This window comes from Streptococcus sp. V913, from assembly GCF_054353455.1.
The window spans coordinates 57,672-173,014 of sequence record NZ_JBTHHX010000003.1 but is presented as its reverse complement, the minus strand read 5'-3'; the positions used below and the strand labels follow the sequence as shown (position 1 = coordinate 173,014).

Annotated in this window: 104 protein-coding genes and 1 pseudogene (1 of these 105 only partly in view); 85 read left to right on the top strand and 20 right to left on the bottom strand. The window is 41.7% G+C overall.

Features of this window, described 5'->3' with window-relative positions; genetic code table 11:
• The 13 genes from yfmF to ACXYSL_RS06875 form a co-directional block, all read left to right on the top strand.
• Nucleotides 1–32 carry the end of an EF-P 5-aminopentanol modification-associated protein YfmF gene (yfmF, locus tag ACXYSL_RS06935; protein WP_458624338.1) on the top strand. It extends 1,219 nt beyond the left edge of the window, so the window shows 32 of its 1,251 coding nt (coding positions 1,220–1,251); its start codon lies beyond the left edge, outside the window; its stop codon occupies nucleotides 30–32.
• Nucleotides 29–1,312: an EF-P 5-aminopentanol modification-associated protein YfmH gene (gene yfmH / locus ACXYSL_RS06930; RefSeq protein WP_458624337.1), complete on the top strand. Its 1,284-nt coding sequence runs from the start codon at nucleotides 29–31 to the stop codon at nucleotides 1,310–1,312. The genes yfmF and yfmH overlap by 4 nt, the downstream gene beginning before the upstream one ends.
• Before the next feature lie 35 nt (nucleotides 1,313–1,347).
• Nucleotides 1,348–2,169 carry a cytoskeleton protein RodZ gene (rodZ, locus tag ACXYSL_RS06925; RefSeq protein WP_458624336.1) on the top strand — a complete coding sequence of 274 codons (822 nt, stop codon included), beginning with the start codon at nucleotides 1,348–1,350 and terminating at the stop codon, nucleotides 2,167–2,169.
• 10 nt (nucleotides 2,170–2,179) lie between these two features.
• Nucleotides 2,180–2,725: a CDP-diacylglycerol--glycerol-3-phosphate 3-phosphatidyltransferase gene (gene pgsA / locus ACXYSL_RS06920; protein ID WP_458624335.1), complete on the top strand. Its 546-nt coding sequence runs from the start codon at nucleotides 2,180–2,182 to the stop codon at nucleotides 2,723–2,725.
• Nucleotides 2,722–3,549, top strand: coding sequence for an energy-coupling factor ABC transporter ATP-binding protein (locus ACXYSL_RS06915; protein ID WP_458624334.1), 828 nt, complete (start codon nucleotides 2,722–2,724; stop codon nucleotides 3,547–3,549). Before pgsA ends, ACXYSL_RS06915 begins: the two co-directional genes overlap by 4 nt.
• A complete protein-coding gene (locus ACXYSL_RS06910) occupies nucleotides 3,534–4,373 on the top strand; it encodes an energy-coupling factor transporter ATPase (protein ID WP_458624333.1) in 840 nt (279 codons plus the stop codon). The genes ACXYSL_RS06915 and ACXYSL_RS06910 overlap by 16 nt, the downstream gene beginning before the upstream one ends.
• Nucleotides 4,366–5,160, top strand: a complete 795-nt coding sequence (locus ACXYSL_RS06905; protein ID WP_268722552.1) for an energy-coupling factor transporter transmembrane component T family protein — start codon at nucleotides 4,366–4,368, stop codon at nucleotides 5,158–5,160. Before ACXYSL_RS06910 ends, ACXYSL_RS06905 begins: the two co-directional genes overlap by 8 nt.
• A gap of 59 nt (nucleotides 5,161–5,219) precedes the next feature.
• Complete coding sequence (gene mreC, locus ACXYSL_RS06900) at nucleotides 5,220–6,035, top strand: rod shape-determining protein MreC (RefSeq protein ID WP_458624332.1); 816 nt, start codon at nucleotides 5,220–5,222, stop codon at nucleotides 6,033–6,035.
• Between the two features lie 2 nt (nucleotides 6,036–6,037).
• Nucleotides 6,038–6,532 carry a rod shape-determining protein MreD gene (mreD, locus tag ACXYSL_RS06895; protein ID WP_084938511.1) on the top strand — a complete coding sequence of 165 codons (495 nt, stop codon included), beginning with the start codon at nucleotides 6,038–6,040 and terminating at the stop codon, nucleotides 6,530–6,532.
• A 93-nt stretch (nucleotides 6,533–6,625) separates the two neighbouring features.
• The gene (gene pcsB, locus ACXYSL_RS06890; RefSeq protein WP_458624331.1) at nucleotides 6,626–7,843 is read left to right on the top strand and encodes a peptidoglycan hydrolase PcsB; all 1,218 of its coding nucleotides are present in this window, start codon (nucleotides 6,626–6,628) and stop codon (nucleotides 7,841–7,843) included.
• A 218-nt stretch (nucleotides 7,844–8,061) separates the two neighbouring features.
• Complete coding sequence (rpsB, locus tag ACXYSL_RS06885) at nucleotides 8,062–8,841, top strand: 30S ribosomal protein S2 (protein WP_000268477.1); 780 nt, start codon at nucleotides 8,062–8,064, stop codon at nucleotides 8,839–8,841.
• A 78-nt stretch (nucleotides 8,842–8,919) separates the two neighbouring features.
• Nucleotides 8,920–9,960, top strand: a complete 1,041-nt coding sequence (gene tsf, locus ACXYSL_RS06880) for a translation elongation factor Ts (protein WP_061599230.1) — start codon at nucleotides 8,920–8,922, stop codon at nucleotides 9,958–9,960.
• A gap of 116 nt (nucleotides 9,961–10,076) precedes the next feature.
• Nucleotides 10,077–11,428, top strand: a protein-coding gene (locus ACXYSL_RS06875; protein ID WP_458624330.1) for an IS3 family transposase whose coding sequence is annotated in 2 segments (ribosomal slippage) — nucleotides 10,077–10,518 and nucleotides 10,518–11,428 — 1,353 coding nt in all. Because the reading frame shifts where the segments join, the coding sequence is not laid out codon by codon here.
• Between the two features lie 251 nt (nucleotides 11,429–11,679).
• On the opposite strand, the gene cysK is transcribed toward ACXYSL_RS06875, so the two are convergent.
• From cysK to ACXYSL_RS06860, 3 genes are all read right to left on the bottom strand, one after another.
• A complete protein-coding gene (cysK, locus tag ACXYSL_RS06870; RefSeq protein ID WP_001029453.1) occupies nucleotides 11,680–12,606 on the bottom strand; it encodes a cysteine synthase A in 927 nt (308 codons plus the stop codon).
• Nucleotides 12,607–12,702: 96 nt separating this feature from the next.
• Complete coding sequence (locus ACXYSL_RS06865) at nucleotides 12,703–13,146, bottom strand: PH domain-containing protein (protein WP_045617939.1); 444 nt, start codon at nucleotides 13,144–13,146, stop codon at nucleotides 12,703–12,705.
• A 14-nt stretch (nucleotides 13,147–13,160) separates the two neighbouring features.
• Complete coding sequence (locus ACXYSL_RS06860; RefSeq protein ID WP_458624329.1) at nucleotides 13,161–13,796, bottom strand: YigZ family protein; 636 nt, start codon at nucleotides 13,794–13,796, stop codon at nucleotides 13,161–13,163.
• Between the two features lie 56 nt (nucleotides 13,797–13,852).
• On the opposite strand from ACXYSL_RS06860, the gene ACXYSL_RS06855 reads away from it, so the two are divergent.
• The 30 genes from ACXYSL_RS06855 to ACXYSL_RS06710 all read left to right on the top strand — a co-directional run bounded on the left by ACXYSL_RS06855 (nucleotide 13,853) and on the right by ACXYSL_RS06710 (nucleotide 45,510).
• Nucleotides 13,853–15,151: a DEAD/DEAH box helicase gene (locus ACXYSL_RS06855; protein ID WP_458624328.1), complete on the top strand. Its 1,299-nt coding sequence runs from the start codon at nucleotides 13,853–13,855 to the stop codon at nucleotides 15,149–15,151.
• Nucleotides 15,148–15,810, top strand: a complete 663-nt coding sequence (locus ACXYSL_RS06850; protein ID WP_458624327.1) for a ComF family protein — start codon at nucleotides 15,148–15,150, stop codon at nucleotides 15,808–15,810. The genes ACXYSL_RS06855 and ACXYSL_RS06850 overlap by 4 nt, the downstream gene beginning before the upstream one ends.
• A gap of 79 nt (nucleotides 15,811–15,889) precedes the next feature.
• On the top strand, nucleotides 15,890–16,438 hold the full coding sequence (gene hpf / locus ACXYSL_RS06845) for a ribosome hibernation-promoting factor, HPF/YfiA family (protein ID WP_000599111.1): 549 nt from the start codon (nucleotides 15,890–15,892) through the stop codon (nucleotides 16,436–16,438).
• Between the two features lie 244 nt (nucleotides 16,439–16,682).
• The gene (fadE, locus tag ACXYSL_RS06840; RefSeq protein WP_000201479.1) at nucleotides 16,683–17,891 is read left to right on the top strand and encodes an acyl-CoA dehydrogenase FadE; all 1,209 of its coding nucleotides are present in this window, start codon (nucleotides 16,683–16,685) and stop codon (nucleotides 17,889–17,891) included.
• 80 nt (nucleotides 17,892–17,971) lie between these two features.
• Nucleotides 17,972–18,820 carry a 3-hydroxybutyryl-CoA dehydrogenase gene (locus ACXYSL_RS06835; protein ID WP_070837215.1) on the top strand — a complete coding sequence of 283 codons (849 nt, stop codon included), beginning with the start codon at nucleotides 17,972–17,974 and terminating at the stop codon, nucleotides 18,818–18,820.
• A gap of 18 nt (nucleotides 18,821–18,838) precedes the next feature.
• Nucleotides 18,839–20,017 (top strand): acetyl-CoA C-acetyltransferase, encoded by a 1,179-nt coding sequence (locus ACXYSL_RS06830; RefSeq protein ID WP_268698715.1) that lies wholly within the window; start codon nucleotides 18,839–18,841, stop codon nucleotides 20,015–20,017.
• Nucleotides 20,018–20,337: 320 nt separating this feature from the next.
• The gene (locus ACXYSL_RS06825) at nucleotides 20,338–21,117 is read left to right on the top strand and encodes an enoyl-CoA hydratase-related protein (RefSeq protein ID WP_458624326.1); all 780 of its coding nucleotides are present in this window, start codon (nucleotides 20,338–20,340) and stop codon (nucleotides 21,115–21,117) included.
• A 16-nt stretch (nucleotides 21,118–21,133) separates the two neighbouring features.
• Nucleotides 21,134–21,859, top strand: a complete 726-nt coding sequence (locus ACXYSL_RS06820; RefSeq protein ID WP_096421429.1) for a CoA transferase subunit A — start codon at nucleotides 21,134–21,136, stop codon at nucleotides 21,857–21,859.
• Nucleotide 21,860: 1 nt separating this feature from the next.
• Complete coding sequence (locus ACXYSL_RS06815) at nucleotides 21,861–22,511, top strand: 3-oxoacid CoA-transferase subunit B (RefSeq protein WP_045592636.1); 651 nt, start codon at nucleotides 21,861–21,863, stop codon at nucleotides 22,509–22,511.
• A gap of 194 nt (nucleotides 22,512–22,705) precedes the next feature.
• Nucleotides 22,706–23,614, top strand: coding sequence for a LysR family transcriptional regulator (locus ACXYSL_RS06810; protein WP_458624325.1), 909 nt, complete (start codon nucleotides 22,706–22,708; stop codon nucleotides 23,612–23,614).
• Nucleotides 23,615–23,629: 15 nt separating this feature from the next.
• Nucleotides 23,630–24,742 (top strand): acyl-CoA dehydrogenase family protein, encoded by a 1,113-nt coding sequence (locus ACXYSL_RS06805; protein WP_458624324.1) that lies wholly within the window; start codon nucleotides 23,630–23,632, stop codon nucleotides 24,740–24,742.
• A gap of 3 nt (nucleotides 24,743–24,745) precedes the next feature.
• Nucleotides 24,746–25,663, top strand: coding sequence for an MBL fold metallo-hydrolase (locus tag ACXYSL_RS06800; protein WP_084939483.1), 918 nt, complete (start codon nucleotides 24,746–24,748; stop codon nucleotides 25,661–25,663).
• A 46-nt stretch (nucleotides 25,664–25,709) separates the two neighbouring features.
• Complete coding sequence (locus ACXYSL_RS06795) at nucleotides 25,710–26,708, top strand: nitronate monooxygenase (protein WP_458624351.1); 999 nt, start codon at nucleotides 25,710–25,712, stop codon at nucleotides 26,706–26,708.
• 174 nt (nucleotides 26,709–26,882) lie between these two features.
• Nucleotides 26,883–28,856: a GGDEF domain-containing protein gene (locus ACXYSL_RS06790; RefSeq protein WP_458624323.1), complete on the top strand. Its 1,974-nt coding sequence runs from the start codon at nucleotides 26,883–26,885 to the stop codon at nucleotides 28,854–28,856.
• Nucleotides 28,853–29,305 (top strand): 50S ribosomal protein L9, encoded by a 453-nt coding sequence (gene rplI, locus ACXYSL_RS06785; protein ID WP_000864201.1) that lies wholly within the window; start codon nucleotides 28,853–28,855, stop codon nucleotides 29,303–29,305. The genes ACXYSL_RS06790 and rplI overlap by 4 nt, the downstream gene beginning before the upstream one ends.
• A 43-nt stretch (nucleotides 29,306–29,348) precedes the next feature.
• Nucleotides 29,349–30,701: a replicative DNA helicase gene (gene dnaB, locus ACXYSL_RS06780; protein ID WP_049537968.1), complete on the top strand. Its 1,353-nt coding sequence runs from the start codon at nucleotides 29,349–29,351 to the stop codon at nucleotides 30,699–30,701.
• A gap of 1 nt (nucleotide 30,702) precedes the next feature.
• Complete coding sequence (locus ACXYSL_RS06775) at nucleotides 30,703–30,978, top strand: Veg family protein (protein ID WP_001278157.1); 276 nt, start codon at nucleotides 30,703–30,705, stop codon at nucleotides 30,976–30,978.
• Nucleotides 30,979–31,068: 90 nt separating this feature from the next.
• Nucleotides 31,069–32,178: an SH3 domain-containing protein gene (locus tag ACXYSL_RS06770; RefSeq protein WP_458624322.1), complete on the top strand. Its 1,110-nt coding sequence runs from the start codon at nucleotides 31,069–31,071 to the stop codon at nucleotides 32,176–32,178.
• An 84-nt stretch (nucleotides 32,179–32,262) separates the two neighbouring features.
• Nucleotides 32,263–34,896, top strand: a complete 2,634-nt coding sequence (polA, locus tag ACXYSL_RS06765) for a DNA polymerase I (RefSeq protein WP_458624321.1) — start codon at nucleotides 32,263–32,265, stop codon at nucleotides 34,894–34,896.
• Between the two features lie 278 nt (nucleotides 34,897–35,174).
• A complete protein-coding gene (locus ACXYSL_RS06760; RefSeq protein WP_002880743.1) occupies nucleotides 35,175–35,465 on the top strand; it encodes a thiamine-binding protein in 291 nt (96 codons plus the stop codon).
• Nucleotides 35,428–36,186, top strand: a complete 759-nt coding sequence (locus ACXYSL_RS06755; protein WP_458624320.1) for an ABC transporter permease — start codon at nucleotides 35,428–35,430, stop codon at nucleotides 36,184–36,186. The genes ACXYSL_RS06760 and ACXYSL_RS06755 overlap by 38 nt, the downstream gene beginning before the upstream one ends.
• 37 nt (nucleotides 36,187–36,223) lie before the next feature.
• Complete coding sequence (locus ACXYSL_RS06750) at nucleotides 36,224–37,231, top strand: ABC transporter substrate-binding protein (RefSeq protein WP_125412810.1); 1,008 nt, start codon at nucleotides 36,224–36,226, stop codon at nucleotides 37,229–37,231.
• Nucleotides 37,231–37,959, top strand: a complete 729-nt coding sequence (locus tag ACXYSL_RS06745) for an ABC transporter ATP-binding protein (protein WP_458624319.1) — start codon at nucleotides 37,231–37,233, stop codon at nucleotides 37,957–37,959. The genes ACXYSL_RS06750 and ACXYSL_RS06745 overlap by 1 nt, the downstream gene beginning before the upstream one ends.
• Nucleotides 37,960–38,077: 118 nt before the next feature.
• Nucleotides 38,078–38,536, top strand: coding sequence for a CtsR family transcriptional regulator (locus ACXYSL_RS06740; RefSeq protein ID WP_001211258.1), 459 nt, complete (start codon nucleotides 38,078–38,080; stop codon nucleotides 38,534–38,536).
• Between the two features lies 1 nt (nucleotide 38,537).
• A complete protein-coding gene (locus ACXYSL_RS06735) occupies nucleotides 38,538–40,970 on the top strand; it encodes an ATP-dependent Clp protease ATP-binding subunit (RefSeq protein WP_458624318.1) in 2,433 nt (810 codons plus the stop codon).
• Nucleotides 40,971–41,116: 146 nt separating this feature from the next.
• Nucleotides 41,117–42,175 carry an AAA family ATPase gene (locus tag ACXYSL_RS06730; RefSeq protein ID WP_223326801.1) on the top strand — a complete coding sequence of 353 codons (1,059 nt, stop codon included), beginning with the start codon at nucleotides 41,117–41,119 and terminating at the stop codon, nucleotides 42,173–42,175.
• A gap of 9 nt (nucleotides 42,176–42,184) precedes the next feature.
• Nucleotides 42,185–42,964, top strand: a complete 780-nt coding sequence (gene pnuC / locus ACXYSL_RS06725) for a nicotinamide riboside transporter PnuC (protein ID WP_458624317.1) — start codon at nucleotides 42,185–42,187, stop codon at nucleotides 42,962–42,964.
• Between the two features lies 1 nt (nucleotide 42,965).
• Nucleotides 42,966–43,739 (top strand): NUDIX domain-containing protein, encoded by a 774-nt coding sequence (locus ACXYSL_RS06720; protein WP_458624316.1) that lies wholly within the window; start codon nucleotides 42,966–42,968, stop codon nucleotides 43,737–43,739.
• A 274-nt stretch (nucleotides 43,740–44,013) separates the two neighbouring features.
• On the top strand, nucleotides 44,014–44,697 hold the full coding sequence (locus ACXYSL_RS06715; protein WP_458624315.1) for a hypothetical protein: 684 nt from the start codon (nucleotides 44,014–44,016) through the stop codon (nucleotides 44,695–44,697).
• A gap of 126 nt (nucleotides 44,698–44,823) precedes the next feature.
• Nucleotides 44,824–45,510, top strand: coding sequence for a DUF1275 family protein (locus tag ACXYSL_RS06710; RefSeq protein WP_458624314.1), 687 nt, complete (start codon nucleotides 44,824–44,826; stop codon nucleotides 45,508–45,510).
• Nucleotides 45,511–45,565: 55 nt separating this feature from the next.
• On the opposite strand, the gene dusB is transcribed toward ACXYSL_RS06710, so the two are convergent.
• Together dusB and hslO are read right to left on the bottom strand one after the other, a co-directional pair.
• Complete coding sequence (dusB, locus tag ACXYSL_RS06705; protein WP_000183314.1) at nucleotides 45,566–46,546, bottom strand: tRNA dihydrouridine synthase DusB; 981 nt, start codon at nucleotides 46,544–46,546, stop codon at nucleotides 45,566–45,568.
• Entirely contained in the window at nucleotides 46,533–47,405 is an 873-nt protein-coding gene (hslO, locus tag ACXYSL_RS06700; protein WP_458624313.1) for an Hsp33 family molecular chaperone HslO, read from the bottom strand. Before hslO ends, dusB begins: the two co-directional genes overlap by 14 nt.
• Before the next feature lie 286 nt (nucleotides 47,406–47,691).
• Here hslO and ACXYSL_RS06695 point away from each other — a divergent pair, with 286 nt between their 5' ends.
• The 11 genes and pseudogenes from ACXYSL_RS06695 to ACXYSL_RS06645 all read left to right on the top strand — a co-directional run bounded on the left by ACXYSL_RS06695 (nucleotide 47,692) and on the right by ACXYSL_RS06645 (nucleotide 60,180).
• Entirely contained in the window at nucleotides 47,692–47,823 is a 132-nt protein-coding gene (locus tag ACXYSL_RS06695) for a teichoic acid D-Ala incorporation-associated protein DltX (RefSeq protein WP_007518064.1), read from the top strand.
• 20 nt (nucleotides 47,824–47,843) lie between these two features.
• Nucleotides 47,844–49,394 (top strand): D-alanine--poly(phosphoribitol) ligase subunit DltA, encoded by a 1,551-nt coding sequence (gene dltA, locus ACXYSL_RS06690; RefSeq protein ID WP_458624312.1) that lies wholly within the window; start codon nucleotides 47,844–47,846, stop codon nucleotides 49,392–49,394.
• Entirely contained in the window at nucleotides 49,391–50,635 is a 1,245-nt protein-coding gene (gene dltB / locus ACXYSL_RS06685; protein ID WP_458624311.1) for a D-alanyl-lipoteichoic acid biosynthesis protein DltB, read from the top strand. The genes dltA and dltB overlap by 4 nt, the downstream gene beginning before the upstream one ends.
• Nucleotides 50,636–50,648: 13 nt before the next feature.
• Nucleotides 50,649–50,888 carry a D-alanine--poly(phosphoribitol) ligase subunit DltC gene (dltC, locus tag ACXYSL_RS06680; RefSeq protein ID WP_000351968.1) on the top strand — a complete coding sequence of 80 codons (240 nt, stop codon included), beginning with the start codon at nucleotides 50,649–50,651 and terminating at the stop codon, nucleotides 50,886–50,888.
• Nucleotides 50,881–52,149, top strand: a complete 1,269-nt coding sequence (dltD, locus tag ACXYSL_RS06675) for a D-alanyl-lipoteichoic acid biosynthesis protein DltD (RefSeq protein ID WP_458624310.1) — start codon at nucleotides 50,881–50,883, stop codon at nucleotides 52,147–52,149. The genes dltC and dltD overlap by 8 nt, the downstream gene beginning before the upstream one ends.
• A gap of 141 nt (nucleotides 52,150–52,290) precedes the next feature.
• Nucleotides 52,291–54,354, top strand: a pseudogene (gene nt5e / locus ACXYSL_RS06670) (cell surface ecto-5'-nucleotidase Nt5e).
• Between the two features lie 148 nt (nucleotides 54,355–54,502).
• On the top strand, nucleotides 54,503–54,943 hold the full coding sequence (adcR, locus tag ACXYSL_RS06665) for a zinc-dependent transcriptional regulator AdcR (RefSeq protein WP_084939464.1): 441 nt from the start codon (nucleotides 54,503–54,505) through the stop codon (nucleotides 54,941–54,943).
• Nucleotides 54,943–55,647 (top strand): metal ABC transporter ATP-binding protein, encoded by a 705-nt coding sequence (locus ACXYSL_RS06660; protein WP_061588546.1) that lies wholly within the window; start codon nucleotides 54,943–54,945, stop codon nucleotides 55,645–55,647. Before adcR ends, ACXYSL_RS06660 begins: the two co-directional genes overlap by 1 nt.
• Nucleotides 55,640–56,446: a metal ABC transporter permease gene (locus tag ACXYSL_RS06655; protein ID WP_061588547.1), complete on the top strand. Its 807-nt coding sequence runs from the start codon at nucleotides 55,640–55,642 to the stop codon at nucleotides 56,444–56,446. Before ACXYSL_RS06660 ends, ACXYSL_RS06655 begins: the two co-directional genes overlap by 8 nt.
• Nucleotides 56,447–56,455: 9 nt before the next feature.
• Entirely contained in the window at nucleotides 56,456–57,961 is a 1,506-nt protein-coding gene (adcA, locus tag ACXYSL_RS06650; RefSeq protein WP_458624309.1) for a zinc ABC transporter substrate-binding lipoprotein AdcA, read from the top strand.
• Nucleotides 57,962–58,500: 539 nt separating this feature from the next.
• The gene (locus ACXYSL_RS06645; protein WP_458624350.1) at nucleotides 58,501–60,180 is read left to right on the top strand and encodes an alpha-L-fucosidase; all 1,680 of its coding nucleotides are present in this window, start codon (nucleotides 58,501–58,503) and stop codon (nucleotides 60,178–60,180) included.
• Between the two features lie 36 nt (nucleotides 60,181–60,216).
• Here the strand turns inward: ACXYSL_RS06645 and ACXYSL_RS06640 are convergent, their stop codons facing one another.
• Nucleotides 60,217–62,304, bottom strand: a complete 2,088-nt coding sequence (locus ACXYSL_RS06640) for a GH92 family glycosyl hydrolase (RefSeq protein WP_458624308.1) — start codon at nucleotides 62,302–62,304, stop codon at nucleotides 60,217–60,219.
• A 170-nt stretch (nucleotides 62,305–62,474) separates the two neighbouring features.
• Between ACXYSL_RS06640 and ACXYSL_RS06635 the strand changes: the two genes are divergently transcribed.
• The 5 genes from ACXYSL_RS06635 (at nucleotide 62,475) to ACXYSL_RS06615 (ending at nucleotide 75,588) form a co-directional block, all read left to right on the top strand.
• Nucleotides 62,475–63,755, top strand: a complete 1,281-nt coding sequence (locus tag ACXYSL_RS06635; protein ID WP_458624307.1) for a glycoside hydrolase family 125 protein — start codon at nucleotides 62,475–62,477, stop codon at nucleotides 63,753–63,755.
• Nucleotides 63,756–63,845: 90 nt separating this feature from the next.
• On the top strand, nucleotides 63,846–66,491 hold the full coding sequence (locus ACXYSL_RS06630) for an alpha-mannosidase (protein ID WP_458624306.1): 2,646 nt from the start codon (nucleotides 63,846–63,848) through the stop codon (nucleotides 66,489–66,491).
• A 96-nt stretch (nucleotides 66,492–66,587) separates the two neighbouring features.
• The gene (locus ACXYSL_RS06625; RefSeq protein WP_458624305.1) at nucleotides 66,588–67,457 is read left to right on the top strand and encodes an ROK family protein; all 870 of its coding nucleotides are present in this window, start codon (nucleotides 66,588–66,590) and stop codon (nucleotides 67,455–67,457) included.
• Nucleotides 67,451–69,331 (top strand): beta-N-acetylhexosaminidase, encoded by a 1,881-nt coding sequence (locus ACXYSL_RS06620; protein ID WP_458624304.1) that lies wholly within the window; start codon nucleotides 67,451–67,453, stop codon nucleotides 69,329–69,331. Before ACXYSL_RS06625 ends, ACXYSL_RS06620 begins: the two co-directional genes overlap by 7 nt.
• Nucleotides 69,332–69,639: 308 nt before the next feature.
• Nucleotides 69,640–75,588 (top strand): mucin-binding protein, encoded by a 5,949-nt coding sequence (locus ACXYSL_RS06615; protein ID WP_458624303.1) that lies wholly within the window; start codon nucleotides 69,640–69,642, stop codon nucleotides 75,586–75,588.
• A 224-nt stretch (nucleotides 75,589–75,812) separates the two neighbouring features.
• Here the strand turns inward: ACXYSL_RS06615 and ACXYSL_RS06610 are convergent, their stop codons facing one another.
• Nucleotides 75,813–76,166, bottom strand: coding sequence for a hypothetical protein (locus tag ACXYSL_RS06610; protein ID WP_458624302.1), 354 nt, complete (start codon nucleotides 76,164–76,166; stop codon nucleotides 75,813–75,815).
• 661 nt (nucleotides 76,167–76,827) lie between these two features.
• Between ACXYSL_RS06610 and ACXYSL_RS06605 the strand changes: the two genes are divergently transcribed.
• The 7 genes from ACXYSL_RS06605 to ACXYSL_RS06575 all read left to right on the top strand — a co-directional run bounded on the left by ACXYSL_RS06605 (nucleotide 76,828) and on the right by ACXYSL_RS06575 (nucleotide 85,383).
• Complete coding sequence (locus tag ACXYSL_RS06605) at nucleotides 76,828–77,943, top strand: DUF4767 domain-containing protein (RefSeq protein ID WP_458624301.1); 1,116 nt, start codon at nucleotides 76,828–76,830, stop codon at nucleotides 77,941–77,943.
• A 210-nt stretch (nucleotides 77,944–78,153) separates the two neighbouring features.
• Nucleotides 78,154–79,083, top strand: a complete 930-nt coding sequence (locus tag ACXYSL_RS06600) for an ABC transporter permease (RefSeq protein ID WP_458624300.1) — start codon at nucleotides 78,154–78,156, stop codon at nucleotides 79,081–79,083.
• A gap of 13 nt (nucleotides 79,084–79,096) precedes the next feature.
• Nucleotides 79,097–80,020, top strand: a complete 924-nt coding sequence (locus tag ACXYSL_RS06595; RefSeq protein WP_000818344.1) for a carbohydrate ABC transporter permease — start codon at nucleotides 79,097–79,099, stop codon at nucleotides 80,018–80,020.
• Nucleotides 80,021–80,127: 107 nt separating this feature from the next.
• Nucleotides 80,128–81,612, top strand: a complete 1,485-nt coding sequence (locus ACXYSL_RS06590) for an ABC transporter substrate-binding protein (RefSeq protein WP_458624299.1) — start codon at nucleotides 80,128–80,130, stop codon at nucleotides 81,610–81,612.
• A 438-nt stretch (nucleotides 81,613–82,050) separates the two neighbouring features.
• Nucleotides 82,051–83,244, top strand: a complete 1,194-nt coding sequence (locus ACXYSL_RS06585) for an L-lactate MFS transporter (RefSeq protein ID WP_458624298.1) — start codon at nucleotides 82,051–82,053, stop codon at nucleotides 83,242–83,244.
• Between the two features lie 172 nt (nucleotides 83,245–83,416).
• Nucleotides 83,417–84,403, top strand: coding sequence for an oxygen-dependent tRNA uridine(34) hydroxylase TrhO (trhO, locus tag ACXYSL_RS06580; RefSeq protein ID WP_001030012.1), 987 nt, complete (start codon nucleotides 83,417–83,419; stop codon nucleotides 84,401–84,403).
• Nucleotides 84,404–84,525: 122 nt separating this feature from the next.
• Nucleotides 84,526–85,383 carry a DUF4299 family protein gene (locus ACXYSL_RS06575; RefSeq protein WP_458624297.1) on the top strand — a complete coding sequence of 286 codons (858 nt, stop codon included), beginning with the start codon at nucleotides 84,526–84,528 and terminating at the stop codon, nucleotides 85,381–85,383.
• Nucleotides 85,384–85,448: 65 nt separating this feature from the next.
• Here the strand turns inward: ACXYSL_RS06575 and ACXYSL_RS06570 are convergent, their stop codons facing one another.
• The 5 genes from ACXYSL_RS06570 to ACXYSL_RS06550 form a co-directional block, all read right to left on the bottom strand.
• Nucleotides 85,449–86,411: a DUF6574 domain-containing protein gene (locus tag ACXYSL_RS06570; RefSeq protein WP_458624296.1), complete on the bottom strand. Its 963-nt coding sequence runs from the start codon at nucleotides 86,409–86,411 to the stop codon at nucleotides 85,449–85,451.
• A gap of 62 nt (nucleotides 86,412–86,473) precedes the next feature.
• Entirely contained in the window at nucleotides 86,474–87,406 is a 933-nt protein-coding gene (locus ACXYSL_RS06565) for a DUF4097 family beta strand repeat-containing protein (RefSeq protein WP_458624295.1), read from the bottom strand.
• Complete coding sequence (locus tag ACXYSL_RS06560; RefSeq protein ID WP_458624294.1) at nucleotides 87,399–87,992, bottom strand: DUF1700 domain-containing protein; 594 nt, start codon at nucleotides 87,990–87,992, stop codon at nucleotides 87,399–87,401. Before ACXYSL_RS06560 ends, ACXYSL_RS06565 begins: the two co-directional genes overlap by 8 nt.
• Nucleotides 87,979–88,305, bottom strand: a complete 327-nt coding sequence (locus ACXYSL_RS06555) for a PadR family transcriptional regulator (RefSeq protein ID WP_000273861.1) — start codon at nucleotides 88,303–88,305, stop codon at nucleotides 87,979–87,981. The genes ACXYSL_RS06560 and ACXYSL_RS06555 overlap by 14 nt, the downstream gene beginning before the upstream one ends.
• A 135-nt stretch (nucleotides 88,306–88,440) precedes the next feature.
• Nucleotides 88,441–89,607 carry a CynX/NimT family MFS transporter gene (locus tag ACXYSL_RS06550; protein WP_458624293.1) on the bottom strand — a complete coding sequence of 389 codons (1,167 nt, stop codon included), beginning with the start codon at nucleotides 89,605–89,607 and terminating at the stop codon, nucleotides 88,441–88,443.
• Between the two features lie 221 nt (nucleotides 89,608–89,828).
• On the opposite strand from ACXYSL_RS06550, the gene ACXYSL_RS06545 reads away from it, so the two are divergent.
• Both ACXYSL_RS06545 and ACXYSL_RS06540 read left to right on the top strand, forming a co-directional pair.
• Nucleotides 89,829–90,659: a glycosyltransferase gene (locus ACXYSL_RS06545; RefSeq protein WP_458624292.1), complete on the top strand. Its 831-nt coding sequence runs from the start codon at nucleotides 89,829–89,831 to the stop codon at nucleotides 90,657–90,659.
• Nucleotides 90,660–90,734: 75 nt separating this feature from the next.
• Nucleotides 90,735–92,585, top strand: coding sequence for a polysaccharide biosynthesis protein (locus ACXYSL_RS06540; RefSeq protein ID WP_001035719.1), 1,851 nt, complete (start codon nucleotides 90,735–90,737; stop codon nucleotides 92,583–92,585).
• Nucleotides 92,586–92,680: 95 nt separating this feature from the next.
• Here the strand turns inward: ACXYSL_RS06540 and ACXYSL_RS06535 are convergent, their stop codons facing one another.
• Genes ACXYSL_RS06535 through sdaAB form a run of 3 tightly spaced genes read right to left on the bottom strand, consistent with a single transcriptional unit; the run spans nucleotide 92,681 to nucleotide 94,884 of the window.
• A complete protein-coding gene (locus ACXYSL_RS06535; protein ID WP_458624291.1) occupies nucleotides 92,681–93,310 on the bottom strand; it encodes an HAD hydrolase-like protein in 630 nt (209 codons plus the stop codon).
• Between the two features lie 21 nt (nucleotides 93,311–93,331).
• On the bottom strand, nucleotides 93,332–94,204 hold the full coding sequence (gene sdaAA / locus ACXYSL_RS06530; RefSeq protein WP_000500031.1) for an L-serine ammonia-lyase, iron-sulfur-dependent, subunit alpha: 873 nt from the start codon (nucleotides 94,202–94,204) through the stop codon (nucleotides 93,332–93,334).
• An 8-nt stretch (nucleotides 94,205–94,212) separates the two neighbouring features.
• Nucleotides 94,213–94,884, bottom strand: coding sequence for an L-serine ammonia-lyase, iron-sulfur-dependent subunit beta (gene sdaAB, locus ACXYSL_RS06525; RefSeq protein ID WP_458624290.1), 672 nt, complete (start codon nucleotides 94,882–94,884; stop codon nucleotides 94,213–94,215).
• 241 nt (nucleotides 94,885–95,125) lie between these two features.
• Between sdaAB and apf the strand changes: the two genes are divergently transcribed.
• Nucleotides 95,126–95,731: an aggregation-promoting factor gene (apf, locus tag ACXYSL_RS06520; protein ID WP_000060311.1), complete on the top strand. Its 606-nt coding sequence runs from the start codon at nucleotides 95,126–95,128 to the stop codon at nucleotides 95,729–95,731.
• Nucleotides 95,732–95,782: 51 nt separating this feature from the next.
• Here apf and ACXYSL_RS06515 read toward each other — a convergent pair whose 3' ends face one another.
• On the bottom strand, nucleotides 95,783–96,646 hold the full coding sequence (locus tag ACXYSL_RS06515; RefSeq protein ID WP_198464286.1) for a helix-turn-helix domain-containing protein: 864 nt from the start codon (nucleotides 96,644–96,646) through the stop codon (nucleotides 95,783–95,785).
• A 385-nt stretch (nucleotides 96,647–97,031) separates the two neighbouring features.
• Between ACXYSL_RS06515 and ACXYSL_RS06510 the strand changes: the two genes are divergently transcribed.
• The 9 genes from ACXYSL_RS06510 to mnmG all read left to right on the top strand — a co-directional run bounded on the left by ACXYSL_RS06510 (nucleotide 97,032) and on the right by mnmG (nucleotide 107,788).
• Nucleotides 97,032–97,316, top strand: a complete 285-nt coding sequence (locus tag ACXYSL_RS06510) for a lactococcin 972 family bacteriocin (protein WP_084939443.1) — start codon at nucleotides 97,032–97,034, stop codon at nucleotides 97,314–97,316.
• A 54-nt stretch (nucleotides 97,317–97,370) separates the two neighbouring features.
• Nucleotides 97,371–99,479, top strand: coding sequence for a bacteriocin-associated integral membrane family protein (locus ACXYSL_RS06505; protein WP_458624289.1), 2,109 nt, complete (start codon nucleotides 97,371–97,373; stop codon nucleotides 99,477–99,479).
• Nucleotides 99,476–100,105, top strand: coding sequence for an ABC transporter ATP-binding protein (locus ACXYSL_RS06500; protein ID WP_070683642.1), 630 nt, complete (start codon nucleotides 99,476–99,478; stop codon nucleotides 100,103–100,105). Before ACXYSL_RS06505 ends, ACXYSL_RS06500 begins: the two co-directional genes overlap by 4 nt.
• Before the next feature lie 229 nt (nucleotides 100,106–100,334).
• Nucleotides 100,335–101,141 carry an ABC transporter substrate-binding protein gene (locus tag ACXYSL_RS06495; RefSeq protein WP_001045253.1) on the top strand — a complete coding sequence of 269 codons (807 nt, stop codon included), beginning with the start codon at nucleotides 100,335–100,337 and terminating at the stop codon, nucleotides 101,139–101,141.
• A gap of 15 nt (nucleotides 101,142–101,156) precedes the next feature.
• On the top strand, nucleotides 101,157–102,353 hold the full coding sequence (locus ACXYSL_RS06490) for an argininosuccinate synthase (RefSeq protein ID WP_458624288.1): 1,197 nt from the start codon (nucleotides 101,157–101,159) through the stop codon (nucleotides 102,351–102,353).
• Nucleotides 102,354–102,380: 27 nt separating this feature from the next.
• Nucleotides 102,381–103,772, top strand: a complete 1,392-nt coding sequence (gene argH, locus ACXYSL_RS06485) for an argininosuccinate lyase (RefSeq protein WP_458624287.1) — start codon at nucleotides 102,381–102,383, stop codon at nucleotides 103,770–103,772.
• A 376-nt stretch (nucleotides 103,773–104,148) separates the two neighbouring features.
• A complete protein-coding gene (mnmA, locus tag ACXYSL_RS06480; protein WP_458624286.1) occupies nucleotides 104,149–105,270 on the top strand; it encodes a tRNA 2-thiouridine(34) synthase MnmA in 1,122 nt (373 codons plus the stop codon).
• Between the two features lie 140 nt (nucleotides 105,271–105,410).
• A complete protein-coding gene (locus ACXYSL_RS06475) occupies nucleotides 105,411–105,866 on the top strand; it encodes an NUDIX hydrolase (RefSeq protein WP_458624285.1) in 456 nt (151 codons plus the stop codon).
• Between the two features lie 8 nt (nucleotides 105,867–105,874).
• Nucleotides 105,875–107,788, top strand: coding sequence for a tRNA uridine-5-carboxymethylaminomethyl(34) synthesis enzyme MnmG (mnmG, locus tag ACXYSL_RS06470; RefSeq protein ID WP_458624284.1), 1,914 nt, complete (start codon nucleotides 105,875–105,877; stop codon nucleotides 107,786–107,788).
• A gap of 36 nt (nucleotides 107,789–107,824) precedes the next feature.
• Here the strand turns inward: mnmG and rnjA are convergent, their stop codons facing one another.
• Complete coding sequence (gene rnjA / locus ACXYSL_RS06465; protein ID WP_458624283.1) at nucleotides 107,825–109,504, bottom strand: ribonuclease J1; 1,680 nt, start codon at nucleotides 109,502–109,504, stop codon at nucleotides 107,825–107,827.
• Nucleotide 109,505: 1 nt separating this feature from the next.
• Nucleotides 109,506–109,739, bottom strand: coding sequence for a DNA-dependent RNA polymerase subunit epsilon (locus tag ACXYSL_RS06460; RefSeq protein ID WP_057488857.1), 234 nt, complete (start codon nucleotides 109,737–109,739; stop codon nucleotides 109,506–109,508).
• A 289-nt stretch (nucleotides 109,740–110,028) separates the two neighbouring features.
• Between ACXYSL_RS06460 and ACXYSL_RS06455 the strand changes: the two genes are divergently transcribed.
• Nucleotides 110,029–110,244 (top strand): hypothetical protein, encoded by a 216-nt coding sequence (locus ACXYSL_RS06455; RefSeq protein WP_458624282.1) that lies wholly within the window; start codon nucleotides 110,029–110,031, stop codon nucleotides 110,242–110,244.
• A gap of 275 nt (nucleotides 110,245–110,519) precedes the next feature.
• On the opposite strand, the gene ACXYSL_RS06450 is transcribed toward ACXYSL_RS06455, so the two are convergent.
• Together ACXYSL_RS06450 and cibA are read right to left on the bottom strand one after the other, a co-directional pair.
• Nucleotides 110,520–110,663, bottom strand: a complete 144-nt coding sequence (locus tag ACXYSL_RS06450; protein ID WP_049538066.1) for a hypothetical protein — start codon at nucleotides 110,661–110,663, stop codon at nucleotides 110,520–110,522.
• A 1-nt stretch (nucleotide 110,664) separates the two neighbouring features.
• Complete coding sequence (gene cibA / locus ACXYSL_RS06445; protein WP_000180842.1) at nucleotides 110,665–110,847, bottom strand: fratricide two-peptide bacteriocin subunit CibA; 183 nt, start codon at nucleotides 110,845–110,847, stop codon at nucleotides 110,665–110,667.
• Between the two features lie 188 nt (nucleotides 110,848–111,035).
• Here cibA and tsaB point away from each other — a divergent pair, with 188 nt between their 5' ends.
• The 6 genes from tsaB (at nucleotide 111,036) to ACXYSL_RS06415 (ending at nucleotide 115,341) form a co-directional block, all read left to right on the top strand.
• Nucleotides 111,036–111,719: a tRNA (adenosine(37)-N6)-threonylcarbamoyltransferase complex dimerization subunit type 1 TsaB gene (tsaB, locus tag ACXYSL_RS06440; protein ID WP_458624281.1), complete on the top strand. Its 684-nt coding sequence runs from the start codon at nucleotides 111,036–111,038 to the stop codon at nucleotides 111,717–111,719.
• Entirely contained in the window at nucleotides 111,716–112,153 is a 438-nt protein-coding gene (gene rimI / locus ACXYSL_RS06435; protein WP_458624280.1) for a ribosomal protein S18-alanine N-acetyltransferase, read from the top strand. The genes tsaB and rimI overlap by 4 nt, the downstream gene beginning before the upstream one ends.
• Entirely contained in the window at nucleotides 112,143–113,153 is a 1,011-nt protein-coding gene (tsaD, locus tag ACXYSL_RS06430) for a tRNA (adenosine(37)-N6)-threonylcarbamoyltransferase complex transferase subunit TsaD (protein WP_458624279.1), read from the top strand. The genes rimI and tsaD overlap by 11 nt, the downstream gene beginning before the upstream one ends.
• Before the next feature lie 102 nt (nucleotides 113,154–113,255).
• A complete protein-coding gene (locus ACXYSL_RS06425; protein WP_458624278.1) occupies nucleotides 113,256–114,119 on the top strand; it encodes an XRE/MutR family transcriptional regulator in 864 nt (287 codons plus the stop codon).
• A 283-nt stretch (nucleotides 114,120–114,402) separates the two neighbouring features.
• Nucleotides 114,403–114,606, top strand: coding sequence for a peptide pheromone VP1 (locus ACXYSL_RS06420; RefSeq protein ID WP_049538072.1), 204 nt, complete (start codon nucleotides 114,403–114,405; stop codon nucleotides 114,604–114,606).
• A 66-nt stretch (nucleotides 114,607–114,672) separates the two neighbouring features.
• Nucleotides 114,673–115,341 (top strand): lysostaphin resistance A-like protein, encoded by a 669-nt coding sequence (locus ACXYSL_RS06415; RefSeq protein ID WP_458624277.1) that lies wholly within the window; start codon nucleotides 114,673–114,675, stop codon nucleotides 115,339–115,341.
• Nucleotides 115,342–115,343: the final 2 nt, after the last annotated feature.

Below are 115,343 nucleotides of genomic sequence, written 5' to 3'. Positions count from 1 at the left end.
AAGCGATTTACTTTATGGAAGGAATAGAATGACGAGGGTTACTTTTGAAGAAAAATACTATCCTGCTGTAAAGGAAACAGTCTACAAAACACAATTGTCAAATGGATTGACAGTTTCTTTACTCCCTAAACAAGATTTCAATGAGGTTTATGGGATTGTAACGGTTCAATTTGGTTCCGTAGATGCAACTTATACAAGTTTAGACAAAGGTTTACGTCATCATCCAGCAGGAATTGCCCATTTTCTTGAACATAAATTGTTTGAAAGAGAAAATTCTGAGGATATGATGGCAGCTTTTACTCGATTAGGTGCAGACAGTAATGCCTTTACAAGCTTTACTAAGACCAGCTATCTTTTTTCAACAATTGACCATCTATTAGAGAATTTAGATTTGCTAAATGAGTTAGTCGGAGATGTTCATTTTACAGAAGAGTCTGTTTTGAGAGAACAGGATATTATCCAGCAAGAACGAGAAATGTATCAAGACGGTCCAGACTCACGCTTGTTTTTTGCAACATTAGCCAACCTTTATCCTGATACTCCTCTAGCAACAGATATTGTTGGAAGTGAAAAATCAATTTCTAAGATTCAAGTTTCAAATTTAAAAGAGAATTTTACAGACTTTTACAAACCTGTCAACATGTCACTGTTTTTAGTTGGGAATATTGATGTAAAAGTTGTTGAGGAGTACTTTTCGAAAAGGGAAAATAAGATTTTAGAACAGTATACAGTTTCAAAAGAGCAACTACCTTTGCAACCTGTAAAGCAAACAGATAGCCTTCGGATGGAAGTTTCTTTACCAAAACTTGCTGTTGCTATTAGAGGTAATGGTAAAATAACAGAAGTGGAGTCTTATCGTTACAATATTTTATTGAAATTGCTATTTACGATGATGTTTGGTTGGACCTCGGATCGTTTTCAAAAGTTATACGAGACAGGGAAGTTAGATGCGTCATTGTCACTAGAGGTTGAGGTAAATAGTCGCTTTCATTTTGTGATATTGACGATGGATACCAAAGAACCTGTTTCTTTGTCGCACCAATTTCGGAAAGCGATTCGTCAGTTTAGTAGTGATGCAGATATTACAGAGGAGCATCTCGATCTTGTTAAGAGTGAGATGTTTGGAGAATTTTTCAGTAGTATGAATTCTTTGGAATTTATTGCAACTCAATACGATCCTATGGATCGAGGAGAAACAATTTTTGATTTTCCGAAAATTTTACAGGAAATTACTTTGGAAGATGTTCTTGAAGCTGGGCATCGTTTGATTGATGATGGCGATCTAGTTGATTTTACAATTTTTCCGGCTTAAAAGATGACTAACACTAGAAAGAAGGAATGGTACGTATGAGAAAAAAAACAATTGGTGAGGTTCTGCGTTTAGCTAGAATTAACCAAGGATTGAGTTTAGAAGAATTGCAGGAAAAAACTGAAATTCAGTTGAATTTTCTAGAAGCAATGGAGGCGGATGATTTCGATCAACTTCCTAGCACTTTTTACGCTCGTTCTTTTTTAAGAAAATATGCTTGGGCAGTAGAGTTAGATGAAAGAATTGTCTTGGATGCCTATGATTCAGGTAGTATGATCACCTATGAAGAGGTCGATGTTGATGAAGAAGCTCTGTCTGGTCGTAGACGGTCAAATAAGAAAAAAACGTCTTATCTCCCTTTGTTTTATTTTGTGCTATTTGCTTTATCAATTTTAATTTTTGTGACTTACTATGTTTGGAACTACATCCAAACTCAGCCAAGTCCTTCGTCAGCTAGTTATAGTGTTGTCAACTCAACTAGTTCAACAACCTCATCAAGTTCATCTTCTAGTAGTCAGGCATCAAGTTCATCTTCAACTGCGGAATCAACTATTACCGTTTCAGGTGAAGGGAACCGCATTGAAGCTCGCTATAAAACGAGCAAGGAAACAGCTACGGTTCAGCTGACTGTTTCGGATGCAACTAGCTGGGTAAGTGTTTCAGGAAGTGAACTTGAAGGTGGTGTGACCTTGTCATCAGACAATAAAAACGTAAAAACAACAGTTTCGACGAAAGAACCTGTGACGATTACTTTGGGTGTAGTGAAGGGAGTTTCTTTAACTGTGGACAATCAAACAATCGATACCTCGAAACTGACAACTCAGACTGGAACTGTAACACTTACATTTACTACAGATTAAGGAAAAATCAATGAAAAAAGAACAAATTCCTAATGTATTAACTATTGGTAGAATTCTCTTTATACCTCTCTTTATTCTTATTTTGACTTTGGGCCATTCACAAGGCAGTCATTTGCTAGCAGCGATCATCTTTGCAGTTGCTAGTGTAACGGATTATCTTGATGGCTACCTTGCTCGAAAATGGAATGTGGTCAGCAACTTTGGAAAGTTTGCGGATCCAATGGCGGATAAGTTGTTGATTATGTCAGCTTTTATCATGTTGATTGAGTTGGGTATGGCTCCGGCTTGGGTTGTTGCTATTATCATCTGTCGTGAACTCGCTGTGACAGGCCTACGTCTGTTGCTCGTTGAGACGGGAGGAACGGTTCTGGCGGCAGCAATGCCTGGGAAAATCAAGACCTTTAGTCAAATGTTTGCCATTATCTTTTTGCTCTTACATTGGAATTTAATTGGGCAACTGTTGCTTTATATCGCTTTGTTTTTCACTATCTACTCTGGTTATGATTATTTCAAGGGTAGCGCTCATCTATTCAAAGGGACATTTGGTTCGAAATGAAATTGATTATTGAAGTAAAAGATCTGTCTTTTCGATACAAAGAAGATCAAGAGTATTATGATGTTAACAGCGTTACGTTTCACGTGAAACGTGGGGAGTGGCTTTCAATCGTAGGTCATAATGGGAGTGGGAAGTCAACAACTATTCGTTTGATTGATGGCTTGCTTGAAGCGGAATCTGGAGAAATCTGGATAGATGGCCAATTGCTGTCCCCTGAGAATGTTTGGGACTTGCGTCGTCAAATTGGTATGGTTTTTCAAAATCCAGACAATCAATTTGTAGGTGCAACTGTTGAAGATGATGTTGCCTTTGGCCTAGAAAATCAGGGACTTCCTCGTGAAGAAATGAAGAAAAGAGTGGCTGAATCTTTGGAGTTAGTAGGTATGCTAGACTTTAAGAAGAGAGAACCAGCCCGCTTATCTGGTGGACAAAAACAACGGGTGGCCATTGCAGGAGTTGTTGCCTTGAGACCTGCTATTTTGATTCTGGACGAGGCTACAAGTATGTTGGATCCCGAGGGGCGCAGAGAACTGATTCAGACAGTTCAAGAGATTCGAAAAGACTATCAGATGACAGTTGTTTCTATTACGCATGACTTGGAAGAAGTTGCGATGAGTGACCGTGTATTGGTCATGAAAAAAGGCCAAGTGGAGTCAACCAGTAGCCCCAGAGAACTTTTTTCTCGGGATGACCTTGACCAGATAGGCTTAGATGATCCCTTTACGAATCAATTGAAAGAATCTTTGAGAGAGACTGGCTATCAGTTGCCGGATGGCTATTTGACAGAAGGAGAGCTAGAGGACAAGTTATGGGAATTACTCTAGAAAATGTGAGCTTTACCTATCAAGAGGGGACACCCCTATCTTCATCAGCCTTGACTGATGTTTCCTTGGCGATTGAGGACGGCTCCTATACAGCTTTGATAGGACATACAGGTAGTGGAAAATCGACCATCTTACAGCTTTTAAATGGCCTATTGCTTCCAAGTAAGGGTTCTGTTCGAGTTTTCGATACCGTCATTACCCCTACATCAACAAATAAAGAAATTCGACAGATTCGAAAGCAAGTCGGTTTAGTTTTTCAATTTGCTGAAAATCAGATTTTCGAAGAGACTGTTTTGAAAGATGTTGCGTTTGGACCACAAAATTTTGGAGTTTCTGAGGAAGATGCCAAGAAAATTGCGCGTGAAAAGTTAGCCTTGGTAGGCATCGATGAGTCACTCTTTGAGCGCAGTCCTTTTGAACTTTCGGGTGGTCAGATGAGACGTGTGGCCATTGCAGGGATACTAGCCATGGAGCCTACTGTCTTGGTTTTGGATGAGCCAACAGCTGGACTAGATCCTTTGGGCAGAAAAGAATTGATGACCCTGTTTAAAGAACTCCACCTTTCTGGAATGACAATCGTCCTGGTAACGCATTTGATGGATGATGTAGCTACGTATGCTGATCAGGTCTATGTTATGGAAAAGGGGCGTTTAGTCAAAAGTGGCAAACCGAGTGATGTTTTCCAAGATGTAGCCTCTATGGAAAAGGTGCAGTTAGGTGTGCCTAAAATAACAGCCTTTTGTAAACGTTTGGCAGATAGAGGTGTAGCTTTTAAAAAACTGCCAATCAAGATAGAGGAGTTTAAGGAGTCGCTAAATGGATAGTATGATTTTAGGGCGTTATATACCGGGGGATTCCATTATTCATCGCTTGGATCCACGTAGTAAATTGCTTGCCATGATCCTGTTGATTTTGATTGTATTTTGGGCTAATAATCCCCTCACCAATCTCATTTTGTTTATAGCGACAGGTATATTTATCGCTTTGTCAGGCGTTTCCCTCTCATTTTTCGTTCAGGGATTAAAATCCATGTTCTTCTTGATTGCTTTTACGACTCTTTTTCAGCTCTTTTTCATTTCAAGTGGAAATGTCCTATTTGAGTTTTCTTTCATAAGAATAACGGATTATGCTTTGCAACAAGCAGGAATCATTTTCTGTCGTTTTGTGTTGATTATTTTCTTTTCAACCTTGCTAACCTTAACGACCATGCCTTTGAGTCTGGCAGCTGCAGTTGAAGCTCTTTTAGCACCGCTGAAACGCGTGAAAGTTCCCGTTCATGAAATTGGTCTCATGTTATCAATGAGTTTGCGTTTTGTTCCAACCTTGATGGATGACACAACGAGAATTATGAATGCTCAAAAAGCTCGTGGAGTTGACTTTGGCGAAGGTAGCATCGTTCAAAAAGTAAAGGCTATGATTCCAATTTTAATTCCTCTTTTTGCGACTAGCTTAAAGCGTGCAGATTCATTGGCAATAGCCATGGAAGCGCGTGGTTATCAGGGAGGAAAGGGTAGAAGTCAGTATAGACAGTTGAGATGGAGTCAAAAGGATACACTGGCAATTCTTGTGATTTTGGTGCTGGGATGTCTCTTATTTTTCTTAAAATCTTAGTGGATTTGTAAGATTGATAAAAAATCACAGTAGTAGATCTTTAGTAAAAAGGTAGGAATATGAACCGTTTTAAAAAATCAAAATATCTAATCATTGTTTTTGTCACAGTTCTAGCAGTTTCTGTACTATTAGTGACAACCTATTCAAGTGCTATTGTGACAAAATTAGGAGATGGCATTTCCTTAGTAGATAGAATTGTTCAAAAACCCTTTCAGTGGTTTGATACTTTCAAATCAGATTTGGGACATTTGACGCAGACTTACAATGAAAATGAGAGTCTAAAGAAACAGCTCTATCAACTAGAGGTGGAGTCTAATCAATCAGAAAGTTTAAAAAATGAAAATGAACAATTACGTCAGTTGCTGGATATGAAGTCAAAATTGCAGGCTACAAAAACCATTGCAGCAGATGTGATTATGCGAGCTCCAGTATCTTGGAAACAAGAGTTAACAATTGATGCGGGAAGTTCAAAAGGAGCTTCTGAAAATATGTTGGCCATTGCAAACGGGGGCTTGATTGGTAGTGTTTCAAAGGTGGAGGATCATTCAACAACGGTCAATCTATTGACAAACACCGAAAATTCAGACAAAATTTCTGTTAAAATCCTGCATGGTTCTACTGAAATTTACGGGATTATCGTTGGTTATGATAAGGAATCTGAACTGCTTAAAATTAGTCAATTAAACAGCAACAGAGACATTAGCGCGGGAGACAAGGTGACTACAGGGGGGCTCGGAAACTTTAATGTTAAGGATATCCCTGTTGGAGAGGTTGTTGCTACAACACACAGCAGTGATTATCTAACACGAGAGGTGACAGTAAAGTTAAGTGCTGATACTAAAGATCTTCATGTGGTAGAGTTAGTGGGGAATTAGCAATGAGACTGTTAAAACAAGTTGGTATTTTCTTTTTACTTCCTTTTCTTGTGCTGATTGATGCACATATTGGTCAATTAGTAGAATCCTTTTATCCACATTTTCACTTAGCCAGTCATTTCCTGTTTTTATTTCTCTTGTTTGAGACAATCGAAGTGTCAGAGTATCTCTATCTAGCCTATTGTTGTATAGTGGGTTTGGTGTACGATATTTATTTTTTCCACTTGATAGGAATTGCGACACTTTTATTTATCTTGATAGGTGCCTCACTTCACAAGTTTAATAGTGTGACTTTGTTGAACCGTTGGACGAGAATGTTAACAATAGTTGTGATGAGCTTCCTATTTGATATGGGTAGTTATCTCCTGGCCCTTGCTATGGGACTGACAGTAGAATCAATGCCAGTTTTCATTGTCTACAGTCTTGTCCCATCAATGATTTTAAACTTTTTGTGGATGGCGATTTTCCAATATATTTTTGAAAAATATTATCTATGAGAAAGAAATATAAATGTAACAAAGGCGTAATATTTATTATGTCTTTTTTTGGTATACTAGTATTGTCTTAAATAGAAGGAGTATCCACACAATATGAAGAAAAAAATCTTAGCGTCACTTTTGTTAAGTACAGTATTGGTTTCACAAGCAGCGGTATTAACAACTGTTCATGCTGAAACAACTGATGAAAAAATTGCTGCTCAAGATAGTAAGATTAGTGACTTGACAGCTCAACAAAAAGAAGCTCAACAACAGGTAGATGAAATCCAAACGCAAGTTACAGCTATTCAAACACAACAAGCAAGCTTGCAAGCTGAAAATGAAACACTACAAACTGAGTCTAAAAAGCTTGAAGGAGAAATTACAGAGCTTTCTAAGAACATTGTTGCTCGTAATGAATCTTTGGAAAAACAAGCACGTAGTGCACAAACAAACGGTGCTGCAACTAGCTATATCAATACAATTGTAAATTCAAAATCAATTACAGAAGCTATTTCCCGTGTTGCGGCTATGAGCGAGATTGTATCGGCTAACAACAAAATGTTAGAGCAACAAAAAGCTGATAAAAAATCAATCTCAGAAAAACAAGTTGCAAATAATGAAGCAATCAATACTGTAATTGCGAACCAACAAACGCTTGCTGACGATGCACAAACATTGACAACAAAACAGGCGGAGTTAAAAGTTGCTGAGTTGAATCTTGCTGCAGAGAAAGCTACTGCAGAAGGCGAGAAAGCTACTTTGTTGGAACAAAAAGCAGCAGCAGAGGCAGAAGCAAAAGCAGCAGCTGAAGCAGAGGCAGCTTATAAAGCACGTCAAACAAGTCAACAAGAATCAGTTGTTGCTTCTGGAAACACAAGTTTCTCAGCTCAAGTGCAAGCAACATCAACGTCAGCATCAGCATCTGACGACGAGGACTCAAGCTACACTCCAGCACCTACTCCGACTCCTACTAGACAACGTCCAACATACAGCTCAAATGCATCAAGTTACCCAACTGGTGAATGTACTTGGGGAGCTAAAACATTGGCACCTTGGGCTGGAGACTATTGGGGTAACGGAGCTCAGTGGGCAACAAGTGCTGCAGCAGCAGGATTCCGTACAGGATCAACTCCACAAGTTGGTGCGATTGCATGTTGGAATGATGGTGGTTATGGGCACGTAGCGGTTGTTACAGCAGTTTCATCATCAACTCGTATTCAAGTGTCAGAATCAAACTACGGTGGAGATCGTACAATCGGAAACAAACGTGGATGGTTCAACCCAACTACAACTTCTGAAGGTTACGTAACATACATCTATCCAAACTAATGAACCAAATAAAGAGACTCGATTTTGAGTCTCTTTTCTTAATTTTAAGTTAGACCAAAAACTAGCAAAAATACTTGAAAATATTGATAAAATGTGGTAGAATGAAACTTGTCGTGTAAACGATAATACTCATTCTTGATGAATTGTGAAACTGTTGCCCTTGGGTCGTTTTGCAAGTTGAAATCGAGGAGAGGAAAAAACAAAAAGGAGAAATACTCATGGCAGTAATTTCAATGAAACAACTTCTTGAGGCTGGTGTACACTTTGGTCACCAAACTCGTCGCTGGAACCCTAAGATGGCTAAGTACATCTTCACTGAGCGTAACGGAATCCACGTAATCGACTTGCAACAAACTGTAAAATACGCTGACCAAGCTTACGACTTTATGCGTGATGCAGCAGCTAACGATGCAGTTGTATTGTTCGTTGGTACTAAGAAACAAGCTGCTGACGCTGTTAAAGAAGAAGCAGAACGTTCAGGTCAATACTACATCAACCACCGTTGGTTGGGTGGAACTCTTACCAACTGGGGAACTATCCAAAAACGTATTGCTCGTTTGAAAGAAATTAAACGTATGGAAGAGGAAGGAATCTTTGACGTTCTTCCTAAGAAAGAAGTTGCACTTCTTAACAAACAACGTGCACGTCTTGAAAAATTCTTGGGTGGTATCGAAGACATGCCTCGTATCCCAGATGTAATGTACGTAGTTGACCCACATAAAGAACAAATCGCTGTTAAAGAAGCTAAAAAATTGGGAATCCCAGTTGTAGCGATGGTTGACACAAACACTGATCCAGACGATATCGATGTAATCATCCCAGCTAACGATGACGCTATCCGCGCGGTTAAATTGATCACAGCTAAATTGGCTGACGCTATCATCGAAGGTCGTCAAGGTGAAGACGCGACAGCAGTTGAAGCTGAATTTGCAGCTTCAGAAGCTCAAGCAGACTCAATCGAAGAAATCGTTGAAGTTGTAGAAGGCGACAACGCTTAATTCAAATAAGTAATCATTACCTAGGAGGGCGGGGCTTAGCCCGGCTCTCCTATTTTTAAAAAATATAGGAGAATCAAAATGGCAGAAATTACAGCTAAACTTGTTAAAGAGTTGCGTGAAAAATCTGGTGCTGGTGTTATGGACGCTAAGAAAGCATTGGTTGAAGTTGAAGGTGATATCGAAAAAGCAATCGAATTGCTTCGCGAAAAAGGTATGGCTAAGGCAGCTAAGAAAGCTGACCGTGTTGCAGCTGAAGGTTTGACTGGTGTATTTGTTAACGGTAACGTTGCAGCAGTAGTTGAAGTAAATGCTGAAACTGACTTCGTTGCAAAAAATGCTCAATTTGTTGACTTGGTAAATGCTACAGCTAAAGTAATTGCTGAAGGAAAACCAGCTAACAACGAAGAAGCTCTTGCCTTGACAATGCCTTCAGGTGAAACTCTTGAAGCAGCATATGTATCTGCAACAGCTACAATCGGTGAAAAAATCTCATTCCGTCGTTTTGCTTTGCTTGAAAAAACAGATGCACAACACTTTGGAGCATACCAACACAATGGTGGACGTATCGGTGTTATTTCTGTCATCGAAGGTGGAGATGAAGCACTTGCTAAACAAATCTCAATGCATATCGCTGCGATGAAACCAACAGTTCTTTCTTACAAAGAATTGGATGAGCAGTTCGTTAAAGATGAGTTGGCACAATTGAACCACGTGATTGACCAAGATAATGATAGCCGTGCAATGGTTGGTAAACCAGCTCTTCCACACTTGAAATATGGATCAAAAGCTCAATTGACTGATGAAGTGATTGCTCAAGCTGAAGAAGATATCAAAGCTGAATTGGTTGCAGAAGGCAAACCAGAAAAAATCTGGGACAAAATCATCCCAGGTAAAATGGATCGCTTCATGCTTGACAACACTAAAGTTGACCAAGCATACACACTTCTTGCACAAGTATACATCATGGATGACAGCAAGACGGTTGAAGCCTACCTTGATTCAGTTAACGCTTTAGTAGTTGAGTTCGCTCGCTTTGAAGTTGGTGAAGGTATCGAAAAAGCTGCAAATGATTTTGAAGCTGAAGTTGCAGCTACAATGGCAGCAGCTTTGAATAACTAAAGAATCTGAAACAAAATAGTTCTCAGCCACAAAAAAGCTAGAGGTTTCCAATTGAGAAACTGAACTGCACCCCAAAAGTTAGACAGAAAAAATCTAACTTTTGGGGTGTTTTTACTATGAAATTAACTTATGATGATAAAGTTCAGATCTATGAACTTAGAAAACAAGGATATAGCTTAGAGAAGCTTTCAAATAAATTTGGGATAAACAATTCTAATCTTAGGTACATGATTAAATTGATTGATTGTTACGGAATAGAATTCGTCAAAAAAGGAAAAAATCGATACTATTCCCCAGAATTAAAACAAGAAATGATTGATAAAGTTTTACATGAAAACTGGTCTCAAGATAGAGTTTCTCTCAAATATGCTCTCCCAAATCGTGGTATGCTTCCAAATTGGCTGGCGCAATACAAGAAAAACAGGTATACTATTATTGAGAAAACAAGAGGGAGATCAGCTAAAATGGGACGTAAACGAAAGAAAACTTGGGAAGAAATGACAGAATTAGAACGACTCCAGGAGGAGAATGAACGTTTACGTACCGAGGTGGCCTACCTAAAAAAGTTAAAAGAGTTAGAGGAAAGGGACGAAGCCCTAGAGCGAGAAAGGCAGAGACAGTTAGAGAAATGGTTTCAGGAGGATTTCGACTAGATTTACTTCTTGAAGTGGCTCGTTTAGCTCGCTCAACTTACTACTATCAGTTGAAGGAACTAGATGGGCTTGATAAAGATAAAGAGCTTAAAACCGAAATTCAGACTATTTATAATGACCATAAAGGAAATTATGGCTATTGCCGAGTTACTCTCGAACTCAGAAATCGTGGTTTTGTAGTGAATCATAAGAAAGTTCAACGTCTGATGACGGTCCTTGGTCTAACGGCTCGAATTCGTCGTAAACGGAAGTATTCTTCCTACCGAGGAGAGATTGGCAAGAAAGCAGATAATCTCATTCAACGCAAATTTGAAGCAACCAAACCAATGGAAAAGTGCTATACAGATGTAACGGAGTTTGCCATTCCAAATAGCACACAGAAACTCTATTTATCCCCTGTTTTAGATGGCTTTAACAGTGAAATTATTGCTTATCATCTTTCTACTTCGCCCAACTTAGAACAAGTGAAGAGTATGTTAGAACAGGCATTCACAGAGAAATACTATGAAAATACCATTTTACACAGCGACCAGGGCTGGCAATACCAACATGATTCTTATCATCGGTTCCTAGAGAGTAAGGGAATTCAAGCCTCCATGTCACGCAAGGGCAACAGCCCAGACAACGGCATGATGGAGTCGTTCTTTGGTATTTTGAAGTCGGAGATGTTTTACAGTTATGAGGAGTCGTTTCAGTCGCTTAAGCAATTGGAACAAGCCATTGTAGACTATATTGATTATTACAACAACAAACGAATTAAGGTAAAACTAAAAGGACTCAGTCCTGTGCAATACAGAACTAAATCCTTTCAATAATTATTTGTCTAACTTTTTGGGGTCAGTACAAACTCTAGCTTTTTAATTTTGCCCCCTTTTCTTATTGTATTTTAAGAGGTTATTGGCCATGAGTATGAATCCCATGTTAATTCTCACTTGACGCTTACCTCTCAGATCACATCTCTTGTAACTCCAACAAGCCTTTATCTGCCCCAAAACTTTATTTTAAGAATAGGCTCTATATGAGTATATAAAAAGCCCTTTAATAAGGGCTAAGTGCATTTAGGAGACTACACTTCAAATTCATAGAGTGCTGTAGACAAATAACGTTCGCCGTTATCTGGTGCTAAAGCAAGGACTTTCTTACCTGTACCTAATTTCTTGGCAACCTCAATTGCCCCGTAAATCGCTGCAGCTGAAGAAATCCCAACAAGGAAGCCTTCTTTTCCACCAATTTCACGGCCAAGCGCTAGAGCATCATCTGACGTTACGCGGACGATACCATCATAGGCTTTTGTATCAAGTGTTTCAGGAATAAATCCAGCTGAGATGCCTTGAATTTTGTGAGGTCCTGGTTTTTCACCAGACAAGATAGCTGACTCGTCTGCCTCAACTGCATAAACTTGAATGTTTGGATTTGCTGCTTTAAGAGCGTGAGAAACACCTGAGATTGTTCCACCAGTACCAACACCACCCACAAAAGCATCTAGTCCATCAGAACCGAAAGCAGCCAGTATTTCAGCTCCTGTTGTTCTTTCGTGTACTTCTGGATTAGCTGGATTATTAAATTGGAGTGGAAGGAAGCCGTCACGTTCAGCGGCGATTTCCTGAGCTTTGGCAATAGCCCCTTTCATTCCTTCGCTACCAGGAGTAAGGACGAGTTCAGCACCATAGGCTTGGATAATCTTGCGTCGTTCCACACTCATCGTTTCAGGCATGACGATAACAACTTTATATCCTTTAGCGGCACCAACCCATGAAAGACCGATACCAGTGTTTCCACTCGTTGCTTCAACAATGGTAGCACCCGGTTTTAGAATACCATCTTGTTCCGCTTTTTCAATCATGCTAAGGGCAATGCGGTCTTTTACTGACGATCCAGGGTTAAAAGCTTCTAGTTTAACATAGACGTCTGCAGCACCCTCTGGAACAATGTTGTTAAGTCTAACAATCGGTGTTTGTCCAATAAGTTCAGTGATATTGTTATAAATAGCCATATATATACCTCTTTGTATAAGATGATACTAGTATAACGCGCTTAAGGCTATTTGTAAAATATAGAAATCCTATCAAAGTGATAGGATTTTTTTATATCAAAGGTCTAAGCCATTAATTTTTAATCGATTGTGATAAGCCAATTCTAATAAATAGGTGTAAAGCGGAAGGATGTCCGTTTTTTTAGGGAATTCAAATTTATGGAAACTCAGGTGCTCATTGTGTGCTTTTAGAAAGATATTTTCTAAATAAGTAATCGTAATCTCACTATCATCTATACCTGCTCCAGCAGTTTCCATTTCAATGTTTACAATGTTCATCAAAAAGAGTGACTTAACAGACGTCTTGCGACCAGTAGCACCTTGCTTATCTGTAAAAATAATACGGATATTTGTAAAGATGATTGAATCTCGAATAAGTTTATACCCGCTTTGAATTTCTTCATTCTCTAGTAGATATTGTCCATATTCTTTAATAAGAGTCTCTTTGTTTTCCTCGCTAAAATTTCCAGCAAGTCCTTGAATAAATTTCCCAAAAGCCATAACTTCTCCTTAATTTACACTAAGTTTACAGGGACTTCAACTTCTCGTAAACCTTGATCTGTTAAAGTAACTTTTCCATTAAAAAATTCCACAAGAGCAGCCTTGATATTTTCTTTCTCTTCCTTATCAACATAAATCATTGTATCAACTTGATCTGTAAAGTTTGTATCCAGCTCCATGAGATGATGTTCTTTAAGAAAGTTACTGTACTCTTGATACTGAGCGTAAGATATTTGAATGGATATGCCAGCTTGCTCCTTGATTTCTATAATGCCAATTTCTTTGATAGCCAAGGCTACGCTTCCTGCATAAGCACGGATCAAGCCACCAGCGCCTAACTTAATTCCACCAAAGTAACGAGTAACTACTACGCAGACATTGGTAAGATTATGATTTTCTAAGACGCCAAGCATAGGGACTCCAGCAGTACCACTAGGTTCGCCATCATCACTCGTACGCTTGATCTCACTGCGTTCCCCTACAATAAAAGCAGAGCAGTTATGGGTGGCTTTGTAGTGTTCTTTTTTGATAGCAGTGATAAAGTCACGAGCTTCTTCTTCACTATAGACACGCTTGGCATGACAGATAAAGCGTGATTTTTTGATTTCTTCTTGGACCTGCCCATCCTCTTTAATTGTTCTAAATTCCATGATTTAATTGTACTAAAAAATTACCTAAAGCGCTATATTTTTACGAATATTAAAGTATGAAAGTAAATCCAAATTATCTCGGTCGCTTGTTTACTGAGAAAGAATTAACGGAAGAAGAACGACAGGAAGCAGTGAGACTGCCAGCAATGAGAAAAGAGAAGGGGAAACTGTTTTGTCAACGTTGTAATAGTTTGATTCTAGAAGAATGGTATTTGCCTATCGGCGCTTACTATTGTAGGGAGTGTTTACTGATGAAGAGAGTCAGGAGTGATCAAGCTTTATACTATTTTCCTCAAGAGGATTTTCCTAAGCAAGACGTCCTCAAATGGCGTGGTCAGCTAACACCTTTTCAAGAAAAAGTGTCAGAGGGACTGCTTCAGGCGGTAGACAAGCAAGAGCCAACCTTGGTTCACGCTGTGACAGGAGCTGGAAAGACAGAGATGATTTATCAAGTTGTGGCTAAAGTGATTGATGATGGTGGTGCAGTTTGTTTGGCCAGTCCTCGAATTGATGTATGTTTAGAACTGTATAAGCGACTGCAGAATGACTTTGCTTGCGATATAGCGCTACTCCATGGCGAATCAGAGCCGTATTTTCGAACACCATTAGTTGTTGCGACGACCCATCAGTTATTGAAGTTTTATCAAGCTTTTGATTTGCTGATAGTGGATGAAGTAGATGCTTTTCCTTATGTTGACAATCCAATGCTTTACCATGCTGTCAAGAATAGTGTAAAGGAGAATGGATTGAGAATCTTTTTAACAGCGACTTCTACCGATGAGTTAGATAGGAAGGTTCGTTTAGGAGAACTAAAAAGATTGAGTTTGCCAAGACGATTTCATGGAAATCCGTTGATTATTCCTAAAACTATTTGGTTGTCGGATTTTAATCGCTATTTAGATAAGAAGTGTTTGTCACCAAAGTTAAAGTCTTATATTGAGAAGCAGAGAAAGACAGGTTATCCGTTACTCATTTTTGCTTCAGAAATTAAGAAAGGGGAACAGTTAAAAGAAATCTTACAGGAGCAATTTCCAAATGAGAAAATTGGTTTTGTATCTTCTGTAACAGAGGATCGATTAGAGCAGGTGCAAGCTTTTCGAGATGGAAAGCTAACAATACTGATCAGTACGACAATCTTGGAACGTGGAGTTACCTTCCCTTGTGTGGATGTTTTCGTAGTAGAAGCTAATCATCGTCTCTTTACCAAGTCTAGCTTGATTCAGATTGGTGGTCGAGTTGGGCGTAGTATGGACAGACCAACTGGTGAGTTGATCTTCTTTCATGATGGATTAAATACTTCCATCAAAAAGGCAATCAAGGAAATCAAGCAGATGAACAAGGAGGCAGGTTTATGAGTTGCTTATTGTGTGGCCAAACTACAAAGAGTGATTTGACTTTTAGCAGTCTCTTGCTCTTGAAGAATCAAGAAACACCTCTTTGTTTAACTTGTTCTTTAAGTTTTGAAAGTATTGAACAGGTGCATTGTCCGAGTTGCATGAAAAAAGGAGTGTCAACGTATTGTCAAGATTGTAAATTTTGGTGTAAAGAAGGAATCCAAGTTGATCATAAGGCGATTTTCACCTATAACCAAGCGATGAAAGACTTCTTTAGTCGATATAAGTTTGATGGGGATTTTTTGCTTAGAAAAGTTTTTGCTTCCGTTCTTGCTGAGGAATTGAAAAAGTATAGAGACTATGAATTTGTGGTGATTCCCTTAAGTCCTGAAAGATTGCTTGAGAGGGGGTTTAACCAAGTCGAGGGTTTGGTTGAAGCGGCAGGCTTTTCTTTTAAAGATATACTAGGAAAAAGAGAAGAGAGTGCTAGTTCTTCTAAAAGCCGTTTGGAAAGGTTAGCTACTGAAATTCCATTTTTTATTAAAGATGGAATCTCACTTCCTAAGAAGATTTTGCTGATTGATGACATCTATACAACAGGGGCTACTGTCAATCGTGTGAAACGACTTTTGGAAGAATCAGGTGCTTTGGAAGTTAAAACTTTTTCCCTTGTAAGATGAGGAAAAAATTTGCAAAATGAAAATGAAAGCGCTATAATATAGTTAGAAAAACAAAAATGTTTAGAAAGAAGGTACTTATATGATTAAATATAGTATCCGTGGTGAAAACCTAGAAGTAACAGAAGCGATTCGTGATTATGTAGTTTCTAAACTCGAAAAGATCGAAAAGTATTTCCAACCAGAGCAAGAGTTGGATGCACGTGTGAATTTGAAAGTTTACCGTGAAAAAACAGCAAAAGTTGAAGTAACGATTCCACTTGGATCTATTACTCTTCGTGCAGAAGATATTTCTCAAGATATGTATGGATCTATCGACCTTGTAACTGATAAAATTGAACGTCAGATTCGTAAAAATAAAACAAAAATCGAACGTAAGAATAAAAATAAAGTTGCGACAAGCCAACTCTTTACAGATGCCCTAGTTGAAGATGCAAATGTTGTGCAACCAAAAGTGGTTCGTTCAAAACAAATTGATTTGAAACCAATGGATTTAGAAGAAGCACTTCTTCAAATGGATTTGTTGGGACATGATTTCTTTATCTATGTAGACGTAGAAGATCAAACAACAAATGTTTTGTATCGTCGTGAAGATGGTGAAGTTGGTTTGCTCGAAGTAAAAGAATCATAAAATTGAAATAACTAACAAAAGTGGTTTACTGATTTGTAAACCACTTTTTCTTGTGCCTAAGTAAGTAGAAAAACGAGGAAATCCTTGATAAACAGTCAGAATCAGCCCCTATAATCTGAACTTATAGGGGTGTTTATATTTATTAAGTAGACAAAATAATACCCTAAGGGATAGAATGGTGTTGTCAACAAATAGCGAATACAAAAATGTAAGCGCTCTTATAACAAATAAAGGAGTCATAACTATGGCAACAAAAGAAGAAATTTTACGCGAACTATATCCTGAAGACCTTTTTCACTATGCGGATGGTCTAACTTTGGGAGAAGCAGAGGTTTTACAAGAAACTCGCCGTTTGATTGAGAAACATCTCCGTCCGGTTATTAATGAATACTGGGAAAAACCTGATTTTCCTTTTGAAGAATTCTATGCTGTAGCTAAGGGCGCTCAAATTATGAACAATCCAAAATTGTTTGAGGGACGTGAGGGTAGCTGGAAACCTTCTGAACTTTATATTGCTTTCTTGTATCTTGAACTTGCTCGCTTCGATGCTTCTATTGCAACATTCTACACCGTTCATGGCGGACTTTGCTACAACACAATTCTCTTGGGTGGTGATGAGCGTCAACAAAAAGAATTTCTTCCAAAACTAGCTGCATTTGATTGGCAAGGTTGCTTCGCTTTAACTGAACCTCTTTCAGGTTCTGATATTGCTGGAGGACTTGCGACTACTGCAGAACGTGTTGGAGACAAGTGGATTCTAAATGGTGAAAAACGCTGGATTGGTGGTTCAGATACTGCGGATGTTGTTCCTGTATTTGCTCGTGATGTTGCGGATGGCAAGGTGAAATGCTTTATCGTTCGTAAGGGAGCTCCTGGATATCATGCAGAACCAATCCCACACAAGATTGCTCTTCGTTGTATCCGCAATGGCCATATTACCATGAAGAATGTAGAGGTTCCAGATTCAGACCGTTTGGTAAATATCAATGGTTTTGGTGATGTAGCCCGTATCTTGACCTTTACTCGTGCGGACGTTGCTCACATTGCTATGGGAGTGACTTGTGGATCGTATGTTGCAGCTCTTAAATATGCTAAAGATCGTGAACAGTTCAAACGTCCAATTGCTAAATTCCAAATTGTTCAAGAAAAATTGGCTCGTATGCAAGCGAATGCTGTAGCAGTTATTGCGTATTCAACTCGTATTGCTGAGATGCAAGAGAAAGGTAATGAATTGATGCTTAACTCTGCTCTTGCTAAAATGCACAATTCCTTGGTGATGCGCGAAACAGTTGCCCTTGCTCGTGAAACTTGCGGAGGTAATGGTATTACACTTGAGACAGACGTTGCTCGTTTCTTTGCAGATGCTGAATCAATCTATACCTATGAAGGTTCACACGAAGTGAATGCCTTGATTGTTGGTCGTGAGATTACTGGATTAGGTGCCTTTGTTTAATGTCAGAAAGGCGATTGAAGGATTTCTGTTCAATCGTCCTTGCTTCATGCACTGGATTTTTGTAAAATAAGAAGGAGAAAATAATGATATCTAAGGTGATGATTATTGGTTCTGGTCAAATGGGAAGCGGAATTGCTCAAGTATTTGCTCAGGCTGGTTTTACAGTTTACTTAAACGATATTAAAGAAGAATTTGTTCAAAGAGGTTTGAACAATATCACAAAACAATTGGAACGTTCAGTTGAAAAAGGACGGATGTCTGCGGATGAGAAGAATCAGGTATTGGCCAATTTGCTTCCATCTGTTTCATATGAAGATGCGAAACAAGTCCAATTGGTGATTGAAGCTGCAACTGAGAATCGTGAGATTAAGTTGAATATTTTCAAACAATTGGATGAATTGACTGATCCTAAAACTATCTTAGCATCAAACACATCCTCTTTGTCAATCACGGATATAGCTGCTGCTACTAAACATCAGGAGCGCGTGATTGGAATGCACTTCTTTAATCCTGCCCCAATCATGAAACTTGTAGAGGTTATTAAGGCCTTGCAGACTTCAGAAGAAGTGGTTCAGGCGGTTCGTGAACTGACAGTGAAAATTGGTAAAACACCAGTTGATGTTAAAGATTCTTATGGTTTTGTTGTGAACAGAATTTTGATTCCTATGATCAATGAAGCCATTTACATTCTAGGTGAAGGAGTGGCTAGTGCCGAGGAAATCGATGAAGCGATGAAACTTGGTGCAAATCATCCTATTGGACCTTTGGCTCTTGCTGACTTGATTGGATTGGATGTTTGTTTGGCTATTATGAGCGTCCTAAACCAAGGGTTTGGCGATCAAAAATACCGTCCTGCCCCTCTTCTTAAGAAAATGGTCGAAGCAGGAAAATTGGGACGGAAGACAAAAGAAGGCTTTTTTACTTACTAGACACTGATGGAGGTAGTCATGAAAGACGTAGTTATTGTTTCGGCAGTGCGAACACCTTTAGGTTCCTTTGGTGGGAGCTTGAAGAATGTTTCTGCTGTTGATTTGGGATCTTTGGTAATTAAGAGTGCTTTGGCAAAAGCGAATATTAAACCAGAGCAGGTAGATGAAGTGATTATGGGGAATGTCCTAGGAGCAGGTTTAGGCCAAAACGTGGCTCGCCAAATGAGTATTCATGCTGGGCTTCCTGAATATATACCAGCCTTTACCATTAATAAGGTTTGTGGTTCCGGTTTGAAGGCAGTGCAGTTAGCTGCTCAAGCGATTAAGTGTGGAGATGCAGATATTGTCGTGGCTGGTGGTGCAGAAAACATGAGCCAGGCTCCATATGTTTTGCCAAGCTTCCGTTGGGGTGGCCGTATGGGAGATTCGAAAGTGGTAGATACCATGATTAAGGATGGTTTGTCTGATGCCTTTAATGACTACCATATGGGGATTACAGCTGAGAATGTGGCAGAAGAATATGGTATTAGCCGGGATGATCAAGATGCGCTTGCTTTGGAATCACAGAAACGAGCAGTGGCGGCTATAGAATCTGGACGCTTTAAGGAAGAGATTGTTCCGGTGGTTATTCCTCAACGTAAAGGCGATCCTATCGTCTTTGATACAGATGAATTTCCTAGAAAAGATGCTAGCTTGGAGAGTCTGTCTAAGCTACGTCCTGTTTTCAAAAAAGACGGTTCTGTTACAGCGGGGAATGCCTCAGGTATCAATGACGGAGCGGCGGCTGTCTTGGTCATGAGTGCTGAAAAAGCTGAAGAATTGGGACTTCCAGTCATTGCTCGCATTCGTTCGTATGCAAGTGCAGGTTTGGATCCTAAGATTATGGGATGTGGACCGATTTATGCGACTCGCAAGGCTCTTGAAAAAGGTAATTTGACAGTTGATGATCTTGACTTGATTGAGTCAAATGAAGCCTTTGCTGCTCAGGCTTGTGCGGTTGGGAAAACACTTGGCTTTAACACAGATATTGTCAATGTCAACGGTGGCGCGATAGCTCTTGGTCACCCAATTGGGGCTTCAGGTTGCCGTATCCTAGTAACTCTGGTACATGAGATGATGAAACGTGATGCTAAAACTGGTTTAGCAACTCTCTGTATCGGAGGAGGGATGGGAACAGCCCTCATCGTTGAACGTTAGTTATTAGAAAACTGAACGTCATTTCCTCTTTTTCAATATTACGATTACAAAATGAGATTTTGATCCGATCTCATCGTTACATACCTTATCAAGTGTCTTTCTCTGAAAGGGCTTGATAAGGTATTTTTGTTTTTCCTAAGACTTTAAGGATCGATTGGACGACCATATACTATAAGCTTAACTTATAGAACTATAAATAATAATTAAGTAGACGGATGGAGAAAAAAGAGTTATGATGAAAATGTAAGCTCTTACATTTTGTGTTGGTATTTGTTGACGCTGTACTCTGTACTCAAAATAAATCAAGTAGGAGCAGAACAATGAGTAAAACTGTTTTATTAGAGGTTAAGAATGGTCTTGGCTATCTAACAATTAACCGTCCATCGGCTTTGAACGCCTTAAGTTCAGAAGTCTTAAAGGATTTGAATCTCGTTTTAGACCAAATTGAAGCAAGCGATGATATTCGTGTTGTCATTGTGACTGGTCAAGGGGAGAAAGCATTTGTCGCAGGCGCGGACATTAAAGAAATGGACCAAATGTCTCCAATTCAGGCTCATGAATACATGACCTATGCGAACGACACCTTTACCCGTTTATCTGAATTGACCCAGCCAACTATTTCAGTATTGAATGGTTATGCTTTGGGAGGCGGTTTGGAATTAGCTCTTTCAACTGATATCCGAATCGGCTATGACAAGACAATGGTTGGCTTCCCTGAAGTTGGCTTGGGAATCATTCCTGGTTTTGCAGGTACCCAAAGAATGTCTCGTTTGATTGGTACTAGTAAAACAAAGGAATTAATCTTTACTGCTAGAATGGTTAAAGGACAAGAAGCATATGATCTTGGAATTCTTAACAAGTTGGTAGCAGCAGAAGAACTATTGCCTGCAGCAGAAGAGCTGGCAGCAGCGATTATGAAAAATGCCCCGCTAGCAGTTGAAAAAGCTAAACATATTATCCAAGTTGGCTCAGAACTCCCTCTGAAAAATGCTATTCGTTTGGAAACAGAAGCGGAAGCTCTACTCTTCTCAACAGAAGATAAGGTAGAAGGAATGCGTGCTTTTGTTGAAAAACGTAAAGCCGTATTCAATCGTAAATAAAAGTTGAGGTGTTAGTATGAAAGCTGTTTTATCATTACAAGAAGCTATTTCTAAAGTTAAATCAGGTGATGTCGTTGGGATTTCAGGGTTCCTTGCCGTTGGTGAACCATTGGAATTGATCGAAGAATTGGTTAGACAAAATCAACAAGATTTGACTTTGGTTTCCGTTGTTACTTCACATCCAGGTAAAGAAGTGGGTGTTGGACGTCTCTGTGAAAACCACCAAGTTAAGAAATATGTTGCTGCTCACATCGGAACATCTCCTGCTGCTCAAAAAGCGTACTTTAGTGGAGAAATGGAAGTAGAATTTACTCCAATGGGTACCGTTGTTGAACGTCTTCACGCTGCTGGAGCAGGTCTTGGAGGAGTTTTGACACCGACTGGAGTTGGTACAATTCTAGAAAACGAACATGAAAAAGTAGTTCGTAATGGTCGCGAGTACCTTATTTATGACCCTCTAAAACTTGACGTAGCATTGATTAAAGCTACAAAAGCTGACAAGTATGGAAACTTGTACATTGATGGTACAACTAAGAACATTTCATTGCAACTTGCTCTTGCGGCAGATACAGTTATCGTTGAAACAAATGAAATTGTTGAAGTTGGTGAAATTAAACCGGATGATATTTACATCCCTGGTATCCTTGTTGACTATGTAGTCCAAGGCTTAACTCCAGAAGAACACCATAAGATGATGGGAGACCTCTGGACAGAGACTAACAAATTAGCGGGGGTAAAATAATATGAAACCAAAAGAAATTATTGCAAGACGTGTTGCTCTTGAATTTAAAGATGGTGATGTTGTAAACCTTGGGTTTGGGATTCCAAATGCTTCTGCAGACTTCATCCCAGAAGGTGTTAACGTAATTCTTCAAGCTGAAAACGGTGCCCTTCGCTTTGGCGAAACACCAACTAAAGATAACTACAATCCAAACCTAGCAAACTCAGGTGGTGCACCAATCACTCTTCTTCCAGGAGCTGCTTTGTTTGATTTGCAAACATCATTTGCAATTATTCGTGGTGGTCACGTTGATGCGACTGTTCTTGGAGCTCTTGAAGTAAGCCAAGATGGAAGCATTGCTAACTGGATTATCCCAGGGAAATTTGCTCCTGGTATGGGTGGAGCGATGGACCTTTTGGTAGGTGCTAAGCGCGTAATTGGAGCAATCCAACATACTACAGGTGGTGAATCTAAACTCTTGAAAGAGTGCACATTGCCTCTATCAGCTAAAGGAGTATTAGATCTTGTTATCACAGAATTAGCTGTTTTTGGATTCAAAGATGGTAAATTCCTGTTGAAAGAGCTGGCTCCTGGTGTGACATTAGAAGAAGTTCTTGAAAAAACAGCTGGGGAAGTTATTGTCTCAGAAGACCTAAAAACAATGCCGATTTAAGCAAAAAAAGAGCTATTTTTTACTCAGTGTGTTATAATACAAACTAGATAGTATTGTAAGCGCTTTATATACAACGTTAAAATGAAGTATTCGAAATGTTATTTCGATAAAAAGTTAGTAGACAACTATCAAACACTAGAATAGTTGTCTAATTGACTTGCTAAAATAGTGAAGGAAAGCAAGGTGATGGGTAAGTGGATATTATCCAAATGAACTATTTCATCAATATCATAGAATGCGGATGCAACCTTTCCATTGCTGCAAAGAAGATTCACATTAGTCAATCAGCCTTGAGTCAATTCGTGACAAATTTTGAAGCAGCTGAAGGGGTTCAATTATTCAATCGCAAGAATGGAAGATTAGAAAGTTTAACAGAGACAGGACGCAAAATTTATCGTTATGCGACCGAGATTGTGAATCGACATGAAGAAATGCTTTCCATGATCCATATAGAAGCTCAAAAACAAAAAGGCACCATTAATCTTGGTATTCCGTCCTTGATTTTACGAGTTTATTTTGCTAGTGCTTTGCCTCATTTTCTGAAAAATAATCCTCATATCCATATCCAGGTTACGGAAGGTGGGGGGAAGGAAATTCGTCAAAAAATGGTTGATGGAGATTTGAATCTCTCTATTCTGATAGAGCCTACGAGCTTGGATGCTAAAAAATATGAACAACATATCATTCAATTGGATGAATACGTTGCTTATATGGATAAGGATCATCCGTTGGCTCAGAAAAGCTTATTGGAATGGTCTGATATTGTTAGTTATGAATTGGCAACCTTCAACAAAACATTTACGACTTATGATTTAGTGACAGAAAAACTTCGTTCGCAACGAATTGAGGCTAAATTTGCTTATCTTTCCTCTACCTGGGACTTCCTAGTTGAATCAACTTATCAGACAGATTTGATTGCCCTTTTGCCAAGGCCGGTTGAATATTTTGTGGACAAGAGTCGTTTTAAGGCGGTTAGATTCAAGGATCCGATTCCATTTAATATTTGGTTTTGTAGACCCTATAAAAACTCCTACAATGAAGTAGAGTCTTATGTGTATGAAGAATTGTTGAAAGATTATTACCAACCGTTTTCTGACAACTAAGATGAGGTGAATGCGATGACCTATAATGACGTGCTGGCGCGAGAATTGAAGGCAGACGTGAAAGTGTTGATTCGGGACTATTTCAAGTCTCGTGAGGATGAACAACAGTTCCCTAGAGAATTACTTTATCAGTTTATCGAGCAATTTGATATCTTTTCCTTGCTTTTAGATAGTCAAGATTCTGTTTTGAGAACCGAGTTTTTGACCTTTATTCGCTTGATTTCAAAAGATTTCCCTGCTTTTTCTGCTGTTCTACTAACTCAGGCATGTTATGGTATCTATCCTATTTTACGATATGGGAGTCAGGAACAACAATCGCGTTATGTAGAACCCTTAGTAAGGGGAGAAATCTTAGCTGGCTTGGGATTTTCTGAAGGAAAATTGATGGACAGCTTGAAGGTTATTGAAACAACTGCAAGGAAAACAGAAACAGGTTGGTCTTTAACTGGGAAGAAGTCAATTGTATCAAATTGCCGCTATACAGATATTTTGTTAATCTTAGCCAAGGTTCAGGAAGCTAACGGACAAGATGGATACGGATTTTTCATTGTTGATACGACTCGACCGGGAGTTGCTTTTGGAGATGATATTACAAAACCTGGTTTACAGGGCTTACCTGTGAATTCGGTAACTTTTGATCAGGTCAAATTGCCAGAAGATAGTTTGCTAGGATTGACCTTAAATGGGGAAAGTCAGTTAAATGATATTATCAAAAAATTACAGCTAGGATTAAGCGCAATCTCTATCGGTATCGCTGAGGGAGCTTTTGAAAAAGGTCTGGCTTTTGTAAAGGTCAAAAGAGGATTTGGGAAACGATTAATCGATGCGACAGTCTATCAACATCAATTTGCAGACTTGTATACTAAGCTGTGTGCGGCTGAATCTTACTTTGCCTCCTACAAGGATAGGATAAAGGAGGATTCACTCTTTGTATCTCAGATAAAACTTTATACGACAAAAGTAGCAATTGAGATTTCTGAGGAAATTATTAGATTAATTGGACCTCTTCAAACCTTGGATGACATCCCCATAGACCGTTATCTAAAGGATGCCAAAACAATTGAAATCTATGGAAAATCTGGGGATTCGATTCGCAAAAGAATAGCAGCCCAATGGATAAAGGAGTAAAGCATGGCAGAACTCACCTTACAGGAATATCAATTTCATGATATGAAACTGATATGGCTACGTGGAGCCGATAAATTGACGGATGCAGGGACTCTTTTTGGTCCGGTTCCGAAAGTTGTGTGGTCTCGTTACTACCCAACAAATGATGCTAATATGATGGCGGAATTGACGGATCCTATTTTGATCCAGTACAAGGGTAAAAATTACTTGATAGATGCAAGTTTTGATACGGCAAAATTATCCGATAAACAAAGGCGCAACTTAGGAATCTTGTCTGAAAGTCGTATAGAAGAAAGTTTAGCTCTTTTAGGACTCTCGCCTGAAGACATTGACATCGTGCTGATGACACATATGCATCATGATCATTCTGGTGGCTTGACGCATGTGAATGATCAAGGGAAGCTGGTTTCCAAGTATTCAAACGCCAAGATTATTGTGAATGATGTCGAATGGTATGAGATGAGAAACCCTAATAATCGAACGCGGGGAACTTATCTGAGAGAAAACTGGGAACCGATTCAAGATCAGGTGACGACTTTCTCAGAGTATATCAATGTCATTCCAGAAATCCAAATGATCCATACGAGTGGTCACAGCAATGGCCACAGTATTATCTTGCTCAAACAGGGGAAAGATACGATGATCCATATGGGGGATTTGATGTTATCACATGTTCATCGAAATCCTCTCTGGGTTCCAGCAGTTGATGATTATCCTATGAAGTCAATTTTAGCCAAAGAGAAGTGGTTGCGTCAGGCTTTTGAGAATCATTACAAGTTTTTCTTTTACCATGATCAATTTTTCGCGGTAGTAGAGTTTGACAAGGAAGGGAAGGAATTTGTAGATTATGTTCTACGTTCTCGCCCCCCACTGATTCCTTTTACAGATCAGCAGGATCGTAAGCCAGACTTCTTAGGATAGCAGAATATGAGGAGACAAATGTAACATTTTCTTGTTGACGGGGATAATGGTGCATCATGCATCCATTTGCCAACAAGAATCAACAGAAAATAGAAGGAGGACTCATATGTCAATTACAAAACTTTTACAGATTCAATATCCAATTTTTCAAGGGGCTATGGCTCAAATCTCACACTATCAACTGGCAGCAGCTGTTTCTGAAGCTGGAGGTCTGGGAATTATCGCTTCAGGTGGTATGACCGGAGAACAGTTGCGAGAAGAAATTCGTGAACTGAGAAAGTTGACAGATAAGCCTTTTGGTGTCAACATCATGTTGATGATGAAAAATATCAAGGATATTGTGACTGTTATCATCGAAGAAAAGGTTCCAGTGGTAACTACAGGTGCAGGAACTCCTAAACATATCATGCCTTACTTAAAAGAAGCTGGAATCAAGGTTATTCCAGTTATTGCCAGTGTCAAGCATGCTCAAAAAATGCAAGAATTGGGAGTTGATGCTGTAATTGCTGAAGGTTCAGAAGCTGGTGGCCATATTGGAGAGACTAATACAATGGCTCTTATCCCACAAATCGTTGATGCGGTAACGATCCCAGTCATTGCTGCTGGAGGTGTGGCAGATGGTCGTGGACTTGCTGCTGCGATTGCCCTAGGTGCACAAGGTGTTCAAATGGGAACAGTTTTTCTTGCTTCAGAAGAATGTCCGATTTCTCAAGCCTATAAAGAAGCTGTTTTGGCGGCAAATGATACAGCGACTGCGGTTACAGGTCGCATCTTGGGAGCGCCAGTTCGTTGTATTCGCAATGAAATGACGGATCACTACATTGAATTAGAGCAGAAAGGTACAAATCGAGAGGAACTGGAAGAAATCACGATTGGTTCTCTGTCTAAGGCTGTGTATGAAGGTGATACAGTTCATGGCTCAATGATGAGTGGACAAATTGCAGGTTTAGTGAAAGACATCAAACCATGTAAGGCTATCTTAGAATCAATTGTGAAACAGGCGCAAGATCGCCTACAAGAAATTCGACTAGAATTAGGTGAATAATTTAGTCTAGGCGGAAGATTCTGTAATACTGAGGAAAAAGGAGAGCGAGGTATTTGCTCTCCTTTTTATATAGGGTTTCTTTAAGAGAATCTTGCTATAATAAAAGCTGTACTTTCTCTTTAAAGGTCGCTTTTTAAGGGCATTTGTGATATAATAATGCGCAAGAGGTTTAGAATGAAAAAAAATAATTTAACCCCGATTTCTGCGGTTCTACTAGGGATTGCAACTTTCGGAACCTTAACAATGCTGATTATTTTTTCACAAAATAATGTTGTAACAATCAGTGCCTTGTTTTTATTTGTACTTCTTTATCTGCTTTTATTCATCTGGCAAAAAAAACGGTATGAAAAGAGCAAAATTGAACAAATCCAATACGTAAACCATCAAGCGGAAGATAGCTTGAACACGTTGCTCGATCAAATGCCAGTTGGTGTTCTGAAATTAGACTTATCTAGTGGCGAAGTCGAATGGTTTAATCCTTATGCTGAGTTGATTTTGACGACTGAAGAAGGCGAAATTGATGTTGACTTGATTCAAACTATCATCAAGGCTTCTGTGGGGAACCCTGGTTCTTATGCTAACTTGGGGGAAACACGCTATGCCGTTCATATGGACAAGGTTTCGGGTGTCCTTTATTTCTTTGACGTTTCAGGGGAATACGAAGCAACTGTTGAATTGGTAACGAGTCGACCAGTGATTGGGGCCATCTCGGTAGATAACTACGATGATTTGGAGGATGCGACATCTGACTCTGATATCAGCCATATCAATAGCTTTGTAGCCAATTTTGTTTCAGAATTTGCTAGTAAGTATGCTATGTTCTCTCGTCGTGTGGGGATGGATCGTTTTTATGTATTCACAGATTACACAGTACTAGAGGAATTGATGAATGATAAATTCTCTGTTATTGATAGTTTCCGAGAAGAATCAAAACAGAGGCAGCTAGCCCTAACTTTAAGTATGGGATTTTCTTATGGTGATGGAAACCATGAAGAGATAGGGAAAATTGCCTTGCTCAACTTGAACTTAGCAGAAGTTCGCGGTGGTGACCAGGTGGTGGTCAAGGAAAATAACGAAACCAAGAATCCAGTCTACTTCGGTGGAGGAACTGCTGCGTCTATCAAACGTACTCGTACACGTACCAGAGCCATGATGACAGCTATTTCTGATAAGATTCGAAGTGTTGACCAGGTTTTTGTAGTCGGTCATAAAAATCTAGATATGGATGCTTTAGGCTCTGCTGTTGGTATGCAGTTGTTTGCAAGTAATATTATTGAGAACAGTTATGCTGTCTACGATGCAGACCATATGCCAGCAGATATCGAGCGTGCTATCCAGTTCTTGAAGAAGGAAGATGTCACGAAACTTTTATCTCTTACAGATGCGATGAAGCTAGTTACAAACCGTTCATTATTGATTCTGGTGGATCATTCCAAGACGGCTTTGACCTTGTCAAAAGATTTTTATGATTTGTTCACTCAAACTATTGTTATTGACCATCATAGACGTGATCAGGATTTCCCTGATAATGCAGTCATCACCTATATTGAAAGTGGGGCAAGTAGTGCCAGTGAGCTGGTCACAGAATTGATTCAGTTCCAAAATTCTAAGAAGAATCGTTTGAGTCGTATGCAGGCCAGTGTTTTGATGGCTGGTATGATGCTGGATACCAAGAATTTCACATCTCGCGTGACGAGCCGAACCTTTGATGTGGCTAGCTATCTGAGAACACGGGGAAGTGACAGTATTGCTATCCAGGAGATTGCTGCGACAGATTTTGAAGAGTACCGTGAGGTAAATGAACTCATTTTACAAGGTCATAAGCTAGGTTCAGATATCTTGATTGCCCAAGCTAAGGACACAATGTCTTATGACACAGTTGTTATCAGTAAGGCTGCCGATGCTATGTTAGCTATGTCTGGCATTGAAGCCAGCTTCGTTCTAGCAAAAAATACACAAGGATTTATCTCTATCTCAGCTCGAAGTCGTAGTAAAATCAATGTGCAACGCATTATGGAAGAGCTGGGTGGTGGAGGCCACTTTAATCTAGCAGCTGCGCAAATCGAGGATATGAGTTTGTCAGAAACAGGAGAAAAATTGACTCAACTAATCTTGGAAGAACTAAAGGAAAAGGAGAAAGAAGAATGAAAGTAATCTTTTTAGCAGATGTTAAAGGAAAAGGAAAAAAGGGCGAAATCAAGGAAATGCCAACTGGCTATGCTCAAAACTTCCTGATTAAAAAGAATTTGGCCAAGGAAGCGACTGCTCAAGCAGTGGGCGAGTTGCGTGGTAAACAAAAATCAGAAGAAAAGGCTCATGCTGAAATGATTGCTGAAGCAAAAGCCATCAAGGCTAAGCTTGAAGCAGAAGAAACGGTTGTAGAGTTTGTTGAAAAGGTTGGACCAGATGGCCGTACATTTGGCTCCATCACTAACAAGAAAATTGCAGAAGAATTGCAAAAGCAATTTGGTATCAAGATTGACAAACGCAATATTCAAGTGCAAGCACCAATTCGAGCAGTAGGTTTGATTGATGTACCAGTGAAAATCTATCAAGATGTTACAAGTGTCATCAATCTTCGTGTAAAGGAAGGGTAAGTTTACAACTTCTTGACAAGATTGTAAAAGGAAGGAAAGTCGGATGGCAGAAGTAGAAGAACTACGAGTTCAACCTCAGGATATTTTGGCAGAACAATCTGTTTTGGGGGCTATTTTTATAGATGAGAGCAAACTCGTTTTTGTACGGGAATACATTGATTCCCGTGACTTCTTTAAGTATGCTCATCGGTTGATTTTCCAAGCGATGGTAGACTTGTCGGATCGTGGAGAAGCGATTGATGCGACAACGGTTCGGACGATTTTGGATAGCCAAGGAGATCTGCAAAATATTGGTGGCTTGTCTTACCTTGTTGAAATTGTCAATTCAGTACCAACTTCAGCTAATGCGGAGTATTATGCTAAAATTGTAGCCGAAAAGTCTATGCTACGTCGCTTGATTTCCAAGTTGACAGAGTCTGTCAACCAAGCCTATGAGGCTTCTAAGCCTGCAGACGAAATCATCGCTCAAGCTGAAAAGGGACTCATTGATGTTAGCGAAAATGCCAATCGTAGTGGGTTCAAGAATATTCGCGATATTTTAAATATCAACTTTGGGAACTTAGAAGTTCGGTCACAACAAACAACGGATATCACTGGTATTGCAACGGGTTACCGTGATTTGGACCATATGACGACAGGTCTCCACGAGGAGGAGCTAATTATCCTAGCGGCGCGTCCAGCGGTTGGTAAGACGGCCTTTGCTTTGAACATTGCGCAGAACATTGGGACTAAGTTGGACAAGACGGTAGCTATCTTTTCACTGGAAATGGGTGCGGAAAGTCTAGTAGACCGGATGCTAGCGGCCGAAGGCTTGGTGGAGTCTCATTCTATCCGTACAGGTCAATTGACTGATGAGGAGTGGCAAAAGTATACCATTGCTCAAGGGAACCTAGCCAACGCGAGTATCTATATCGATGATACGCCAGGGATTCGAATCACGGAAATTCGTTCGCGCTCACGTAAACTGGCTCAAGAAACAGGCAATCTAGGCTTGATTTTGATCGACTACCTACAGCTTATCACAGGGACTGGTCGTGAGAACCGCCAACAAGAAGTCTCTGAAATTTCTCGTCAGTTGAAAATCCTAGCTAAGGAGCTAAAGGTTCCAGTCATTGCTCTCAGTCAGTTATCTCGTGGAGTGGAACAGCGGCAGGATAAGAGACCAGTCTTGTCTGATATTCGTGAATCGGGTTCTATCGAGCAGGATGCAGATATCGTAGCCTTTCTATACCGTGACGACTACTACGATCGTGCGGGTGAAGAAGAGGAAGGAATTCCAAATAATAAGGTTGAGGTTATCATCGAGAAAAACCGTAGTGGAGCTCGTGGAACAGTGGAATTGATTTTCCAAAAAGAATACAATAAATTTTCAAGTATCTCAAAGAGGGAGGCATAAGATGTCAGATGCATTTTCAGATGTAGCCAAGATGAAAAAAATCAAAGAAGAGATCAAGGCGCATGAGGGACAAGTCGTTGAAATGACTTTGGAGAATGGCCGTAAGCGCCAAAAAAATCGATTGGGTAAGCTAATTGAGGTTTATCCATCCCTATTTATCGTTGAATTTGGGGATGTTGAGGGAGACAAACAAGCCAATGTCTATGTCGAATCCTTCACCTACTCAGACATCTTGACAGAAAAGAACTTGATTCGCTATCTAGACCAAGAATCATAAAATGAAGTGAGCTTTGCTCACTTTTTTCTTTTTCTCCCGAATAGTATAAACGAGGGTAACCTCGGAAATTTATATCACTAAGGAGAATGAATGACGTTTTTTAAATCAGGAGTTAAGAAGAGTAGATGTACTCAGTTGAGTGTAGGGTTGGCTACTTTGTTCGTTACGAGTACCTTTTTGTTTGGTGGGGAATCGGTTCAGGCCGACAGTGTAGCGCGTGGTGATGACTATCCGCTTCACTACAAAAATGGTAGTGTTGAAATCGATCAATGGCGGATGTATTCTCGCCAGTGTACCTCTTTTGCGGCCTTTCGTTTGAGTAGTGTAAATGGCTTTGAGATTCCTCCTGCCTACGGAAATGCGAATGAATGGGGGCATCGTGCTAGTCGTGAAGGTTATCGTGTGGATACTAAGCCAGAAGTTGGGGCTATTGCTTGGTCGACAGAAGGTTATTATGGGCACGTGGCCTGGGTATCAAATGTATCAGGGGATACGATTGAGATCGAAGAGTATAATTATGGGGTTAGGGAGAAATACAATCGTCGCAGCGTAAAAGCTAGTTCTATGACAGGCTTTATTCATTTTAAGGACTTAGTAGAGAATGGTGGTAGAACTGGAAATCCTATCGGGTTAGGGTTGGCATCTAGTGGAACTCATACGTTTACTCAAAAGTCTGCCATTCGAAACCAGCCGTCAAGTACAGCACAAGTTATTGACTACTACTATCCTGGTGAAAATGTTAGCTACGATCAAATCGTAGAAAAGGACGGTTATAAATGGCTCAGCTACCTATCCTATAGTGGAACGAGGAGATACGTCCAGTATATGGAAACAGAATCGGTGGAGAATGGTTGGAAGAAGCAAAACGGTATTTGGAATTACCGTGAGAACGGGAAACTCGCAACTGGTTGGAAGAAAATAAATGGCAGTTGGTATCACTTTAAAGACAATGGAAGCATGTCAACAGGTTGGGTGAAGGATAGTTCGCATTGGTACTATCTAAAGGCATCAGGGGAGATGCAGACAGGATGGCTCAAGGAAAATGGAACATGGTATTATTTGGAGAGTTCAGGGGCTATGAAGTCTAGCCAGTGGTTCCAGGTAGGAGGAAAGTTTTATTACGTCAATGCTTCAGGGGCTTTAGCAGTGAATACTACTGTAGATGGCTATCAAGTGGATAGTAATGGAGCTAGAATCTAGAAAGAATATAAAAAAGAGGGCTTCACTACCATTTGCCTATTCTTTCCGATGGTATTTTTCCCCTCTTTCCTTTATAATGGGTGTATGGACAAGAAAAAATTATTATTAATTGATGGATCTTCTGTTGCTTTTCGAGCTTTTTTTGCGCTCTATCAGCAGTTGGATCGGTTTAAAAATGCTAATGGACTTCATACCAATGCAATCTACGGCTTTCAACTCATGTTGAATCATGTCTTAGAGCGAGTTGAACCCAGCCATGTTTTGGTAGCTTTTGATGCTGGTAAGACGACTTTTCGAACAGAGATGTATGCAGACTACAAGGGTGGCCGTGCTAAAACTCCAGATGAGTTTCGTGAGCAATTTCCCTTCATTCGTGAGTTGTTAGACCATCTTGGGATTCGCCATTATGAGTTGGCCCAGTATGAAGCTGATGATATCATCGGGACCCTAGGTCGTTTGGCTGAGAAGGATTCCTTCGATGTGACTATCGTTAGCGGAGACAAGGACTTGATCCAGTTGACGGATGAGCATACAGTGGTTGAGATTTCCAAGAAAGGTGTGGCTGAGTTTGAGGCCTTTACGCCAGACTATCTTATGGAAAAAATGGGCCTCACACCAGCTCAGTTTATCGATCTTAAGGCTCTTATGGGGGATAAGTCTGATAATATCCCTGGTGTCACGAAAATCGGTGAAAAGACGGGTATCAAGCTATTGCTGGAGCATGGTTCGCTCGAGGGTATTTATGAAAATATCGATGGGATGAAGGCTTCTAAGATGAAGGAAAATCTCATCAATGACAAGGAACAAGCCTTTTTGTCTAAAACCTTGGCGACCATTGAGACAAATGCACCGATTGAGATTGGCCTTGATGATTTGCTTTATAGTGGACCAGATGTGGAAAATCTCGGAAAATTCTACGATGAAATGGGTTTTAAACAGCTCAAACAAGCCTTGAATGCTTCTCAGGCGAATCAATCTGAGACTTTGAATTTCACCATGGTGGACAAAGTGAGTCAAGATATGCTGAGCGCAGACTCCATCTTCCACTTTGAACTTTTTGGTGAGAATTACCATACAGATGACTTGGTTGGTTTTGCCTGGTCCTGTGGGGACAAACTTTACGCTACAGACAAACTTGAGCTCTTGCAGGAGCCGATTCTCAAGGATTTTCTAGAAAAAACACCTCTGAAAGTGTATGATTTTAAGAAAGCGAAGGTTCTTTTAAATCGTTTGGGCTTGAATTTGCAGGCCCCTGCTTTTGACAGCCGTTTGGCCAAATACCTCCTCTCTACTGTCGAGAACAATGAAATTTCAACCATTGCGAATCTCTATGGCCAAACTTATTTGGCTGATGATGAGATTTTCTACGGTAAGGGGGTCAAGAAAGCCATTCCTGAGAGAGAGAAATTCTTGGAGCATTTGGCTCGCAAGGTTGCTGTATTGGTTGAGACGGAGCCTGTTTTGCTTGAAAAACTCAGTGAACACGGGCAGTTAGACCTTCTCTATGACATGGAGCAACCTCTGGCTTTTGTCCTTGCCAAGATGGAAATCGCTGGGATTACGGTCAAGAAAGAGACCTTGCTTGAGATGCAGACTGAAAATGAGCTTGTCATTGAAAAGCTAACTCAGGAGATTTATGAGCTAGCTGGTGAGGAGTTTAATATCAACTCACCCAAGCAGTTGGGTGTGCTTCTCTTTGAAAAGCTCGGTCTTCCCCTAGAATACACCAAGAAAACCAAGACAGGTTACTCAACAGCAGTGGATGTGCTAGAGCGCCTAGCCCCTATTGTGCCAATTGTTAAGAAAATTCTAGACTACCGTCAAATTGCTAAGATTCAATCGACTTATGTGGTTGGCTTGCAGGATTGGATTTTAGATGATGGCAAGATCCACACGCGCTATGTGCAAGATTTGACTCAGACTGGGCGTTTGTCTAGTGTAGATCCAAACTTGCAAAATATCCCTGTTCGCTTGGAACAAGGTCGCCTCATTCGTAAGGCTTTTGTGCCAGAGTGGGAGGATAGTGTCCTTCTTAGCTCCGACTATTCACAGATTGAGTTGCGCGTTTTGGCGCATATCTCTAAGGATGAGCACTTAATCAAAGCCTTCCAAGAGGGGGCAGATATCCATACTTCAACAGCCATGCGTGTCTTTGGAATTGAACGTCCTGAGGATGTGACTCCAAACGACCGTCGCAATGCCAAGGCGGTTAACTTCGGAGTGGTTTACGGGATTTCAGATTTTGGCTTGGCAAACAATCTTGGTATTAGTCGTAAGAAGGCCAAAGCCTACATTGATACCTATTTTGAACGTTTTCCTGGAATCAAAAACTATATGGAAGAAGTGGTACGTGAGGCGCGTGATAAAGGCTATGTAGAGACCCTCTTCAAGCGTCGTCGCGAGTTGCCAGATATCAATTCGCGCAACTTTAACATTCGTGGTTTTGCAGAGCGGACAGCTATCAACTCCCCTATTCAGGGTTCGGCAGCAGATATTCTCAAAATTGCTATGATTCAGCTAGACAAAGCTCTAGTTGAGGGTGGTTATCAGACCAAGATGCTCTTGCAAGTGCATGATGAAATCGTTCTTGAAGTTCCGAAATCAGAACTAGCAGCTGTCAAAGTACTAGTGAAACAAACCATGGAAGAAGCCATCCAACTCAGTGTTCCCCTTATCGCAGATGAAAATGAAGGGGCAACCTGGTACGAGGCTAAATAAGAAAGCTATGATAGAGTTTGAAGCGCGTGCCTTCAAGCTCTTTTTCATGATTTTCTGTAAGCAGTTTCCTTGACTTTTCCTTGTATTTGCGTTACTATATGTCCATATAAGATATGGGAGTCTGTGTACAGTCTGAGAGGAAGTGTTAAACTTCGACCGCACCTGATCTGGGTAATGCCAGCGTAGGGAAGGATACTTAACCGAATTCTGCACCTTTTCCATATATGGCAAAGGTTTTTCTTTTTGTCAAAAAGAAAAACTGAGAAGAGGAGGTTTTTATGAAAGCAAGCATTGCCTTGCAAGTCTTGCCCCTATCACAGGGGATTGATCGAATTGCTATTATCGATCAAGTGATTGCTTATCTGCAAGCTCAGTCCGTGACCATGGTGGTGACACCCTTTGAAACGGTCTTGGAAGGGGAGTTGGATGAGCTCATGCGCATTCTCAAAGAAGCGCTTGAAGTGGCCGGGCAGGAGGCAGATAATGTCTTTGCCAATGTCAAAATAAATGTAGGAGAGATTTTAAGTATTGATGACAAACTTGAAAAGTATACTGAGACGACACATTAGTCTATTGGGTTTTCTAGGAGTCTTGTCAATCTGGCAGTTAGCGGGCATATTCAAACTTTTACCCAAGTTTATCCTGCCAACTCCTCTTGAGATTCTCCAGTCCTTTGTTCGTGACAGAGAATTTCTCTGGTACCATAGCTGGGCGACCTTGAGAGTGGCTTTACTAGGTCTAGTTCTAGGAGTCTTGATTGCCTGTCTTATGGCGGTGCTCATGGATAGTCTGACTTGGCTCAATGACTTGATTTATCCTATGATGGTGGTTGTTCAGACCATTCCGACCATTGCCATAGCGCCTATCTTGGTCTTGTGGCTAGGCTATGGGATTTTGCCCAAGATTGTCTTGATTATCCTGACAACAACCTTCCCTATCATCGTCAGTATTTTGGATGGATTTAGGCATTGTGACAAGGATATGCTGACCTTGTTTAGTCTGATGCGAGCAAACCCTTGGCAAATCCTTTGGCATTTTAAAATACCAGTCAGCCTGCCCTACTTTTATGCGGGATTGAGGGTCAGTGTCTCCTACGCCTTTATCACAACCGTGGTGTCTGAGTGGTTGGGAGGTTTTGAAGGACTTGGTGTTTATATGATTCAGTCTAAAAAACTGTTTCAGTATGATACCATGTTTGCCATTATTATTCTGGTGTCGATTATCAGCCTTTTGGGTATGAAATTGGTCGATGTTAGTGAAAAATATGTGATTAAATGGAAACGTTCATAGAATAAGAATGTTTCAAAAAAGAAAAGAGGAAATGAAAATGAAGAAAACATGGAAAGTGTTTTTAACGCTTGTAACGGCTCTTGTAGCTGTCGTACTGGTGGCCTGTGGCCAAGGAACTGCTTCTAAGGACAACAAAGAGGCAGAAGTTAAGAAGATTGACTTTATCCTAGACTGGACGCCAAATACCAACCACACAGGGCTGTATGTTGCCAAGGAAAAAGGTTATTTCAAAGAAGCTGGAGTGGATGTTGATTTGAAATTGCCACCTGAAGAAAGCTCGTCTGACTTGGTGATCAATGGCAAGGCGCCATTTGCTATCTATTTCCAAGACTACATGGCTAAGAAATTGGAAAAAGGTGCAGGAATCACTGCCGTTGCCGCTATCGTTGAGCACAACACATCAGGAATCATCTCACGTAAATCGGACAATGTCAGCAGTCCAAAGGACTTGGTTGGGAAGAAATACGGAACTTGGAATGACCCGACTGAACTTGCTATGTTGAAAACCTTGGTGGAATCTCAAGGTGGAGACTTCGAAAAGGTCGAAAAAGTACCAAACAACGACTCAAACTCCATCACACCAATTGCCAATGGCGTCTTTGACACTGCTTGGATCTACTATGGGTGGGACGGTATCCTTGCCAAATCTCAAGGTGTAGACGCCAACTTCATGTACTTGAAAGACTATGTCAAGGAATTTGACTACTACTCACCAGTTATTATCGCAAACAACGACTATCTCAAAGACAACAAGGAAGAAGCTCGTAAAGTCATCCAAGCCATCAAAAAAGGCTACCAATATGCTATGGAACATCCAGAAGAAGCTGCGGATATTCTCATCAAGAATGCACCTGAACTCAAGGAAAAACGTGACTTTGTCATCGAATCGCAAAAATACTTGTCAAAAGAATACGCAAGCGACAAGGAAAAATGGGGACAATTTGACGCAGAACGCTGGAATGCCTTCTACAAGTGGGATAAAGAAAATGGGATCCTCAAAGAAGACTTGACTGACAAAGGCTTCACTAATGAATTTGTAAAATAATGACAGAAATTAGACTAGAACACGTAAGCTATGCCTACGACGATGAAAAGATTTTAGAGGACATTAACCTACAGGTGACTTCGGGTGAAGTGGTTTCTATCCTAGGTCCCAGTGGTGTAGGCAAGACTACCCTCTTTAACCTGATTGCAGGAATTTTAGAAGTCCAGTCGGGAAGAATTGTCCTTGATGGAGAGGAGAATCCCAAGGGGCGCGTGAGTTATATGTTGCAAAAGGATCTCCTCTTGGAGCACAAGACGGTGCTTGGCAATATCATCCTGCCCCTCTTGATTCAAAAGGTGGATAAGGCGGAAGCTATTGCCCGAGCGGATGATATCCTTGCGACCTTCCAGCTGACAGCCGTACGGGATAAGTATCCTCATGAGCTCAGTGGTGGGATGCGGCAACGTGTGGCCTTGCTTCGTACCTACCTTTTTGGGCACAAACTCTTTCTCTTGGATGAGGCCTTTAGTGCTTTGGATGAGATGACAAAGATGGAACTACACGCTTGGTATCTGGAGATTCATAAGCAGTTGCAGCTAACGACCTTGATCATCACACATAGTATTGAAGAGGCCCTCAATCTTAGCGACCGCATCTATATCCTAAAAAATCGGCCGGGACAGATTGTTTCTGAAGTCAAACTAGATTGGTCCCAGAGCGAAGACAAGGAAGTCCAAAAAATTGCCTATAAACGACAAATATTAGCAGAATTGGGATTAGATAAGTAGAAAAATAGGGAGTTGGTGAAGATTATCCTTTACCAGCGCCCTTTTTCTTTAAAAAAATCAAAAATTTCGGTATAATAGTCAAAGATAGTCAAGGTTCAAAGAAGGAGTTTGATTTACTATGAGATTTAAAAATACATCAGATCATATCGAAGCCTATATCAAGGCGATTTTAGACCAGTCTGGTATCGTGGAATTGCAACGGAGCCAGTTAGCTGATACCTTCCAGGTTGTGCCAAGTCAGATTAACTACGTCATCAAGACACGCTTTACGGAAAGTAGAGGTTACTTAGTTGAGAGCAAGCGTGGTGGTGGAGGCTACATTCGAATCGGACGGATTGAGTTTTCCAATCATCATGAGATGCTCCGCGATTTGCTTTACTCGATTGGTGAGCGAGTTAGTCAGGAGATTTATGAGGATATTCTCCAGCTTTTGGTGGAGCAGGACCTGATGACCAAGCAAGAGATGACCTTGCTGACTTCAGTAGCAACGGATCGTGTCCTAGGGGAAGAATCTTCAGTTGTCCGTGCCAATATGCTCCGACAGCTATTACAAGAGGTAGATAGAAAAGAGAAGTAAGATGAACTATTCAAAAGCATTGAATGAATGTATCGAAAGTGCCTACATGGTTGCAAGCCATTTTGGAGCTCATTACCTAGAGTCTTGGCATTTATTGATTGCCATGTCCAATCACAGTTACAGTGTGGCAGGTGCGACTTTAAACGATTATCCTTATGAAATGGACCGTTTAGAAGAGGTTGCGTTGGAACTGACTGAAACGGACTATAGCCAAGACGAAACCTTTACAGAATTACCCTTTTCCCATCGTTTGGAAGTTCTCTTTGCAGAAGCAGAGTATGTGGCCTCAGTGGTCCACGCAAAGGTGCTAGGGACAGAGCATGTCCTCTATGCAATCTTGCATGACGGAAATGCCTTGGCGACACGCATCTTGGAGAGAGCAGGCTTTTCTTATGAGGACCAGAAAGATCAGGTCAGAATTGCTGCTCTTCGTCGCAATCTAGAAGAGCGTGCAGGATGGACAAGAGAAGATCTCAAGGCTTTGCGTCAACGTCATCGCACAGTAACTGACAAGCAAAATTCCATGGCCAATATGATGGGCATGCCTCAAGCTCAAAGTGGCGGTTTAGAGGACTACACGCATGACCTAACGGAGCAAGCGCGTTCTGGCAAGTTAGAGCCAGTTATCGGTCGAGACAAGGAAATCTCACGTATGATTCAGATTTTGAGTCGGAAGACCAAGAACAATCCGGTCTTGGTTGGAGATGCGGGTGTCGGGAAAACAGCTCTGGCACTTGGTCTTGCTCAGCGTATTGCCAGTGGGGATGTACCTGCGGAGATGGCAAAGATGCGTGTTCTAGAGCTTGATTTGATGAATGTCGTTGCAGGGACACGTTTCCGTGGTGACTTTGAAGAGCGTATGAACAACATCATCAAGGATATCGAGGAAGATGGCAAAGTGATCCTCTTTATCGATGAACTCCACACCATCATGGGTTCTGGTAGCGGTATTGATTCGACTCTGGATGCAGCCAATATCTTGAAGCCAGCCTTAGCTCGTGGAACTCTGAGAACAGTTGGTGCAACCACTCAGGAAGAATACCAAAAACACATCGAAAAAGACGCAGCTCTTTCTCGTCGTTTTGCAAAAGTGACGATTGAAGAGCCAAGTCTAGCTGACAGTATGACCATTTTGCAAGGTTTGAAGGCCACCTATGAGAAACACCACCGTGTGCAAATCACAGATGAAGCTGTTGAAACAGCTGTCAAGATGGCGCATCGTTACTTGACCAGTCGTCACTTACCAGACTCTGCCATCGATCTATTGGATGAAGCGGCAGCAACAGTGCAAAACAAATCCAAGCAGGTGAAAACAGACGAATCCGATTTGAGTCCAGCTGACAAGGCCTTGATGGATGGCAAGTGGAAACAAGCTGCTCAGCTAATCGCAAAAGAGCAGGAAGTCCCTGTCTATAAAGATTTGGTAACAGAATCTGAAATTTTGACTACCTTGAGTCGCTTGTCAGGGATTCCAGTCCAAAAACTGACGCAAACGGATGCCAAGAAATACCTGAACTTGGAAGCTGAACTACACAAACGTGTCATCGGTCAAGATCAAGCTGTTTCAAGCATTAGCCGTGCGATTCGCCGCAACCAGTCAGGAATTCGTAGTCACAAGCGTCCGATTGGTTCCTTTATGTTCCTAGGGCCGACAGGAGTCGGTAAGACCGAATTGGCCAAGGCTCTGGCAGAAGTCCTCTTTGATGACGAATCAGCCCTTATTCGCTTTGATATGAGTGAGTATATGGAGAAATTTGCGGCTAGCCGTCTCAATGGAGCTCCTCCGGGTTATGTGGGCTACGAAGAAGGTGGGGAGTTGACTGAGAAGGTTCGCAACAAACCATACTCCGTTCTTCTATTTGACGAGGTAGAAAAGGCCCACCCAGATATCTTTAATGTTCTCTTGCAGGTTCTGGACGACGGCGTCTTGACAGATAGCAAGGGGCGCAAGGTTGATTTTTCAAATACCATTATCATCATGACGTCAAACCTTGGTGCGACGGCTCTTCGTGATGACAAGACGGTCGGCTTTGGGGCCAAGGACATTCGTTTTGACCAGGAAAATATGGAAAAACGAATCTTTGAAGAGTTGAAAAAAGCTTATCGACCAGAGTTTATCAACCGTATTGATGAAAAGGTGGTCTTCCATAGCTTAGATAGCGAACACATGCAGGAAATTGTCAAGATTATGGTGAAACCATTGATTGCTAGCCTCGCTGAGAAGGGCATCGACTTGAAACTGCAAGCTTCAGCGTTGAAGTTACTAGCAAGTCAAGGATATGATCCAGAAATGGGAGCTCGCCCACTTCGCAGAACCCTGCAAACAGAAGTGGAAGACAAGCTAGCAGAACTCCTTCTCAAGGGAGAACTAGTAGCAGGCAAGACCCTCAAGATAGGTGTTAAAGCTGGTCAATTAAAATTTGATATTGCTTAAAAATGGAGAGTCAGGAGCAATCCTGATTCTTTTTTTGCTACTTTTTTATAAAAAATGATAAAAAACTATTGACAAAACAAAAATATAGTATATAATAAAAACATAGAAAATAAAAATATCAAAAATAATAAAAAGGTAAAACGTTTATGAAAAAGAAAACAGCAGTGGTATTTGGAACCTTTGCCCCTCTCCATCAAGGGCATATCGATCTGATTCAGCGAGCGAAGCGCCAGTGTGACCAGGTCTGGGTAGTCGTTTCAGGATACGAGGGAGATCGAGGTGAGCAGGTAGGTTTAAGTCTTCAAAAACGATTTCGCTATATCCGAGAGGCTTTTCGTGATGACGAGTTGACCTCTGTCTGCAAGCTGGATGAGACCAACCTTCCCCGTTACCCTATGGGTTGGCAGGAGTGGTTGGACCAGATGTTAGCGGAGATTTCCTATGATGAAACCCAGCAAGAACTGACTTTCTTTGTGGGAGAAGAAGAATACCAGCAAGAACTAGCTAAACGTGGATTTGGCACCGTCTTGCAAGAAAGAAAGTTTGGTATCTCATCGACTATGATTCGAGAAAATCCAAGCGAATATTGGAAATACATCGCTCAACCTTTCCGACGTCAGTTTACCAAGAAAGTGCTGATTATGGGAAGTGCTAGCAATGGGAAGACCACTCTGGCCAAGGATTTGGCAAGGTATTACGATGCACCTGTCAGTCTGGAATACGCGCGTGAGTACCAGATCAAAAACAATGTCCGCGACGATGAATTGACTCCAAAGGATTATTATTATCTCCTTTTAGGGCAGTATGACCAGACCTCCAAGTTAATTGATAGCAATGCCAATCGAGGCTTAGTGATAGCCGATACAAACTCCTTGGTAACTAAGGGCTACTATGACTATTATATGGAGACTGAGGATCAAGTGGACTTATCCGGAGAGACCTTTGATAATCTCTTTGCCTCGATTTTGGCTAAGGAAAAATGGGACTTGATTCTCTTTGTGCAACCTGTCGGTTCCTATGTCAATGACGGATTTAGAGATATGACCATGGCAGAAGACCATATTCGTCATAGTTTCTCCCAGCATTTGGACCAGATGAGGGAGCGATATTTAACCAACATTCCTTTAGTTTATCTAGCGGAGGATTACCTAGGAAATTATGAAGCAGCAAAAGTAGCTATTGATGCCATTTACCAAGCAGATTAGGAGAAAAATATGAAAAAACTAACTGAAAAAATCAGACAATTTATCGAAAACTTTAACAATGTCCATGCAGAAGCTCGCAAGATTGGTTTTGCAGGAATCATGCGCTTGCTCTGGAAAGATCTCTTTGTCGGTCGCAGTCTTTTCCAGTGGTTGTATCTCATCGCCCTGTCAAGTGTTCCCTTGATCTTGGAGTTTACACAAAATACGGAAAGCCATGACTGGTTGAGCTTGTTTGCATCCTGGACTGGGATTGTCTGTGTTATCTTGGTAGCAGAAGGGCGTGCAAGCAACTATCTTTTTGGGGCTATTAACTCAGCTATCTATTTGATTTTGGCCATGAATGCGACTTTTTATGGCGAAGTTTTGACGACTGTTTACTTCTTTGTCATGCAGCCGATTGGTCTCTATGCTTGGTTGTCCAATCGTATCAATGAACAGGAAAAACCAGAAGAATCCCACTTTGAAGCTAAGAAATTATCTGTGATTGACTGGCTCAAGTACTTAGCCTTGACTGCCATTATCTGGATTAGTATGGGCTTGGCTTATCAAAGTATCAATAGCGCTCGCCCTTTCCGTGATAGTGTCACCGATGCGACCAATGGTGTTGGTCAGCTCTTGATGACACGTCTCTACCGTGAGCAATGGATTTTCTGGATTGCAACCAATCTTTTTAGTATTTATCTCTGGTGGGGTGAAAACATCCATATCCAAGGTATGTACTGGGTTTACACACTCAACAGTCTAGTGGGTTGGTACCAATGGACTAAGGCGGTTCGAAAGGAGGCATAAGATGGCAGACGTAAAGATTCCAGAAGGGATGACGGAAAAAGAATATTTTGAAATTCATGCCAGTCAGGAGGAGTTTTTAGACTGGTACTACAAGCAGGAACTCCCTCAATATGAAAAACCAAGTGTGACAGTAGATATGGTAGCCTATTGCTTTGTCGAAGGAAAGATCAAGCTCCTGCTGATCCGTCGCAAGGCTCACCCTTATCAAAACTGTTTAGCCTTAGTTGGAGGCTTTATGGACAAGGGAGAAGATGCTGCACATGCCTGTCAGCGCGAGGTGAGAGAAGAAGTCAATCTCGATCTACCTTTGGAAAAAATCGAGCAATTGATGACCGTATCGACTCCCGGGCGTGACCCACGGGGGTGGACAGTGACCATTGCCCACTTAGTGTACCTACCTAGTCGTGCCTTAGACCTCGTTCAGGCAGGTGACGATGCCAAGGATGTGGTTTTTGTAGATGTCGATTTTCAGACGGGCAAATGCTACCTAGAGGGAGTCGAGCTGGACGAGCAGGCCTTCGCCTTTGACCATTATGCCATTATCCAAGAATCCATCAAACGAATCCAAGGCCGTCTCGACTGGAATCCGACCTTCCTTTATCTGTTGGAGGAGGAGTTCACTGTTTACGAAGGAACTGAACTAGTCAATCTCATCAACCCCGGTCGCCCAATCGTCAGCAATAACTTTCTCGTAAAATACGGCGAATATGTAGAAGAAGTCGGACTCAAACGAGTACCCAAAAAGAAACCAAGGAAAACCTATCGATTGAAATAAAAAACGAGGCCGGGAACTTTTCCCGACCTTTTTATTTATCATCATTTTTTATGAATGGCTATCTTTCTTAGAATTACACAAGAGAGATGCAAAAAATAGGACTCTAATCTAAAAAAATTTCTATTTTTTTCGTTTCGATTACGAATTGAAATAGTGGAGGGAACAATTTTTAAAATAGTTTATCTAAATAATTGACAGATTCAAGGCCTAATGTTACAATTATATTACAAAATGATTTCTTAATATTTCAAAAATGTTACAAAGGAGTAGAAAAATGAAAAAGAAAATCTATATCAAATTGATGGCAGCGACTGTATTGGTTTCTACCTTGCTACTGGGAGCTTGTGGAAATAAAAACGAAACCACTCAAACCAGTAGCTCTGCAAAGACAAGTCAATCATCAAGCTCTAAAGCGGCTTCTTCTAGCAAAGAAAGCAAGACTCAAAAATCTTCAAGCTCAGCTTCATCTGAAAAGACTCAGGCATCTTCTGGTCAGTCTTCTACAACGGTAGACCAGTCACAAGCGAAACCGGCACCTGAATCAAGACAAGAACAAGCAACTCCTAGTCAACAAGCCCCATCTCAGGCTCCATCAACTCAGCAAGGCTTTCAAGCACAGTCTAACCAGTCAGGCTATGATCCAACAACTGACCGCAAACTTCAAGACAAGCAAGCAGAACACAACAAACGCTACAAGGGAGTTTTAACCATGGTGGATGGTGACTTCTCAGCTGCAGCGGGCAATTGGAAGGGAGCGAATGGCGAAACTATTACGGTTTCATCAGGAGGGCAATTCACAGTAGAAACTGCAGATGGGAAGAAAGAAAGCTACTCTATTAGAGGCTACTCTTACACCCTTGATGATGGCAAGTATAATGCTAAAATCGGAGGAGGAAAAATCATCCAAATTACAACAGGTGCGGATGGTAAAGTTTCAAGCGTTGCCTTGATTCAATAATAAAATTTTGTGTTTTAACTCTTACTAGAAATCGTTCTGTAAAAGAGTGAATCAACTGTTTTTCACTTAGTTTCTCCAAGAGAAAGTGGTATAATAAAAAAATCAAAGGAAAACGAGTGATAATACATGGCGGATAAATTAATCTTACCTCAAAACACACGATTGATGGGAGTATTTCTTGGGTTTGTAGGTGGTTCTTTGGATGTGTTTTGCCATATTCAATACCATAGTTTGGTAGCGACACAGACAGGGAATATTCTCCTACTTATATCTGATTGGCGCTACTCAAATGTTATCAATACGATGCTACGATTCTGCTCCATTATTTTCTTTTCTCTAGGATTTCTGTTTGCATTGCACATGAAAGAATACCGCAAAACGGCCTACTGGCGGGTTAAGATGCTGCTCCCTTTATTTATTGGAACTCTTATTCTACCTTTCTTTTCACGATTTCCTCTATTAGAAGTTCCTTTCATCGCTTTTGGAACAGGAATGATGATGCTAACATTTACGGGCAGTTTGATTGAAGATCATCCCTATGTCATTTTTATGACGTCTGGAAATTACCGAAAGATGCTGACCGCTTTGTATCGCATTGCTAGAAGAGAAGGAAATATCCAAGAATACCGTCGTCAGGCCTTAAATTATGGGATTGTTGTGGGAAGTTTCGTAGTGGGCGCAATCAGCTTGGCTGTATTGATGCATTTTCTTCATGAATGGTCTATATGGATTGTCAGCTTCAATTTGTTTTTGATTATGTCCTATTATATAGCTAGAGTGAAGCAATTAGATTTACAAGATGAAAATATATAAAAACGGCAAGACTCATTTTTGAGCTTTGCCGTTTTTGTGAGTTGTAGATGTGAGACTATGCTTTGTCTAGTTGCAAGAGGGCCTCAATCTCTGCAAGAGTGCTAGCTTGTGAAATAGCTCCACGAAGCTTAGCTGCACCAGATGTACCACGAAGGTAGTGAGGAGCGAGGCCACGGAATTCACGGACTGCAATTTTTTCTCCTTTGAGGCTAATTAAGCGTTTTAAGTGTTCGTAGGCGATTTTCATCTTATCTTCAAAGGTCAAATCAGGAAGGATTTCTCCTGTTTCAAAGTAGTGGTTGATTTGGTTGAAGAGGTAGGGATTTCCCATGGCTGCTCGGCCAATCATAACTGCGTCAGCACCAACTTCTTCGATGCGTTGTTTAGCATCTTGAACTGTACGGATGTCACCGTTGGCGATAAATGGGATCTTAGTCAGTGCTTGGGCTACATCGTGCAAGGTCTCGAGGTCTGCGTGGCCTGTGTACATTTGTTCGCGGGTACGGCCATGCATGGCGAGAGCAGAGACACCAGCAGCTTCAGCTGCGAGGGCATTCTCCACGGCTAGGGATGGATCAGACCAGCCGGTGCGCATTTTGACAGTTAGGGGGATATCAAGGACAGATTGGACCTTGTTGATAATAGAGTAGATCTTGTCTGGGTCCTTGAGCCACATAGCGCCAGCTTCGTTCTTCACGATTTTGTTAACTGGGCAGCCCATGTTGATATCAACGATATCGGTCTTGGTGTTTTCTTGGATGAATTCTGCTGCGCGTGCGAGGCTGTCTTCATCACTACCAAAGAGTTGGATAGAAACGGGATTTTCGCCTTCATCGATGTGAAGCATATGCAGGGTTTTTTCGTTGTTGTATTGGATTCCCTTGTCAGAGACCATTTCCATGACAACGAGTCCAGCTCCGAGCTCTTTTGCGATGGTACGAAAGGCTGAGTTGGTCACGCCAGCCATAGGCGCTAAAACGGTACGATTGGGAATCTCAACATTGCCAATCATAAAGGGTGTATTAAGATTTGTCACGAATGAGTTCCTCCAGGTCGTTTTCATCAAAGTTGTAAGTTGTTTGGCAGAATTGGCAAGTGATTTCTGCCCCGTGGTCTTCCTCTTTCATTTCCTCTAAGTCTGAGCTTGGAAGGCTGGCAAGAGCGTTCATAAAACGGTCTTTGCTACAGTCGCATTGGAAACGAATTTCTTCTTCAGATAGACGTTTGTAAGATTCGTCACCATAGATAGCCTTGAGAAGGGCTTCGATATGGTCGTCGCTTTCTAGAAGAGTTGAAATGGCTGGCATTTCTTGGATGCGTTTTTCAAAGCGGGCAATCTCTTCCTCTTTGGCATTTGGCAATACTTGTAGTAAGAAGCCACCAGCGACTTTGACCTTGTCGTCTTTATCCAAAAGAACATTGAGGCCGACGGCTGAAGGAGTTTGTTGGCTTTCAGTCAGGTAGTAGGCCAGGTCTTCACCGATTTCTCCAGAGATGAGAGGAGTCATAGAATTGTAAGGATTTCCAGTACCATAGTCTGTGATAACGAGAAATTGACCATTGCCGACAAAAGGTCCGACTAGGACTTCACCCGTTGCAGTTTTTTTGATATCTACACCGGGGTTTTGAACGTAGCCTTTGACATTTCCCTTGGTATCTGCGACAGTGATGATGGCACCGAGAGAGCTCGTTCCAAGAACTTTTACAGTAATCTTGGTATCTCCTTTTTCATTGGCTGCGAGAATTTGGCTAGCGATAAGGGCGCGACCAAGTGCAACAGTTGAACTGGCTTGAGTTTGATGTTTTTCTTGAGCAGTGCGGACGGTTTCAGTGCTATCAAGGACAAAAGCACGAAAGGCTCCGCTTTCTGATATAGTTTTAATAATTTTATCCATAGCTACTATTTTAGCATAAAAATGCCCAAAGGGGGAGTCGTGTGTTTGCTGTCATTCTTTAAACTGTTTAATTTCTGATGACTGGTATAGGAGATTTATAGAAATGGAAATTTTTGTTCACATTTGTTGTTAACATTTTAATTTATCTTAAAATAACCTAAAACGAACTTTTAAGTTATGGTAAACAGTTGAAAAAAAGGTTGATAAAGTGGTAAAATGTTAGGAAGATAAGTTACTAATAGTGCGTATTTGTATTTGATAGAAATGATATATTAATGGATAGCTTATGAAAAAACAACGAAACCTACATGTATTTTTAGGCCGGACGGCCCTATATTTTGTAATCTTACTTGGCTTGCTTTATTTTTTTAGTTACCTTGGGCAGGGACAAGGTGGCTTTATTTATAATGAGTTCTAGTTTAAAGGAGAAAAAGAACTGTGTCTAATAAACCGATAAAAGATATGATTGAAACGATTGAGCACTTTGCTCAAACACAGCCAACATATCCTGTCTACAATGTTTTAGGTCAAGAGCATACTTATGGCAATCTGAAGGCTGATTCAGATAGTTTAGCTGCAGCTATCGATCGACTTGACTTGCCTGAGAAATCTCCAGTCGTCGTTTTTGGTGGTCAGGAATATGAGATGTTGGCTACCTTTGTAGCGCTGACTAAGTCGGGTCATGCCTACATTCCAATTGACAGCCATTCAGCTTTGGAACGAGTTTCTGCTATCGTAGAAGTTGCAGAGCCAAGTTTGATTATTGCCATCTCAGATTTTCCATTGGAGCAAGTCTCTACGCCAATGATGACTTTAGCTCAGGTTCAAGAAGCCTTTGCTCAAGGGGCTAGCTATGAGATGACGCATTCAGTCAAGGGAGATGATAATTACTACATCATCTTTACTTCTGGTACGACCGGTAAGCCAAAGGGGGTGCAGATTTCCCATGACAATCTCCTCAGTTTTACCAACTGGATGATTACAGATAAGGAGTTTGCGACACCAAGTCGTCCACAAATGCTGGCTCAGCCCCCTTATTCTTTTGACCTATCTGTTATGTACTGGGCGCCAACCTTGGCACTAGGTGGTACGCTTTTCGCTCTTCCTTCAGCCATTACTCAGGACTTCAAAAAACTCTTTGCGACGATTTTTTCATTGCCAATCGCTATCTGGACATCAACGCCTTCCTTTGCAGATATGGCCATGTTGTCAGAAGACTTCAATAGCGAGAAAATGCCAAGAATCACGCATTTCTACTTTGATGGTGAAGAATTGACGGTCAAAACAGCTCAAAAACTGCGCGAACGTTTCCCAAATGCTCGTATTATCAATGCCTACGGTCCAACAGAAGCGACAGTAGCCCTATCAGCTGTTGCCGTGACAGATGAGATGCTTGCAACTATGAAACGTCTACCAATCGGCTATACCAAGGCGGATTCTCCGACCTTTATCATTGATGATGAAGGTAAGAAAGTTCCAAATGGTGAGCAAGGAGAAATCATCGTTTCTGGGCCAGCTGTTTCAAAAGGCTATATGAATAATCCTGAAAAAACGGCAGAAGCTTTCTTTGAGTTCGAAGGTCTTCCAGCCTACCACACAGGGGATATAGGAACCATGACAGAAGAGGGCTTGCTTCTCTATGGCGGACGCATGGACTTCCAAATTAAGTTTAATGGCTATCGCATTGAGCTTGAAGATGTCTCTCAAAACCTCAACAAGTCTCGCTATATCGAGTCGGCTGTTGCTGTCCCACGTTATAACAAGGACCACAAGGTACAAAATCTGCTGGCCTATGTTATCCTAAAGGACGGTGTTCGTGAACAGTTTGAACGCGATATCGATATTACCAAGGCTATCAAGGAAGATTTGGCAGATATCATGATGTCCTATATGATGCCATCTAAGTTTCTCTATCGAGACAGTTTACCACTAACGCCTAATGGTAAAATTGATATCAAAGGCTTGATTAACGAGGTAAACAGTAGATGATGGAGCTTTATAAACAGCTACCTCATTTGGAACCTTATGGTGATCTTCAGTACTTTTTATACGTAATTGTTGCGACTTTACCTATCTTCATCGGTCTTTTTTTCAAGAAACGTTTTGCCTTGTACGAGGTGCTCGTTAGTCTCTTCTTTATCGTCACCATGTTGGTCGGTGGAAAGACGAATCAAATAAGCGCACTTATCCTTTATGTTATCTGGCAAGTACTTCTTGTATCTTTCTACAAAAGGTACAGGAAACAACGGGATAGTAAATGGATATTTTACCTGGTTAGTTTTCTATCCCTATTGCCTATCGTCTTTGTGAAAGTATCTCCTGCTATTCATGGACCTCAATCTTTGTTTGGATTTTTAGGGATTTCTTACTTAACCTTTCGTGCTGTTGGGGTTATCGTTGAGTTAAGAGACGGTGTCATTAAGGATTTAACGATTTGGCAATTCTTACGTTTTCTTCTCTTTATGCCGACTTTCTCGAGTGGTCCCATTGATCGTTTTAAACGCTTCAATGAAAATTATGAGACCATTCCTGAGCGGGATGAGCTGATGGATATGCTAGAAGAGGCTGTCAAGTGTATCATGCTTGGCTTCCTTTACAAGTTTATCTTGGCCCATGTTTTGGGAGAGATATTACTGCCTCCGCTGAAAAATTTGGCCTTACAGACAGGTGGTTTCTTTAATCATTATGCTCTGGCGGTGATGTATACTTTTGGTCTAGACTTGTTCTTTGACTTTGCGGGCTACTCTATGTTTGCCTTAGCCATCTCTAATTTGATGGGGATTCATAGTCCCATCAACTTTAACAAGCCTTTTTTGTCAAGGGATTTAAAGGAGTTTTGGAATCGTTGGCACATGAGTCTGTCTTTCTGGTTCCGTGACTTTGTCTTTATGCGGATAGTCATGGTGTTGACCAGAAAGAAGGTCTTTAAAAATCGCAATGTCACTTCAAGTGTAGCCTACATTCTCAATATGCTGATTATGGGATTTTGGCATGGTGTGACCTGGTACTACATCGCCTATGGACTTTTCCATGGGATTGGGCTAGTCATCAATGATGCATGGGTTCGTAAGAAAAAAGCGCTCAATAAAGAACGGAAAAAAGCTGGAAAGGGTTCCTTACCTGAGAATCGCTGGATTCAGTTGCTTGGCATGGTTGTCACCTTCCATGTCGTGATGGTTTCATTCTTAATCTTTTCTGGATTTTTGAATGATTTATGGTTTAAAAAATAAAAGGATATAAAAAATGGATATCAAATCAGAAGTTATTGAAATTATTGATGAGTTGTTTATGGAAGATGTTTCTGACATGATGGATGAAGATCTTTTTGATGCTGGTGTCTTGGATAGCATGGGAACGGTTGAATTGATCGTTGAGATTGAAAACCGTTTTGACATTCGTGTTCCAGTGACGGAGTTCGGTCGTGATGACTGGAATACGGCTAATAAAATCGTAGCAGGTATCACGGAGTTGAAGAATGCTTAAACGCTTGTGGCTGATCTTCGGTCCTATCTTCATTGCTGGCCTTTTGATTCTTTTACTCATCTTTTTTTATCCAAGTACAACAAGTCATAATCTGACGGAGGAGAAGTACTCAGCGGCTTCTGTTAGTATAGAGAGTTTTAAAGAGAGAAGCCAAAAAGTAAGGGCTCTTACGGATCCAAATATGCGTTTTATTCCTTTTCTAGGGTCCAGTGAATGGATTCGATTTGATAGTGTCCATCCAGCTGTTTTAGCGGAAAAATACCATCGTCCCTATCGTCCTTACTTTCTAGGTCAAGCAGGAGCAGCCTCTCTAAATCAATATTTTGGTCTACAGCAAATTTTGCCAGAAATAGAGAATAAGCAGGCTGTATTTGTGATTTCGCCTCAGTGGTTTACGGAGACAGATTATGAACCCGCAGCGTTTCAGAGATTTTTTAACAGTGACCAATTGACAGCTTTTTTGGAAAATCAATCTGGTGATATTGCTGCAAAGCATGCGGCTATTCGATTGTTAAAGCAGAATCCTAATGTTGCATTAAAAGGCATTGTTCAAAAACTGTCAAAGGGTGAAGAATTATCAGAGGTTGATCGGGTTGCTATTGATATTTTTGCGCGATTCAATGAAAAGCAATCCGCTCTCTTTGGACAATTCTCCATTCGAGGAAAACTCAAGTACAAGGAACACGTGGAGAACTATTTAAAGGATCTTCCGGATCAATTTTCTTATGATGAGTTAGAAAAAATTGTTCGTAAGGACGCGGAAGCAAATACGACCAATAACGATATGGGGATGGAAAATCATTTCTATACGAGAGAGGTTCAAAAGGATTTAAAAAAATGGGAAGGGTATCAAAAAAATTACAACTTCCTCAAGTCCTCTGAATACAATGATTTGCAGCTGGTCCTCAATCAATTTGCTAAGTCGAATGTCAATGTGCTCTTTGTCATTCAGCCGGTTAACAAGAAGTGGATGGAGTACACAGGACTCAGCGAAGAGATGTACCAGCATGCAGTGGAGAAAATTCGTTACCAATTAGAAAGTCAGGGTTTTACCAATATTGCTGATTTTTCAAAAAATGGAGGGGACCCTTATTTTGTTAAGGATACTATTCATCTAGGATGGTTAGGTTGGCTGGCTTTTGATAAGGTTGTCAATCCTTTCTTGACGGATCCGAAACCAGCTCCAGACTACAAGATGAATGACCGCTTCTTTAGCAAGGACTGGGCGACCTATGATGGGAACATCAAAGATTTCCAATAAAATCAGCTAAAAGTTTGGGATTTAAACCCAAGCTTTTTTGTTTAATTAGCGAATGTTTTAGATGAAAATAAGTCAAAGGTTTCAAATTTTCTAGAAATATCGTATAACATAAAGGAAAAAAGAAAAGAAAAGGATTTCAAAATGAATAAACGTTTCTTATTACCTGTCTTGTCGACGGCCCTATTGGCCCAAGCCTTTTTAGCTGGATAAGTCTACGCTGAGGAAGCAACAACTCCTGCAGAAAGTTCAGCTGTTGTAGCGACTCCTGCTACGTCGGAGACTCCTACTTCTGTGTTGAACCCTGCAGCGCCAGCAACTCCAACAAATGAGGTAGAGACTCCGGCAACCGTTGCATCTGCAGAAGCTCCGTCAGCTCCTGCTGAATCTACTAAAAGCGAAGAAAAGGACACCGTTATCTTACACACCAATGATGTCCATGGTCGTATTGTAGAGGAAAAGGGAGTAATTGGAGATGCCAAGTTAGCGACTGTCATTGAGCAGGAACGCGCGAAATCAAATCAAACGACTCTCGTCGTAGATGCTGGAGACGCCTTCCAAGGTTTACCGATTTCCAACTCTACAAAGGGTGAAGCGCGTGCTGAAATTCTCAATCAGATGCAGTATGATGCCATGGCGGTAGGAAACCGTGAGTTTGACTTTGGTTTGGACGAAGCTAAGAAATACAAGGAAATCTTGAAATTCCCATTACTTAGCTCAAATACCTACGTCAATGGAGCTCGTCTTTTTGAAGCTTCTACAATTGTTGATAAAGATAAGACTGTGGAAGGTGATGAATTTGTTGTGATCGGTGTAACAACACCTGAAACTGCTACAAAAACCCACCCTAAAAACATTAAAGGGGTAACTTTTACAGATCCAATCTCTGAAGTCAATAAGGTCATCGAAGAAGTTCAAGCCAAGGCTCGTGCAGAAGGTAAGGACTACAAACACTATGTTGTGCTGGCTCACTTGGGTGTGGATACCACAACCCCAGTCGAATGGCGTGGTTCAACTTTGGCAGAAGCCTTGTCTAAAAATCCTCGTCTTAAAGGCAAACGTGTGACAGTTATTGATGGGCATTCTCATACGGTAGCTTCCACAACTTATGGCGACAATGTTACCTATAACCAAACAGGAAGCTACCTTCATAATGTTGGGAAGGTTATCTACAAATCACGTCAGCTTTTGGGCAATCCAACTCAGATTCCGGCTGCTGATGCTAAAAAATTACCAGCCAATCCAACAGTTGAAAAACTAGTCAAAGACATTAAACAAAAATACGATGCTGAAAATGCTGTTGAAGTCGTTTCAAACAGCCCTGTGGAACTAAACGGTGATCGTGAAAATGTTCGGGTTCGTGAAACCAACCTCGGAAACGTTGTAGCAGATTCTCTCTATCAGTATGGTCAGACAGGATTTAGCCATCCGACTGACATCGCTGTGACAAATGGTGGTGGCTTGCGTGAAACTATTGCAAAAGGCAAACCGATTACGAAAGGCAATGTCATTGCGGTTCTTCCATTTGGAAATACCATCTCACAAATCCAAGTGACTGGGCAACAAGTATTGGATATGTTTGAAAAGTCACTCGGTTCTATCTTACAGGTCAATAAGGATGGCAAGAAGGTCTTGGATGAGAACGGACAACCATTGCTAGAGCCAAGTGGTGGCTTCTTGCAAGTTTCAGGTGTGAAGGTCTACTATGATACCAACCTACCATCAGGTAAACGTGTCTTGGCCATCCAGGTCAAAAACCGCACGACTGGTCGTTATGATCTCCTAGACCTCGCAAAAACTTACTATCTTGCAACCAATGATTTCTTAGCTGCGGGTGGTGATGGCTACACTATGTTAGGTGGCGCGCGTGAAGAAGGCCCATCTATGGATGCAGCCTTTGAAGAGTATCTGAAAACCGCTGATTTGACCCAGTATGAAAAGATCAATCCGAACTCACGGACGATTTCTGTGGATTCTACAACTTCTAGTCTACCAGTAGAAACGCCTCAAACGAATGCAGCTGCTAACGATGCGACTACAAATGTGCCATTGACTTATGAGGTGGCAGGTCAATTTAGCAAGAAGGCAGTTGTCTCAGAAAAAGCTCTCCCAAATACAGGAAGTGAACAATCCATCTTCTTGCTCTTGATGGGTATGGTAGCTGGATTGTCAGGTATCTTATCGAGCCGAAAACCAAAGCTAAAATAGGTTAAATTTCACATCTAAAAGAGTCTAGGGAAACGTTTTTACGCCTTTTTCCCTTGACTCTTTTTTGGTTTATGATATAATTAACCAGTAAAGAATCGGTGGCTATCTAAGTTTTTTACGAAAAAGATAGCTAGGGAAGGAGTAACACATGAGACAGCTTGCACAGGAAATCGATAACTTTTTAAACGAGGTGATCTTGAGATCTGAGAACCAGCATGAAATTCTGATCGGGCATTGCACAAGTGACGTAGCCTTGACCAACACTCAGGAGCACATCCTCATGCTCTTGTCAGAAGAATCCCTAACTAACTCGGAGTTGGCCCGTCGCCTTAATGTCAGTCAGGCGGCAGTGACCAAGGCTATCAAGTCTTTAGTCAAAGAGGGTATGTTAGAGACATCCAGAGATCCTAAGGATGCGCGTGTAATCTTTTATCGACTGACAGAGCTAGCTCGACCAGTAGCGGCAGAACACCACCACCACCATGAGCACACACTCTCAGCCTATGAACAAGTAGCAAATCAGTTTACTCCAAATGAACAAGAAGTGATTCAGCGGTTTTTAACTGCTTTAGTAGGAGAAATCAAATAATGCGGTATATTACAGTAGAGGACTTGTCTTTCTATTATGACAAGGAACCTGTCCTCGAGCATATCAACTATAGTGTTGATAGTGGGGAGTTTGTCACCCTGACTGGTGAAAATGGAGCTGCCAAGACGACGCTTATCAAGGCGAGTCTAGGCATCTTGCAACCAAGATTTGGCAAGGTAACCATTTCAAAGACAAATACTCATGGAAAAAAGCTAAGGATAGCTTATCTTCCCCAGCAGATTGCTAGTTTTAATGCTGGTTTTCCAAGTACAGTTTATGAATTTGTCAAGTCGGGTCGCTATCCGCGAAAGGGCTGGTTCCGTCGTTTGAATGCCCACGATGAGGAGCATATCAAGGCCAGTCTAGACTCAGTTGGTATGTGGGAACATCGTGATAAACGAATTGGCTCCCTATCGGGAGGGCAAAAGCAACGAGCAGTGATTGCACGGATGTTTGCTTCTGACCCAGACATCTTTGTCTTGGATGAGCCGACGACAGGGATGGATGTGGGGAGCAAAAATGAATTTTACGAACTCATGCACCACAGCGCTCATCATCATGGCAAGGCCGTTTTGATGATTACCCATGATCCTGAGGAGGTCAAGGACTATGCGGATCGCAATATTCATCTAGTTCGTAACCAAGATTCGCCATGGCGTTGTTTCAACGTTCACGAAAGCGACCAGGAGGTGGAACATGCTTAGTTTGTTATCCTATGACTTTATGCAGCGTGCCTTCTTGGCGGTCATTGCCATGAGTCTCTTTTCTCCAGTTCTTGGTACCTTCCTTATCTTACGTCGTCAGAGTCTCATGAGCGATACCCTCAGTCACGTTTCTCTATCAGGAGTAGCCTTTGGTCTGGTTTTGGGAATTTCTCCAACTATTTCAACCATTGCCATTGTCTTGATCGCTGCGGTCTTTCTGGAGTATCTCCGTACGGTTTACAAGAACTTTATGGAAATCGGGACTGCCATCCTCATGTCAACAGGACTTGCAGTGTCTCTGATTGTCATGAGTAAGGGTAAAAGTTCTAGTTCTATGAGTTTGGACCAATATCTCTTTGGTTCGATTGTGACCATTAGCCGGGAGCAGGTGATTTTCCTCTTTGCCATTGCGGCGGTCGTTTTATTCTTGACTTTCTTATTCTTGCGACCAATGTACATCCTGACCTTTGATGAGGATACGGCCTTTGTGGATGGCTTGCCCGTTCGTACCATGTCCATTCTTTTTAACATGGTGACAGGGGTAGCCATTGCCCTTATGATTCCTGCGGCAGGAGCTCTTCTGGTATCGACCATCATGGTTTTGCCAGCTAGTATTGCCCTGCGTCTGGGGAAAAACTTTAAATCCGTTATGTTACTAGCCAGCGTTATTGGCTTTTTGGGAATGGTGGCAGGACTTTATATTTCCTACTATGCGGAAACCCCTGCCAGCGCTAGTATTACCATTATCTTTGTAGCTGTCTTTTTATTAGTCAGTCTACTGAAACGTTTTATCAAATAGGAGAATGAAATGAAAAAACTGAGCTTACTACTAGCTAGTCTATGTGCCCTGTTTTTAGTGGCTTGTTCCAATCAAAAACAGGCAAATGGGAAGCTAAATATCGTGACAACCTTTTACCCTATCTACGAATTTACCAAGCAAGTCGCAGGAGATACTGCTAATGTAGAACTTCTAATCGGTGCTGGTACAGAACCTCACGAATACGAACCGTCTGCCAAGGCAGTTGCCAAAATCCAAGACGCAGACACCTTCGTTTATGAAAATGAAAACATGGAAACATGGGTTCCAAAATTGCTAGATACTTTGGATAAGAAAAAGGTGAAAACCATCAAGGCGACAGGCGATATGTTGCTCTTGCCAGGTGGCGATGAAGAAGAGGGAGACCATGACCATGGAGAAGAAGGCCATCACCATGAGTTCGATCCCCATGTTTGGTTATCACCAGTCCGTGCCATTAAACTAGTAGAGCATATCCGTGACAGCTTGTCAGCAGATTATCCTGATAAAAAAGAAACCTTTGAGAAGAATGCTGCTGCCTATATCGAAAAATTGCAAGCCTTAGATAAGGCCTACACAGATGGTTTGTCTCAAGCCAAACAAAAGAGCTTTGTGACCCAGCACGCTGCCTTTAACTACCTTGCCTTGGATTATGGTCTCAAGCAAGTATCCATCTCAGGTCTCTCACCAGATGCTGAGCCATCAGCAGCACGTTTGGCAGAATTGACAGAGTACGTCAAGAAAAATAAAATCGCCTATATCTACTTTGAAGAAAATGCCTCACAAGCCCTAGCCAATACACTTTCAAAAGAGGCAGGTGTCAAAACAGATGTCCTCAATCCTTTAGAAAGTCTGACAGAAGAGGACACCAAGGCGGGAGAAAATTACATCTCTATCATGGAGAAAAACCTCAAGGCTTTGAAACAAACAACAGACCAAGAAGGATCGGAAATCGAGCCAGAGAAGGAAGAAAACACCAAGACAGTTCACAATGGTTACTTTGAGGATGCAGCTGTCAAGGACCGTACCTTGAGTGACTATGCTGGTAACTGGCAGTCAGTTTATCCTTTCCTTGAAGATGGAACTTTTGATCAAGTCTTTGACTACAAGGCTAAGTTAACTGGCAAGATGACAAAGGATGAGTACAAGGCCTACTATAGAAAAGGCTATCAGACAGATGTGACCAAGATTAACATTACTGATAACACTATGAAATTTGTTCAAGGTGGACAAAGTAAGAAATTCACCTACAAGTATGTTGGTAAGAAAATCTTGACTTACAAGAAAGGCAATCGTGGCGTGCGCTTCCTCTTTGAAGCGACAGATGCGGATGCTGGACAGTTCAAGTACGTTCAGTTTAGTGACCACAATATCGCCCCAGTCAAGGCAGAACATTTCCATATCTTCTTTGGAGGTACTAGCCAAGAAGCCCTCTTTGAAGAGATGGATAACTGGCCAACCTACTATCCAGATAACTTATCTGGACAAGAAATCGCCCAAGAAATGTTGGCACATTGATGCAAGAGAGAATCCCGCAAATCTGCGGGATTTTTTGCTGGAAATGATTAGGTTGTTAGGTATTATAGTACCACAGTTGTGCTGTTCACAATGTGATAAAGAGGTCATTTTCTACTGGCTGATTCTCACTAGCTGGCGAATGCAAAAGCTACGATTGTACAAATTATAGAATCTTTTCAGGGGATTTAGGAAGGGAGCTTAGCCATATTGACGCTGCTATCGCTTTTTGTTATAGTCAAGGAGAGAGTGGCCTGAAACAATAGTTTATTCACAAGTTGTGGATAAGTCTGGGGAGAACAGGACATTTAGCTAATATCCTAGAGGGATCTTGAGAATTGCTCCGGAAACTAGTAACGGGCTTAACTTTCTAGTAGAAATCTTAGTCTAGTAGGGATTTGAGCAGGTCTGCCTGAGAGTGACAGGGTTAAAGTCTAAGAGCTGGAGTCTGAAAAAGCTAATTTTTAGGTATGTTTTCTTATCCACAGGTTGTGGATAACTTTTTGAATAAGCAAATTGATAAGAGAAAGAGATATGAGATGATGACGAACATAAAACCAAACGGACCATTACCAAGTCAGGTCCAGCTAACTTATCTGGGCGATGAGCTAGCAGCCTTTATCCACTTCGGTCCTAATACCTTTTATGACCAAGAATGGGGGACTGGACAGGAGGATCCTGAGCGCTTTAACCCAACTAAGTTAGATGCGCGGGAGTGGGTTCGAGTGCTTAAAGAAACAGGTTTTAAAAAGCTGATTTTGGTGGTTAAGCACCACGATGGTTTTGTGCTCTACCCGACAGTTTATACAGACTACTCGGTCAAGGCCAGCCCTTGGAGAGATGGAAAGGGGGACTTGCTCCTTGAAGTATCCCAAGTTGCAACTGAATTTGACATGGATATGGGAGTGTATTTGTCTCCTTGGGATGCCCACAGTCCCCTCTATCACGTGGACCGAGAAGCGGACTACAATGCCTATTATCTGGCTCAGTTGAAGGAAATCTTATCAAATCCTAACTATGGGAATGCTGGGAAATTTGCCGAGGTTTGGATGGATGGTGCTCGAGGGGAGGGGGCCCAGCAGGTCAACTATGAGTTTGAGACTTGGTTTGAGACTATTCATGACCTACAAGGGGATTGCTTGATATTCTCAACAGAGGGAACTAGTATTCGCTGGATTGGTAATGAACGGGGCTATGCAGGGGATCCCTTGTGGCAAAAAGTCAAGCCCGACCAGTTGGGGACAGAGGCTGCATTAGATTATCTACAGCACGGTGATCCCTCAGGAACGCTGTTTTCAATCGGCGAGGCAGATGTTTCCCTTCGGCCGGGTTGGTTTTACCATGAGGATCAAGATTCCAAATCTCTCGAGGAATTGGTCGAAATCTACTTTCACTCAGTGGGGCGGGGAACCCCTCTCTTGCTCAATATCCCGCCAAACCAAGATGGTCTCTTTGATGAACGGGATATCCAGCGACTGTATGAATTTAGAGCCTACCGTGACGAGCTCTATAAAGAAGATTTGGCTTTGGGAGCCAAGGTATCTGGTCCTGCTCTATCAGCAGACTTTGCTTGTTGCCACCTGACAGATGGACTAGAGACCAGTTCTTGGGCTAGTGATGTAGAACTGCCAATTCAGTTAGAGCTCGATTTAGGGGCTCCTAAAGCTTTTGATGTGATTGAGTTAAGAGAAGATTTGAAGTTGGGGCAACGTATAGCTGCTTTCCATGTTCAGGTAGAGTTGGATGGTGTCTGGCAGGAGTTTGGATCTGGTTATACTGTTGGCTACAAACGTCTCTTACGAGGATCAGTCGTTGAGGCTCAGAAGATTCGTGTGACCATTACAGAGGCACAGTCTTTGCCTTTGTTAACCAAGATTTCACTCTATAAAACACCTACCTTGTCGAAAAAAGAAACTGTTCAGCAACTAGAGTTTTCAGAAAAAAGTCTAGCTGTGACCAAGGGAGAAAATGTCCACTTTACAGTGAAGCGCATAGAATTTAGCAGTCCTTTAGAAGCTAAGATTTCGATTCAACCAGGGACGGGTGTGCATGGTGTCGCTTATCGGGACGAGATTCAAGTCCTTGCGTTTCAAGTTGGCGAGACTGAAAAAAAGCTAACGCTACCAACCTTGTATTTTGCAGGAGATAAAACCTTGGACTTTTATCTGAATCTGACGGTAGATGGGCAGCTGGTTGACCAGCTTCAGGTCCAAGTTTCATAAAAGAAGAACCTTTGCGCGATGCAAAGGTTCTTTGGGTTAGGAGTGATTTGGTAGCCAGCTGAGGGTGAAGGTCAGTTGCTCAGCTTTCAAGAGGTCTTGGTGTTGAATGCTAGATACTATGGTCTTGTCCAATCGACATTCTTTGACAAAGTTGAAGTGGCTGTGGTTTTGCTCGGCATGGATATCCAGCCATTCATTTTCCTTAGCCAGGTAGATACGGAGATGATTAAAGAGGGGAATTCCGAGGTCATAGCTTGGTTTTCCTGGACAGGTCGGGTAGAACCCAAGAGCTGACCAGATATACCAGGCAGAGAGATTGCCATTGTCCTCGTCGCCAGGGTAGGCATCCCAGATTGGTTTGAAGGCCTTCTGACGCAGCGTCTTGATGAGAAGGCTAGTGTATTCAGGATAGTTACTGTAGCGGAAGAGATAAGGAATGTGGAAGCTAGGTTGATTGGAAATGGCGATTTGCCCAAAAGGAGCTGTAGCCATCTCGCTCATTTCATGAATCTCGTAACCATAACCAGTTGTTTCAAATAGAGGAGCATCTTGACAGATTTTCAAAAGGTAGCGGCTAAAGTTTTCCTTTCCACCCATCAGTTGACGCAAACCTGGGATGTCATGTAAGACGCCTAAAGTCGCTTGAATAGCAGAACATTCGGCGTAGTCACGTCCCCAACTATAAGGAGAGAAGTCTGGTCGGAAGTTGCCTTGGCTATCTCGCGCTCTCATGTAGCCCGTCTCGGCGTCAAAGAGATGGCGATAATTCTGCGATGCGACCTTATAAGTTTGGGCGATGTCATTTTGACCAAGCTTTTCGGAACAGCTGGCGATACAAAAGTCGCTATAGGCATAGTCAAGGGTGTGGCTGACGCTTTCGTGGTGGTCGGTTGAAAGATAACCTAATTCTTGGTATTGAGCTAAACCGTGGCGACCGTTGATGCCAAGAGGATCAGACTTGGTGGCTGTCTCCAGCATGGCTTGGAGGAGTTCTTCTTCCAAGTCGGGGGCCATTTCCTTGCAGGCGCTATCTGCGATAATGCCGTCTAAAAGAGTGCCAGGCATCATGCCGCGTTCATCTGGGGCTAGCCATTTTGGAAGAAAACCAGTATCGCGGTAGCTATTGAGGAAACCTTCTAGAAAGCGGTGATAGTGTTCTGGTATGATAAAGGCAAAGAGGGGGAAGGTGGTGCGGAAGGTATCCCAGAAACCATTGTTGCTAAAGAGAACACCAGGTTTGATAGTGCCAGTAGAAAAATCCATGTGGATGGCCTGCCCTGACTCGTTCACCTCATAAAATGTCTGTGGGAAGAGGAAAAGTCTGTAGAGGCAGTGATCAAAAAAGGTTCGGTCGGCTTCCCCTGTCTCCACGATATCAAAACGATGGAGGAGATTTTTCCAATCCGCTTGGGCCCTTGCTTTACAGCTATCAAAGTCCGTTTGAGGTAAATTGATCAGAGCTTGAGAAGGGGAGATGAAAGAAGTTGCTAGCTGGATTTCAGCATGACTATCTGTCAGGTCAATTCGCCAGTCTCCACTTTCTTGGCTGACAGCAAGAATATCCGTATTCATTTGTAGAGCAGTAAAGAGTATCAGAGGACTTTTATTGGTTTCAGTTTTTCCTTCTTGTCTCAGGGTAAGAGTTCGCTTATCTACTTGCTTGACTGTCAAGTCATCTGCTGCGTGAAGATAGAGGGAGAGGGCTTTGCCTTGCTTTTGCTCCAAACGAATAGAAGCGCCATAGCAAGTTGGTGTGAGCTGGGTTTCAATCTGATAGCGCAGGGAGAAAATCTTCAGATAATGAGGTTGGAAAGAGGCCTTATCTAGGTCATAGGAAGACTGACGATGAAAGAGACTGTCTCCACCAATCTGGCCTGTGATAGGTGTTAGGAGTAGCCAAGAATAGTCGCCAATCCAAGGACTTGGTTGATGGGTCAATCGAATCCCTTGAAAGACGGGCATATGCGGATCGAAAAACCAAGCTCCCTCCTGGTCACTGGCCTGGGGCACAAAGTAATTCATCCCGAAAGGGACGCCCGTGTAAGGCAAGGTATTTCCCCGAGAGAAGGCATGCTTGCTAGCAGTCCCAAAGCGGGTATCGATGGTTTCAAGTAGTGGTTTCATAGTCTTTCCTTTAGCTGTTTTTCTACATTATATCAGAAAAATGAGACCTTTAGATATGGGGTTCGAAAGTAAGCAATTTTGTAGAAAAATGACTATCATTTGTGTATATATTTTCTAGCATAAAAACTATATACTGAACATGAAACTTGTTTGAAAGAGGAAAAAATACTATGATTTATTCGAAAGAAATTGTTAGAGAATGGCTAGACGAAGTAGCAGAGCGTGCCAAGGACTATCCGGAGTGGGTGGATGTCTTTGAGCGTTGCTACACCGACACCTTGGACAACACGGTCGAGATTCTAGAAGATGGTTCAACTTTTGTACTCACAGGGGATATTCCTGCCATGTGGCTTCGGGATTCGACTGCCCAACTCAGACCCTACCTTCATGTGGCTAAAAGAGATGCCCTCCTGCGTCAGACCATTGCAGGTTTGGTCAAGCGTCAAATGACCTTAGTATTCAAAGATCCGTATGCCAATTCCTTTAACATTGAAGAGAATTGGAAGGGCCACCACGAGACTGACCATACAGACCTTAATGGTTGGATTTGGGAACGCAAGTACGAGGTGGATTCGCTTTGCTATCCTTTGCAGCTGGCCTATCTCCTCTGGAAAGAGACTGGCGAGACCAGTCAGTTTGATGATACTTTTGTCGTAGCGACTAAGGAAATTCTTCATCTGTGGACGGTGGAACAAGACCACAACAACTCTCCTTATCGTTTTGTTCGTGATACGGACCGTAAGGAAGACACTCTGGTAAATGATGGCTTTGGACCTGACTTTGCCGTGACAGGCATGACCTGGTCAGCTTTTCGTCCGAGTGATGACTGCTGTCAGTATAGCTACTTGATTCCATCCAATATGTTTGCTGTAGTTGTCTTGGGTTATGTGCAAGAAATCTTTGCAACACTGGACCTAGCTGACAGCCAAAACATCATTGCAGACGCTAAACGCCTGCAAGCAGAGATCCAAGAAGGGATTGAAAACTACGCCTACACCACCAACAGCAAGGGTGAAAAGATTTACGCCTTTGAAGTGGATGGTATAGGGAATGCTAGCATCATGGATGACCCAAATGTACCAAGTCTGCTGGCTGCGCCTTATCTGGGCTATTGCGACATTGAAGACGAAGTGTATCAAGCCACACGCCGTACCATTCTGAGCCCTGAAAATCCATACTTCTACCAAGGAGAATACGCTAGCGGTCTCGGAAGTTCCCATACCTTCTATCGCTATATCTGGCCCATTGCCCTTTCTATCCAAGGCTTGACAACAAGAGATAAGGCAGAGAAAAAATACTTGCTGGATCAGCTAGTTGCTTGCGATGGTGGCACAGGTGTTATGCACGAAAGCTTCCACGTGGACGACCCAACGCTTTACTCACGTGAATGGTTTTCTTGGGCCAACATGATGTTCTGTGAATTAGTCTTGGATTACCTGGATATTCGTTAAGGAGCGCGCTTTAGTTTCACCGATTCGTGTCAGAATCACACCTTTACATTTAAAACGTTAAAATTTAAATTTAGAATGAGGTTTTACTTCATGGAAAATGTTGTTGTACATATTATCTCACATAGTCACTGGGACCGTGAGTGGTACTTACCTTTTGAAAGCCACCGTATGCAGTTGGTGGAGTTATTTGATAATCTTTTTGACCTTTTTGAAAATGATCCTGAGTTCAAGAGCTTCCACTTGGATGGTCAAACCATTGTCCTTGATGACTACTTGGAAATTCGTCCTGAAAATCGCGACAAAGTCCAAGGTTACATCGACCAAGGCAAACTCAAAATTGGTCCCTTTTACATCTTGCAGGATGACTACTTGATTTCCAGCGAAGCCAATGTTCGCAATACCTTGATTGGTCAAGCAGAATGTGCAAAATGGGGCAAATCAACCCAGATTGGTTACTTCCCAGATACCTTTGGAAATATGGGACAAGCTCCCCAAATCCTTCAAAAATCAGGCATTCACGTGGCAGCCTTTGGCCGTGGTGTCAAGCCGATTGGCTTTGACAACCAAGTTCTCGAAGATGAGCAGTTCACTTCCCAGTTTTCAGAAATGTACTGGCAGGGTGCAGACGGAAGTCGTGTCCTCGGTATCCTCTTTGCCAACTGGTACAGTAATGGGAATGAAATTCCAGTGGATAAAGACGAAGCCTTGACCTTCTGGAAACAAAAATTGGCAGACGTGCGTGACTACGCTTCGACCAACCAATGGTTGATGATGAATGGATGTGACCACCAGCCTGTACAGCGAAATCTGAGTGAGGCCATTCGTGTGGCAAATGAACTCTTCCCAGATGTGACCTTTGTGCATAGTTCATTTGATGACTACATCCACGCAGTAGAAAGTGCTCTGCCGGAGCAACTATCAACGGTTACAGGCGAGTTGACCAGTCAAGAAACAGACGGTTGGTACACACTTGCCAACACTTCTTCTTCACGGATTTACCTCAAACAAGCCTTCCAAGAAAACAGTAACTTGCTGGAGCAAGTAGTGGAACCATTGACTGTTATCACTGGCGGACATAACCACAAGGACCAGTTGACCTATGCTTGGAAAGTCCTTCTACAAAATGCGCCCCATGATAGTATCTGTGGCTGTAGTATTGACGAAGTTCACCGCGAGATGGAGACACGTTTTGCCAAGGTCAACCAAGTCGGTAACTTTGTAAAAACTAACCTTCTCAACGAGTGGAAGGGTAAAATTGCAACCCACGAAGCCCAAAGCGACCATCTCTTTACGGTCATCAATACAGGCTTGCATGACAAGGTTGATACGGTCAGCACAGTGATTGATGTGGCGACTTGTGATTTCAAAGAATTGCACCCAACAGAAGGCTACAAGAAAATGGCAGCCTTGACCTTGCCAAGCTACCGTGTCGAAGACTTGGAAGGGCACGCTATAGAAGCGAAAATCGAAGATCTGGGAGCTAATTTTGAGTATGATTTGCCCAAAGACAAGTTCCGTCAAGCTCGTATCGCTCGACAAGTGCGCGTGACAGTCCCTGTTCATCTGGCACCACTTTCTTGGACAACCTTCCAATTGCTTGAAGGAGAACAAGAAGGCCGTGACGGTATTTACCAAAATGGAGTGATTGATACGCCATTTGTAACGATAAGTGTGGATGAAAATATCACGGTCTACGACAAGACAACTCATGAAGCTTATGAAGATGTTATCCGCTTTGAAGACCGTGGTGACATCGGAAATGAGTACATCTATTTCCAACCAAAAGGAACAGAGCCTATCTACGCAGAACTCAAAGGCTATGAAGTCTTGGAAAATACAGCACGTTTTGCTAAGATCTTGCTCAAGCATGAATTGACAATTCCAGTAAGTGCAGACGAAAAATTAGATGCAGAACAAAGAGGCATCATCGAGTTTATGACGCGTGAAGCTGGACGTTCAGATGAACTGACAAGCATTCTTCTTGAAACAGAGATGACCGTCTTTGTTGATAATCCACAAATACGCTTCAAGACTCGCTTTACTAACACAGCCAAGGACCACCGTATCCGTCTCTTGGTCAAGACTCATAACACACGTCCAAGCAATGACTCTGAAAGCATCTATGAGGTGGTGACACGACCAAATAAACCAGCTGCTTCTTGGGAAAATCCTGAAAATCCACAACATCAACAAGCCTTTGTCAGCCTTTATGATGATGAAAAAGGAGTGACGGTAGCCAATAAAGGATTACACGAGTATGAAATCCTTGGAGACGATACGATTGCAGTGACCATTCTTCGTGCCTCAGGTGAGCTAGGTGACTGGGGTTACTTCCCGACACCAGAGGCTCAGTGCTTGCGTGAGTTTGAAGTCGAGTTTGCTCTCGAATGCCACCAAGCACAAGAACGCTTCTCAGCCTTCCGTCGTGCCAAAGCCTTCCAAACGCCATTCACTAGTCTTCAGGTTGCTAAACAAGAAGGAAGTGTTGCTGCGACTGGTAGCCTCTTGAGTCATGCGGCACTCAGCTTACCACAAGTTTGCCCAACAGCCTTTAAAGTGGCGGAAAATGAAGAAGGATATGTCCTCCGTTACTACAATATGAGCCAAGAAAATGTGCGCATATCTGAACACCAACAAACCATTCTGGACTTACTTGAACGACCATATCCAGTTCATTCAGGACTATTGGCTCCACAAGAAATTCGTACAGAATTGATTAAAAAAGAAGACATTTAACAGTTTTAAAGTGTTTGATAACGAATACTATGAGATAGAAAGGAGGGGCGAAAGAGTAAGGATTAACTACTGATTCGTCCCTTTTTTGGTGAAAATATGACCATTGCAACCATTGATATCGGAGGGACTGGGATTAAGTTTGCCAGTCTGACTCCTGATGGAAAAATACTAGATAAGACAAGTACACCGACACCAGAAACCCTAGAAGATTTACTGGCATGGCTAGACAAATGCTTGGCAGAGAAAGATTATAAGGGCATTGCCATGAGCGTTCCAGGCGCGGTCAATCAAGAAACAGGTGTAATTGAGGGAATCAGTGCCGTACCTTATATTCACGGTTTTTCTTGGTATGAGGCCCTTGCTCATCATCAGCTACCTGTCCATCTAGAAAATGATGCCAACTGTGTTGGACTTAGTGAACTGCTAGCTCATCCAGAGATTGAAAATGCAGCCTGTGTCGTGATTGGGACAGGAATCGGCGGAGCTATGATTATCAATGGCAAACTTCACCGAGGTCGCCACGGCTTAGGTGGTGAGTTTGGCTATATGACAACCATTGAACCAGCAGAAAAGCTCAACAACTGGTCGCAACTAGCATCTACAGGAAACATGGTCCGCTACGTAATTGAAAAGTCAGGTCAGACTGACTGGGACGGTCGCAAGATTTACCAAGAAGCTGCAGCAGGCAATGCCCTTTGTCAAGAAGCCATTGAGCGCATGAACCGTAATCTGGCTCAAGGCTTGCTCAATATCCAGTATCTGATCGATCCAGATGTCATTAGTCTGGGAGGCTCTATCAGTCAAAATCCAGATTTTATCCAAGGTGTCAAAAAAGCTGTCGATGAATTTGTCGAAACCTACGAAGAATACACAGTCGCACCAGTTATCCAAGCTTGCACCTATCATGCAGATGCCAATCTCTATGGTGCCCTTGTCAACTGGTTGCAGGAGGAAAACCAATGGTAATTTTTACAGGACTTAGTCCCAAACAAGAGCAAGCATTAGAGTTGCTTAAAAAGCACATTTCGCTAGCAGATGTAGAGGTAGCAGTCGCTCAGTCTGACCAAGCCTCTATCTCTATCAAGGGTGAGGATGGCCACTATCAACTGACTTATCGCAAACCTCACCAACTTTACCGCGCCTTGTCCTTATTGGCAACAGCTCTAGTAGAAGGTGATAAGGTAGAGATTGAAGAACAAGCTGCTTACGAAGATTTGGCTTACATGGCAGACTGTTCCCGAAATGCAGTGCTAAATGTGGCTTCTGCCAAACAGATGATTGAAGTCTTGACTCTTATGGGCTACTCAACCTTTGAGCTTTACATGGAAGATACTTATCAGATTGAGGGACAACCTTACTTTGGTTATTTCCGTGGTGCCTACTCGGCTGAGGAGTTGCAGGAAATAGAAGCCTACGCCCAGCAGTTTGACATAACCTTTGTGCCTTGCATCCAGACCTTGGCTCATTTGTCGGCCTTCGTTAAATGGGGTGTCAAAGAAGTGCAAGAACTCCGTGATGTAGAGGACATTCTCCTTATCGGTGAAGAAAAAGTTTATGATTTGATTGACGGGATGTTTGCCACTCTGTCTAAACTGCAGACACGCAAGGTCAATATCGGGATGGACGAAGCCCATTTGGTTGGTTTGGGGCGCTACCTCATCTTGAACGGTGTTGTAGACCGTAGTCTCCTCATGTGCCAACACTTGGAGCGCGTGCTGGACATTGCTGACAAGTATGGTTTCCACTGCCAGATGTGGAGTGACATGTTCTTCAAACTCATGTCAGCAGATGGTCAGTACGATTGTGATGTGGAAATTCCTGAGGAAACTCGTGTCTACCTAGATCGTCTCAAAGACCGTGTAACCTTGGTTTACTGGGATTATTACCAAGACAGCGAAGAAAAATACAACCGTAACTTCCGCAATCACCATAAGATTAGCCAAGATATCGCCTTTGCAGGTGGTGCTTGGAAGTGGATTGGTTTTACGCCTCACAACCATTTCAGCCGTCTCATTGCTGTTGAGGCCAATAAAGCCTGTCGTGCTAATCAGATCAAAGAAGTCATTGTGACTGGTTGGGGGGACAATGGTGGCGAAACAGCCCAGTTCTCTATCCTACCAAGCTTGCAAATCTGGGCAGAACTCAGCTACCGTAATGACCTAGACCGTCTGTCTGCTCATTTCAAGACCAATACAGGTCTTTCGGTTGAGGATTTCATGCAGATTGACCTAGCCAACCTCTTGCCAGATCTGCCAGGCAATCTCAGCGGTATCAATCCCAACCGCTACGTCTTTTATCAGGATGTTCTCTGCCCTATTCTTGACCGACACATGACACCTGAACAGGACAAACCTCACTTTGCTCAAGCGGCTGAAACTCTTGCTTCTATCAAAGATAAAGCAGGCCTCTACGCCTATCTCTTTGAAACTCAGGCTCAGTTGAACCAGATTTTAAGCAGTAAAGTGGATGTGGGACGACGCATCCGTCAGGCCTACCAAGTAAACGATAAGGAAAGTCTACAAGAAATTGCAAGACAAGAATTGCCAAAACTCAGAAGTGAGATAGAAACCTTCCACAAACTCTTTAGCCACCAATGGCTGGAAGAAAATAAGGTCTTTGGCTTGGATACGGTCGATATCCGTATGGGTGGACTCTTACAAAGGATTAAGCGAGCAGAAAGTCGCATCGAGGCTTATTTAGCAGGTCAGCTTGACCGTATCGAAGAATTAGAAGTCGAAATCCTACCATTCAACGATTTTTATGGAGACAAAGACTTTGCAGCCACAACAGCCAACCAGTGGCACACCATTGCGACCGCTTCGACGATTTATACGACTTAGGAGTAGAATATTGACAAACATCTTCTTTATAAAAAGAAGATGTTTTTGCTTAAATATAATATTTAAAAATAGATAAAATATAGGAAGTGGGGGATATTTGATAGAATAACATATTCAGTAATACATGTGCTTAAAAGCTATATGAATCAAGATTTTTATTAAATTAGGTGGTAGATTTTAACTGTATCAGTTGAATTATCAGAAGTCAAAATGTATAATGTAGAATAGAGGTTTTCTATGCGTAGAGGTTGTAAAAGTCCATCTCTAATAAAATAGTCATATGTCAAACTTAGAAAGGAATATGGAAAGTGAAAAGTTTTAAAATTTACAAGGGAAGACATGAAAAATTTTCTCTACGAAAGAAAAATGTTGGACTTGTTTCGATTGCAATCGCTAGCTTGGCGATATATGGAGTAGCGCTTGGCACACCAACTGTACAAGCAGATGAAAACAACAATCTGAGCAGTCTAGTAGAGACTAGCTCGACAACTGATGTGAAATCAGAAAATAATAGTGATCAATCAGCAGTGGTGGAGTCAGAGAAAGTATCTTCAGCCATAGAAGTTAAGGGAACAGAAAAAGCTACTAGTCCAGCACCAACTGTTGAACAAGCAGAAAAGAAAGTGTCAGTTTCAAAAACTGCCCCTGAAGTGGAAGGAGCAGACAAAAAATCCGTAGCTCCTTCAAACTCGACAGCAGTCGTAAAAGAAACTCCAGCACCTGTTGAGTCTAAGCCGGTTGAAAAGTCTACTGAGGGGCAAACAACAGCTACTCCTCGTTCGACTGCTCCGGTACGTACGCGCAGAAGTTTGCAACAAAACCCAACTCAAATTACGAATTTTTCAGTAACGGTTACGACTAAAGATGGAACTGTTATGCGTTCAGGTGATACAAAACCTTTGCCTGCTCAAGAAGTTCCCTTTGACAAGGTTCAAATGGACTTTAAAATCACACAAGATGGGACGCTGAAAAAAGGTGATGTTCTCCGTATTCCAGTTAAATTAACAAATAATGCGTATGGTGCCTATTATTCAAATCTTGGTTCTGGAACATCAGAGCGTATCGAGGGTGTTGGAACAATTAAATTTGTGCACTCAGATCCAAATAATCTGGCCTATGAAATTACATTAGACCAAAGTTTCCAAGATATGCCTCAAAATACTGAAAAGACGGTATCGGTCACTCAAAAAGCAGCGACTATTGGGAAATTTACAGCAAAATCAAGTTATGAAAATATTATTTTAGAAATAAATGGCAATAAGTTTACTTTTAAACCAACACCAAGAACATTTGAGAAAGCACAGGCGCCTTTTGCTGTTTATAATAGTGCAAGTAGCGATAGAGCAAATTCAATAAAAATAGGCACTTCAACTGGGGATGCAAATTATTATAATAATTTATTGTCAAGCGATGGTATCAACCCTGGACAAACAGGAATTCCAAATGGTGATATCATTTCTGTCCATCGTATAAAACCAGGCAATGGGTCAAAAATTGTTAGTATCAAACCAGACCTTAAAAGATATACTTCTACTTTAGCAATTAGTGAGGATGGAAAATATCTTGTTAAAGGAGATACTTCAACTTCTATTAGCATCAATTCAGATCCAGATAATAAGTTAATAAATCTACCTGCAAATTCAACAAATGATACTATTCTTAAAGCATTAAAGCAAGCGGGTAAAAACTCTTCGGTTGTTATTGATAATGGAGATGGGACCTACACAGTTGCTATTAATTTAGGAAAAATGACAGGAAATGGTGCTACTACCTATCATGATATTTGGCCAACTGACGACTATGCTCAAATGGGCGATCAATATCAGGAAATCAACAGAACAGAAGAAGTCAATAAAAAAGTTAGTGCTATTTTAAAGGATGCTAGTGTCATTCAAGGAACTGGGCATTCAACACGAATTACTTTTGCAGATTCCTCAATTAAGAATACTATAACGAATGAGTCAAGAAGTTATAGTTATAACGTTGATGATAATGGTAATGTAACTAAGCTTAAAGAAGAAACGATTTCTGCCACAACAACCCCATCCGTTGCGCGTGCTGAAGGTCAGAAGAAGATTACAATACACTATGTCGATACAAACGGCAAGGAAATTGAAACTCAGGACTATAAATATGGTTATCCAGCAGGAGGAACTGCCACTCCAACCTCTGATTATAACGCTAATCCAAAAACAATTACAGGCTACACACTTGTAACAGCTGATACGGCAATCGCGTCGTATGGTACACAGTTAAAGACTACTAAACAAATTCCATTCACTAGCAACGACCAAGAATTTTATTATGTCTATTCAGCCAAAAAATCTAGTGCCAAAGTTACGTATATTGACGATGATACTAACGGAGGAAAAGTTCTTGAAACGAAGGATTTGAATGGTTTTTATGGGCAGACTGATCCTTATCGAACAGCTGAAACCATTAAGACGTATACCGATAAAAATTATGAACTTGTTTCAGACAATTATCCAACAAATGGTGTAACCTATAATGAAAATCTTCAAACCTTTGAAGTTCATTTGAAACACAAAAAGACGTCAGTAGCAGAAGAAAAGACGGTTAAGGAAACTATCCATTATACATACGAGGGTGGTGCACCAGCAGCTCCAGACCATACTAGTAGCTTAAAATTCACCAGAACAGCAACAACTGACCTTGTTACAAATGTTACAACTGGTGATTGGACAGCGGAAAATGGAACAAGTTTTGCAGCCGTAACATCACCAACAATCAAAGGTTACACTCCAGATTTAGCGGAGGTTCCAGCAGTTGACAATATTACGGCTAACAGTGACAATATCGAAAAGACAGTTGTTTACAAAGCTAATCCAGCTAGTGCAAAGGTCACTTATATCGATGACACAACAGGAGAAACGCTTGAAACGAAGGATCTGAATGGACTTTATGGTCAGACTGACCCTTATCAAACAGCTGCCACTATTAAGAAATATACCGATAAAAATTATGAACTTGTTTCAGATAATTATCCAGCAACTGGCGTGATTTACAATGAAACCCTTCAAACCTTTGAGGTTCGTCTACGTCATAAGGTAGCTTCAGTTCAAGAAACAAAGACAGTCACAGAGACCATCAAGTATGTTTATGAAGATAACACACAGGCAGCGGATACGAAGGTTCAGACTTTGAAGTTTGAGCGGATTAACACCAAGGATCTGGTGACTAATAAGATTGTCTATAAGGGATCTTGGGCTCCGTCTACCGGAACCTTCTCAGAGGTAGTTTCTCCAAAGGTTGATGGTTATACACCAGATAAGGCAACTGTAGCAGCCGTTGAACAGATTACGGGAGATAGCGCAGATATTGAAGAAACGGTTACCTATAAAGCAGATAAGCAAAAAGTAACCTATACCATCATTGACGATACTGCTCAAAAAACGCTGAAAGATAAGGAAATACTTACCAGCGGCGGCTCTGATACTCCTCTTTCAGATAGCGCTCGAGAAAAATATGATTTAATCGTGAATGCTTATCTAGCTCAAGGTTATGAATTGGTTTCAAAAGACCAGCTTCCAGCTAAGTTTGACCTTGACAATAGTTATGATCAAAATGTAGTTGTTCACTTGAAGCATGGTACCACTGATATCCAAGAAAGCAAGGATGTAAACTTGACTGTTCATTACCACGGCGCCGGTGACCAGACACCAGAAGACAAGGTGCAAACAGCGACTTGGACTCGTACAGTAACAAAAGATAAAATCACAGGCACAGAAGTTTCTGCCACAGCTTGGACAAGCGATAAAGCCAACTATGATGCTGTGCCATCACCAGTGATTCCGGGCTACAGTGTTGACATTGAGACGGTTCCATCAGAAGCCGTTACTCAAGAAAACATTGTTAAGGATGTACATTACACCATCCAAACGCAAAAAGTTACTTACACAGTTGTAGATGAGATAACCGGTCAGACTTTAGAAAATCAAGTTGAATTGACAACAGGTGATTCAGGTGTAGCTCTTCCAGCTGCTGCGAAAACGAAATACGATACCATAGTCGCGGGTTACTTAGCACAAGGTTACGAAGTGGCTTCTAAGGATGAATTGCCAGCCCAATTTGACACCGACAGCAGCGTGGACCAAAACGTGGTGATTCGCTTGAAACACAAAGTGTCAACTTCTACAGAAACCAAGACTGTAACGCAAACGATTAACTACGTCTACGAGGATGATAATACACCTGCAGCTCCAGAGAAGAAAACGACCTTGACTTTCTCTAGAGAAGTGAAAACAGATGAAGTGACTAAAACGACTACGCAAGGTGCTTGGACTCCGTCGGTCGGAACCTTCCCAGAAGTAGTTTCTCCAGTTGTGGATGGCTATACACCAGATAAGGAAAAAGTCACTACTGTAAATGTAACTGCTACTGATGCTGATATCAATGTTACTGTTAAATACAAGGCCGATAAGCAAAAAGTAACCTATACTATTATTGACGATACAACTAATACCACACTGGAAGATAAGCAAGAGCTTACAAGTGGGAACTCTGATACTCCTCTTCCAAATGGTACAGAAGCGAAGTATGATTCAATCGTGGACGCTTACCTAGCCCAAGGTTATGAATTGGTGTCGAAAGACCAGCTTCCAGCCAAGTTTGACCTCGATAGTGGTTATGACCAAAATGTAGTGGTTCATGTGAAACATAAAGTGTCAACTTCTACAGAAACCAAGACTGTAACGCAAACGATTAACTACGTCTACGAGAATGATAATACACCTGCAGCTCCAGAGAAGAAAGCTAGTTTGACTTTCACTAGAGAAGTGAAAACAGATGAAGTGACGAAGGATGTTACACCGGGGGCTTGGACACCATCTACTGGCACCTTCCCAGAGGTAGTTTCTCCAACTGTTGATGGCTACACGCCAGATAAGGCTAAAGTTGACGCAGAAAACGTAACTGCTGATCAGGCTGACATCAAGGTTACTGTTAAATACAAGGCAGACAAGCAAAAAGTAACCTATACCATCATTGATGATACGACCAATACCACACTGGAAGATAAGCAAGAGCTTACAAGTGGGAACTCTGATACTCCTCTTCCAAATGACACAGAAGCGAAGTATAATTCAATCGTGGATACTTACCTGGCTCGAGGCTATGAATTGGTGTCAAAAGAGCAGCTTCCAGCTAAGTTTGACCTTGATAGTAGCTATGATCAAAACGTTGTTGTTCATTTAAAACATGGTACAGCTGATATCCAAGAAAGCAAGAATGTAAACTTGACTGTTCGTTACCACGGTGCCGGTGGTCAAACCCCAGCAGACAAGGTACAAACAGCGACTTGGACACATACAGTAACGACAGACAAGGTAACAGGCTCTGTTGTGAACACTACGGATTGGGCAAGCGACAAGGCAAACTATGACGCAGTCCCATCACCAGTGATTCCAGGTTACACAGTAGATATTGCGACTGTTCCATCAGAAGTGGTTACCCAAGAAAACATTGTCAAGGATGTGCATTATACTGCTCAGAATACACCTCAAACCCAAAAGGTTACTTACACAGTTGTAGATGAGACAACCGGTCAGACTCTGGAAAATCAAGTTGAATTGACAACAGGTGAGTCAGGTACGGTTCTTCCAGCTGCTGCGAAAACGAAATACGACACTGTGATTGCAGGCTACTTGGCACAGGGGTACGAAGTGGCTGCTAAGGATGAATTGCCAGCTCAGTTTGACACCGACAGCAGCGTAGACCAAAACGTGGTGATTCGCTTGAAACACAAAACGGTTTCAGTTGAGGAAACCAAACAAGTAAGCATGACAGTTCGCTACCACGGTGCCGGTGGTCAAACCCCAGCAGACAAGGTGCAAACAGCGACTTGGACACGTACAGTAACGACAGACAAGGTAACAGGCTCTGTTGTGAACACTACGGATTGGACAAGCAACAAGGCAAACTATGACGCAGTCCCATCACCAGTGATCCCAGGTTACACAGTGGATATTGCGATAGTTCCATCAGAAGTAGTTACCCAAGAAAACATTGTCAAAGATGTTCATTATACTGCGGTACCAGTAACTCCAGAAGTTCCCAATACTCCGGATACTCCAGTTAAACCAGGGGCACCAACGACACCGTTCACACCAGAACACCCAGCACATACTCTCCCACGAACAGGTGAATCTCAAGTTGGTTCCAACCTTGCAACGCTGACAGGTCTAGGCTTACTTCTATCAGTTCTTGGTTTGGCAGGACGTCAGAAAAAAGAGGATTAATAAACTTTTTATAAAGTATAAACAGTCCAGTCATTCATTGAAGAAATACTATAAATGGCTTAAAGATGGATGATCTAGTGGGAAAAGCTCCGCAGGCAACCTTAGTTGGTTGACTTGTGGGGCTTTTTCCTTGTTTTACAGAATGAGACTTAGGCAAAGAAAATACAAAGTCTGTTCACTAAAACAGAAAAGAGGCGGCATCATTTAGTGATGCCACCTCCTTTTTATTTTAAATCTTGCACTAATTCGGTATTTTTTACTGAAAAGGCTTCCGCTAAAAGATCGAGAATAGCTGGTGCTATCGCAATAAGTGTTAGTGAAACCCATTCTGCTGTAATAAACCGTTCACCAAAAACGACAAATGGAATGAGCCAGTTAAAAATCCCTGTAAGTGGGAAGAACCATTTATAACAAACCCTTCTTTTACCAGCAGAAAAGCCACATAACAATTCGACACTAGGAGCCAAAAGGTAAAAATAAAGCAGGCTGTAGCCCATCTCTTCCCCTATAATCCTACTTAATCCCCAACAATAGCACGAGGGCATAAAAGGCGTCTTAATCAATTGTTTCGTGTTCAACCTCCTGTCCCAAATCCGGTATAATCATTGTTTCAAGAATGTTTTCGACAAGCGAAGTAAATTGCCAAAAGAATAAAGGTAGGGATATTTGCAAACAAAAAAGTTAAGGAAATCAGACAGAAAATCTCCCACCAGGTTATGTTGTTAGTTAAGGCCAGAGAGAAGATTGTCAATAAAGAAAAGCAATAAGTTATGCCTGGCAGTATGAAACTCAGCTACTTACTTTCTTTTTTGGAGAGAAAAATCTGTAATAGGATTCCTCCAGTCAGGATTGGCAATATGATAAATGAAACGATTACGGTTCTTATTTGTTTCAACTCCCTCCATCATTTTGATATTCAGAGGTTACTATGTCAGACGAATCAAAGGAATAGATGTATTGGAGCTTATAAGCACAGTTTCTTTACCTACAGTCTCCAGAATACCCATTTCATATTGAAAGTAACACTAAATAAAAAAGTCAATCAAGAGATTAATGCTTAAGAGAGATGGAGGATTGCTACCCTCTTATTCCTAAGTTCTAAAACATCTATATAAGATATTTTGAACTGACTATTATCCCCATTCTTTTCAGAGCTATCTCTGAGAGCAAGGAGTACAATAGAAAAAATAGCTTTGAAGGAGTATAATGAAGGTATAAAGATAGTTTGGAGGTCTGACCATGAAAAAGCTACTACTAGTCCTAGCTACTAGCATGCTAGTCTTATCTGCCTGCCATAAAATGACAGAGGATAGGGCAACTAGTCCGTCAATACCAAGGGAGCAACAAACAAAGGAAGTAACCAACTATTTTCACTACCTAGCGGACTCTTATCAAAAGGCTCTTTCACACGAAAAAGAATCTAAGAATACAGCTGTTCAATCACCTATGGCTGCTACGGTTGTAGCCATGGAAGAGCTTCAGTTGTCTAATCCGACTGACCAAGCCTTGATTATGAAAAACTACTCGGACTTTCAGAAACTAATCCAATACAATGCCGAAAAGTGGGAGGAAGAGTTTACAAGCTGGGCTTCTTCTATGGGGCAGTTCTATCATAGACTAGAGCATAGAAACTTTGATGAAAAGAATGAACTCATCAAAAAATTAGAAGCAACAACTGTCTCTCAGAAAAGTGTCAAATGGAATGTTTTTGGAGTATCGAGTGACAATGCCTATGATTACTTGGTTTTGGATGCCTACTATGACAATCAGGACAAACATTTCTACCTATTTACACTGAAGGATGGGCAAGCACAGGTCTTGCATACCGATAAGACACTGGAAACTATCCCTACTGCAAATTTTGAAGAGACTGAGAATACAGATTTAGCGCAACGTTTTAAGGAATTTCTATTAAAAACAAGTGTAACTACAGAGAGCGAGCCAGATACAGATAATAGTTCTTTAATAGACAAGATAAAAACAGCCATGGAATCCTATTCGGATAGTAAAGGTGAAAGATTTAAGTCAACTAACTTAGCAACATATGGTCACTACTATGGACTAGCAGTGCCAGACCAGATAATGCAATTTGGACAAGTAGATGGGGTGAATTATACTTTTAAATGGTATGGTTATATTGCAGGTTCAGGTTCTGGGCGGTTTGAAATCCTAGCTTGCTATGTGAATGAAGCAGAGACAGAGGTGATTCTCTTTGGCTACAAGGATGGTAATCCTGCTCTTTTACACACCGAAGGAAGACCAGAGATTGATAAAAATGAATCAGGGGCTATCATAAATGCCCAGGTTCATTTTGTCGAGTTTCATCACCCAATATTAGAACAAGTTTTCAATTAGTAAAGAGGAAATACATTTATCGTATGCAGAGTGTTTCTCGTGAAACCTATTTCTTATAAAAAACTTCTCCACAAAAAATAATTTGTGGAGTTTTTTCTATAATTAGTAGTTTAACCTGACCTTTAAATAGGAGTATACTAATAATGTAATCGTTATCAAACCTAAAAATTCGATGAAATCAGTTTTTAGGAATAAAAATGGGAGGAAATTATGAAAAAATTTTCAAAGACCTTGAGAGATAACTGGATTTTTCTTTTGATGGTTTTACCAGGGGCACTTTGGTTGATTCTATTCTTCTACATCCCAGTATTTGGAAATGTGGTCGCCTTTAAAGACTACCATATGAGTGGTGAAGGATTTATCCACAGTATTATGAATAGTAAGTGGGTTGGCCTCGATAACTTTAAGTTCTTGTTTAGTTCTAAAGATGCCTTTATCATTACTCGAAATACCGTCCTTTACAATCTTGGATTCATCTTTATTGGTTTGATTGTGTCGGTTGGAATTGCCATCATCCTCAGTGAGCTTCGTTCTAAGAGAATGGTTAAAATTTTCCAAACGTCTATGCTGTTCCCTTACTTCTTGTCATGGGTTATCATCAGTTTCTTTACAGATGCATTCCTCAACATTGACAAGGGGGTGATCAACCACTTCCTTTCTTCTATTGGATTGAAGGAAATTAACTTCTATGCTGACTTAAGTATTTGGCCATATCTTCTCCTTTTCCTAGGTATCTGGAAAGGCTTCGGATATAGCAGTGTCATGTACTATGCGACAATCATGGGAATTGATCCTACCTACTACGAAGCAGCAACAGTGGACGGGGCTAGCAAGTGGCAACGGATTCGCAATGTAACGATTCCACAGTTGACACCGCTGATAACTGTTTTGACCATCCTTGCAGTCGGAAATATCTTCCGCGCAGACTTCGGTCTTTTCTACCAAATCCCTCACAATGCTGGTCAGCTTTACAATGTAACCAACGTTTTGGATGTATATGTCTTTAATGGTTTGACTCAGACAGCAGATATCGGTATGGCTTCAGCAGCCGGTCTTTACCAATCCGTTGTCGGTTTGATTCTGGTTATCCTATCAAACTTACTTGCAAGACGAGTAGATCCAAACTCAGCTTTGTTCTAGAAAGGGGGAGAATATGGCAGAAAAGAAAATTAAAAAAGAAAAAATCGATAATGTCGGCATTCACTCCTTCAGTAAGAAAGCAGATATCTTCTTTAGTATCATCTCAGGTTTGATCGCTCTTTCTTGTATCTTGCCCTTTATCTTCGTTATCATCATTTCGGTGACAGACGAAAAGAGCATCCTCCAGTATGGATATAGCTTTTTCCCTTCGAAGTTTGGTGTAGATGGATTCCAGTTCTTAGCTCAGTTTAAAGATAAGATATTACAAGCGCTCTTTATCTCAGTATTTGTAACCGTAGTCGGAACAGTGACCAACGTCTTCATTACAACCACTTATGCCTACGCCATTTCACGGACAACCTTTAAGTACCGCAGATTCTTTACGATCTTTGCTCTTCTTAGTATGTTGTTCAATGCTGGTTTGGTACCAGGCTATATCGTGGTCACTCGCCTGCTTCAACTGGGTGATACCGTTTGGGCCTTGATTGTTCCAATGCTCCTCTCACCATTCAACATCATCTTGATGCGTTCCTTCTTTAAGAAGACCATTCCAGAAGCCATTCTCGAATCTGCTCGTATTGATGGTGCCAGTGAAGCTCGGATCTTCTTCCAGATTTGTTTGCCATTGTCACTTCCAGGTATCGCAACCATCACGCTTTTGACAGCTCTTGGTTTCTGGAACGACTGGTTCAACGCCCTTCTTTACATCAAGAGTGACAACTTGTATCCATTACAGTATTTGCTCATGCAAATCCAACAAAATATGGACTACATCGCTAAAGCAGTCGGCCTTTCTGGTCAACTGGGAGTCGCTCTTCCAAAGGAAACAGGACGTATGGCCATGGTTGTGGTTGCAACCCTTCCGATTGCCATTCTGTATCCATTCTTCCAACGCTACTTTGTAAAAGGTTTGACCATCGGTGGTGTGAAAGAATAGGACTTGCTGAGAAACACTGTTTCTCCCTTCCCAACTTCATCTTAGTGACTGAAGTTAAAATCATTAAATCGTTTATAAGTTTAAAAATAAAAAAAGGAGTTTTTATCATGAAAAACTGGAAAAAATATGCTTTTGCATCTGCTAGCGTAGTCGCTTTGGCTGCTGGTCTCGCTGCTTGTGGAAACCTTTCAGGTAACAACAAAAAAGCTGCTGACTCAGCTTCAGGTGATAAGACTGTTATCAAAATGTACCAAATCGGTGACAAACCAGATAACTTGGATGAATTGCTAGAAAATGCAAACAAAATCATCGGAGAAAAAGTTGGTGCTAAATTGGATATCCAATACCTTGGATGGGGTGACTACGGTAAGAAAATGTCCGTTATCACATCATCAGGTGATAACTACGATATCGCTTTTGCAGATAACTACATCGTAAACGCGCAAAAAGGTGCTTATGCTGACTTGACAGAATTGTACAAGAAAGAAGGAGCAGAGCTTTATAAAGCACTTGACCCAGCTTACATCAAAGGGAATACTGTAAACGGCAAGATTTACGCTGTTCCAGTTGCGGCTAACGTTGCATCTTCACAAAACTTTGCCTTCAACGGAACTCTTCTTGAAAAATATGGTATCGATATTTCAGGTGTAAACTCGTATGAAACACTTGAACCAGTCTTGAAACAAATCAAAGAAAAAGCTCCAGATGTAGTACCATTTGCAGTTACTAAGAACTTCATCCCTTCTGAAAACTTTGACTACCCAGTAGCAAACGGACTTCCATTCGTTATCGACCTTAAAGGGGATACTACTAAGATCGTAAACCGTTACGAAGTGCCTCGTTTCGTAGAACACTTGAAGACTCTTCACAAATTCTACGAAGCAGGATACATTCCAAAAGACGTAGCAACAAGCGACACTACATTTGACCTTCAACAAGACACTTGGTTCGTTCGTGAAGAAACAGTAGGACCAGCTGACTACGGTAACAGCTTGCTCTCTCGTGTAGCTAACAAAGACATCCAAATCAAACCATTCACTGACTTAATCAAGAAGAACCAAACAACTCAAGTTGCTAACTTTGTAATCTCAAACAACTCTAAGAACAAAGAAAAAGCAATGGAAGTGTTGAACCTCTTGAACACGAACCCTGAACTCTTGAACGGACTTGTTTACGGTCCAGAAGGCAAGAACTGGGAAAAAATTGAAGGTAAAGAAAACCGTGTTCGTGTCCTTGATGGCTACAAAGGAAACACTCACATGGGTGGATGGAATACTGGTAACAACTGGATCCTTTACATCAACGAAAACGTTACAGACCAACAAATCGAAGATTCTAAGAAACAATTGGCAGAAGCTAAAGAATCTCCAGCGCTTGGATTCATCTTTAACACTGATAGCGTGAAATCTGAAATCTCTGCAATCACTAACACAATGCAACAATTCGATACAGCTATCAACACTGGTACTCTAGACCCAGAAAAAGCTATTCCAGAATTGATGGAAAAATTGAAATCTGAAGGTGCATACCAAAAAGTATTGGATGAGATGCAAAAACAATACGACGAATTCTTGAAAACCAAAAAATCATAAGATCAATTGATTTCGTGTATTCATTCCTAAAAAATGTTATCACTGCCTCCTCTGGTACTGCCGGGGGAGGTAGTGGTTTTTTTATGAGAGTAGCTAAAAGTAAAAAAATCTTGTCAAAACTTTGTGAAATGCCAGTATAAAATATAGATATAGATTAATTGGCCTAATACCTCTATTAGTTTAATTAAGTAGATTTTTAGAATGAACTAGCTTATAATAAGAGTACGATGAAAGCGCTTAACATTGTGAAATTTAACTGGATTTCGTTTTAAGAAGTGGACAGGAGTCCTTCTTAAATGTTTCATTTATATCTGATTTCAGCTTGTTCACATTTTATAAATTATGAAAGGTCCAAGTGAAACTCAGTAAGTGAAAATCCGATATAAAGTTGTTTGCTATCCCTTTTGGGAACAAGAAATATTACATGAGGTTATTCATATGAAAAAAACACCCAATCGATGGTTAATTTTGGCTGCGGCCATTTTAACGAATCTCTCTCTAGGTGCAGGATATGCCTGGTCGGTTTTTCAGAAGGCACTCCTAGAAACCAATGCTAGTCAAGGATGGGTTCAAGCTCAGACCTCCCTAGCCTTTAGCATTTCTTTTGCCATGGTACCTGTTGGAATGATTCTTTTCGGTCCCAAAGTAGATTCGGTTGGACCTAAAAAGTTTGTCTTTCTAGGTGGCATTCTCTTTGGTACAGGTATGTTTGCGACTGGTTTTGCGAACTCACTACCTGTGCTTTATTTAACGTACGGTGTTATCCTAGGACTTGGTATCGGCTCTGCCTATGGGGCATCTACGTCCGTTGCGACAAAGTGGTTCCCAGACAAAAAAGGCCTAGCTGGTGGATTGACAGCGGCAGGATTTGGCTTGGGTCCACTAATTATCGGACCGGTTGCAAAATCTTTGATTGCTTCTATGGGAATTTACTCTACCTTTAAGGTATTAGGTATTGTCCTTTTACTAGTGATCTGTACATCTTCCCTAGTTATGGCCAAAGCTCCTACTGTTGCTCCAGCGGCTGGGAATGCTCAACCGGAAGGAAAAACTTATAAAGAAATGCTCCGTGATGGAAATTACTGGCTTCTATGGTTGATTTATGTTCTTGGTGCTACAGGCGGAATGATGATTATCGGAACAGCAGCAGCGATCTCAGACCAATACCAACTTGTTGGAGAAGCGACCCTCTTCGTTATGCTGGTATCCATTGCAAATACATTTGGTCGTATCTTCTGGGGTACGGTATCTGATAAGATTGGCCGCTATCCTACCGTTATTGCCATGTTTGGAGCGGTTGCTACTGGTTTGTTACTCACAGCCCTATTCAAAGGTCCTGGAAGCATCTTGGCCATCCTTGGAATCATGATGGTTGCCTTGTCATTTGGTGGCTTCCTCGGTTCCTTCCCAGGAATTACTGCTGAAAACTGGGGAGTGACCTACGTAGGGACAAACTATGGATGGATGTTTACTGCTTATGGTGTAGCTGCTATTGCTGGTCCTCAGTTAGGGGCACGTCTTGCACAGGCAAACCAAGGAGATTATACAATGGCCTTCTTTATCGTTATCGGTATGGCTATTCTTGGTATTCTGCTCCAACTCTTCTATATGGCTAAAGCTAAAAAAGTTTAAAAATGAATCCTTGGGAAATCCAAGGATTTTTTAAATTGGAGTAGACACCCGGTGGAATTAGCTCCTTTTAATTTCCGGTCAAATAAATTGCATTCGTTTTCTCAAGTGGGTATACTAGAATAGTTGAATGAAAAATTCTGAAAATTTAAGAATAGAAAAGAGAACAAATCTTATGGCAAAAGATATTCGTGTCTTACTTTACTACCTCTATACTCCAATTGAAAACGCAGAGCAATTTGCGGCAGACCACTTGGCTTTCTGTAAATCAATCGGCCTTAAAGGTCGTATCCTAGTCGCTGACGAGGGAATCAACGGAACCGTTTCAGGTGACTACGAAACAACTCAAAAATATATGGACTACGTTCACAGCCTTCCAGGAATGGAAGACCTCTGGTTCAAGATTGACGAAGAAAATGAACAAGCCTTCAAGAAGATGTTTGTTCGCTACAAGAAAGAAATTGTCCACCTTGGTTTGGAAGACAACGACTTTGATAATGACATCAACCCACTTGAAACAACAGGTGCTTACTTGTCTCCAAAAGAGTTCAAAGAAGCCCTTCTTGACGAAGATACCGTTGTCCTTGACACACGTAACGATTATGAGTACGACCTAGGACATTTCCGTGGAGCTATCCGCCCAGACATCCGCAACTTCCGTGAGTTGCCACAATGGGTCCGTGACAACAAGGAAAAATTCATGGACAAGCGTGTTGTGGTTTACTGTACAGGTGGCGTTCGCTGTGAGAAATTCTCAGGTTGGATGGTTCGTGAAGGCTACAAAGATGTCGGCCAATTGCACGGAGGAATCGCAACTTACGGTAAAGATCCAGAAGTTCAAGGTGAGCTGTGGGATGGGAAAATGTACGTCTTTGACGAGCGTATCGCAGTCGATGTCAACCATGTTAATCCAACCATTGTAGGGAAAGACTGGTTTGATGGGACACCATGTGAACGCTATGTCAACTGTGGAAATCCCTTCTGTAACCGTCGTATCCTAACATCAGAAGAAAATGAAGACAAGTACCTTCGTGGATGCTCACACGAGTGTCGTGTTCACCCACGCAACCGCTATGTTTCAGAAAATGAATTGACACAAGCAGAAGTAATCGAGCGCCTAGCTGCTATCGGTGAAAGCTTGGATCAAGTCGCTACTGTATAACATCAAACAGCTCCTCAGGGGCTGTTTTTCTATGCTTTTTATCTAAAAATCTAAAATTTGTTTCTGTATCTTTCAGGAAAATAGGGTATACTATGTGTAAACGATTTCAAAGGAGGCCGGTTATGGCGAAAACATTTTTTATCCCAAATAAAGATAGTATTCTAGGACAACAGGAGGTCTTGACTGCCAAGTCCATCTTGGCCTTGGTGGAGGGGTTGGAGTCACACAGTTATGATGCGGTCTATCTCCGTCAGCCCCTCAATCGTCTCGAGTATATCGAATGTGGGATTGTAGGCCAGTCGCAATTTCTCTTCAAGGTCAACTATGCGGATAGTCGAAAAGGCTATCAAGTGGTGATTCCAGATTTTCTTACTAGAGCGGACTGGGAGATTGTAGTGACTCTCCTCCAGGCCCTATCTGGCAAGTTGGGGGAATCGGTAGAAGGGCTAGAAGGCTTTGACTTTGAAGCTTATTTCCGACAAACGGTCAAGCATTATCTAGATGATAAAGCAGCTCGTCTAGTATATTGCCAAGGGCTCTTGTCGCCTATCTATCTCAACAAGGAATACCTCGAGAGTTTTTTGGCTGAGGATGGATTGGCACGTTTTGAAGAGCTGGTCAAGAAGGTCCAAGGCTCTGATGCCTACCTTGCCAGTGTGAAATTTTACCCAGACGCCCAAGGCAAGGTGCACGGTATCTATCACCTAGCCCAGGGAGTCAAGACGATTTTGCCAAAGGAACCCTTTGTACCAGCTCCTTATACCGAGCAGCTGGCAGGCAAGGAGCTTGTTTGGGAGATTGATCTAGTGAAGATTTCTGGTGATGGCTCAAAAGCAGAAGATTATGAAGCCATCGCCCGCTTGGATTATGAAAAATTCCTAGAGTCACTACCAAAAGCATTTTACCAGCAATTAGATGCTAATCAATTAGAAGTACAAGCCATTTTGGGAAAAGATTTTGAAGGATTGGCAACCATCTAGTAGGCCTTGTTCAAAAAAGAGTAAACATAAAAATCCCTGTCATTAATAAATGGCAGGGATTTTGGTTAAAAGAATGTCAGGATGCGAAGGTAGTCCACTGTCAGCGCAAGCTCTGCAATGAAGAAGGGTAAGAGAATGGCGCCATCAAGTAAGACAGCGAGCAAGAATCGATAAAATGGGTCCAGGCTACTGGTCTTACTTGGCTTGCTAATCACAAAGAGATTGCCAAGGGCAAAGATGACCATGCTTAGAAGAGTAAGGATGCCAGCAAATCGTAAGCCACCAAAGAGTGCAAAGAAACTTGCTAGAGCCGTTAGAACAAGTGGGATAGCAAAGAGTCTGCTATACCGCTCAAAGGCTTCTTGGAATGTGAAGTCACTCTCCTGATCCAGCACACGTCGGACAGTAAAGCCTCCCAGAATGATGGAAAAGTAAAATAGAGCGCTAGCGACCAAGATGGAGAGTCCAGCAAAGAGATTTAAAGGTGGGAGCTGGTTAGGTAAACTATTGGCAATAGAGGCCATATAGCCATAGTAGAGGTGCTTGATATGATAGATACTAAAGAAAAGGTTGATTGACGACAGCAAGGTGAGTAGGGCAAAGACACTATAACGATGCTTTTGGTCCCTAGTCTTGCTGGCAGTTGGTTCTTGGATAGCGGCCAGCAGCCAAGTCCAAAATAGTGCGATTTCTTCTTTGAATCGAGCAGTTTTGCGGGGGTCAATGTCTGGGATATAGGGACTCTCTAAAGCCTTGCTGAGGATACTTTTCTCTTTTGCAGGTTTTTCTTGCTTGTGTTCCTCTTCAGCTTTCCCCTCTCCCTCTTCCTCGGTTTGGGTTTCTTCAGTCATTTCGGGAGCTTCCTCCTCATGCATTTCCAACTTTTTAGGTGAGACAGGTGTTTCTTGGCTTGCTTGTGGTTCAGTTTCCACAGTTTCCGAAGTCTCTGGTTGGTCGGGCTGGATTTCCGATTTCGTCTGAGCTGATTTCTTCTCAAGATCGGCGCTTTCAAACCATTCTTGTGTCATGGTGGAACCTCCTTTTTTATGGTACTTTTCTATCTTTAGACTAGCAGATGAAAGCGTTTTTGTCAATGATTTCTAGGTGGAGCAGAGTACTCTTCTTCCTTGGGGAGGTAGATATCCCGATTGGCTTTTATAATGAGTAGGTCCTTGACATCGGCTTTTTCTGTTTTATAAGGATTGGTAAGTTCATTCTCTTTTTGTTTAGGATGCTCTCTTTGTGCCTTACGATAAATACCGCCATGCTTGGAAGAAATATCTAGATTGATACGATCGAATTCTGTCTTAGAAAGAAAGAGTGTTAAGTCGTTATGAGAGTCTAGTTCAACCTTGCCTTGAACCTTGATGTTTTCAGCATAGATGTGTCCCCCCTCCGTCTTGACCTGGCTATCTGTCAATTCTGTTTTAAAGATATTGATGATATTGGGCGTTGTGAATTTGCTGTTTTTGATACGACTTCCTTCAATTCGGAGGAGATATCCGTTTGTATTGAGGGTCGCATTTTCAAGGGTAGCATTTATGATAGTGGTCTGTCCACGATTGGCTGAGACATTGATAGCTTTCAGAGTTCTTCCTTTAGGTAGGGAGAGAATGACTTCGTCAAAACGATGAGAATAGCTGCTGGCGATACGGAGTAGGCCTTCGATTCCTGAACCGAGAAAACGATGTTGGGAGGCTTGTTTGTCAGTGACGCTCAGTGTTTTGTCACTCGTGCCAGTAGTCAGATCGTGACGACCAGACACCGAAGGATGATAGGTGATATGGATCTTGTCATCTACAGACTCTGTGATGGTTAGGCTATGTTCCTCAAGGGTCAAATCAAGTTTTTCCACTTCACTTCCAAAGGTTACTTCTTCGGTGCGATTGTCATAGACGGGGTCTTTTGACATGGCAAGCAAACTTTGAATACCATTGGACTGGGCGCCTACAACTATCATGATAAAACCAAGAATCGTAGAAACCACACCAAAAATGAGAAATCCTTTCGTCAATTTACGCATGTCTGTCACCTCTCTTTCCTTTTTTAAGAATCCATTGCACCAAACGGACGACCAGAAGACCAAAGAAACGAGCTACATAGGAGATGCCTAGTAGAACAAGAGAAGAAGCACCGATAGCAAGCAAACCAGCCCCGAAAATCAAGATAAAGGCAGATTTGGCTTCGACTAGGACACTAAAGCTCTCTACGATAAAGAGTCCGCCTAGTAGGATACCTGTCACAGAGACGGTAAAGAAGGCTAGAATGACGGAGGCGGCTGCGATAAAAAGCCCGATAATGGTTAATATAATTGCAATTCCAACAGGAATTCCGATAGGGGCTGCTAGTAAGGCAAGTAGGGCAATGTGTAGCAGTTGACGGTCATTCTTTTGAGCAGGGGCTTCATTGACTTTTTTGTCGAGGAGGTTAGAGAGAACATCATGAGCGGCTTCTTTTGGTGTTCCTAGACTAGCGATGAGCTCCTCTTCACCCTCTGAACCGGCATCGTCAAATAGTTCCTTAAAGTAGTCCATAGCTTCGATGCGGTCAGCTTCAGGTAGTTTATGGAGATAGGTTTCTAACTGAGTCAGATAGTCAGTTCTTGTCATGGCGGATACTCCCTTCTATGATGCCGTTGACGGTTTCGGTATAGAGCGTCCACTCTTCCTTTAGAGTAACGAGCTGCTCTACGCCCCGATTGGTCAAGGAGTAGTATTTGCGCATACGCCCCTGAAACTCTCTAGAGTAGGTGGTGAGAAAGCCACTGGCTTCCAATTTTTTGAGAATGGGATAGAGCGTAGATTCTTTGATATTGGCGATGAGCTTAATGGTTTGACTAATCTCATAACCATAAGAATCCCCCTGCTCCAGTACAGCCAAGATGAGAAACTCGATCAAGGCAGAGGATGTTGGGAAGTACATGGGAAACCTCCTTTATATTATATAAAAATTTTATATATACTCTTTTCAAATATATTGTATCTCAAAATGAAAGCCCTGTCAAGAAATATGTGTAAAAATTTTACATATAAAAAACTCCTAGTAAAAACTAGGAGTTTAGAGGATGTTATCAGCCCGATCCACCATAAAGAGGGAGATAGTCATGATGATATCAATGGCTAGAAGGGCAAGAACCGCTGGAATCCAAGATTGGAAAAGGTCAAAACTATAACCAAACAAGGTAGGACCAAAGGCCGCCAAGATGTAGCCCCCTGTTTGCGCTAGACCTGAGAGTTGCGCAGTCTTCTCAGGCGAGCTGGTCTTAAGAGAGAAGCAAACCATGAGGTAGGGAAAGAGAGCACTGCAGGCCGTTCCAATCAAGAGATGGACGACTAACCAGTAGAGGAAATTATTGGTTGGATACAAGAGCATAGCAATTCCTATCATACCAGCGATAGAGATAATTGCCAGCATGATTCGACGATGACCATCTGACAGACGAGTGGTTAGACTTGGAACAGTCATGGAAAAAGGAATGCTGATCAGTGAGAAGATAGAAGCGAGGAGGGCCGCATCTTTATTAGAAAGACCAGCACTAATGGCTATCGTTGGTAGCCAGGTCATGCTCGTATAAAAGAGCAAGGACTGAAGACCACCAAAGATAATGATGGCCCAGACATCTTTACTTTTTAGAATATTCTCTTTGACTTGCTTTTCTTTTTGGCTTTCTAGGTGGTGGTTGTGGCGATGATTTGGCAACCAGACTAGCAGAGTGACCAGACATAGAAAGCTGAGAACGAGGATGAGGCCCTTCCAAGAACTGGCTTGGGTGATAGGGACGGATAGATAAGAAGCGATAGCTGTCGAAACTCCCATGGCAGTGACATAGAGGGTTGTTAGGAGACTGATCTTTTGAGGCTGATTTGCCTGGATCATACTTGGGAGGAGTACATTGAAGATCGCAATGCTTGCTCCCACAATTAGGGTCCCTAGATAGAGAAGGGGAAGATTGAAGATACGAATGACAGAGCCAACAGTTAAGAGGAGGAGACAGTAAGTAAAGAGATGTTCCAACCCGATTTTTTGCGCCAAGCGGCTTGCAAAAGCCGAGAAAAGAGCAAACATCAAGAGAGGGAGACTGGTTAAAATCCCAAGAGAACTAACCTCAACTCCTAGTCCCTGAGCGATATCTCCTAAAATGGTTGGAAGAGCAGTGAAAGGAGAGCGTAAAACGGTCCCGATTAAGACAATCCCTAGGATAAAAAAGAGTGATTGTTTTTTCATAAAAACCTCGATAGGATGATTTTAATAACAGCTTATTTTAAGTTTTTTTCCTTATAATGTCAAGTAATGACAGCTAAGAAAGTTCGATTGATTTAAGCGAGAATAGAGTGAAAGGAGATACATTTCTTTACTAGAATTTTCCTTGATTTGATATAAAAATAGGAAAGTGAGAAAATTTGTGATAAAATAGTGGAAGGAAATCTATATATTGGAGAAAAACGGTGCCTGAAAAGCAAAAAATCAGCGTCTTGATGTCGGTCTATGTAAAGGAAAGCCCGACGTTTTTGAGAGATGCTATCAAAAGTGTTCAAAATCAAACCTTGAAACCGAGTGAACTTGTTCTTGTTGAGGATGGGCCCCTCACACCTGAGCTCTATCAGGTGCTAGATGAAGTGGAAGCTCAGTCAAACATTCCAGTTAAGCGTTGCCCCTTAGAGCAAAATCAAGGTTTAGGATTGGCTCTTCGTTACGGTGTTTTGCAGTGCCAGTATGACATTATTGCACGGATGGATACGGACGATTTAGCCGTTCCGGATCGTTTTGAGAAACAGCTTCAGCTAATGGAGAAAGAAGATCTCGATCTCTTAGGTGGGCAGATTGCAGAGTTCATTGACAATCCAGATGAGATTGTGTCTTATCGTCGTGTTCCAACTCAGCACGCAGACATTGTGGCTTATCAGAGAATGAGAAGTGCTTTTAACCATATGACAGTCATGTTCAAAAAGGACATGGTCCTCAAAGCGGGCAACTACGAAGACGGGCTTTACATGGAGGATGATCTCCTCTGGCTCAATATGATTACGGCAGGTGCCAAGACTGGCAACCTAGATCAAATCTTGTGTAAGGTTCGTGTAGGTGCAGGAATGTTTGAGCGTCGAGGTGGCTTGCGTTACCTTAAATTCTACCGTCAAGCTCGCCAACGGATGCTTGAGCGAGGGCAAATTTCTTACATGGAATATGCTAAAAGTATGTTCATTCAGGCAATTGTTGCACTTTGTCCAGGCTTTGTACGTCAGTTTATCTTTGTCAAACTTTTAAGAAAGAGCAAGTAAGACCTGATAGGTTGAACGATTCGGGTTATCATAACAATAGTATCATCTGACTCTTTTAAGGGGGAGTAAATTCCTATGAATAAAAAACTAACAGATTACGTGATTGATCTGGTTGAAATTTTAAATAAACAGCAAAAACAAGTGTTTTGGGGGATATTCGATATTCTGAGTATGGTGGTTTCCATCATCGTGTCTTATATCTTGTTTTACGGCCTAATAAATCCTGCGCCTGTGGACTATGTGATCTACACTCTTTTAGCCTTCCTTCTCTATCAAATCATAATTGCATTTTGGGGGCTGAATGCTAGTATTAGTCGCTACAGTAAGATTACGGATTTTATGAAAATCTTTTTTGGAGTGACACTCAGTAGTGTTCTTTCTTATGGAATCTGCTATGCCTTTCTTCCATTATTTTCAATCCGTTTCATCGTGCTCTTCATTTTGTTGAGTACCTTCCTCATCTTGCTTCCTCGCATCACTTGGCAGTTGATTTATTCCAAACGTAAAAAGGGTAGTGGAGATGGAGAGCATCGTCGTACCTTCTTGATTGGTGCGGGAGATGGTGGTGCCCTCTTTATGAATAGCTACCAACATCCAACCAGTGAGCTTGAGATAGTGGGGATTTTGGACAACGATGAAAAGAAAAAAGGGCAAAAACTAGGTGGAATCCCAGTTCTAGGCTCTTATGACAATCTACCTGAATTGGCCAAACGTCACCAAATCGAGCGTGTTATCGTAGCAATCCCTTCGCTCGATCCATCAGAGTATGAACGTATCTTGCAGATGTGTAATAAATTAGGTGTCAAATGTTACAAGATGCCTAAAGTTGAGACAGTTGTTCAAGGATTACATCAATCAGGTAGTGGTTTCCAAAAAATTGATATCACAGACCTTTTGGGCCGTCAGGAAATTCGCCTTGACGAATCACGTCTGGGTGCAGAAATTACAGGTAAGACCATCTTGGTGACAGGAGCCGGTGGTTCGATTGGTTCGGAGATTTGTCGCCAGATTAGCCGCTTCAACCCAGAGCGTATCGTCTTGCTTGGACATGGTGAAAATTCAATCTACCTTATTTATCATGAGTTGATTCGTAAATTCCAAGGGATTGATTATGTTCCTGTCATTGCAGATATTCAGGATTATGATCGTCTTTTACAAGTGTTTGAACAGTATAAACCAGCAATCATCTACCATGCTGCAGCCCACAAACACGTTCCGATGATGGAGCGCAATCCAAAAGAAGCCTTCAAGAACAATATCCTCGGGACCTACAATGTTGCCAAGGCTGTTGATGAGGCCAAAGTACCTAAGATGGTCATGATTTCGACTGACAAGGCGGTCAATCCACCGAATGTTATGGGTGCGACTAAGCGCGTGGCAGAATTGATTGTCACTGGCTTTAACCAACGTAGCAAATCAACCTACTGTGCAGTTCGTTTTGGGAATGTTCTCGGTAGCCGTGGTAGCGTGATTCCTGTCTTTGAACGTCAGATTGCTGAAGGCGGTCCCGTAACGGTGACAGACTTCCGTATGACACGTTACTTCATGACCATTCCAGAAGCTAGCCGTCTGGTCATCCATGCTGGTGCTTATGCTAAGGACGGAGAAGTCTTTATCCTTGATATGGGCAAACCGGTCAAGATCTACGACTTGGCTAAGAAAATGGTCCTTCTAAGCGGGCACACAGAAAGTGAAATTCCAATCGTTGAAGTCGGTATTCGCCCAGGCGAAAAACTTTACGAAGAACTCTTGGTTTCGACCGAATTGGTTGATAACCAAGTCATGGATAAGATTTTCGTTGGTAAGGTTAACGTCATGCCTCTAGAAGCCATTGATCAAAAGATTGAAGAGTTCCGTTCACTCAGCGGAGATGAGCTCAAAGAAGCGATTATTTCCTTTGCAAATGAGACAACCCACGTTGAGTAAGAGTGTCCAACCAATTAATTATAAATAGAAGGCCAAGGTTCTGTTTGTACAGGACCTTGGCCTTTTTACTCTGTAATTTCAAATCGTTGTATCATTTATAGCTGCTTAATGATATCGTCAATGGTATGGGCAATCCAGTCAGGTTGATAGCTGAGTAAATCAGCCTCTTCTCCAAATCCCCAAGTAACAGCGAACTTTTTAATGCTAGTTTCTTGGGCTCCAATCATATCAAACTTGGTGTCCCCGATGATGAGGACTTGGTCTGCAGGGAGTTGATGCGTTTGCAAGGCAAAACGGATGACATCCGCCTTGTGTGGCGTTTCAGGACTAGAGCCGTAAATGCCATCAAAGAAATGATGGATTCCTAGATTTTTAGTCATATCATGAGCAGTAGGAGTATTCTTTGTTGTGGTAATATAGAGAGGGTAGTTTTGCGAAAGCTCTTGGAGCAATTCCGTTATTCGGGGAAAGAGTTGGGCTTCGTGGATGCCTTTTTTCTTGTAGTAAGAGCGGTAGATTTGAACAGCCTCCGAGATTTGCTCCTTGGGAAGACACGTTGCAAAACTACTTTCAAGTGGCGGTCCCATAAAACCACGAATGGTTTTGGCATCAGGGCTTGGAACTCCTAGCTCTTTAAAGGTATGGGTAAAGGCATTGTGGATCCCGAGGGAACTGTCAACCAGAGTTCCATCTAGATCAAAAAAGATTGCTGAGATAGAGGGCATGATTTCTCCTAATAGATAAGCTTATTCTCCGAAGATTTCTTTTTGTAGGCGACGACCAGTAGGAGTGGCAGCGAGTCCACCCTCAGCCGTTTCACGAAAGGCAGTTGGAAGGCTCGATCCGACCTGGTACATGGCATCGATGACTTCGTCAACAGGGATCTTAGATTCGATACCTGCTAAGGCCATATCTGCCGCTATAAAGGCAAAGCTGGCTCCCATGGCATTTCGTTTGACACAGGGAACCTCAACCAGACCAGCGACAGGGTCACAGATGAGACCCAGCATATTTTTAATGACAAAGGCGATGGCTTGGCTAGCCTGATAGGGGGTTCCACCTGCAGCCAAGGTCAAGGCTGCGGCACTCATGGCAGAGGCAGAGCCGACTTCGGCCTGGCAGCCACCTTCAGCACCTGAGATAGAGGCGTTGTTTGCGATAACCAATCCAAAGGCACCAGCAGCAAAGAGAAAATCCAGTTGTTCTTCGTGGCTAAGGTCTAATTTTTGGATAGCGGCAGTGAGAACGGCTGGCAAACAACCAGCACTCCCTGCGGTTGGGGTGGCACAGACCAAACCCATTTTAGCGTTGTGTTCGTTGACCGCGATGGCATTACGGGCTGCTGATAGGATGGTAAAGTCAGACAAGGCCTTGCCACTTTTGAGATGGCGGTCTAGTTTGGCCGCGTCTCCGCCTGTTAGGCCACTGCGGGATTTGTTTTCACTAAGACCGAGCTCAACGGAGGCTTTCATGACCTCTAGATTGCGTTCCATGAGGAGGAGAACTTCTGGCCGTTCTCGACCGGTTAATTGATATTCTGTCGCAATCATGAGTTCTGCGACATTTCCTTGGAAGTCTAGATCCGCCTGCTCGACCAATTCTTTGATAGAATAAAACATGCTTCCTCCTACTTAAAGAAATTGACATTGTGGAGATGAGGGATTTTTCGGATTTCTTCAATCGCTTCTTCGCAACTTCGACTATCGACTTCGATAATCATAATGGCTTTTTCTCCAGCTTTTTCTCGAGTCACATTCATCTGAGCGATGTTGATATCGAAACGAGAGAGGGCTTCAGTAACATGGGCAATCATACCTGGAACATCCTGATGCACGATGATAATGGTCGGTGTGTTCATGTTGAGAGAGACAGCAAAGCCGTTAAGCTCCGTAACTTGGATATTTCCCCCACCGATTGAAATCCCTGTCACACTGATGGACTTGTGTTCATTCTTCACAGTGATTTTGGTGGTGTTTGGGTGAGGAGCGTTGCTGTCTTTCTGAATGGTCCAGACAATCTTGATACCACGCTTATGGGCAATCTCGAGACTATTTGGAATGTTGGGGTCATCCGTATCCATACCTAAAATACCAGCGACGAGAGCAAGATCCGTTCCATGACCACGGTAGGTCTTGGCAAATGAGTTAAATAATTGGAATTCTACCTCTGTTGGCGTATCGTCAAAAATGGATGAGACGATTTTCCCGATACGAACGGCACCAGCTGTATGGCTACTTGATGGGCCAATCATGACAGGTCCGATAATATCAAAGACAGATTGAAAACGAAGTGAGTGCATCTGTTTCCCCTTACAAAGATTCTTGTTTCTATTATATCAAAGAATGAAGTTCTGCGCTTATTTCCCTTACCAAAAGCTCAAAATGATTAAAGATGGTATAAAACAAGGCATTTTGTGACAAAAACCTCCTTAAAACGGTAAATATAAAATATTTTTGTAATATTTCTACATAAAACCGTTAAACAACGGTAATATTTAAAAGGTATCATAGATATATTCAATGGAAGGAGAATTTTTAGATATGTCATTAACAACTAAAAAAATCAAAACAACTATCGCAGGAGTAGCAGCTTTACTTGCTTTCTTTGCCCCAGCTCTTGCCTCTGCACAAGAAACTGTAACATACACTGTTAAATCAGGTGATACTCTTTCAGAAATTGCTGAGAAGTACAACACGACTGCTGAAAAATTAGCAGCAAAAAACAATATCAAAGATATCCACCTTATCTATGTTGACCAAGTTTTGGTCATCGAAGGGACAGCTTCTACTGCAGCTCCAGCAGCAACAACGGAAGAAACAGCTCCAGTAGCTACAGAAACAGTTGAAGAAGCTCCAGCTGCAACTACAACTTATGAAGCACCAGCAGCAGAAAGCAACACTGTAGCAACATCTACTGTAAGTGGTTCTGAAGCAGAAGCCAAAGAATGGATTGCTCAAAAAGAATCAGGCGGTAGTTACACAGCTACAAATGGCCAATACATCGGACGTTACCAATTGACAGATTCATACTTGAACGGTGACTACTCAGCTGAAAACCAAGAACGTGTAGCAGATGCCTACGTTGCAGGACGCTACGGCTCATGGACAGCTGCCAAGAACTTCTGGCTTAACAACGGTTGGTATTAAGATCTAGCTAACAGAAAAATATGTAAAAGTCGAGGAAATCCCTCGACTTTTTTATATTTCCTTTGGTTGATGATAGGTCTCTACTTCTTTTTTGAGATGAGATAGCATGGAGGTTTCATCGGTTAGTTCCAGAAGGGAGAAACCTTTTTGGATAAGTTTAGAATCATCCGTACAAATCCCAATACGGACATAGCAGATAGCAAGCCTATCGTAGCTTTTCTTGTTCTTGGCATCTTCTAGTAAAGTATAGCATATTTGTTTACACATATTTCTATCTTGATTGTATAAGTAAATGGTGGAGAGGTTGAGTAGGATTGCCATTCGCAAGTCATATAAATGTTGATAGTTTTTATAGACTTCTAAGCGTTGCAAGATTTTTCCAGTGATGAGATGGATATGTTCTATAGGAAAGGTAAAGAGAATGGTATTGAGAATTTTTAAGTCATTCTCGTACCAAGTGTCCTGCTTTTCTATCTTCTTCCATAGCTTCTTTACAGTATTGTTAACTTCGATTGACAGTTTTTTAGTCCCATTTTGGCGAATATAGATAACAATTTCTAGCATATCTCGTATCTCTTTGATGGGGAGGTCGTGGTGAGTTTTGAGGTAGTCTTGACATTTTTGAAATAGTTTTTCGAGTTCATTAGTCCCTAGGATTGAGCTCATATTGAGATAGGTTTGCATAATTTCTGTGCGTTGACTTGGTTGATAAAGTTGACAGATATATTCAAACTCTTCAAAACTCATATTGACTTGTCGGAGAAGAAACTCCATATTCTCATATTTAGGAGTTGTTTTCCCGCTTTCGATTTTTGATAGGCTGGTTCTTGAGAGAATATCCCCACAGACCTCCTCTTGAGTTAACCCTTTTGACTCACGGATTTCTTTATAAACATTTCCAAAATCGTATCGCATGATCTCCTCCTTGTTCGTGAAAAAAGTTAACATATTTTATTGTGTTATTAAAAATATTGTATCATAAAGACATAAAAAGTAAAGTAAAGTAAAAATCTACAATAATTTTGTGAAAAAGCTGACAAGAATCTTTGACGTTAAGAAAAGAGTTATAATATAGCTATAAAAAAGGTAGGAGAAAAATTATGGAAAAAAAAGTACTTCGCTTTTTGGTCTTTCTTGCATTCTTGGTTGCTATAGCTTCACAGTTTCCGTGGAATTGGCCAATATAATGCGCTAGTTGTAAAAACGAAAGGAAGGTGAGTCCAATGGACTATGATACTTGTTGACACATTATTATAGCTGTTTTTACGGCATAGCTCTCAACAAACAGGAGAAATAAATCATGAAAAAATTAGTTAAAATTGGTGTTGCATCTTTAATGGTATGTGGTTTACTTGCTACTACAAATGCTTTAGCAGTATGGGTTGATGGTGGTCAATGGAATTATGGAGTAGGTTGGACAGGAACTTTTGGATATTCTGATTATTTACATTCTACTCGATCTCATACAGCAACGGTCCGACATGGTAGTAGAATCTCTAAGGATCGTGAAGCTCCCGAGGTTTGGGCTCAAGCTTCCCTCACAAAGATTCCACCAACAGGATTAGAATATTTCTATGGATTTTAAGTGGAATTTTCCCTCTCCTATTAGGAGAGGGAGAACTTTATTGGAGGTATCTTTATGAAAAAAATCAGTCATCTTTGTATGTCTCTGCTGTTGTTGTGTACCACTTTTTTTGTTTTTAATATAAACTACACACGTGAAGTGGTTCGGATTCGGGAAATGGGAAAGACTGTAGATTCTTTGGATTTGTATTTGAAAGATATTAACGAACCTGCAGCATCTGTTCTTCGATTTTTTGAGGATGTATCAAAGGAGTATAAAGTCTCCATCATCAAAACAGACAGTGGTGATGAGGTGGTCAAGTCTGGTGTTTTTGATAAAGATACCTTTCCCTACCAAGAGTTTGGGATTTCTTCTCTTGATTTTACCACAGATGGTGAGGGAGTTTACAGTAATAAAGAAATTTCCAATAAACTTGGTACGATTCCGACTTTTCTAAAAGCCAAGCCTATTCAGCTTATGACTTTTCAAACCTATATCAAGGATACATCTCGTAGTTTAAATGGTCGCTATACGATAACTTCTACACAAGAGATGGACAAGGATAGGATTGTACAGAAATGGAGCGATTTTTTCAAGATAGACCAGGCTACCTTGCTAGAGCCAACCTATAAAAGTGCAGTGGAAGTCATAAATCGAGATTTGCTTTTATCTGCCATTGTTTTTGTCTTGGCTATTTTACTTCTTGTGTTAGTGACAGTGTATCAACCGATGATGGAGATGAAAAGAGTTGGGGTACAAAAATTACTTGGTTTTCAAGATCGGGCTGTTTTAGCTGATGTTGTGAAAGGCAACCTCTACCTCCTACTAGGTGGGACGCTTGTGATCAATCTAGGAGTGTGTTTCTTGCTTGATTACAAGCCAAAAGATTTGTTCCCAATGTTATGGTTGTCGCATTTTTTGCTTTTGCAACTTTATCTCTTTATCAGTTGGTTGACCTATCTCTTAATCCAAAAAATGACAATCAGCTCTCTGCTGAAAAGTTTTTCATCTTTCAAATTTGGTTTACTCTTTAATTATTTGATGAAAATTGGAACTACCATTTTACTGACAGTCTTGCTAGTTGGGGTAGGAAAAAGTTTGGAGCAAGAAAACAAAGAGTTGGATTACCAGAAACAGTGGATCAGTCAAGGAAATTATCTGACCTTGGAAACTTTCCAACTCAATGATAACTTGTGGCAAGAGCAGTTGGCAGGCTCAGGGCAGGCAGTAGATTATTTCTATCGATTTTATCTGGATTTGGTAGAAAAAACGCAGGCGGGCTATGTGCAAACTAGCAACCTGCCTATAAAAAATTTTGTCACTGCAGAACAAGTGCAGCGGTATCAACTGGCTGATATGCTAACTGTTTACTATGCCAATCGTCATTTTTTAGAAAGTCAGGGATTCAAGTTACCAGATACCGGCGCAAAAAAAGTTATTTTGATGCCAGCAAGTACGAAAGGTGAAGAAGATAAAAATCAGCTCTTGGGGAAATTAATTGCCTATCTTTCGATGAAGTATGAAGAGCAGCAAAAACGAACGATAGAGGAGATGGATGTCGAGATTGCCTATTATGAAGGAGATTGGTCGTTCTTTCCATATAGTGATAAGCGAAAGGAAAATCTCTACAATCCAATTATTAGCTTGGTCAATGATTCTGATATGATGTGGGATGAAAAAGCTCGCCTGTCAACAACAGGTTTAAATAACCCGATTAAAATCGAAAATACGGCTCAACACCAAAAAGAGGTGACAGCGTTAGTTGAGAAATTATCAGATGGGAATTATTTAAAATTTTCATCTATTCAAGCCATTCAACAAGAGAAAGTAGATTCTTATCGAGATGCTGTTCGGAATTTCAACATACTCTTTGCTTTGGTTGGTCTTCTTAGTATGATGATTTCCTACTTCTTACTAGTGACAACTTTCTTGTTGAAGCGAACAGATATTATTACCAAGAAGTTTATGGGTTGGAAATTGATAGATCGGTATCGTTCCTTGCTGGGTCTTCTATTAGCCGTTTATAGTCTTCCTTTTATAGTTTTGCTATTCTTTACACAGGCACTTTTCCCGCTCCTACTTTTTGCAGGATTTACAGGCTTAGATATCCTATTTGTGCTTTTCTTGGGCTCTAAGATGGAACAAAGAAATGTAGTGCAGTTATTGAAAGGGGATCACTTATGATAAAGTTGGAAAATGTTACGAAAACCATTGGGAAAAAAGTTATTTTGGAGAACTTATCTCTAAAGATTAACCAAGGAGATTTAGTTGCCATTGTTGGGAAAAGTGGCAGTGGCAAGTCAACCTTGTTAAATCTCTTGGGTTTGATAGATGGCGATTACAGTGGACATTATGAAATTTTCGGTCAGCAAAATGTACCTGTCAATTCTGTTAAGTCGCAAGCGATTATCCGCGAACATATCTCCTATCTGTTTCAAAACTTTGCTCTGATTGATAATGAAACGGTAGAGTATAATCTCATGCTCGCTCTAAAGTATGTAAAATTATCCAAGAAGGACAAAGTCAAAAAGATAGAAGAAATTTTAGAGAGAGTGGGGTTGCCATCAATTCTACATCAAAAGGTTTCAGAGTTATCTGGAGGGGAACAGCAGCGAATCGCAGTTGCTAGAGCCATTTTAAAACCCAGCCAGCTCCTTTTAGCAGATGAACCAACCGGTTCTCTAGATCCTGAAAATCGAGATTTGGTTTTGAACTTTCTCTTAGATATGAACAAGGAAGGTAAAACGGTCATTATCGTTACCCACGATGCCTATGTGGCTCAACAGTGTCATCGAGTCATTGAATTGTGAAAGAGAATGTGGAGAGTTCGTTGATCTCTTCATCTTACTTGTAATTGGACAATTGTATTTTTAAAAAAATTAAATAGTATAAATAAGCTTATTATGTGTAAAAATATATCATATAATAAGCTTTTTCTTGATTAAAATGAAATAAAATACAGTTTTTTCTTGACAAACGAGGATGAGAGGAGTATTATTTATACAACGATAAAGTATAAAAATAAAAGGAGGCTTTTCTATGAATAAAGTGAAGAAGGTGTTGATGACGATGTTTGGTTTGCTTATGTTTCCCTTATTATTTGCTTGTAGTAACACTCAATCCCAAGGTGTTGAAGCCATTAAGGCGAAAGGAAAATTGGTGGTAGCCTTAAATCCAGAGTTTGCTCCATTTGAATACCAGAAATTGGTCGATGGGAAAAATCAGATTGTAGGTTCAGATGTTGAGCTAGCCAAAGCCATCGCAAAGGAACTAGGTGTAGAAGTGGAGTTCTCTCCAATGAGTTTTGACAATGTACTGGCTAGTCTTGATTCAGGTAAGGCCGATCTTGCCATATCAGGTGTTTCTAAAACGGAGGAGAGAAGTCAAGTTTATGATTTTTCAATTCCCTACTACACTTCGAAAAATAAGGTGATCGTAAGAAAATCTGAATTAACGAATTACCAATCAGTCAAGGATTTGGCTCAGAAAAAGGTTGGAGCGCAGAAAGGTTCTATCCAGGAAACTCTGGCCAAAGAAACCTTGCAGAATGCTTCTCTCGTTTCACTTCCTAAAAATGGAAATTTGATAACAGATTTGAAATCAGGGCAACTAGATGCGGTTATCTTTGAGGAACCAGTGGCGAAAGGATTCGTAGAGAATAATTCAGACCTAGCCATCGCTGAGTTTGATTTTGACAATGACAAAGAAGATTCCTACGCTGTTGCGATGAAAAAAGACAGTAAAGAATTAAAAGAGGCGGTTGACAAAACTATCCAGAAGTTGAAGGATTCTGGGGAATTGGACAAATTGATTGACGATGCTTTTAAAGCCTCTATCGAAAAATAGAAAGAAGGAAGAGAAATGAGTAAGGAAAAAGTCATTTTAGCCTATTCAGGTGGATTGGATACATCAGTTGCTATTACATGGTTAAAAAAAGACTATGATGTGATCGCTGTTTGTATGGATGTGGGCGAAGGAAAAGATCTGGAATTCATCCATGATAAAGCTCTCAAGGTTGGGGCTGTAGAGTCTTATGTCATTGATGTTAAGGAAGAATTTGCGAATGACTATGTTTTAGTGGCCCTTCAGGCTCATGCCTACTATGAACAAAAGTATCCCTTGGTATCTGCTCTGAGTCGCCCTCTTATTTCAAAAAAACTCGTTGAAATAGCTCATCAGACGGGGGCAACCACAATTGCCCATGGTTGTACAGGTAAGGGAAACGACCAAGTTCGGTTTGAAGTCTCTATCGCAGCTTTGGATCCCAATCTAAAGGTAGTTGCGCCTGTTCGTGAGTGGAAATGGTCTCGTGAAGAAGAAATCCAATATGCCAAAGAAAACGGTGTTCCAGTTCCTGCTGACCTTGACAATCCTTACTCTGTCGATCAAAATCTTTGGGGACGTGCAAATGAATGTGGTGTTTTGGAAAATCCTTGGAACCAAGCGCCAGAAGAAGCATTTGGAATCACATCTTCGCCAGAAGAGGCGCCAGACAGTCCAGAATTTATTGACATTGAGTTTAGCTGCGGGGTGCCCATTTCCCTCAATGGAGAAAAGATGAAAGTGGCGGATTTGATTCAAAATCTAAATGAAATTGCAGGCAAACACGGTGTTGGTCGTATTGACCATGTGGAAAATCGCCTAGTCGGTATCAAGTCTAGAGAGATTTATGAGTGCCCAGGTGCTGTGACTTTATTGGAGGCTCATAAGGAGATTGAGGACTTGACTCTTGTGAGAGAAGTGGCTCATTTCAAACCTATTATCGAAAATGAGTTGTCCAATCTCATCTATAATGCCTTGTGGTTTAGCCCAGCAACTCAGGCTTTGATTGCCTATATCAAGGAGACACAGAAAGTTGTCAATGGAACTGCAAAAGTTAAACTCTATAAGGGGAACGCCCAGGTAGTGGCTCGGAAATCACCAAATTCTCTTTACGATGAAAATTTGGCGACTTATACTAGTGCGGATACCTTTGACCAAGATGCGGCTGTTGGTTTTATCAAGCTTTGGGGGCTTCCGACTAAGGTTTATTCAGAAGTTCAGAAAAATGTTGAGTAGTGACGCGATAGAAAGGGACGACAGGATATGTCGAAAAATACAAAATTATGGGGTGGTCGATTTGAAGGCACTGTGGAAGATTGGGTAGAACAGTTCGGTGCGAGTATTTCCTTTGACCACCAGCTGGCAAAATTTGATTTGATGGGTTCCTTAGCTCATGTTCAAATGCTAGGACAGACTGGTATTTTGAGCTTGGAAGAGGTAGATCAGATCCAAGATGGTCTGAAAGCTTTGTTGCAAGATCTAGAGGCAGGGGAGCTTCATTTTGACATTGTAAATGAAGATATTCATATGAATATGGAAGTGTTGCTGACAGAGAAAATCGGTCCTCTGGCTGGGAAACTGCACACGGCTCGTTCTCGGAATGACCAAGTCGCAACAGATATGCACTTATATCTAAAGGAGCAGCTTGGCCATGTCTTGGATAAGTTGGCGAATCTGAACAGTGTTTTGCTGGATTTGGCTGAAAAACATGTGGAAACCATCATGCCAGGCTATACTCATTTACAACACGCCCAACCGATTAGTTTTGCCCACCATCTCATGGCTTATTACAATATGTTTCAAAGGGACAGCGAGCGCTTTGCATTTAACCTGAAACATACGGACCTATCTCCACTGGGTGCAGCTGCCTTAGCGGGGACAACTTTTCCAATCGATCGTCAATTATCGAGTGATTTATTGGGTTTCCAACAACCCTATACCAATTCCTTGGATGCAGTGAGTGACCGTGATTTTATCTTGGAATTTCTGTCAAATGCCAGCATGTTGATGATGCATATGAGTCGTTTTTGTGAAGAAATCATCAATTGGTGTAGTTTTGAGTATCAGTACATTAGCTTGTCTGATAGCTTTTCAACAGGTTCATCTATCATGCCCCAGAAGAAAAATCCTGATATGGCTGAATTGATTCGAGGGAAGACAGGACGGGTTTACGGGCATTTGCTTGGACTATTGACCGTCATGAAGTCTTTGCCTCTGGCCTACAATAAGGATTTGCAAGAGGACAAGGAAGGCGTGTTTGATACAGTAGAAACGATTTTGAATTCTCTGGATGTGTTGGCAGGTATGTTATCAAGCATGCAGGTTAATAAGGACAAAATGCAGCAATCCACAGAGAATGACTTTTCGAATGCGACTGAACTGGCAGATTATTTGGCAGAAAAAGGTCTCCCTTTTAGAGAAGCGCATGAAATTGTAGGAAAACTGGTCCTGGACTCTATCAAACATGGTAAAAACATTCAAGATTGGGATTTGGAGGAGTTGCAAGTCTACCATCCCTTGATTGAAGAGGATATCTATATCTACTTGCGTCCAGAAACCGCTGTTCAGAGACGGAATTCCTTAGGAGGAACCGGTTTTGAGCAAGTGAAATACCAGATAGAACAAGCGAAGAAAGAACTTAAAGGGGAAAATTGATTCATTTGCAAAGTATGAAAGAGAGGCTGAGATGATTTATCAGCCTCTTTCTTGTCTTCTCCAACCAAGCGTGTTATAATGAATACTGCTCAAGCGACCTTCAATCGTTAAAGCACACACGACCTTCAATCGTGAACTAGTCATTTCGTTTATCTTTTATTACGTCGTTAACTCGAAATGAGATGCAAGCAGAGCTTGTCTGATTTATAACCTCAATCAGTCTCCCAGACTGATTGAGCGAACTCAAGTTATGCCTGCGACTCGTTGCCTAGTCCTAAAAGCAAACGAAAAGACTATACTCAAAGAAATTCTATTGAAAGTCATAATGAATAGAATTTTGAAGGGTATGAATAAACGAATAGATGGGAGACTTACCATGAGTGATAACTCTAAAACACGTGTTGTTGTGGGGATGAGTGGTGGTGTTGATTCGTCGGTGACTGCTCTCTTGCTCAAGGAGCAGGGCTACGATGTGATCGGTATCTTCATGAAGAACTGGGATGACACAGATGAAAACGGCGTCTGTACGGCGACCGAAGATTACAAGGACGTGGCTGCGGTTGCAGACCAGATCGGCATTCCTTACTACTCTGTCAATTTTGAAAAAGAGTACTGGGACCGCGTCTTTGAGTATTTCCTAGCGGAATACCGTGCAGGGCGCACGCCAAATCCAGACGTTATGTGCAACAAGGAAATCAAGTTTAAGGCCTTTTTGGACTATGCTATGACCTTGGGAGCAGACTATGTGGCGACTGGGCACTATGCTCGAGTAGCGCGTGATGAGGATGGTATCGTTCACATGCTTCGTGGCGTGGACAATGGCAAGGATCAGACCTATTTCCTCAGCCAACTGTCGCAAGAACAACTGCAAAAAACCATGTTCCCCTTGGGACATTTGGAAAAACCTGAAGTTCGCAGACTAGCAGAAAAAGCAAGCCTTGCGACTGCTAAGAAGAAAGATTCGACAGGGATTTGCTTTATCGGAGAAAAGAACTTTAAAAACTTTCTCAGCAACTATCTACCAGCACAGCCTGGTCGAATGATGACTGTGGATGGTCGCGATATGGGTGAGCATGCAGGTCTGATGTATTATACGATTGGACAGCGTGGTGGGCTCGGTATCGGTGGGCAACACGGTGGTGACAATGCCCCTTGGTTCGTTGTCGGAAAAGATCTCAGCAAGAATATCCTCTATGTCGGCCAAGGTTTCTACCATGACTCGCTCATGTCAACAAGCCTAGAAGCCAGTCAAGTTCACTTTACTCGTGACATGCCAGAGGAATTCACGCTCGAATGTACGGCTAAATTCCGCTACCGTCAGCCTGATTCTAAGGTGACTGTACATGTCAAAGGAGACAAGGCAGAAGTCATCTTTGCGGAGCCACAGCGCGCGATTACACCAGGACAGGCAGTTGTCTTTTACGACGGTGAAGAATGTCTCGGTGGCGGTTTGATTGACAATGCTTACCGCGATGGACAAGTTTGTCAGTACATATAGATTGACAAATTTTCTCAATTTGCTACAATAATAAAAGCAATAGAAATGATGGTCAAAGCTCATGGATGTTGCAGGTCTTTTTGTCCTGCACTTCTTTGGAGTTTTGACTGTTTTTGTGTCGTTTTGAGGAAAGGAAAGAGATGACTCAAGTGGATTTTCGGACCAAAGTGGGAAATACGGTTTTTGGAGTTCGGGCGACAGCCTTGATTCTTCAAAATCGCAAGCTTCTAGTTACCAAAGACAAGGACAAGTATTACACTATTGGTGGTGCCATCCAAGCCAATGAAAGCACAGAAGACGCGGTAGTCCGTGAAGTAAGGGAAGAGCTGGGTGTCAAAGCTCAAGCTGGGCAGCTAGCTTTCGTGGTTGAAAATCGTTTTGAACAAGACGGTGTTTCCTATCACAACATCGAGTTTCATTATTTGGTAGACTTGCTGGAGGATGCCCCATTGACTATGCAGGAAGATGAAAAACCGCAGCCTTGTGAGTGGATTGATTTGGATCAGCTCCAGAATATCCAGCTCGTTCCAGCTTTTTTAAAAACAGCCCTGCCGGATTGGGACGGCCAACTAAGACACATTCATCTTGAGGAATAGGAGAGAAAATGACTTATAATTTTACGGAAGAATACGATATTATTGTAATCGGTGCGGGGCACGCTGGGGTCGAGGCTTCCTTAGCTGCCAGCCGTATGGGCTGTAAGGTCTTGCTTGCAACCATCAACATCGAAATGCTGGCTTTCATGCCTTGTAACCCTTCTATCGGTGGCTCTGCCAAAGGGATTGTTGTGCGTGAAGTCGATGCCCTCGGCGGTGAAATGGCCAAGAATATTGACAAGACTTACATCCAGATGAAGATGCTCAACACAGGGAAAGGACCTGCTGTTCGCGCCCTTCGTGCGCAGGCTGACAAGGAGCTTTACTCTAAGGAAATGCGCAAGACAGTTGAAAATCAAGAGAATCTGACCCTTCGTCAAACCATGATTGATGAGATTTTGGTGGAAGATGGCAAGGTTGTCGGTGTTCGTACAGCTACCCATCAAGAGTATGCTGCCAAGGCTGTTATCGTGACGACAGGGACTGCACTCCGTGGGGAAATCATCATCGGAGATCTCAAGTACTCATCAGGTCCTAACCACAGTCTAGCTTCGATTAACCTAGCTGATAACCTCAAGAAATTGGGACTCGAAATCGGTCGTTTCAAGACAGGAACGCCTCCACGTGTCAAGGCTTCTTCTATCAACTACGATGTGACAGAGATTCAGCCAGGGGATGAAGCGCCAAATCACTTTTCTTATACTTCACGTGATGAGGACTATGTCAAGGATCAGGTGCCATGTTGGTTGACCTACACCAATGGTACCAGTCATGAGATTATCCAAAACAATCTCCACCGTGCGCCTATGTTTACAGGTGTGGTTAAGGGAGTGGGGCCTCGCTATTGTCCGTCGATTGAGGACAAGATTGTGCGCTTTGCAGATAAGGAACGTCATCAGCTCTTCCTTGAACCAGAAGGACGCAATACAGAGGAAGTTTATGTCCAAGGACTTTCAACTAGCCTTCCTGAGGATGTCCAGCGTGACTTGGTTCATTCTATCAAAGGTTTGGAAAATGCAGAGATGATGCGAACTGGTTATGCCATTGAGTACGACATGGTCTTGCCTCATCAGTTGCGTGCAACTCTGGAAACCAAGAAAATCTCAGGTCTTTTCACTGCTGGTCAGACAAATGGAACGTCAGGTTACGAAGAAGCTGCTGGCCAAGGGATTATCGCTGGTATCAATGCGGCTTTGAAAATCCAAGGCAAGCCTGAGTTGATTTTGAAGCGCAGTGACGGCTATATCGGGGTGATGATTGACGATTTGGTGACCAAGGGAACCGTTGAACCTTACCGTCTCTTGACCAGTCGTGCTGAATACCGTCTCATCCTCCGTCATGACAATGCCGATATGCGTTTGACAGAGATGGGGCGCGAGATTGGCCTTGTGGACGATGAACGTTGGACTCGCTTTGAGATTAAGAAAAACCAATTTGACAATGAGATGGCTCGTTTAGATAGCATCAAACTCAAACCAGTCAAGGAAACCAATGCTAAGGTTGAGGAGATGGGCTTCAAGCCATTGACCGATGCGGTGACAGCCAAGGAATTCCTTCGCCGGCCAGAAGTTTCTTACCAAGATGTGGTGGCTTTCATCGGGCCAGCTGCTGAGGACTTGGATGACAAGATTATCGAATTGATTGAAACAGAAATCAAGTACGAGGGTTATATTTCAAAAGCTATGGATCAGGTTGCCAAGATGAAACGCATGGAAGAAAAACGCATTCCAGCCAATATTGATTGGGATGATATTGACTCGATTGCGACAGAAGCCCGCCAGAAGTTCAAACTCATCAATCCAGAAACCATCGGCCAAGCCAGCCGTATTTCGGGAGTAAATCCAGCAGATATTTCTATTTTGATGGTGTATCTGGAAGGTAAAAATCGTAGTATTTCTAAAACTCAAGAAAAGAAAGCATAGAGAAAAACAGCTCCGAAGATGGGGCTGTTTTATAATTTATTCTTCATCTGGTGTGAGGATCATCGGGATGATAATCGGTTCACGTTCTGTATTTTCATAGAGGAAGGGGCGAATGGCGTTGACAATGGCGCCATTGACAGATTGCACGCTGGCGTCCTTGTTTTTCAGTGCGATACGAATAGCATTGAAGAGGATGCGCTGGCTTTGGCGAATCAAGTCGCCAGACTCTCTCATGTAGACAAAGCCTCGGCTGAGGATGTCTGGACCAGATAGAATCATCTGTGATTTGAAATCAACAGTTGCGACTGCAAGTACGACACCGTCTTCAGATAAATCACGACGATCTTTGAGGACGGCTGCACCGATTTCGCCGATACGATTTCCATCGACATAGATGTCTTGGGCGTTGAAGTGGCCTGCGATACGAGCAGAGTTAGCAGTAAGGGCAAGCACATCACCATTGCTCATGATAAAGATATTGTCCTTCTCGACACCCGTATCCACCGCTAGTCCAGCGTGGACTTTTTGCATACGGTATTCACCATGGACAGGCATGAAGTATTTGGGTTTAATCAAGCGGAGCATGAGTTTTTGCTCTTGCTGACCACCGTGTCCAGAGGTGTGGATATTGTTAATCTTACCGTGGATAACTTCGACACCAGCTTCTGAGATGATGTTAATCAATTTGTTGACGCTAGTAGTATTTCCGGGTATTGGGCTAGAAGAGAAGATAACAGTATCGCCGGGTTGGAGTTGCACCTGACGGTGGGTTCCGTTAGCGATACGAGAGAGGGCTGCCATCGGCTCACCTTGACTACCTGTACAGAGGATAAGAACCTCGCCTGCAGGGTAGTCTTTGATTTCATTTGGCTCGATAAAGGTTCCCTTAGGAGCTTTGATGTAGCCAAGCTCGATCCCGTTGACAATGGCCTTTTCCATAGAACGACCAAAGACCGCAATCTTGCGTCCAGTCTTAACAGCAGCATCTGTTGCCTGCTGGAGACGGAAGATATTTGAGGCAAAGGATGCAAAGATGATACGTCCTTCAATGCCTTGAATGATCTTCATGATGGACTGGCCAACGACTTTTTCAGAGTTGGTAAAGGTTGGCACTTCTGCATTTGTCGAGTCAGATAGCAGGCAGAGTACGCCATCTTCGCCAAGAGCTGCCATACGGTGTAAGTCCGCTGGTTCTCCAACCGGTGTAAAGTCAAACTTAAAGTCACCTGTACAAACGATTTTCCCTTGAGGTGTATGGATGACAATTCCTAAAGGTTCTGGGATAGAGTGAGTTGTTCTAAAGAAAGTTGCCTTGAGGTTTTTAAAGGTCAACTCAGTGTTGTGGTTGATTTCGTAAAGTTTGGCGTTGCGCAAGAGACCGTGCTCTTCAAGTTTTCCACGAATCAAGGCAAGAGCAAGTGGTCCAGCGTAGATAGGGACATTCGCTTGCTTGAGCAGGAAAGGAATTCCACCAATGTGGTCCTCGTGTCCGTGTGTGATCAAAACAGCCTTGACGCGGTCGATATTGTCCACGATGTAAGAGTAATCAGGAATGACATAGTCGATACCAAGCAAGTCATCTTCTGGGAATTTAATCCCAGCATCGACGATGATAATCTCGTCTTGGTATTCAATTCCGTATGTGTTTTTCCCGATTTCTCCCAGACCACCGATGGCAAAAACGCCGACTTCTTCAGGTTTAAGAGTATGGGCCATATTAGAACTCCGTGATTTCGAAGACGCCAGTTTCTTTTTCGTAATCTAGCAATTTGTCAGACAAGAGTTCGATATACTCGATATTGTACTCTGGGCGGTTTTCTTCGACAAGTTGGCGAGCAGCGATACGGCCCTCAAGTTCTGAGTTGGCATCGATGTCTAGGTAAAGTGCGCGTGTAGTTTCACGACGTGGGCTACGTTCTTTTGTTTCTTGATAAAAAACTTTGTAAATCATATAGTTCCTTTCTATTTATAGGTCAACTTATTCCAAACTTTTAGCAGAGATTTGCTTGATTTCATTCCATTTTGTGTCTAGATTGACCTTGATTCGTTACAATTATTTCAATTATACCACAAAATGAAAAATTAGTAAAAGACGGGAAATGAGAAAGTCGTGAGGGGAAGAAGGAGCAAAAAGATAGAAAGGATTTGGTCGGAGAGTACTTAGGTGTTATAATAGAAAGAGAAAGGGAAGTTTATGGATGGGAATATTCCCTATAGCTTTTAAACAAGGAGGATTAAGAATGTTTAGTTTGTTTGAATTTGCAGTAGGGGTTCGCCTCTTGATGTTTATAGTCTTCGTTGCTTGCGTTTATGGAGGAAATCTTATTTTTACGTATCTAGAACACCACAAAACAAAATTCCTTTGGAAGCTTGCTTTTGTGACACTCTATTCAATTTTTCTCCTCCTTGTAACCTATGTTGTCTGGCTCGTTTTCTACTTTGGTTTAAATGCTTAAGCTCCAGTTATTCATCTAAGCATACAGAAAATCCACCCCGTCTTGATAGAGGGGGCGGACTTTTCTATTTTCAGATGATATTCTTAATTCTTACGATCATGATTTCTCGCATCGAAAATCGAGTTGAAACATAAAAAGAAAATAATGCAAACAGATAAATCAATTGGTAAGGGGATTCTGGTTATGTTTAAATCATTGAAAATGCTGAGAAAACTGTAAGAGATGAAGAGAATAAAATTTACCCTTCTAAAAATGTGTCTTTTATCTAACATGACTTATCCAAATTTCTTACGAAGATCTTTCCCGATAGTGTAAGCAGCCATAAATAAAGCTATACCAACACCTACACCAAAACCACCCTTGATTCCTTGCAATTCTTTATTAGAAATTGAACAATACTGATCCAAACCTTTCATCATACTAACCTCCTAAAAAATAACCAGCTGCCAAACCAGACCCAACAAGTGCTGTCCCGCCTGCAATAGCTTTCCAAGATACTGCTACTCCAAAGATAACTAAGGGAGCGAGACCACCATCAATATCTGATAATTCATTTTCAGATAACGATAAAAATTGATTGTCAAGAACGTCAAAATTTGTCATTGAACTTTCCTCCTTTTTTCTTGTTCACTTATATATTCGGAAAAGATAGAAAAAAGCTAGAACTTTTTTGATTTTTTTGCCATCCTCTTTGTCTAAGTGGCAGGCCCTTTTGTTTCAAAACAAAGAAAATTCCCTTGCGCTGGCTTTTGTAGTATAATAGTAAACAGACAAAAAGATAGGAATGTGTTATGAAAGTATTAGCTTTTGATACGTCCAGCAAGGCTCTTTCTCTCGCTATTTTAGAGGACAAGCAGGTTCTTGCCAAGACGACGATTAATATTAAGAAGAATCACAGTATTACCCTCATGCCAGCCATCGATTTTTTGATGGCAAGTTTGGATTGGACACCCAAGGATTTGGACCGAATCGTGGTAGCTGAAGGACCAGGTAGCTACACAGGTTTGCGAATCGCGGTAGCAACTGCCAAGACCTTGGCTCATACCCTGAACATTGAGTTAGTTGGCATGTCTAGCCTCTTGGCTCTGGTACCGCGCCAACAAGAAGGCTTATTTGTTCCCCTGATGGATGCACGTCGCAACAATGTTTACGCAGGATTTTATGAAAATGCCAAACCAGTCTTGCCAGAAGCGCACTTGTCTTTTGCGGAAGTGCTAGAGCAGGTCAAGGATGCTGAACAGGTAACCTTTGTCGGAGAAGTTGGAGCCTTTGTGGAACAAATCCAAGAACAACTACCACAAGCCAGCTACCAAGAAACCTTGCCAAATGCAGCTAATCTAGCTCTTTGGGCCTGGGATAAGGAAGCAGACTCCTTGCACGACTTTGTGCCAAATTACCTCAAACGAGTTGAGGCTGAGGAAAACTGGCTCAAGAATCACACCGAGTCTGGCGAGTCCTACATTAAACGCCTATGATAGAGATCAAACGAATCCAACAGCAACCTGACTTGGCTCAAGCTATCTATGCTGTTATGGTAGATGTTTACCCAGTCAGTCCGTGGACGCTGGAACAAATCCAAGCAGACCTTTCCCAAGACCAGACTTGGTACGCTCTAGCTTATGATGGGGCAGAAGTGATTGGCTTTCTAGCTGTGCAGGAGAATCTCTTTGAGGCAGAAGTCCTGCAAATCGCTGTCAAAGGAGCCTATCAGGGTCAGGGGATTGCGTCAGCCTTGTTTGCAACATTGCCGACAGCCAAGGAGATTTTCCTCGAAGTCAGAAAGTCAAACCAACGAGCGCAAGCATTTTACAAGAAAGAAAAGATGGCGATCATCGCTGAGCGAAAGGCTTACTATCATGACCCAGTTGAGGACGCCATTATCATGAAGAGAGAAATAGATGAAGGATAGATATATTTTAGCATTTGAGACATCCTGTGATGAGACCAGTGTCGCCGTCTTGAAAAACGACGATGAGCTCTTGTCCAATGTCATTGCGAGTCAAATTGAGAGTCACAAACGTTTTGGGGGCGTAGTGCCAGAAGTGGCTAGCCGTCACCATGTCGAGGTTATTACAGCCTGTATCGAGGAAGCACTGGCAGAAGCAGGAATTACCGAAGAGGATGTAACAGCTGTGGCGGTTACCTATGGACCAGGCTTGGTCGGAGCACTGCTAGTTGGTTTGTCAGCTGCCAAAGCCTTTGCTTGGGCTCATGGTCTGCCACTTATCCCCGTCAACCACATGGCTGGGCACCTCATGGCAGCTCAGAGTGTGGAGCCTTTGGAGTTCCCCTTGCTAGCTCTCTTGGTCAGCGGTGGACACACCGAGTTGGTCTATGTGTCAGAGGCTGGTGATTACAAGATTGTTGGGGAGACACGAGACGATGCAGTTGGGGAGGCTTATGATAAGGTCGGCCGTGTCATGGGCTTGACTTATCCAGCAGGTCGCGAGATTGACGAGTTGGCCCATCAAGGTCAGGATATTTATGACTTCCCACGTGCTATGATCAAGGAAGATAATCTGGAGTTTTCATTCTCTGGTTTGAAGTCTGCCTTTATCAATCTTCACCACAATGCCGAGCAAAAGGGAGAAAGCCTGTCTACAGAGGATTTGTGTGCTTCCTTCCAAGCAGCAGTCATGGATATTCTCATGGCAAAAACCAAGAAAGCCTTGGAGAAATTCCCTGTTAAAACCCTGGTTGTGGCAGGTGGTGTAGCCGCCAATAAAGGCCTCAGAGAACGCCTAGCAGCCGAAATCACAGATGTCAAGGTCATCATTCCACCCCTGCGTCTCTGTGGAGACAATGCAGGTATGATTGCCTATGCTAGTGTCAGCGAGTGGAATAAAGAAAACTTTGCAGGCTTGGACCTCAACGCCAAACCAAGCCTCGCCTTTGATACTATGGAATAAAGAGTCAGCTTAAGGCTGGCTTTTTTGCTCACCGAAATGTCAGAAAATTTTGATAAAAATATAAAAATAATGATATAATATATAAAGATAGGAGGTAGTGAGATGATTGAGAGAATGGAATTGGGAGAATTTTACAAGGAATTGCGCTTGGCTAGGAAGCTTAAGCAGTCAGATGTGGCTTGTGCTGGACTAACAGCCTCTCAGTTGTCCAAGTTTGAACTGGGACAGTCTATGCTGTCTGCGGATAAACTGATTCTAGCTATCCAAGGGATAAATGTGACATTCGATGAGTTTGGACACAAGCTTAATAATTACCAGGAATCACCACATATGCGATTTGGTAGAAAGGTTGTAGATCGCTTTGCCCATCAAGATATAGCAGGCTTAGAGCAACTATTAGAGGAAGTCAAGCAGGAACAGATGGCACAGACCTATCGTCGCTTGAATGCCATCGTGATTAAAGATGCTATCCATTCACTGGATAAAAGCTACCCACTAGCAGAGGAGGATAGTGAGTTTTTAACCACTTATCTCTATGCTATCGAGTCTTGGACCTGGTTTGAACTCTATATCTTTTGCAATACCATGCCTTTCTTGAGCAATCAAGATCTAATCTTTTTATCTACCTCTTTGCTTGAAAAATCCAAGGAATTTAAAGAGTTAGTGCACAATCGATTGTATTTGAAAGGTGGCTATCTCAATATCATCTCAGAGCTCATGGAGCGCAAACTTTTCTCCTACATCCCAATCTTTGAAGCTGAGTTGGAGAGTATGCTCCGACCATACGATGTTTTTGAGAAATTACTGTGGCAATTTTTAAAGAAGATGAGCATTTTCCTTCAAACCAAGGGAAGCAATCAAAAAGAGATTGAACACTTTATCCAATCTCTGCAAATATTAGAAAATCCACAATTAACAGCTCTTTTTGAACTACGCTTACAGCAATACAAAGAAGTTATCGATTAGTTAGAAATGGGAAAATGATAATAATCTCAGCAATGATTGTCGATAATGTTAAGACTTGTTTCTTCATTTTGTGTCCTCCTATCTAATAGTAACCATATTATATCAGTGAAAGAGTCAATTCTATAAAAATCGCAAATGTGAAATTTCTATAAGAAAAAATATCAAATATGCGATTTTCTAAAATAAGACAATTTTCGTGTTATACTGTCCTTGTAAGACATTTGAAGCAAATCCTAGGTCGCAGAAGTGGTTTACAAATAAAAATAGTTGAAGGAGTGTAAATATGTTGAATTTACAATTTGCAGAAACAATGGAGTTAACAGAAATGGAGTTAGAGGCGGTTTACGGAGGAGACCTTGTGTATGCTGCTGTTATCCCAGGCGGTGGAGGCTGGGGAGGTTTCGGGACACCTTGGTCAATCACTAATTTCTGGCAGAAATATTTTAACGATAAACCTGACTCTGATTATGACCGCCGACGTTATTAATATCCAAAGCCCTTGCCTTTTCTTGGGTAGGGGCTGTCTTTATTTCATAGTATAGGAGAAAATAGAATGAAAAAGATAATCTCACGTCACTACTTTATTATGGCTTTTCTACTAGTTATTGCTGACCAGAAGTTCAGTGGTCTAGTTTTACGCAGCAACCTTGTTACTGGTCTATCTGACTTTACCTATTATCTGTCGGATATGATGTTGAATTTTCTTGTGGTTTTATTTGCTCTTATTGCTATGATTTGGTCGGGAAAATGGCAAAAAATCAACAGTAGAAAGTTTAAAGGATCCTATCTTGTCTATTCATTTTTAGCTCTGCTTGCTTTTGTTATTTGGAATTTCGTTACCTTTTTTCTTTTCCCACCTACTCGAAATGAAATTTCTTATCAACATGCTGCTCCTACTTTTACAGGAGCTACGGCATTTTTAATGTATTTTTTCTATCCTGTAATTGCAGGTCCCATTTTTGAAGAGATAATTTATCGTGGGTTGGTGATGACCGCTCTGGAAAAAGGGAAGAAATGGGGACTGGATGTGCTCGGTTCGGCTGCTTTGTTTGGAATCTTGCACATTAGTAATCATGGTTGGGTTTTGACAGACTTTTTCTCATATATGGGTGGTGGTCTCATATTTGCAGTCTTATTTAGAGTGACAAAGTCCATTTATTGGCCTATTGGACTGCACATAGTCTACAATGGCATTGGTCAAATTCTCCCCTTGTTATTTTAGAG

What these genes read in the sequence shown, in the direction of transcription:
- yfmH (WP_458624337.1), top strand. Translation starts at nt 29, where the DNA reads ATGACGAGGGTTACTTTTGAAGAAAAATACTATCCTGCTGTAAAGGAA.
- rodZ (WP_458624336.1), top strand. Translation starts at nt 1,348, where the DNA reads ATGAGAAAAAAAACAATTGGTGAGGTTCTGCGTTTAGCTAGAATTAAC.
- pgsA (WP_458624335.1), top strand. Translation starts at nt 2,180, where the DNA reads ATGAAAAAAGAACAAATTCCTAATGTATTAACTATTGGTAGAATTCTC.
- ACXYSL_RS06915 (WP_458624334.1), top strand. Translation starts at nt 2,722, where the DNA reads ATGAAATTGATTATTGAAGTAAAAGATCTGTCTTTTCGATACAAAGAA.
- ACXYSL_RS06910 (WP_458624333.1), top strand. Translation starts at nt 3,534, where the DNA reads ATGGGAATTACTCTAGAAAATGTGAGCTTTACCTATCAAGAGGGGACA.
- ACXYSL_RS06905 (WP_268722552.1), top strand. Translation starts at nt 4,366, where the DNA reads ATGGATAGTATGATTTTAGGGCGTTATATACCGGGGGATTCCATTATT.
- mreC (WP_458624332.1), top strand. Translation starts at nt 5,220, where the DNA reads ATGAACCGTTTTAAAAAATCAAAATATCTAATCATTGTTTTTGTCACA.
- mreD (WP_084938511.1), top strand. Translation starts at nt 6,038, where the DNA reads ATGAGACTGTTAAAACAAGTTGGTATTTTCTTTTTACTTCCTTTTCTT.
- pcsB (WP_458624331.1), top strand. Translation starts at nt 6,626, where the DNA reads ATGAAGAAAAAAATCTTAGCGTCACTTTTGTTAAGTACAGTATTGGTT.
- rpsB (WP_000268477.1), top strand. Translation starts at nt 8,062, where the DNA reads ATGGCAGTAATTTCAATGAAACAACTTCTTGAGGCTGGTGTACACTTT.
- tsf (WP_061599230.1), top strand. Translation starts at nt 8,920, where the DNA reads ATGGCAGAAATTACAGCTAAACTTGTTAAAGAGTTGCGTGAAAAATCT.
- cysK (WP_001029453.1), bottom strand. Translation starts at nt 12,606, where the DNA reads ATGGCTATTTATAACAATATCACTGAACTTATTGGACAAACACCGATT.
- ACXYSL_RS06865 (WP_045617939.1), bottom strand. Translation starts at nt 13,146, where the DNA reads ATGGCTTTTGGGAAATTTATTCAAGGACTTGCTGGAAATTTTAGCGAG.
- ACXYSL_RS06860 (WP_458624329.1), bottom strand. Translation starts at nt 13,796, where the DNA reads ATGGAATTTAGAACAATTAAAGAGGATGGGCAGGTCCAAGAAGAAATC.
- ACXYSL_RS06855 (WP_458624328.1), top strand. Translation starts at nt 13,853, where the DNA reads ATGAAAGTAAATCCAAATTATCTCGGTCGCTTGTTTACTGAGAAAGAA.
- ACXYSL_RS06850 (WP_458624327.1), top strand. Translation starts at nt 15,148, where the DNA reads ATGAGTTGCTTATTGTGTGGCCAAACTACAAAGAGTGATTTGACTTTT.
- hpf (WP_000599111.1), top strand. Translation starts at nt 15,890, where the DNA reads ATGATTAAATATAGTATCCGTGGTGAAAACCTAGAAGTAACAGAAGCG.
- fadE (WP_000201479.1), top strand. Translation starts at nt 16,683, where the DNA reads ATGGCAACAAAAGAAGAAATTTTACGCGAACTATATCCTGAAGACCTT.
- ACXYSL_RS06830 (WP_268698715.1), top strand. Translation starts at nt 18,839, where the DNA reads ATGAAAGACGTAGTTATTGTTTCGGCAGTGCGAACACCTTTAGGTTCC.
- ACXYSL_RS06825 (WP_458624326.1), top strand. Translation starts at nt 20,338, where the DNA reads ATGAGTAAAACTGTTTTATTAGAGGTTAAGAATGGTCTTGGCTATCTA.
- ACXYSL_RS06820 (WP_096421429.1), top strand. Translation starts at nt 21,134, where the DNA reads ATGAAAGCTGTTTTATCATTACAAGAAGCTATTTCTAAAGTTAAATCA.
- ACXYSL_RS06815 (WP_045592636.1), top strand. Translation starts at nt 21,861, where the DNA reads ATGAAACCAAAAGAAATTATTGCAAGACGTGTTGCTCTTGAATTTAAA.
- ACXYSL_RS06805 (WP_458624324.1), top strand. Translation starts at nt 23,630, where the DNA reads ATGACCTATAATGACGTGCTGGCGCGAGAATTGAAGGCAGACGTGAAA.
- ACXYSL_RS06800 (WP_084939483.1), top strand. Translation starts at nt 24,746, where the DNA reads ATGGCAGAACTCACCTTACAGGAATATCAATTTCATGATATGAAACTG.
- ACXYSL_RS06795 (WP_458624351.1), top strand. Translation starts at nt 25,710, where the DNA reads ATGGTGCATCATGCATCCATTTGCCAACAAGAATCAACAGAAAATAGA.
- ACXYSL_RS06790 (WP_458624323.1), top strand. Translation starts at nt 26,883, where the DNA reads ATGAAAAAAAATAATTTAACCCCGATTTCTGCGGTTCTACTAGGGATT.
- rplI (WP_000864201.1), top strand. Translation starts at nt 28,853, where the DNA reads ATGAAAGTAATCTTTTTAGCAGATGTTAAAGGAAAAGGAAAAAAGGGC.
- dnaB (WP_049537968.1), top strand. Translation starts at nt 29,349, where the DNA reads ATGGCAGAAGTAGAAGAACTACGAGTTCAACCTCAGGATATTTTGGCA.
- ACXYSL_RS06775 (WP_001278157.1), top strand. Translation starts at nt 30,703, where the DNA reads ATGTCAGATGCATTTTCAGATGTAGCCAAGATGAAAAAAATCAAAGAA.
- ACXYSL_RS06770 (WP_458624322.1), top strand. Translation starts at nt 31,069, where the DNA reads ATGACGTTTTTTAAATCAGGAGTTAAGAAGAGTAGATGTACTCAGTTG.
- polA (WP_458624321.1), top strand. Translation starts at nt 32,263, where the DNA reads ATGGACAAGAAAAAATTATTATTAATTGATGGATCTTCTGTTGCTTTT.
- ACXYSL_RS06760 (WP_002880743.1), top strand. Translation starts at nt 35,175, where the DNA reads ATGAAAGCAAGCATTGCCTTGCAAGTCTTGCCCCTATCACAGGGGATT.
- ACXYSL_RS06755 (WP_458624320.1), top strand. Translation starts at nt 35,428, where the DNA reads ATGACAAACTTGAAAAGTATACTGAGACGACACATTAGTCTATTGGGT.
- ACXYSL_RS06750 (WP_125412810.1), top strand. Translation starts at nt 36,224, where the DNA reads ATGAAGAAAACATGGAAAGTGTTTTTAACGCTTGTAACGGCTCTTGTA.
- ACXYSL_RS06745 (WP_458624319.1), top strand. Translation starts at nt 37,231, where the DNA reads ATGACAGAAATTAGACTAGAACACGTAAGCTATGCCTACGACGATGAA.
- ACXYSL_RS06740 (WP_001211258.1), top strand. Translation starts at nt 38,078, where the DNA reads ATGAGATTTAAAAATACATCAGATCATATCGAAGCCTATATCAAGGCG.
- ACXYSL_RS06735 (WP_458624318.1), top strand. Translation starts at nt 38,538, where the DNA reads ATGAACTATTCAAAAGCATTGAATGAATGTATCGAAAGTGCCTACATG.
- ACXYSL_RS06730 (WP_223326801.1), top strand. Translation starts at nt 41,117, where the DNA reads ATGAAAAAGAAAACAGCAGTGGTATTTGGAACCTTTGCCCCTCTCCAT.
- pnuC (WP_458624317.1), top strand. Translation starts at nt 42,185, where the DNA reads ATGAAAAAACTAACTGAAAAAATCAGACAATTTATCGAAAACTTTAAC.
- ACXYSL_RS06720 (WP_458624316.1), top strand. Translation starts at nt 42,966, where the DNA reads ATGGCAGACGTAAAGATTCCAGAAGGGATGACGGAAAAAGAATATTTT.
- ACXYSL_RS06715 (WP_458624315.1), top strand. Translation starts at nt 44,014, where the DNA reads ATGAAAAAGAAAATCTATATCAAATTGATGGCAGCGACTGTATTGGTT.
- ACXYSL_RS06710 (WP_458624314.1), top strand. Translation starts at nt 44,824, where the DNA reads ATGGCGGATAAATTAATCTTACCTCAAAACACACGATTGATGGGAGTA.
- hslO (WP_458624313.1), bottom strand. Translation starts at nt 47,405, where the DNA reads ATGGATAAAATTATTAAAACTATATCAGAAAGCGGAGCCTTTCGTGCT.
- ACXYSL_RS06695 (WP_007518064.1), top strand. Translation starts at nt 47,692, where the DNA reads ATGAAAAAACAACGAAACCTACATGTATTTTTAGGCCGGACGGCCCTA.
- dltB (WP_458624311.1), top strand. Translation starts at nt 49,391, where the DNA reads ATGATGGAGCTTTATAAACAGCTACCTCATTTGGAACCTTATGGTGAT.
- dltC (WP_000351968.1), top strand. Translation starts at nt 50,649, where the DNA reads ATGGATATCAAATCAGAAGTTATTGAAATTATTGATGAGTTGTTTATG.
- dltD (WP_458624310.1), top strand. Translation starts at nt 50,881, where the DNA reads ATGCTTAAACGCTTGTGGCTGATCTTCGGTCCTATCTTCATTGCTGGC.
- adcR (WP_084939464.1), top strand. Translation starts at nt 54,503, where the DNA reads ATGAGACAGCTTGCACAGGAAATCGATAACTTTTTAAACGAGGTGATC.
- ACXYSL_RS06660 (WP_061588546.1), top strand. Translation starts at nt 54,943, where the DNA reads ATGCGGTATATTACAGTAGAGGACTTGTCTTTCTATTATGACAAGGAA.
- ACXYSL_RS06655 (WP_061588547.1), top strand. Translation starts at nt 55,640, where the DNA reads ATGCTTAGTTTGTTATCCTATGACTTTATGCAGCGTGCCTTCTTGGCG.
- adcA (WP_458624309.1), top strand. Translation starts at nt 56,456, where the DNA reads ATGAAAAAACTGAGCTTACTACTAGCTAGTCTATGTGCCCTGTTTTTA.
- ACXYSL_RS06645 (WP_458624350.1), top strand. Translation starts at nt 58,501, where the DNA reads ATGACGAACATAAAACCAAACGGACCATTACCAAGTCAGGTCCAGCTA.
- ACXYSL_RS06640 (WP_458624308.1), bottom strand. Translation starts at nt 62,304, where the DNA reads ATGAAACCACTACTTGAAACCATCGATACCCGCTTTGGGACTGCTAGC.
- ACXYSL_RS06635 (WP_458624307.1), top strand. Translation starts at nt 62,475, where the DNA reads ATGATTTATTCGAAAGAAATTGTTAGAGAATGGCTAGACGAAGTAGCA.
- ACXYSL_RS06630 (WP_458624306.1), top strand. Translation starts at nt 63,846, where the DNA reads ATGGAAAATGTTGTTGTACATATTATCTCACATAGTCACTGGGACCGT.
- ACXYSL_RS06625 (WP_458624305.1), top strand. Translation starts at nt 66,588, where the DNA reads ATGACCATTGCAACCATTGATATCGGAGGGACTGGGATTAAGTTTGCC.
- ACXYSL_RS06620 (WP_458624304.1), top strand. Translation starts at nt 67,451, where the DNA reads ATGGTAATTTTTACAGGACTTAGTCCCAAACAAGAGCAAGCATTAGAG.
- ACXYSL_RS06605 (WP_458624301.1), top strand. Translation starts at nt 76,828, where the DNA reads ATGAAAAAGCTACTACTAGTCCTAGCTACTAGCATGCTAGTCTTATCT.
- ACXYSL_RS06600 (WP_458624300.1), top strand. Translation starts at nt 78,154, where the DNA reads ATGAAAAAATTTTCAAAGACCTTGAGAGATAACTGGATTTTTCTTTTG.
- ACXYSL_RS06595 (WP_000818344.1), top strand. Translation starts at nt 79,097, where the DNA reads ATGGCAGAAAAGAAAATTAAAAAAGAAAAAATCGATAATGTCGGCATT.
- ACXYSL_RS06590 (WP_458624299.1), top strand. Translation starts at nt 80,128, where the DNA reads ATGAAAAACTGGAAAAAATATGCTTTTGCATCTGCTAGCGTAGTCGCT.
- ACXYSL_RS06585 (WP_458624298.1), top strand. Translation starts at nt 82,051, where the DNA reads ATGAAAAAAACACCCAATCGATGGTTAATTTTGGCTGCGGCCATTTTA.
- trhO (WP_001030012.1), top strand. Translation starts at nt 83,417, where the DNA reads ATGGCAAAAGATATTCGTGTCTTACTTTACTACCTCTATACTCCAATT.
- ACXYSL_RS06575 (WP_458624297.1), top strand. Translation starts at nt 84,526, where the DNA reads ATGGCGAAAACATTTTTTATCCCAAATAAAGATAGTATTCTAGGACAA.
- ACXYSL_RS06570 (WP_458624296.1), bottom strand. Translation starts at nt 86,411, where the DNA reads ATGACACAAGAATGGTTTGAAAGCGCCGATCTTGAGAAGAAATCAGCT.
- ACXYSL_RS06565 (WP_458624295.1), bottom strand. Translation starts at nt 87,406, where the DNA reads ATGCGTAAATTGACGAAAGGATTTCTCATTTTTGGTGTGGTTTCTACG.
- ACXYSL_RS06560 (WP_458624294.1), bottom strand. Translation starts at nt 87,992, where the DNA reads ATGACAAGAACTGACTATCTGACTCAGTTAGAAACCTATCTCCATAAA.
- ACXYSL_RS06555 (WP_000273861.1), bottom strand. Translation starts at nt 88,305, where the DNA reads ATGTACTTCCCAACATCCTCTGCCTTGATCGAGTTTCTCATCTTGGCT.
- ACXYSL_RS06550 (WP_458624293.1), bottom strand. Translation starts at nt 89,607, where the DNA reads ATGAAAAAACAATCACTCTTTTTTATCCTAGGGATTGTCTTAATCGGG.
- ACXYSL_RS06540 (WP_001035719.1), top strand. Translation starts at nt 90,735, where the DNA reads ATGAATAAAAAACTAACAGATTACGTGATTGATCTGGTTGAAATTTTA.
- ACXYSL_RS06535 (WP_458624291.1), bottom strand. Translation starts at nt 93,310, where the DNA reads ATGCCCTCTATCTCAGCAATCTTTTTTGATCTAGATGGAACTCTGGTT.
- sdaAA (WP_000500031.1), bottom strand. Translation starts at nt 94,204, where the DNA reads ATGTTTTATTCTATCAAAGAATTGGTCGAGCAGGCGGATCTAGACTTC.
- sdaAB (WP_458624290.1), bottom strand. Translation starts at nt 94,884, where the DNA reads ATGCACTCACTTCGTTTTCAATCTGTCTTTGATATTATCGGACCTGTC.
- apf (WP_000060311.1), top strand. Translation starts at nt 95,126, where the DNA reads ATGTCATTAACAACTAAAAAAATCAAAACAACTATCGCAGGAGTAGCA.
- ACXYSL_RS06515 (WP_198464286.1), bottom strand. Translation starts at nt 96,646, where the DNA reads ATGCGATACGATTTTGGAAATGTTTATAAAGAAATCCGTGAGTCAAAA.
- ACXYSL_RS06510 (WP_084939443.1), top strand. Translation starts at nt 97,032, where the DNA reads ATGAAAAAATTAGTTAAAATTGGTGTTGCATCTTTAATGGTATGTGGT.
- ACXYSL_RS06505 (WP_458624289.1), top strand. Translation starts at nt 97,371, where the DNA reads ATGAAAAAAATCAGTCATCTTTGTATGTCTCTGCTGTTGTTGTGTACC.
- ACXYSL_RS06500 (WP_070683642.1), top strand. Translation starts at nt 99,476, where the DNA reads ATGATAAAGTTGGAAAATGTTACGAAAACCATTGGGAAAAAAGTTATT.
- ACXYSL_RS06495 (WP_001045253.1), top strand. Translation starts at nt 100,335, where the DNA reads ATGAATAAAGTGAAGAAGGTGTTGATGACGATGTTTGGTTTGCTTATG.
- ACXYSL_RS06490 (WP_458624288.1), top strand. Translation starts at nt 101,157, where the DNA reads ATGAGTAAGGAAAAAGTCATTTTAGCCTATTCAGGTGGATTGGATACA.
- argH (WP_458624287.1), top strand. Translation starts at nt 102,381, where the DNA reads ATGTCGAAAAATACAAAATTATGGGGTGGTCGATTTGAAGGCACTGTG.
- mnmA (WP_458624286.1), top strand. Translation starts at nt 104,149, where the DNA reads ATGAGTGATAACTCTAAAACACGTGTTGTTGTGGGGATGAGTGGTGGT.
- ACXYSL_RS06475 (WP_458624285.1), top strand. Translation starts at nt 105,411, where the DNA reads ATGACTCAAGTGGATTTTCGGACCAAAGTGGGAAATACGGTTTTTGGA.
- mnmG (WP_458624284.1), top strand. Translation starts at nt 105,875, where the DNA reads ATGACTTATAATTTTACGGAAGAATACGATATTATTGTAATCGGTGCG.
- rnjA (WP_458624283.1), bottom strand. Translation starts at nt 109,504, where the DNA reads ATGGCCCATACTCTTAAACCTGAAGAAGTCGGCGTTTTTGCCATCGGT.
- ACXYSL_RS06460 (WP_057488857.1), bottom strand. Translation starts at nt 109,739, where the DNA reads ATGATTTACAAAGTTTTTTATCAAGAAACAAAAGAACGTAGCCCACGT.
- ACXYSL_RS06455 (WP_458624282.1), top strand. Translation starts at nt 110,029, where the DNA reads ATGTTTAGTTTGTTTGAATTTGCAGTAGGGGTTCGCCTCTTGATGTTT.
- ACXYSL_RS06450 (WP_049538066.1), bottom strand. Translation starts at nt 110,663, where the DNA reads ATGATGAAAGGTTTGGATCAGTATTGTTCAATTTCTAATAAAGAATTG.
- cibA (WP_000180842.1), bottom strand. Translation starts at nt 110,847, where the DNA reads ATGACAAATTTTGACGTTCTTGACAATCAATTTTTATCGTTATCTGAA.
- tsaB (WP_458624281.1), top strand. Translation starts at nt 111,036, where the DNA reads ATGAAAGTATTAGCTTTTGATACGTCCAGCAAGGCTCTTTCTCTCGCT.
- rimI (WP_458624280.1), top strand. Translation starts at nt 111,716, where the DNA reads ATGATAGAGATCAAACGAATCCAACAGCAACCTGACTTGGCTCAAGCT.
- tsaD (WP_458624279.1), top strand. Translation starts at nt 112,143, where the DNA reads ATGAAGGATAGATATATTTTAGCATTTGAGACATCCTGTGATGAGACC.
- ACXYSL_RS06425 (WP_458624278.1), top strand. Translation starts at nt 113,256, where the DNA reads ATGATTGAGAGAATGGAATTGGGAGAATTTTACAAGGAATTGCGCTTG.
- ACXYSL_RS06420 (WP_049538072.1), top strand. Translation starts at nt 114,403, where the DNA reads ATGTTGAATTTACAATTTGCAGAAACAATGGAGTTAACAGAAATGGAG.
- ACXYSL_RS06415 (WP_458624277.1), top strand. Translation starts at nt 114,673, where the DNA reads ATGAAAAAGATAATCTCACGTCACTACTTTATTATGGCTTTTCTACTA.